The organism is Nostoc sp. CCY 9925 (assembly GCF_963920935.1).
GTDB lineage: Bacteria > Cyanobacteriota > Cyanobacteriia > Cyanobacteriales > Nostocaceae > Nostoc.
The window spans coordinates 1-115,343 of sequence record NZ_CAWUDO010000008.1; the positions used below are offsets into that span (position 1 = coordinate 1).

Here is a 115,343-nt window from a genome sequence, read left to right on the forward strand (position 1 = left end):
GACTAATGACTAATGACTAATGACTAATGACTAATGACTAATGACTAATGACTAAAATTCGTATTGGTAACGGCTACGATATTCACCAACTGGTGAGCGATCGCGCTTTAATTTTGGGAGGAATTCAAATTCCCCATGAACTCGGTTTGTTGGGTCACAGTGACGCTGATGTACTCACCCACGCCATTATGGACGCTATGCTTGGGGCATTATCTTTGGGGGATATTGGTCATTATTTTCCCCCTAGCGATCCCCAATGGGCTGGAGCAGATAGTTTAATACTATTAACTCAAGTACATCAGCTAATTCGGGAGCAAGGCTGGCAGGTGGGAAATATTGACTCGGTGGTAGTGGCAGAACGTCCCAAATTAAAACCGCATATTCACAAAATGCGCGACAAACTAGCGACTGTTTTAGAATTACAACCAAATCAAATTGGCATCAAAGCTACGACCAATGAAAAATTAGGTCCAGTAGGGCGAGAAGAAGGCATTTGTGCTTATGCTGTAGTTTTATTATTACAGGAATAATGATGAGATGATGTCAAAAAAATCAGAATCTATTCTAGGGTTCTCGCACGAGTAAGTCATTGAAAAGCAAAGCACTTGACTAATTCTGTTGCGCTTTTTTTTGCTGTCTCACAACTACCATTTTAAATCATCCGATGGTTAACTTATTCGGGCATTATTGGTAAATTTCAGATAGTTTATCAAACCATCTCGGATGATTAATACAAATTGCCCCATCTGTTTGCTAAAGTTACCCCAGATATAGGATTAGATACACTTGAATCTTTGTCCTCTAAACCTGGGGGTGAATTTATTGACCTTAATGAGACAGAATTCAAGTTGATTTAATTCTATGAAATTATCAGCGATTTTTTTTACAATTAAACGTTTTTGGTTGACAATAATTCTGAGTTCAGCAATAGCATTTACAGTTACCGCCTGCAACCCTAGTAACTTTAAAACCGCAGCTGCTCAAGTTCCACAAATCGTTAGTGCAGTTTTAAGTGAACCTTCAACTTTTAACTATGCTTTGAATGAGTCAGCATATAGCGTTTTTGGGTTCATATATGACTCATTGATTAATGAGAATCCCATCACTACAAAACTAGAACCTGGTTTAGCAGAATCTTGGGAAGTTTCTGAAGATGCACAACGGGTTGTAATCACCCTGCGAGAAGGACTCAAGTGGTCAGATGGTAAACCAATGACTGCTGATGATGTTGTATTTACTTATAACGAAATCTACCTTAATCCAAAAATCCCGACTTCTTTAAAAGATGCCTTAAAAGTTGGTGAAAAGGGCACTTTACCAAAGGTGAGGAAAATCGACGATCGCCGGGTTGAATTTACTATACAGGAACCCTTTGCTCCTTTTGTAAGATATGTAGGCGGCATCCCGATTATGCCAGCCCATGCTCTACAACAAGCAATTCGCACAACTGAATCTGATGGAAATCCTAAGTTTATTTCTATGTGGGGAACAGGCACCGATCCCAAACAAATTGTTGGCAACGGTCCCTATGTCATGGAAAGTTATGTTCCCAGTCAACGAGTTATATTTCGACGCAATCCATACTACTGGCGCAAAGATGCTCAGGGTAATCCTCAGCCGTACATCGATCGCATTGTTTGGCAAATTATTGAATCCACTGAAAACCAGTTGATTAGTTTTCGCTCTGGACAATTAGATGATTTAGAAATTCCTCCCGAAGGTTTTAGTTTAATAAAACGAGAAGAAAAACGAGCGAAGTTTAAAATTTATAATGGCGGGCCAAATACAAGTACCACTTTTATTTCTTTTAATCTCAATCAAGCTAAGAATTCCCAGGGTAAGCCTTTGGTAGACCCCATCAAATCTCGCTGGTTTAATCAAAAGGAATTTAGACAGGCTATAGCCTATGCACTAGACCGCGAAACGATGAAAATCAATGCTTACCGGGGATTAGGGGAACTGCAAAATTCATTTGTTTATGTGAAAAGTCCCTACTTTCTCCCTCCAGAAAAAGGATTAAAAGTATATAATTACGAACCCACAAAATCGAAGAAACTTCTGTTAGACGCTGGGTTTAAATATAATGCCCAAAATCAACTCTTAGATGCTGATGGCAACCGAGTCAGATTTACTCTGTTGACGAATTCCGAAAGGAAAGTGAGAGGAGATATGGCAGCTCAAATCCAACGAGACCTGGCAAGAATTGGGATTCAGGTTGATTTGCAAATCTTGAGTTTCAATTCTTATTTAGAAAAACTGAAAGTTACACAAAATTGGGATTGTTACCTTGGAGGTTTTGCTGGAGGTGGTGTTGAACCCCACGGTGCTAGCAATATCTGGAGAATTAACGGTGCATCTCACGCATTTAATCAAGGCGCACAACCAGGAGATCCGCCGCTAATTGGTTGGGAAGTTTCTGATTGGGAAAAACAAATTGATAGCCTTTATATTAAGGGCGCACAAGTATTAGATGAAAACAAGCGCAAAGAAATTTATTACGAATATCAGCGCATCGCCTCAGAACAGTTGCCGTTTATTCATTTAGTGGAAGGGTTGAATTTACAAGCCGTGCGCGATCGCTTCCAAGGTATTCAGTATACTGCTCTTGGTGGCCCCTTCTGGAACCTCTACGAACTGAAAGTAGTTGATTAAATAGGGCATGGGGCATTAGTTATTTGCAAAGGACTAATGACTAATGACTAATGACAAAGGAATAATGACTGATGACTAATGAAAAAAATTTGCGATCGCTCTTAGAAGCGGTTGCCAATGGTAAAGTTTCTCCAGATGTAGCGTTAGACTCTCTTAAAGGCTTAACCTATGAAAGTGTGGGTGAGTTTGCCAAAATTGACCACCATCGCCAGTTAAGAACTGGTTTCCCTGAGGTCATTTGGGGTCCTGGGAAAACACCCGATCAAATTGCTCAAATTATCGAGGTGATGCGCCTCCGTAACCCGGTGGTGATGGCAACTCGCATTGAAAGTGCAGTTTATAGCGCACTGCAAGCAAAAGTTACTGGTTTGCGGTATTACGAAATGGCGCGAATTTGTGCGATCGCTCCTGCTACCCTCGAACCACAGTTTCAGGGCGAAATCGGCATTCTTTCTGCTGGTACCGCTGATTTACCTGTTGCTGAAGAAGCCGCTGTTACTGCTGAACTTTCTGGTTTTCAAGTAAACCGCCTCTGGGATGTTGGCGTTGCAGGGATTCACCGCTTATTAAGTAATCGTCACCTCATCGATTCAGCATCGGTGCTGATTGTCGTCGCAGGCATGGAAGGCGCTTTACCCAGCGTCGTCGCTGGTTTAGCAAATTGTCCGGTGATTGCTGTACCCACTAGCATTGGTTATGGCGCCAGTTTTAGCGGTCTAGCACCACTGTTGACAATGCTCAACTCTTGTGCCGCGGGAGTAGGTGTAGTGAACATCGATAACGGTTTTGGCGCAGCAGTTTTGGCAGGACAAATTTTGCGGACAGCCGAGAAATTGCGGTTGGCATCCCCTGAATCTTGAGTTAAGACATTAAAGTCATACTTAAGATTTCAGTATTTATCAGTAATTAATGTAAAAAAGCTGAGACTGAAATTTGCTAACCCAACTTCTCAATCACCAAATATGAGTCATTACAGCGATTTTATATCTCAGTTTCTTTGGCATTTGCCTGTAAACTGGACAGCTCTAGCACAAACAATTACTGATCCAGACCTCATGGGTCAGATACAAAAATCCTGGAACCATTTTATACAAACAGGTCAAGTTTGGGCATTGTTGATTGGTTTAGTCATTGGCTATATCATTCGGAATCTAACTAGCTACGGTTAAAACTAGCGGGGAGTAGGGAGTAGGGAATGGAGAAAGAGGCTGGCAAGAGGGTAAAGACATCTCCCTCATCTGTCGGTCGGTGAGCAAAGCCGAACCGCATTTCCCCCATATCCCTCATCTCCCCTACTCCCCACTCCCCACTCCCCCAATATTTATGACTAAAGAACAAACTTGGAGTCAGCGGTTTGAATCAGCATTACATCCAGCGATCGCTCGTTTTAATGCCAGTATAAATTTTGATATTGAATTAATAGAATATGACTTGACTGGTTCTCAAGCTCATGCCAAAATGCTGGCTCACACGGGCATAATTTCAAAAGCAGAAGGCGAAGAACTAGTTGCAGGTTTAGACCAAGTTCGCCAAGAGTACCGCCAGGGAAAATTTCAGCCTGGTGTCGATGCTGAAGATGTACATTTTGCAGTGGAACGACGATTGACAGAAATTGTCGGTGATGTGGGTAAAAAGCTGCATACAGCGCGATCGCGTAATGACCAAGTTGGCACTGATACTAGACTCTACCTCCGCGACCAAATCCAACAAATCAAAAGTCAATTGCGGGAATTTCAAGGCATTCTGCTAGATATAGCTGAAAAAAACGTTGAAACTTTAATTCCTGGCTATACTCACCTGCAACGTGCCCAACCTCTGAGTTTAGCTCATCATCTCCTGGCATACTTTCAAATGGCACAACGGGACTGGGAACGGCTAAGTGATGTTTCTCGCCGCGTGAATATTTCACCTTTGGGGTGCGGTGCTTTAGCCGGGACTACTTTCCCCATTGACCGCCATTACACAGCCAAGCTCTTGAATTTTGACAATATTTATGCTAACAGCCTCGATGGAGTGAGCGATCGCGATTTTGCGATCGAATTCTTGTGTGCAGCTAGCATAATTATGGTTCACCTCAGTCGGCTTGCAGAAGAAGTCATTCTTTGGTCATCTGAAGAATTTCGCTTTGTTACCCTCAAAGATAGCTGTGCCACCGGTTCCAGTATCATGCCGCAAAAGAAAAATCCGGATGTCCCAGAATTGGTACGGGGGAAAACAGGACGGGTATTCGGACATCTCCAGGCAATGCTGGTGATTATGAAAGGGTTACCCCTGGCATATAACAAAGACTTGCAAGAAGATAAAGAAGGTTTATTTGATACCGTCAACACAGTCAAAGCCTCTTTGGAAGCAATGACAATTTTGCTAGGGGAAGGTTTAGAATTTCGTACCCAGCGCTTAGCCGAAGCCGTAACGGAAGACTTTTCTAATGCTACCGATGTGGCAGATTATCTAGCAGCACGAGGTGTTCCTTTCCGAGAAGCTTACAATCTCGTGGGTAAAGTTGTAAAAACCAGTATTGCCGCAGGTAAACTCCTAAAAGATTTGACATTGGACGAATGGCAACAACTACATCCAGCATTTGCCCCAGATATTTATCAAGCCATATCCCCCCGCCAAGTCGTGGCTGCCCGCAATAGTTATGGTGGTACTGGCTTTGCACAGGTATATGAAGCACTCATAGCCGCCCGCACTAAAATTGCACAAGAGAGGGAGTAGGGACTGGGGATGAGGGAGATGAGGGGCAGGGAGCAGGGAGCAGAGGGGAAAGAGGTAATTTTTCATTCTCCCCCTTGCCCCCCTGCCTCTTCCCAGTGCCCCAAAATAATTGAGGGCGTACACTTGTACGCCCTCAATTTTTAAAAGACTTAAAAAGTAAGTATATTAACAGGCAACTTACTCAGCATCAACTGCTGCTGCGCCCTCATCTTCCTCACTCTTCGGTGGTCTTTGTTGGAACCTTCTCTGCATTCTTCCTGTGGTAGTCCGTTTACGAAACTTACGGGCATATGCCTGGTTCCGTAGCGCCTTTTCTTTTTTCGGGTTACGGCGCTTAGCCATGTTCACCTCATTAATAAACAACAAAAAATCGCAACTAGGCATGACGCAGGCAATATCAGCTACCAATGTTTTTGATATACTTGTAGCCTAGTGACTAATCGATACGCTTTAAACAGTGTTCTAGTCTACCGCATTCAACATTGTTATGTCAATAATAATTGATAATTATCTGGCTAGCAGCTAGATAAGAAATATCGTTTATGGAATTCAAATGTCTTAAATATATATAAATTAGCTAATTAGTTGTTTTACTTGGAAAAAAACTAATATTATTTATTCAGCAAAAACTTTAATTAAGCAATATTATGTATATAGAAATACAGTGCTTCTCTGGAAACTTGATGTTAGAATTAAGAATATTCTACGTAAATCGTTAGAATAAAATCTCAACCCACAAACATTTTTGTATAAAACAAAACTCAACAAAAATTTTATAGTTGAGCTAATGTAAGTGGTAGAGAAATATAGAATACAACACATAAATTTTGAAGATTGAACGTTATTGCTTTTTTTCCGTCAGCTGTCGAGTCCACACGTAGCTTATGGCGTATTGGACAAACAGTATTGGGTATTATATTTCGTCATCCCATTACTGGCACTAGTATCATCCCAATTTTACCCGATGGTCGGATCGTACTGATTCGGCGGCGGGACAATGGTCTTTGGTCATTGCCTGGAGGTATGGTGGATTGGGGAGAAGATATTCCCAACACAGTCCGCCGGGAATTGATGGAGGAAACGGGATTAGAATTAGTAAAAATTAACCGTTTAGTAGGAGTTTACTCCTCACCAGACCGCGACCCCAGAATTCATTCAATTTGTATTGCGGTTGAAGCCGAAGTACATGGGACAATGGAAGTTAAAGATGCTTTGGAAGTGATGGAAATCCAAGCTTTCCCTCCAAATTTGCTGCCTCCAGAACAAATGTCTCACGACCATACTCAACAGTTGCAAGATTACTTGAATGGCTTGACAACATTGGCATAATAATATTTTGTTATTAGTTATTTGTCATTGGTCATTAGTTATTTGTGCTTTGTCATTTGTCCTCTGTTACAAAGTTTTGTACCCTGTGGGGTAGCAGAGGAAGACGCTTGCGGACACGGCAAACTGATGCTCTATTGCAGGAAGTCGAGGCACTCTGCGGGATCTTCTTAGGGACTTCTAGTTAAGGGATTTCCAGGAAATAAATTATCCAATCTTGTGGGGTGGGCATCTTGCTATGGGTGTCAACTTAACGTTAAAGCACAGTCTGATAAGCATTTCAAAAATTTTCGATATTTTAGATACCCCCTAATACCAATTCAAAATTCAAAATTCAAAATTCAAAATTAAGAAATCCTTGTTTGACAAGGGTTTCTAGATTTGGATCTGTTTCAAACTTTTAGTGAATTGGTATAACCCCCCGATCCTTGGGGGGAACTAGAGTTTTTGCCCCCAAGGATCGGGGGTTGGGGGATCTAAAACCAGGGTAAATTGAGTGTTTGAGCTTAAGTTGACACCAATGTACAGGTGCACGCCCCTACAAATGTACAAATAATTTGGGATAATTTATTTTTTGGAAGTCCCTTACAGACTTTTCGCTTTGTCGTTGCAAATAACTAATGACCAATGACCAATGACCAATGACTATTTATTATGGTGCTAAAGGTTAACTACTAAATTAAAATGGATACACTATTCCGTAACTCCCGGAGAAAGCTTTCTCAAGGGCTATTATTTTGGCGTGAAGCTGGTGCAGAAATTCCTGTAATTTTTTTACATGGTGCTTGGAATGAGAGCAGCCAATGGTTATCTGTGATGGAGTCTCTTGCAGAGAATTTCCATTGCTTTGCACCTGATTTGTTGGGCTTTGGTGAGTCGGAGAATCCTAATATCCATCATTCGATTGATTTACAAGTCGAGTGTTTAGCTGAGTTCTTGCAAGCTGTCAAGCTAGAAAAAGTTTATTTAGTGGGGCATTCTCTTGGAGGTTGGATTGCTGCTAGCTATGCTCTAAAGTATCCAGAGAATGTTAATGGTATGGTACTGCTAGCACCTGAGGGTGTAGAGGTAGCAGGACAAGAAGAGTATTGTCGGAAGATGCGGCGATTATTAAATTATTCACCCTTGGTGGTTAAATTGTTGCGATCGCTAATTACCTTAACTAAAATCCTGGGTTGGCATGAAAAAATTACACAAGATTTGCAATTACGTCAGGATTTGTTGCGTTACCCCATAGCTTGTCAGTTACTTTTCAAACGGCGACAAGCAGAAATTGAGGCGGAATCACTACAAAAACGACTTTACATGATCGAAGTCCCAACTTTGATTTTACAAGGTGGTCAAGATACACCATATGCTTTAGCCAAGAGTCAAATTTATGCCCAACTAATTCCAAAAGTTGAGTTGAAAATGATTGCCCATGCTGGAAATGACTTAACACAGTCTTGTGCTGGGGATGTAGCGATAGATATTCGGGAGTTTATTACAGAGTCGGGACACGGTAAGCTTATCTGATATTGACCTTACATTTGGAAAAAATTTAGGTTGAGTCAAGCAAAGCTATCATTTTGTCATCAGGCTAAGATTTTTCATCTGTTGCTTTCACAACAGATTGACTAGATTGGGCTAGATAAATACCTACTAAAACTACGGCAAAAGTCATCCAGTCAAACAAGCCCACCTGTTCTGAAAAAATGAACCAAGCAAAAATTGAAGCTAAAACTGGTTCGGCCAGAAGGGTGACGGCGACGACTCCTGAAGAGATTCTGCTGAGGCTGTAAGCTAAAAGCCCTTGACCCAAGACTTGGCAGAAAAGGGCTTGAAAAATAATGAAAAACCAACCCATCGACGAATAGGGAAGTAGTCTATCTTCCAGGAATGGAAGGACGGGTAATAGAAACATTGTTGTGATTCCACAGCGCCACAGCATGATGGTTGCGGTGCTAAATCGAGACCGGAGTTTTTCTATCAGCAACATACACGTTGCCATGAAAATTGCAGTTAGAAATGCTAAGGCATCACCAATTATTTGGTCAGTGGCAAATTGCACCTTATTGATTTCAAATGCGATCGCTCCCACCAAAGCGATCGCCAAACCAATCACGAATCTGTAATCGAAGCGCCGACCGAATAACAGATACCCAGCCAAAGCAACGAATAACGAATTCAAATTAGACAATAAAGCCACGTTGGCAACGTTAGTTTGACTCAGCGACCAAGCCCACAACAGCAGGTAGGTTGCAGCAGCAGTTCCCATTGCTAACAACAGCCAAATTTCTTGACTGGTCAAAGGCTTTTGTTCAATTGGTTGATTATCGGACTGCTGGTAACGGAAAGCCTCAAGTCCATTCCACAGACCAAAGACGATTGTAGCAATCCAACTGCGATGAAATACTACAGCATTTGCGCCAATTTCCAGTTGACATAATTTGGTCAGAGATGGCGCCAAAGATATGGGAATTAGGGCAAAAAATAATGACAAAGTTCCTACAAAAGCTGGAGTTAAGGACAACTTTTGTAGGAATGCCTGTTTTGTCGTCATATTTTTAGCAAAGTTTTAACAAAAATAGTATTGACTGATTCCTGGAACGGTGATTTAGCTGCAACTTGGTTAGATATGGCTAAGTATAGACCGATTAAAACCACAGCGAAACCCATCAAATTAAAAAAACTTAACTCTTCGTAAAATATTACGAAAGCGAAAATGGCGCTAAATACTGGCTCTAACAGATGCACCAAGGAGACAATCACAGAGGAAAACTTAGCAAGGCTATAGGTCAAAAGCCCGTGACCTACAACTTGGCAGATCGCTGCTGGGCAAATAACCCAAACCCACCCATTGACTGAACAGGGAAAAATTCGATCTTGAGTCAACAAAAGTATGGGTAATATGACTACCGCAGCGATCGCGCAGATCCACAACTGAATAATCGCCGGAGAAAATTTAGTTCGTAATCTTTCTACCATCAAGAAGTATGCACCCAAGAAAATCGCTGAAATGATGGCAGCAAAGCTTCCTTGAACTTCGTCTGTGGCGATTTGCAGTTCCTCAAATTCAATGGTAATCGTTCCTGCAACCGCGATCGCCATCCCCAGCAAAAATTCACTTTTAAAGCGGTGACGAAATAACAGCCACGTCCCCAAGCTAGTAAATATGGGGGCAAGATTATGTAAAACACTAGAGATAGCGACACGAGTTTGAGTCAGCGACCAAGCCAAAAAGACTAAAGTCGCAGCCCAACAAATACCAGTGCCTAGCAATAGCCAGAAATCCTGACTAGTGTAGGATTGCTGTTCTACAGGTTTATTTGAGAAAAATTGCCCAGATATCGCCTTGTATCCATTCCACAGCCCGAAGAACAGACTAGCAAGCCACAAGCGATTAAATACAGTGGCATTGGGGCTGATTTCAGTTTCGCTCAATCTCACAAAAATAGAGCCAAAAGATAGGGCACCCACACCTAGAAGCGATGCCGCAAGCGCCATCTTCGTCTGATTGGATATATTCATTAGGAAAATTAAATTTAATTGATGACAAAATTTTTTGACTATTAACCCAATTTTCAGTCTCTAGTGGCCAATCGCTTTTACCCAACCCAATGCTCTTGGGCAAACCCTACAGCTATTTTGGCTAATAATGTCACAAACAAGCCGAGTATAAAATATCCCTGACGAGAATGGCGAGATAGCAGCACACCAATGGCTATACTCAAAGGTACAATTCCATAAGCCAAACGGCTCAAGGAAATAGTACCTCCAGACGCTAGCAGCAAACCAATACCGCAAAAGCCATAGATAACCGTAACTGTGGTGAGTTGTCGATGTAAGCGCCACAACACAAAGCCACCACCTAAGACCATGAGCACATTCAGCAAGTTATTTATCCACTGCTCACTTGCTAAGACTAACAAAAATACAACTAAAGCATAAAAGCCATAAATTAATTTCCTAGAAATAGAATGTTTATGGAAGCGCGATAAAAAATAGCCACTGCCAACAATTACAGCCATCAACAAGGGATACCAAGGGTCTTGAATGCCGCCAGATGGGTTTTGCACCCAACCAAATTCCCAATTCTTGGTACCAACTAGAATTTGCATGATCATGTTTAACCAACCCTGCCAATCAAACCCAAAGGAAGGTCGCCATCCTCGTTGTGCTTGGACAAAAGCTAAAGGGTTACCAAAATAAATTGCACAATACAAACTGAATAGAAGTACGCCAATAGCAGTGGCAAAACTGGCAATATAAGCAATAATTGGTCTGCGTTCTTTCCAAGCTGCGATCGCCAACGCCGGAATCAGTGCCATACCTGTAGGACGTGTTGCTGTCGCCATCGCGCCCCAAAAGGCAGTCCAGCGATATTGCTTTCGATCAAAAGCCCGCAAAGCCGCGGTGCTCAAAAACAAATACAGCCCCTCTGTGTAGATCGTCGCTGTAAACATAGACGATGGATAGCAACTAACCACAGCACTCACCCAGTAGGCTGCGCTGATGCCATAATGCTCCTTGACCCAAAAGTATAAACAGTAAAGGGCTGCGAAAAATGCCAGGTTATTGATCGAAATGCCCGCTAATTCAAACGGCAAACCCAGCCTCATCAAAACCCAGATACTTAAGGGAAACAGAGGAAAAAAAGCTAGATTGTGTTGGTTACCGTCATCGACAAATTCATAACCAGAAGTAGCGATCGCTCGGTAATGCATACTATCCCATGCATCAAAAACCTCCCAGCCAAAACGTGGTACAAATGCATCTGCTGGTAAAGGTAGCCTTGGTGCAACCAACAACATGGCTATCCAAATGAATATTCGACTGGCAAGCCATATTGCTGCTGGATATAGGAAATCAGTTTTCCATAAAATTTTTCTTATAGCTATCTGAACTTTAACCATAGACTTGAGTATTTTAAAATACTACTTTATCCATCCTCTTATCTATGAATACAGCACAGCTAGCTTAAAGTTATCAGTAAGATTTTGCATATTTAATCCTCCACCACAGACACTAACAAATCCCACAAATCCCACAAATTGCCAATTACTAGAAAATATTTTATTTTTTGCTTATTTTTCTCAATTTCTCAGCAATCATATCTAAAGATGTCGTATTTATCAATACAAATTTAGTCATTGGGCATGGGGACTGGGGACTGGGGATTGGGGGGAAATTATAAAAAAGCTTCCCACCCTAGCCCTATGCCCCATGCCCAATGCCCCATACCCAATGTATCGATTATTGCGATCGCTATTATCAAAGAGTCCTCAGCAATTTATATTGAGAGTTATCTGTAAATCCTTAAATAATTGTGAAAGCGATTACTCTTGTTGGTTCTACTGGTTCTATCGGGACTCAGACTTTAGATATTGTGAGTCAGTACCCAGATCAATTTCGGATTGTGGGATTGGCAGCTGGGCGCAATGTGGAAATGTTGGCTGCTCAAATTCGCCAATTTCGGCCGCAAATAGCAGCAATTTGCTTAGAAGATCAATTACCAGCACTCAAAGAAGCCGTTAAAGACCTCGACCCGCAACCGATTCTACTCGCTGGCGAAGCTGGAGTGATAGAAGTCGCCCGCTACGGCGAAGCCCAAACCGTTGTTACGGGAATCGTGGGTTGTGCTGGTTTGCTACCGACGATCGCAGCTATAGAGGCTGGTAAAGATATTGCCTTGGCAAACAAGGAAACTCTGATTGCTGGCGGCCCCGTAGTTCTACCCCTAATTCAAAAGCACGGTGTAAAATTATTACCTGCTGATTCCGAACATTCAGCGATATTTCAGTGCCTACAAGGTGTGCCAAAAAACGGTTTGCGGCGGATTTTACTGACTGCATCGGGTGGGGCTTTTCGGGATTGGGATGTAGAAAAATTAGCAGAAGTGACTGTTGCTGATGCTTTGAAACATCCAAATTGGTCGATGGGGCGTAAAATCACGGTAGACTCTGCTACTTTGATGAATAAAGGACTGGAAGTAATTGAAGCTCACTTCCTGTTTGGCTTGGATTATGACGATATCGAAATTGTCATTCATCCCCAAAGCATTATTCACTCACTCATTGAATTGCAAGATACCTCAGTTTTAGCCCAACTCGGCTGGCCTGATATGCGCTTACCCTTGTTGTATGCTTTATCTTGGCCCGATCGCATTTACACCAACTGGGAACGCTTAGATTTGGTGAAAGCTGGAAATTTAACTTTCCGCGAACCAGATCACCAGAAATATCCTTGTATGCAGTTGGCTTATGCTGTGGGTAAAGCTGGCGGTTCCATGCCTGCTGTATTAAATGCCGCAAATGAACAAGCTGTAGCTTTATTTTTAGAAGAAAAAATTCGGTTTTTAGATATTCCTCGTTGTATCGAATGGGTGTGCGATCGCCATCAAAATGATAACCGTACAAATCCCTCTTTAGATGACATTTTGGCAGCAGATAAATGGGCAAGACAAGAAGTTTTAATTGCGACTGAAAAGTTAGAAACTCACTCGCGGATAATCTCTCTGCGATAAAAGCCTTTACTCAAATATTCAAAAGGCAAATTTTCTGGCTCTTGAGCAATTATTGTTTAGCCTTCAGTCTAATGCTAAAGGCTAAACATTTTGCTCAAATTTCTGGCTCTCAATAAACGCGTAGATGCATAGCGGCTTGTCGTCAGACATCGCACTCATGATCGATAATTATTTCTAGTATTAACACCCACTTAACTTACGCAACTAGCAACGGTTTTGTAGGAAGCATCCTTGGTTCTGGTAGTGGTTTGTTTTCGTCTTTCAACATTTCAACAAAAGTCTCAATTACTTCCTGACCATTTTTGGCTGCTTCTTCATAAGTTCTACCATGCGTATGAAATTGTTGCCAGGGGAACTCAGGCAAGTGTACTAAAAAAAGTCTATCTTCTTCCGACCATTGAATTACCATACTGTAGTGATAATTCATTCTTCTGGCTCCTGTTTTTCTTCGGTTTGCGTGTTTTCCATTTCTTGGAGTTTTTTTAGCACTCGTTGGATGTTTTTTTCTAAATATAACGGAGCATCATCACCGTCTTTACCCGGTATGGTTAGAGGTTCTTCAGGTAACAACGGATGCTTCCAATATGTATGACTTCCTTTACCTCTTCCTGGTTGAAGGATATAGCCGACTTTTGACACTATCGCTTTCAACTCTCTTACTTTTTTCGGCATTGCCTCTTACAGCCAACTCCTGATTTATTTTCTCTGCTCAAGAGCCAAAAATCAAAGCCTGTCAGTATTATTTAGATATGATAACCCTGTATGAGTGGCTGAGAGAACAGGCAAAACTACCCAGGCGATCGCACTTCCCAAACATCACAAAAGGCGATCGCACTTTCCAAAAAACCAAAAGGCGATCGCCATCCACAAACCCAACAAATGCGATCGCACTTCCCCAACATCACAAAAGGCGATCGCATGTGGCATTTAGCTTGCTACCTTGTTCAAAAAACTGTTGAAGCGATCGCTATCCATCAAGCCATTTTCCGACAGTATTCGTCGCACTGCAACTAAATGCAATGTTCTTACATACGCTTGTTGCTCGTAACCAGGCAAAACTATTAATGTCCCAGATGATGGATGCTGGTAAATTTTTTGAGAGCCAAAGGTCTGCATGGTTACAAACCCTGTCTCTAAGAGCAATTTCTCTAATTCTGTGAATTTAATTTCTCTAACCATGATGACGAATCACTCCTTGTAACTGGCTGAGAACATCATTTTTAAATTTAGCAAATATTTCGATCGCCTGCCGATTTAATACGTTGTCTTTAGATAAACGCACAGTTACACTATCACCAACATTGGATAAATCGAATCCTTCAAAACTTTCAAAATATGCTTGTATGTATAACCAATAAGCTTGGCTATTTTTTGCATCATATACAATTAAAATACATGGCATTGGTTCAAGCAACCATAGTTCTAAATCTGAGCGTGTGAGAACAAAAGTAATAGTTTTTTGGTCGGAAAGTATAGATAGTGAATCTGTCGCCTTTAACTGTACATATATCTGACCATTTTCAATTTCACCTTCAGCATTATAAGTAAATATAATTAGATCGTAGCCATAATCGTACTCAATACGCTCTACAGAATAGCCGCATAGCAGGACGTATCGTTCAACATAATTTACACTTAAATCTGCTATTATATGCTCTCTTGGTCGCTTTTTTCTGAGCATTTACTGAGATTTTTTCAATATCATGAATATTATCAAAGTTATATAGGTTATATAGCCGTTTATTCATATTAAGCTTTGTACATCGCACTCCCATCAACCCTACTAAACACGTAGCCGTAAGGCTTGTCGTCAGACATCGCACTTTCCCTACATCACAAATGCGTAGCCGTAAGGCTTGTCGTTAGACATCGCACTTTCCCTACATCACAAATGCGTAGCCGTAAAGCTTGTCGTTAGACATGGCACTTACCAAAGTGTTTTGACGTGTGGATAGTTGAGAATTTTTTGATCGCAGGTCATAAGTTCTATATTGCGGCGGTAGGCGATCGCAACAATAATACGATCAGCTGGGTCTTTGTGGAAGTCGCCGGGTAATTGGGTGCTGGCGATTGCATCTAGTGGATCGAGTGGTTCTATGGTAATTCCAGGTCGAGTTTTTGCAAGCGCAAACCATTCATTGACGGGAAGGGGGAGTGGTAGTTTCCCATTACTATGCTTGACTGCGATTTCCCAAACAGAAATGGCAGAAACGATGAGGGCATTTTGGTTTTCGCCTATGGTTAATAGGGTACGTCCACGCTCAGAAAGCTGTTCTGGAGTATGCAGCCACCAAAGCCAAATGTGGGTGTCTAGTAAAATCATTGTCCCAAAGCATCCCATAATTCAGGCATGGGTTCGTCAAAATCTGGAGGAATTTTCAGGGGGATTTTGCGTAGAGGATGCTGAGGAGTGCGATCGCGGGTTAAATCAAGTTCGTCAGGGGTTCGGGATGGCTGTGATGATTCCACTGTGAGGCTTTGAGCCAAAAGTTGGAGGATGCGAATCCTTTCTGCTAAGTCGAGGCTGAGGAGTTGTTGCTCTAGTTCTTGATTGCTCATAACTTTGCGCCTAATGACTGTGTTACTTATTTTAGCGGAACTCTTCAATCCGTCTGATGACAGGTAGTGCGTAGCCGTAAGGCTTGTCATCAGACATCGCACTCCCATCAACCCTAATAAAGGCGATCGCACTTCCCAAATACCACAAACGCGATCGCACTCCCTCCCAAAATACTAAAATGCGATCGCACTCCCCAACATCACAAAGGCGATCGTACTTCCCCAACATCACAAAGGCGTAGTGTGGCTATTTATTATCAGGGCAAATTTCTTTTCGCAAATCGGGACGGGAAGCAAGGTATTCTTTTAAATCGTTGCAACCTCGCGCTAGTGAGCTATCTAAACTTTGAACCCGACGCAACTGCACAAAATAATCATCTACCTTAATGGCAATTAACTTACTATCTGGTCTGAAAACAAAACTCCAGCCTGGAGATTCAGCAAAGCCTTGATATTCAGCAAACTGCTGCCAAGAACCATCTTTTACCTCAGTCCACAGACGCACAGTACGATCTGCGAAAGAAGTCCCTGTAGCAATCGTCTTACCATCCGGGCTAAATGCTACATTCAAGACCCAATTATCATGTTTGAGAGTGGTAATTTCTTGTCCTTGTAGATTCCACAACTTGGCTGTACCATCGAATGAAGCAGTTACAACAGTCTTGCTGTCAGGGCTAAATACTACATTTGAAACCCAATTATTATGCTTGAGAGTAGCAATTAACCCACCTTGTAAGTTCCACAGCTTGGCTGTACCATCATCCGAAGCAGTAGCAAAAGTCTTACCATCGGGACTAAATATTACTTTTGTGAGCGAATTATCATGTTTGAGAGTGGCAATTTCTTTACCTTGTAGATTCCACAGCTTGGCAGTAGCAGTATTAGATGAAATAGTGCCAATAGTCTTACTGTCAGGACTGAATACTACCCTTTCCTCTGCTCTAGTATAATTAGATCCCTCACGTTTATCTTTAAGAGTGGCAATTTCTTTACCTTCTAAATTCCACAACTTAAATAAATTAGTTAATTTAGTGGCAATAATCTTACTGTCAGGACTAAACACCACATTATCGACCCTATCAAGAGTAGCAATTTCCTCTCCTTGTAGGTTCCATAACTTAGCACTAGCATTACCAGACTGTTGAACAGTAGCAACAGTCTTGCCATCGGGACTAAATACTATATTTTTAACTGTATCCTTATGTTTGAGAGTGGCAATTACCTCACCTTTTAGGTTCCACAACTGGGCGGTATCACTAGATACAGTACCAACAGTCTTACCATCCGGGCTAAATATCACCTTTTTGACCCAAGCATTATGGTTGAGAGTAGTAATTAGGCCATCTTGCAGATTCCATAGCTTGGCTGTACCATCCCGTGAAGCAGTAGCAAAAGTCTTACTGTCCGGGCTAAATACCATGTTCTCTACCCTATTAGAATGGACAACAGTAGGTATTCTGCCTTGAAGGTTCCACAGCTTGGCTGTACCGTCTCTTTTTGAAACAGTGGTGACAGTTTTACTGTCAGGGCTAAATGCTATATTATTGACGATATCATTATGTTTGAGAGTGGCAATTTCTTGTCCTTGCAAATTCCACAATTTTGCTTTGCCATTCACAGAAAAAAAAGTAGCTAAAATTTTACCATCAGGACTAAATGTTACATTGTGAATCTGCCCAATAGCTTGATTATCGATTTTGAAAGTGGCAATTTCTTGTCCTTGTAGATTCCATAGCTTGACTGTACCATGCTCTGAAGCAGTCGCAACAGTTTGACTGTCAGGGCTAAATACTACATTCCTGACTATATCCTTATGCTTGAGAGTAACAATTTCTTTCCCTTGGAGGTTCCACAACTTGGGTGAGTAATTATTAGAATCGGAAGTGGCAATAGTCTTACTATCAGGACTAAATACTAGGTTTTCTTCACCTGAAGAACTATGTTCAACAGTGGCAATTTCTTGTCCTTGTAGGCTCCACAGCTTCGCTGTAGAACTACTGAGCGAAGTAGTAACAACTGTCTTCCCATCAGGGCTAAATACTACGTTTTCTCTCAAATATTTATGATTGAGACTGGGATTGAGACTGGCAATTTTTTGTCCTTGCAGATTCCACAACGTGGCAGTACTGTTAGATGCAGAAGCAGTAGCAACAGTTTGACCATCGGGACTAAATACTACATTTGAAACCCACCAATTATTATCTTTGAGAGTAGCAATTAACCCACCTTGTAAGTTCCACAACTTGGCAGTATTATCCGATGAAGCAGTACCAACGGTTTGACCATTGGGGCTAAATGCTACATCGTTAACCTTTTCGTTATGTTTGAAAGTAGCTATTTCTCCACCTTGTAGATTCCACAATTTAGCAGTACCATCATCTGAAGCAGTAGCAACAATTTGACCATCGGGACTAAATACTACGTTGTTGACCTTTTTGTTATGCTTGAGAGTGGTAATTGTCCCTGTTTGCAAGTTCAGCAGCTTGGTAGTACTGTCATCTAAAACAGAAACGCCCGCAACAATTTTAGTATCAGGACTAAACACTACTTTACGGACTTGACCGTCAAATTTGAGTTGATTTATCTCGCGGTTATATTCTAAAGTATTGTGCAAGGCTAATATAGGGCTAACAGTTGGGTAATCTTTTAGCTGATTACCATTTTTAACTAACTGTTTTAATTGCTTTACAGACCTCATAGCCTCAACTAAATTATCCAATCCCACATTCCCACGTAAGCGCAATAAACCAGCCGATGAGCGCTCTAAATCTGTGACAATTTGGGCTTGTTTTCGTTCTATGTTTGCACTAATCGCTCCAATTGCTGCTACTATTGCCCCAACAACAAATAAAGCTAAAATGCTTCCACCAATGCGAATCTGTCGCTTTGTTTTTCTCTCTACATCCGTGAAACGCTGCTTCGCTTTCCTCTCTTCCTCCAAAGCCTGATTTTGTCTCCCTTCCGCCTCCTCAACCTTCTGATTTAACTCTGCTTGCACACTCGCAGACAAAAAGCGATAGTCAGCATCGCTTAATCTCCTTCCATCAGCCCAAAGACGAGCCTTTTCTAATTCTTGCCCCCGCAACAAATAGGACTCATCCTGATATTCACTCTCTTCCCAAGCCTTTAAATTATCAGCATAAAAACGTAATTTACCTAACTCATTCTCAACCCAACTTAAATCAAAAACATTCGCATAAATTTGGTTATAAACCCTCAACCTTCCCTGCTGTTCCACCACCAAACCAGTCAACCGTAACCTCATCTCTTCGAGACTACGATCGACATTAATCTCACGCTGCTGCAAAATTTGCTGATATAAACCCAACAAACCCACAGCAATTTGCTCCTTATTCAGCATCCTATCCCGAATAGTTTTTAAATGCTCTTGCTCATCCTCCGCTTCCCAATTATCAATAATTCCACTCCTCACCACCCCTTCCACCCATTTTTCTCCCCTCCTCGCTAGCAGATTGGGGTTCTTCAAATCCCGAATTAACAAATTACAAACCTTCTGCGTCAATAAAGGCTGTCCCCCCGTCCAAGCCAAAACCTCTCGCATCAAAGCTTGAGGATTTTTTACCTTCCCCTCTAACCCCTTTGCCAAAGGTGCAATTTCATCTAATTTAAAACCATAAAGTTGAATTGCTGTACCAATATTAAACGGCGTTCTTTCCTCATCTTTAATTAAATCCGAAGGTGTTGCTACCCCAACTAAAGCAAAAGTCAAACGTCTATATTCAGCTTTAAAAGAGCGTCTTTGATAGCAACTTCTAATCAAAGCAAAAAAATCATCCGCCGGAAAATCTAAACGGAGAATGCTATCGATTTCATCGAGAAAAATAACAATATTTTCGTGAATATTTGGTAGTAACAACTCATCAAAAAGTTTCGCCAACCGTCGCACTGGAGCAATTTCGATAGATTTGTCCCACCACACAGTTAAATCTTCTGGTTCAATAAAATTAAGTTCAGTCAACAGGCTATCAATAATACTTCCATACCACTGCTCAACGGTCATACCCTGACTACCCAATCCCGAAATATCAATCACAGCACAAGCAAAACCATCAGCTTGTAACTGTTTCATCGTCCGCACCAACAAACTCGTTTTTCCCATCTGTCGGGAGTTAAAAACATAACAAAGCTCACCTGCTCTCAATCCGTAATCAAGGTCAGAATCCGCTTGCCGTCTTACATAGCTGGGAGCATCTTCTCCTAAACTGCCACCAACTTTATACTCGTAGTCTCCAGTCATAATTTAATTTCCAATAGAGAACAATTACATGGATGCCTATCTTGAGTTTAATTTCGAGAATATTGAGTACGTATTGAGTTTTTATTGAGTTGCTATTGAGTTGTAATTGACTTTACCAAATAAACACTTATCCTGTAATGTAAATTGCATAGTTTTTTTTATCAACCAGCTATGCCACGCGGAATTAGAGTTCGTACAGAGTGCATTAAACTAGTCAAGCAAAGGATGAGACAAAAAGGCTTTGTCCGTCAAATCGATTTAGCTGAGAGAATCGATCGCAAACAATCAACAGCTTACAATTTTCTTAATGGAAAACCAGTTGACTATCTCAACTTTTTAGAATTTTGCAATGTATTAGATTTTGAAGTCCAGGAAATTGCCGATTTTGAAGTGCTGGCAGATACATATACACAAAAACACCAAAAAATAGAAAAAATAAATAATTTTCCATCATTTCCTCCTTCCTTACTCTCTACTTGCGAACTTGAATATCCAGAAGGGGAAGTAGCATTAGATTCTCCCTTTTATGTAGAACGTCCTCCCATCGAACAGCGTTGTTACGAAGAAATCAAAAAGCCAGGTTTCCTAATTCGCATCAAAGCACCGCAACAGATGGGTAAATCTTCACTTCTAGCGCGGATTCTGCATCAATCAGAAAATCAAGGAAATATAACAGTAGCTATCGATTTTCAGCTAGCAGAAGAGGAGTTTTTCTCCGACTTAAATAAATTTCTGCGCTGGTTTTGCGATACCGTCACCGAAGCAGTTGCAGGAAATAATCGAGAATTACTCGAAAAATTGCTGCAACAACTCGATGAGCATTGGAAATCGGGACAGCGCTTTGGCTATATGAAAACTTGTAAAAATTACTTTGAGCGGTATTTATTTCCAGAAATCAACCAACCGTTAGTTTTAGGCTTAGAAACAGTCGATAGATTATTTGAATATCCCAAAATCTACAGGGATTTTTTTGGATTATTACGCGCTTTACACGAAGAAGCCAAACGTCGAGATATCTGGAAAAAACTTCGATTGGTGTTAGTATATTCCACCGAAGCTTATGTACCAGTAGATATCAACCAATCACCATTTAACGTTGGCTTGGCAGTGGAATTACTAGAATTTAGCCACGAGCAAGTAAAAGATTTAGCCCAATTGCATCAACTCCATTGGAGCGATACAGAGGTAGAAAAGTTGACAGAACTAGTGGGAGGGCATCCATTTTTAGTGCGTTTAGCTCTGTATAAAATTGCTCTGGAAAAAATCAATTTAGCGGAATTTTTGCAAACCGCAGCTACAGCACAAGGCATTTATAGTAAACATCTGCAACGTCTAGAATCTATTTTGCAGCAACAACCAGAATTATGGGATGCAATGCAAAAGGTTGCTTCTAGTAATAGTCCAGTACATTTGCCCAATGTCATCAGATTTAAATTATATAGTCTTGGATTAGTAAAGTTACAAGGTGATGAAGTAACGCCAAGATGCGAGTTATACCGTCAATATTTTCGCCGTAATTAAAAGGACTATTTAACTCAATTAACTCAATTAACTAAATTACAACGCCAGTTTGTACTCAAGTCTCCCTTGTAGATGATGGAATTGTCGAGTTCAACAGACAATCCCATGTTACAAACAATCACCAAGTCCAAGAAATTACTTCTAGCAGCTTTGGTTTTGGTATCAGCAGTAACATTCAATAGTCCCAAAGTTGAGGCAATAAACAGCCAAAATCTAAATCTAACCCAATTACCGACATCAAGTGAGATCTGCGATGCGTGCAGCACCGAAGGTATCGCCGCAGCACAAGAATGGAAAAAATTCTCTCCAGATGAAGGTCAATTTTCTATTCTTATGCCGGGTGAAAACATTTCAGACATCACACCAGAGCAAAGTGAAAAGTCTGACGTTGTTGAGTCTACAAAAATGTATCTGAGTGCTAATGAAACAAATGTGTTTATGGTTAGCTATGCTGACTTTAATAATAATGTGACTCAGATTCCCTCAAGTGAATTATTGGATTCTGCTGTACAAGGAATGTTAGAGGATGGGACAAAATTACTAAGTCAGGAAAATATTAATCTAGGTGCATATCCCGGCATAGAAATGAAGCTGTGGGATGAAAAAGAAGGAATTTTTTTGACGGGTAGAGTTTTTATTGTTAATCAAAGGTTGTATATGCTCTTAGTTGGAAGCCCAAAAAATCCTCAAGTCAGTGATGTCAGAAAGTTTTTTGACTCCTTCGAGTTGATAAGTAGCTCAACCTAAAAAAACGCAAGACGTAGATGTAAATATACAGCGTTTTTCAGGTAAATGAAGTACATGGTTACATGGGTAGGGGCGCACAGCTGTGCGCCCCTACGATGATCTGTATCTCACCAAGTTGCAATCTGCTGTAATAAAAATTTATTTTAATAATTCTGCCAAATTGCCAAATAAGTAGCCTCTTATCTGAACTTTTGCCGTATTTTCATGTAATATTACATTGGTACAGTTACAAAAAAATTTTAGATTTAGTATCTACTCACAATTAGATTTAACAGCTTTAACATTAGTAATTGTTACTGGAATAAAAGTTTACCTTTTCTGATTCAACACGTTTTCAAATAAAGGGTATTATTAAGGAATTTATCTATTATGATTGCTACGTTGATTGTAGCTTGGATTGTCTTTATAATATTGTGGAAGTTGCTGAAAGCAACTGTAAGTAGTGCATTAACTATTGCGGCAATCCTAGTTTTATTAAACATCGGTTTTGGCATTACTCCACAAGATATTTGGCATCATATAACGCAGTTTGCTCAAACTATCTCGCAGATCCAAAGCGGCAAGTAAAAAATTAATTCTGAATTGTACATTCAGAATTAATTTATCGCTCAAGTATTATTCAATGCTGAAACCTTAGCCAATGCATCCTTAACACTTGGCGGTAACTGACGCATAATCTTGCCTCTTTCGCGATCTAAAGCTACTAAGGTTACCTTAGCAGTGACATATAATTCTTGTCCGTCAGGTGAGACAATAGCATAATCCCAATTTATGCGGACGCCAGTCACTTCAGCCATACGGGTTTTAACTATCGCTGCCATACCTAATTGAATTGAACGATGATAGCGCACCGACAATTCTACAACTGGTAAATCGCAACCTAAAGCTACTAAATCAGCAAATTCAATCCCGATAGACCGCAAGCATTCAACCCGTGCTTCTTCCATCCAAGTCAGATAGGAACCGTGCCAGACAATACCTGCATAGTCAGTGTGGTGTGGTTGCACTCTTACAGGATATTCAAACCAGTTCTCAAATCCCTGAGTTGATGGAATATCAAGGGCAGTCGTTGGTGGTAGTTTTGGTTGGTTGGGTTTTTCTTCTGACATTTTCAAGTTTCTGGGCATCTATTTTGAAAAGCTATAAATTATCGAAATATAGAATAGTTTAAAAATTAATTGCTTTCCATGACTTGTTGATTTAAGATTTACACTTCTGAGTATAGGGAGTGTTTTCTTATGCGGCCTAATCTCCGATATGTTAAAGTTGTAACTTTGACTCTACTTAGTGTACTAGGTTTTGGGATGGTATACCCAGAAAATAACCAAGTAAGTACAAATCCAAAGTTGCGATGTCTGACGACAAGCCGCTGCGCGTCTACGCATTTTGGACAACAAGCTCAAGCTTTACCCCAGAATAATCAACTCTCAGAAATTGAAAGGCTTAATGAAGAAGCTATCAAACAATCTCAGCAACGTCAATCGCAACAAGCATTGCAAATATTAAAAAAAGCATTAGCCGTCAGTAGAGAATACGGCGATCGCTCTTGGGAAGCTGTAACATTTAATAACATCGGTAGAGTATATCAAAGCCAAAGAAAGTATCCCGAAGCACTTCAATCTTATCAGCAAGCGATCGCGATTAATAAAGAACTCGGAGATCTAGTCCGGCTTGGCAAAACCTATAGTAATGTAGGTTACTTATTTGATATCCAAAACAAACCAGAGTTAGCAATTATTTTCTACAAAGGTTGCGTAATCAACCGTGAAAAAGCTCGTTTGAATCCATTAACATTAACTGCACCACAACCAGATGCTTACAGCATAACTGTTAAGCAGACATATCGAATTTTGGGTGAGCAATTACTCAAACAGAAACGTATTCCTGAAGCTCAACGAACAATGGATTTACTCAAAGTTGAAGAACTAGAGGAGTATCTCCAAAATGTGCCAGGTAATCAACGTACTGCTAAAGGCATTGATATAGTGGCACAAGAAAAACCAATTAAACAAAAGTTAGATCAAACCCTAGATAATGCTGTTGTACTGGGAAAAGAACTAACAAAACTCCGAAAAATTCCTCCCCAAGAGCGATCGCCACAACAAAAACAACGCATCGAGCAGTTAGTATTAAACCAGCAGCAACTCTTGGATAAATTTAACAAGTTTCTCGATAGTCCTCAAGTAAAAGCGCAAATAGAACAAATTAGCCGTACAGCTAGGCGGCAAAATTTGGATTTGGAAAGTCTCAATCAAATTCGGGATAATCTAGCTAGGTTGCCCCAAAAATCTGTACTAATCTACCCACTGATTTTAAAAGATAGCTTGGAATTGGTATTAGTAACTCCCGATTCTCCACCAATTCATCGCACTGTTGCTGTGACAAGCGAAAATCTTCATCAGGCAATTGGAGACTTCCGCGAAGCTTTAATCAATCCTAGTCAAAATATCAAAGCACCTGCAAGCCAATTGTATAACTGGCTAATTAAACCAATAGAAAAAGACTTGAAGCTATCAGGTACACAAACTCTGATTTACGCTCCAGATGACCAGTTACGCTACATTCCTTTAACTGCTTTATATGATGGGAAACAATGGCTAGTGCAGCGCTTTAGTGTTAATCACATTACATCTGCTAGCCTGACTAACTTAAACACTCCAAAACAATCTAATTTGCGAGTTTTAGCAGGTGCTTTTACTAAAGGTAATTATGAAATCAAAGTTGGTAATCGGCAGGTTGCTTTTGCTGGTTTGCCGTTTGCAACGCGGGAAGTAGAAAGTTTAGCGGCGGCGGTTCCTGAAACTAAGAAACTTTTAGATGATGCTTTTAGCCCTGGAGTTACTGTACCCCAAATGGATGATTATACAATTGTCCATTTAGCGACTCATGCAGCTTTTGTGGTGGGTAAACCAGAAGATTCGTTTATTTTATTCGGGAATGGCGATCGCGTTAACTTTAGAAATATCTCTACTTGGTCACTCCCCAATGTAGATTTGGTAGTGTTGAGTGCCTGCGAAACAGGCTTAGGAGGCAAGCTAGGTAACGGTGAGGAAATTTTGGGCTTTGGCTATCAAATGCAGCAAACCGGCGCTAGAGCCGCCATCGCCTCGTTATGGTCTGTGGATGATGGTGGTACACAAGCACTGATGAGCGCTTTTTATAATATTCTCTCTTCTGAAAAACTCAGTAAAACCGAAGCCTTACGAAAAGCTCAAATCTCATTAATTAGCGGACACTCAAAGCCAAAAACTGACAATACGCCTGCAAGGCAAATTAGTAACTTTAATCACCCGTATTATTGGGCACCCTTTATTTTGATTGGCAACGGACTTTAGGAGTTACTGAATCCTTTGACGATCGCGTTTTGATGATATTTTTACATAACAGGACAAACATATTGCAGAATGTGGCAGCTATATACCCCACCTCTGACTGTGGTGCGTTTTAACACCTGATAGCTCAAGGTTCAAAATTTGGCTTGTGAAGTTTTGGTAGATACAAAAAAAGATGCGACGGGCTAATAAAGTGCCAATCACTGAAGGGTAACGGAGAATCAGTAATGAGCGATCGCTAAGCAAGCCGCTATTACCAATCACCAGTTACCGAGAATCAATTTGTCATTCACCATTGACTTTTGGAACCTTAACACTTCTTGGCTAAAGTTTTGGAGTCTGTATCGATTTGCATAGATTGTTTGACAAGATTAGCCAACTCTTGTAGCTGGTTAATTGCCTCTGCACCTTCTAACTTCATTAATTCGCGGTCATCCCGCATTTCAGTCCAAGTAATCCCGTAGTCGGATACTAGAAACCGAATCAGATGGTTATCACCCAAGCTAACCATAAATGATGCACTATTCATCTGGTCGCCACAGGTATAGCAGGACGCAGGATACCCACGCCGCTCCAGTACAATCGCCAAGGCTTGCAGGTTCATTACCAAGTCTTGGACGAATTGTCGATGTTGATGTGCTAGTCTCAGAAACACTTTTGTCCTCCAGACACCACAGTCGTTTGAGTTACTTTTATATTTTCTTTAGATTTTCTCATCCACTGGTATTGTAAACTATTCATTACAATTACTAGACAGATGATATTGAGTCATTAATTGACTACCTTGTTTAGGGTAGAGCATTAGGGTTTTGAGCGCCGTATCAAACTATTCAGTTTGGAAATTCAAAATCTGGGACAGAATTGTTAAATATAACTTATGTCTTTATACACTTCTGTCAGGGTAGATTCCTAGACCAAGCGATCGCTTCAAGAGTAACTCAAATCTACCACTAGTCAACTCCAGAAAAGCTACAAATTGCGTTTTTATTAACGACGTGCAGCTAAATTCACAGGTAAAAGAGAATCTAACGTAGTTTTGCGTCGTTATAGTGCGCTTTGCTTGCATGTTTAATCTGTTATCTTTCTAGCGTAGATTTTGGTAGGTACAGATTATTAGGTATACCAAATTTGTTCCTCCTAGCTATATATATTTGAGCAGATGAGAGTGCAATTGGTAAATTCAGTAGTAAATTGCAGAGTAAATATAAATTGCGATACAAAAACTACGTACTTAAGAGATCGATCTGAGTGTGGAATCCATAATAGATAAACTCAACACTGACAATATCTAAACTCAGGGAAACAATGTTGCCATTTAGGCACTACTTTCAGCTATCCGTTTATATTTAAGCTCTGTAAGCATGAAGTGACTTAAAACTACTGCTAATAGTTGCTCCCATAAGTTTTATAAATGTATTTCGTAGTACCACACCAAAAGGATGATCCAATTCACCCATTTTCCCTGCTCGTAAGGACTGCTCAACGATCGCCTTTGTGCGGGGAAACCGCTTTAATTCATACTGTTGGAAAGCTACTATCGGATTGAAAAGCTGTTTGAGACATTTAGCCACCACAAAAGCATCCTCTAATGCTGTACATGCTCCCTGTCCCATAGTTGGTAGCATTGGATGTGCAGCATCACCCAGCAGTGTAATATTCTGCTTGCTCCAAGGTTGAGTCGGGGTGATAATTTTCTGATTTGTGGGCATTTTTTATAATCGACAGACTTGTCAGTTGGTTAATAGTTAACAAATTTTGTGCTGCCTTGTCAACTGACTTTTTAGTCGATTAAACTGCTGCTTAGTTGATATAAACACACAATCAGCAATGCTAGCTAATTTTTCCAATTTAACGCACCACTCAAAGGTTTAGGTGCGTTAGGCTACGCCATAACACACCCTACATAATACCAATTCAAAATTAAGAAAGCCGACATAACGAGGGTTTCGGAGCATCTATCTGCCGCACTCTTTTTTTAAATTGGTGAAACTACTCAAAATACTCTCAAAAATACAGTCACAAATAAATTATTGAACTAGGCGATCGCTTCTCTCCAAACAAGCTTATCAATAGGCGATTCATAAAAACAAGATAATACGCGATCGCTCTCCAAGCTTGCACTTTTTAGCTCAGAACTAAGAACACTGAGATGTCAAAACTTCATTTCTAGATACTGGAGAAGAATTTTCCAATCGCCATCCCCAGTACCCAGTACCCAATTAATAATGAGTTGCCGATTTGCGATGATGCACGGCTGTGACACCATCAGTATCTAACAATTTGCCATTATCCACGGTTGCATAAACCAGCCAATGATCGCCAGATTCCATCCGGTTTTGTACGGAACATTCGAGATATGCTAAGGCGTCTGTCAGTATGGGAGAGCCGTTTTCTGCTTCTTCGGCGGCGACATCGGCAAATCGGTCTTGTCCTGGGCCAAAGGGTTTGAGGAAATGCTTCATCAAACCCAAGTGATTGCCTTCTTTGAGGATATTCAGGACAAATTTATTTCCTGAGTGTGTCAAACTTTCCACAGCGCGGTCTTTGGCAACAGCGATGGTTAAACCAGGGGGACTAAAGCTAGCTTGAGACACCCAAGAAGCTAACATGGCGCTGGATATGTCGTCTTGCTTGGCTGTGAGAACGCACAGCGAACCAATAATTCGCCCAACTGCTTGTTCGACGGTAGTGGCAGGAACGCTTTGCGAGCGCACTTTTTTCGCTTTTTTTAATGTTTGGGCAAAGTCAGTGCCGGCTTGTTCGCACAATTGCAAGGTAGCGTCGTCTGGTTTAAATTTGACGCGGATGGCATCAAAACCAAACCGATAACCAGCATCTTTCAACTTGCCTTCAATTAAATCAACCGCTTCACCACTCCAGCCAAAGGAACCAAACACACCAGCAAGTTTATTATTGGTACCTGTGGCTAGAACAATTCCTAAAGCTGTTTGCACGGGTGTAGGTGCGTGACCGCCAAGAGTAGGAGAACCGATGACAAAGCCAGCGGATTTTTCCACAGCAGTACGGATATCTTCTGGGTCGGTGAATTCGCAGTTAATCGATTCTACTGCGACGCCAGCTTTGGTGATGCCACGAGCGATCGCTTGGGCTAAAGTGGCTGTATTTCCATAAGCTGATGCATAAATCAACGCTACTGTCAAGTCAGCAGAAGTTTGTTGCTGACTCCATTCTCGGTAAGCTTTGGTAAGTTCGATTAAGCCATAGCGCACCAAGGCTCCATGTCCAGTAGCGTACATTCGCACCGGTAAATCTGCAAGTTTCTCCAACGCTGTTTCAACTTGACGAGCGTGGGGAGCCATGAGGCAATCAAAATAATAGCGGCGGTCTTCGTTATAGATTTCCCAGCCTTCATCAAATACCTGATCTCCGCAAACATGCGCCCCAAATAACTTATCTGAGTAGAGAATTTCTGTTTGCGGATCGTAGGTACAAAGGTGGTCTGCATAGCGGGGATTGGGGGTGGGAATAAATTGTAAATTATGCCCATTGCCTAAATCCAGAGTTTCTTCTCCCCGCATCACCAGAATTTGCAAATCTGGATTTTCCAGCGCCCCGCGTAAATTTATCGCCCCTGGATTAGAACAAACAAAAGTGATTTGTGGCGCAATTTCCAGTAAAGCTTTTAAAGTTGCAGCGCGGTTAGGGTTGACGTGTCCCAAAATTACATAATCTAGTTTTGTAACATCAAAACGCTCCTGCAACGCTTCTAAATAAATTTCTGTAAACGTTTCCCCAGGAGGGTCAATCAGAGCATTTTTATCGCTTTCAATCAAATAAGAATTCGCAGTTGTACCCTTAGCCAGAGCATATTCTATTTCAAATCTCAGCCTTGACCAACTGCGCGATCGCAATATTTTTGTATCTGTAGCAATGGGGAAAACTTGAACGTCACGGGGTTTGTTTGTTGACATAGCTTTATTGGGGATTGGGTACTGGGTACTGGGTACTGGGTACTGGGGACTGGATACTGGGAAATTCTTTCTCATGCCCAATCCCCAATCCCTAATCCCCAGTCCCTAATAATGGTTTCCAACTTTCCGATGATGAACAGCAGTCAGGGCATCTGGCTTAGAAACTCGTCCGGCGTAGACGGTGCTGTATACTGCCCAGTGGTCGCCGCAGTCCATTCTGCTGACAACTTCGCACTCCATGTAGGCGAGGGCATCGGTGAGGATGGGGGCACCATTTTCGGCTGGCTGGGTTTTCACTCCTTCAAAGCGATCTGCGCCAGGGGCGAACCGTTTCAAAAAGTGCTTCATCAGTGGTTGAAAATTGGCTTCTTCTAAGACATTAAGCACAAAGCGATCGCCTACTTGCATCAATGATTCAATTGCCCGGTCTTTGGCGACTGCAATGGAAAATCCTAAGGGTTTGAAGCTGGCTTGAGCAACCCATGAAGCTAACATCGCACTGGAAACATCACCTTTTTTGGCGGTGATAATATATAGTCCGCCGCTGAGTCTACCTAGTGCTTTATCTAAGTCTGCACCAAGGGATTTCATGGCTTTGATGCTGCGATCGCGTGTTACCCACTGACCTAAGTCTGTACCCGCTTCTTCACAAAGCTTGTAAATGTTTTCTGTGGGTGTTTCCTTAATCCGAATTGCTGGGAAAACTGTTGTCAAACCCAAATTCCGGAATTTACTCAGCAAAGGATCTATCGGTTCATCATCACCGCCGCCACTTTCAAATACGCCGATGGCTTGCTTTTCTTTGGCAGATCCTAAAACTGTACTGAGTGCAGCTTGGATGCTAGCAGCACCTGAAGCCGGAGGTAAACCAACAACCAATCCCGCACAACGGCCTACTAGTTCCCGCAACTCTTGTAAATCCACTTCAGATCCCAAATCCACAATTTCCACAGCGACATTGGTTTTGTTGATACCATTGGCAACTGCTTGGGCTAGGCGATCGCCATAACCGTATTCCGAAACGTAAAATATCCCAATGGCTGTTTCTGGCTTGGCTTGGGTTTGGCTCCAACTGCGGTAACGTCCAACTAGTTCGTCAACATTATGAGACAATAACGGCCCGTGACCAGTGGCAATCATGGCGATGGTTTTTAATTCCCCCATCCGCTTGAGGGCAGACAGCACAGACCGGGCGTTGGGCCCCATTAGGCATTCGTAGTAATATTTAAAATCTGCTTCAAGAGTTTTTAAGTCTTCGTCGAAGGTGGTATCGGAACAATAGTGCATCCCGAAAGCATCGCAGGTGAAGAGAATTTGGGTTTTGTGGTCGAAGCTGAAGATGGTATCTGGCCAATGTAAATTTGGTGCAATGACGAATTCAAATTCATGACCGTTACCTAAATCTAAGCGATCGCCATTTTTCACAATCCGCCGTTTAAATGGCTGATGTACCAAATCCTCTAAAAACTGAATTGCTACCTTAGAAGCCACAACTGTAATATCCGGAGCCATTTGCAGCAAATCTTTTACTAAACCGCTGTGGTCTGGTTCGGTGTGGCTGATAATCAAATAATCTATTTCTTTGGGGTTAATTAGTCCGGTAAGCGTATCAAAATATAATTGACGAAACTTTTCGTGGGAGGTATCGACTAAGGCAGTTTGCTCCCCCCGGATGAGAAACGAGTTATAAGTAGTACCGTTTTGCAGACCGAACTCAATATCGAAGCGATCGCGATCCCAATCCAGTGATCGAATTGCCGTTGTATCTTGAGCTATTTCTACAGTCTGTATGGTAAGCCGTTTTTCAGTTCTTTCGGTAAGCGCTACCATAACTCCCCTCCTTGGCAAATTGAGTATTTATTCCTCTTGTCTTATTTTGACACGTGTTCTATGTAAATTTTTATTAAAAAATTTATGTTGATGTTAAGAAAAATCAAATGATCGAACCACAGAGGCACGGAGGACACAGAGAGAATATTTGGCTAGCTTTGGAAATTGGCAATTCTCGGTTGCACTGGGCGTTGTTTATTGGCGAGATTCTTTACTCAACCTGGGATACAGATTATCTAGCTGAGTCTGTTGTACAGCAATTGGCTGAATCTCAAACCCTAAATGATTTGTTAAAGAAAATTTTTTCGCCCTTTGAGCCAGGTGATTTTCTAAGCAACACTTCTCCCCTCTGCCCCTGTGCTCCTCTGCCCCCCTGCCCTCTTCTGGTCGCCTCCGTAGTTCCCAGCCAAACTGCTATTTGGCAAAGTTATCCGAACGTTGGTGTGATTATTTTAGACCAAATACCCCTCAAAGGTGTGTATCCCACATTAGGAATTGACCGTGCTTTAGCTTTGTGGGGTGCGGGAAAAACTTGGGGTTTTCCAATGTTGGTGATTGATGCAGGAACAGCCTTAACTTTTACAGCTGCGGATGCTAATCAGTGTTTGGTTGGAGGTGCAATTCTGCCAGGATTAGGTTTGCAATTTGCAACTCTGGGTCAACAAACAGGACAGTTACCATTAGTTGAAATAGACAAATTGGCATCTCTCCCATCACGTTTTGCGCTCAATACAACAGAGGCAATTGAAAGTGGTGTGATTTACACTTTTATAGCTGGAATTAAAGATTTTATTCAGGCGTGGTGGAATTTATTTCCTGGTGGAAAGATTGCAATTAAAGGTGGCGATCGCACTTTAATAATCAATTATCTGCAAGCCTTATATCCGGAAATTGCAACACATTTAATTGTGGAACCAAACTTAATTTTTTGGGGAATGCGAGAAATTGAAACTTGGTAAGTAATTTTATTCCTGTAAGATGGCGTTTGATAACTTTTTTATCTCATCAAGTCCAGTTCTATAATCGTCTAATCCCCATCTCTAAACCTTCACATACACTGCTAAGAAAATCTAAATCCAAACTAGCAACTGTATCACTAGGTTTGTGATAATTTGGGTTCCGTAAAAATGCTGTATCTGTGACCATCATTGCTGGATAACCCAAATCCCAAAAAGATGCATGATCGCTGAGTCTGGTTTGCGGAACTATTAAACCTCTATTTGGTACGGGTAACCATTGACTAGATACACCGACTTGGCGAATACTACGACTCAAACCAATTAAATCACCAATTGTCCGCCAATTGCCAATTAAAGCAATAAAATCGCCGCTATTAGGGTAAAAGCGGTTTAAAAAAGGCGGGTAACTTTGAGAGCCGGGTGTAGAATCTTTATAGCCCAGCATTTCTAGTGAAATCATTAAACGTAGCTGTTGCTTTTGTTCGCGCAACAAAGCTGCATAATCAGCACTACCTAATAAGCCATATTCTTCCATATCGAAAGCTACTAGCTTTAAAGGATATCTTACAGGTTCGGCAGCAAACTTTCTGGCTAATTCCAGCAACACCGCCATACCTGTGGCGTTATCATCTGCGCCTGGCGTTCCCGGAACAGCATCATAATGGGCGCCAATTAAAATAGGCGGCAAATCTTTTTTTTGCGGTCTTGCTTGGGAAGGTAAATTTAAGATGAAATTTTTACAAGCTTTACCCCTAACTTGGAAGGTGTGGATTTCCACACTTCCCCATTGGGAAAATTGCTGGCGAATATATTCTTGGACAAAAAAATGCCCAGCTGTTGCTATGTAAGGATCGCGTTCTCGCGCTATCTCATTGAGGAAAGTTTGTAATCGCTGTGTTAAATTCAAATCTTTTAAAGTTTTCAGGCACTCAAAAAAGCAGAGCAAGTATGATTAAGGTGCATTTAGCAACTTGTAGATAGAGTAAACAGAATTAGCTAGATAACAACAATTGAGGCTGCTTGGACACACCAAGCATCGTCAATGCTATCCTAGTCTTGCAACTATCTCCTCTAGCTGAATTTTTTAACTTACTACCTTAATGACGACTATTATACATTGAGGTGTTTTCACCGTATAGCACAAAGCTAGAGGTAGTTCCACCCAATCATAATAAATATATAAGACACTTTAGGAGAAGAGTAACGCATGGGCAAGGTAGTCGGCATCGACTTGGGTACAACCAACTCAGTAGTCGCCGTGATGGAGGGTGGCAAGCCGGTGGTGATTGCCAATGCAGAAGGAATGCGAACAACCCCATCCGTAGTTGGCTTTAGTAAAGAAGGCGAAAGGGTGGTTGGGCAAATGGCACGACGGCAAACCGTCCTTAATCCCCAAAATACGTTTTTTGCAGTGAAGCGGTTTATTGGGCGTAAGTATGGCGAACTAAACCCAGAATCAAAGCGTGTCCCCTATACGATTCGCAAAGATGAAGTAGGTAATATTAAAGTCGCTTGTCCCCGTCTGAATAAAGATTTCGCCCCAGAAGAAATTTCCGCAATGGTGCTGAAGAAATTAGCAGACGATGCTAGTCGCTATTTGGGTGAACCTGTGACAGGGGCAGTGATTACGGTACCTGCTTATTTTAACGATTCTCAGCGGCAAGCAACTCGTGATGCTGGCAGAATTGCTGGTTTAGAAGTACTGCGGATTCTCAATGAACCAACTGCTGCATCTTTGGCTTATGGATTAGATCGGGGTGACACGGAAACTATCTTAGTATTTGACTTGGGTGGTGGCACCTTTGACGTGTCGATTTTAGAAGTAGGCGATGGCATATTTGAAGTTAAAGCCACCAGTGGAGACACACAGCTTGGTGGCAACGATTTTGACAAAGTAATAGTAGATTGGTTAGCAGAGCAATTTCTGGAAACAGAAGAGGTAGACTTAAGACGCGATCGCCAAGCTTTGCAACGTCTGATGGAAGCTGCGGAAAAAGCCAAAATTGAACTTTCTGCTGTCAGCGTCACCGATATTAACTTACCCTTCATCACCGCCACGGAAGATGGACCAAAACATCTAGAAACTCGTCTGACTCGTTCCCAGTTTGAAAGTCTATGCGGTGATTTGATTGGGCGATTACGGACACCAGTTAAACGCGCCCTCAAAGACGCCGGACTCTCACCTAGAGATATTGAAGAAGTTGTGTTAGTTGGCGGTTCCACAAGAATGCCAATGGTGAAGCAGCTAGTACGGGACTTGATTGGTATCGAACCCAACGAAAATGTCAACCCCGATGAAGTGGTGGGAGTGGGTGCAGCGATTCAAGCAGGGATTCTCGCAGGGGAACTCAAAGATGTGCTGCTTTTGGATGTCACACCGCTATCTTTGGGACTGGAAACCATCGGCGGCGTGATGAAAAAACTTATTCCTCGTAATACTACTATACCAGTACGCCGCTCTGATATATTTTCCACATCGGAAAATAATCAAAATACTGTGGAAATTCACGCAGTCCAGGGCGAACGAGACATGGCAGCAAACAACAAGTCTTTAGGACGGTTTAAGCTGTATGGCATTCCACCAGCCCCACGGGGTATTCCCCAAATCCAAGTATCCTTTGATATCGATGCAAATGGAATTTTACAGGTCACAGCGTTAGATAGAACTACTGGTAGAGAACAGAGTATTACCATTCAAGGCGCTTCTACCCTGACAGAATCGGAAGTCAATCGGATGATTCAGGATGCTCAAAAATACGCCGATGTTGACCGGGAACGTAAAGAACGAGTAGAAAAACGGACTCGTTCGGAGGCGTTAATTTTCCAAGCAGAACGACAACTTAGAGAAGTAGCCTTGGAATTTGGTATGCAGTTTGCCCGCAACCGCCGCCAAAGAATTGATAATATTTGCCAAGAATTACGAGAAAGCCTCAAGGAAAACGACGATCGCGGTATTGACCAAGCCTACGCCGACCTGCAAGATGCTTTATATGAGCTAAATCGAGAAGTCCGCCAGTATTATGCTGAAGACGAAGACGACGATTTATTTGGCACTATCCGCGATATCTTCACTGGTGGGGATAAAGAACGAGAACGAGAACGCGAACCTTTGCGAGATACATTTCGCGATCGCGACTCCTATAGTAGAGACTATAACAGAGACCGAGACTATGGCAGAGACTATAACCGAGATAATCGTTCTTCCTCCTATGAAAACCGTCCTCCACGCAAATCCCGTCCAAGTTACCAAGATAACTGGGATGATGAAGAAGACAATGATTGGTTGTAGTTTCTGAAAAAAGTTAGGAGTTAAGAGTTAAGAGTTAAGAGTTAGGAGTGAAAACTGAAAACTGAAAAGCGAAAAATTAAATCTTTCAGATCGTAATTCCTAACTACCAACTCCTAATTACTCACTTATAACTACCAACTCCTAACTCCTAACTTTTGATTAATCCAAAATCTAAAATTTAAATAGCTGACTATGCAAAATTTGCAGAATTTCCGTGATTACTACGAAATTTTAGGAGTATCTAAAGACGCCTCTAATGAGGAAATTAAAAAGGTTTATCGGCGATTAGCAAGACAGTATCACCCGGATCTTAATCCTGGAAATAAAGCAGCCGAGGATAAATTTAAGGATATCGGCGAGGCTTATGAAGTGCTTTCAGATCCAGCCAAGCGATCGCAATATGACCAGTTTAGCCGTTATTGGAAGCAAAAAGGCTTTGCGGGCAATAAACAGACGCCAAAGTCTAAAAGCTGGCAAACCGCCGCTAACGGTCGCAATGATAAACAGGACGTAGATCCAAGTGAGTTTTCCGACTTTGAAAGCTTTATTAATCAAGTTATCGGCGTCAAAAATAAAAATGGGGCAAATAACTCCAATAATGGTGCTAATAGCGATCCGTTTCGTTCGCCGAGAACAAAAGTCGCCTATACAGTTAACACCCCACCCCGCACCCCTCGTAGAGATATAGAAGCCAGATTGACTCTACCATTAGAAAAAGCTTATCAAGGTGGTAACGAACGCATTCGTTTAGAAGATGGGCGATCGCTTGAAGTGAATATGCCTCCAGCGATGGTTACAGGTCAAACTATTCGTTTGCGAAACCAAGGCGTTGGCGGTGGCGACTTATACTTAAAAATTACTGTTGAGCCTCATTCATTGTTTAAGCTAGATGGTTTTAACATCCTCTGCCAAGTGCCTGTGACTCCCAGCGAAGCAGTTTTAGGAGGACAGGTAGAAGCACCCACCCTGGATGGCCCTGTAAAAATGACCATACCTGCTGGAGTTAGGTCTGGTCAAAAATTTCGGCTAGGCAACAAAGGTTACCCTAATGATGATGGCAAACGTGGCGATCAATTGGTGGAAATTCAGATAGTTACACCGAAAAACATTAGTCCAGAAGAACGGGAACTTTACGAAAAATTGCGGCAAATTGAAACCTTTAAACCCCGCGCTGACTTAATAGGTTAGGGATGGTGGAGTATATCTAGATTATTTGAGGATCTGATATCGTTATTGTATAAATTAATCAAATGAATAGTGAAGTTTCGAGCAAACGCATCTTATTTTTGGCAGCCAATCCAAAAGGTACACCACAACTGCGTTTGGACGAAGAATTTTGTGAAACTCAAGAGAATCTCAAACTCTTCTATCTTGTAGTTGGAAATCAAATATTGGAATAAAGCCAGTTAGCCCCCTATGGCATTAGCCAGTTTACAATATTAGAGAAAACTCGAACGCAAAGTGACTCAAACAGCCGTGAATCACAAAGGGACGACGCCACAAAGCAGTGAACCAACTTATTACTCCCTGCTAGGACTGCATCCCTCGGCATCCGTAATCGATATTCGTCGGGCTTATCGGCAATTGAGCAAACGCTATCATCCTGATACTACAGAATTGCCTGCTGCTGTAGCTACTGCCAAGTTTCAGCAACTCAACGAAGCCTACGCCACCCTGAGCCATCCAGAACGTCGATTAAGCTACGATTTAAAAATTGGCTATTCCCGCTTTGGAGTGATTCAAGCACCCTCTGATTTGAATCATCCGGTTTCGCACTCTTATGACTTCTCAAAATCAGCTTATCTCGATGCTAGCGATCGCCCACTTTCATCTGGCGAAATCTTCGCTTTATTTATACTAGTGTTAACATTTGTAGGTTGTCTGTTACTAGCAGTTGCCATTGGCTTAACTCGTGGTGATGCTGCTTTGCAAACGCATTTGCAGCAACCAAACCTATCTGTACAGCAGATTACCTATGTGTCGCAATTACAGCAGAATTCAGAATCCAGAAGTAAAACAGGCTGAATGTCTAATACCAAATTTAGTTTGTGTACTTCACACTTCTTGAGACCTCTTGTAATTCCCCTGATGGTAATTAAATATTAAAAAATTTCCTAATCCAAAATCCAAAATTCCTATGTCTCTTCTTCCCCCAGATACCCCCTTATACAATCATCCCCTGCCACAAATTGAGCAGTGGTTAAAAGAGCAAGGTTGTCAACAAGATGAAACACAGAGGCATTGCTGGCGCGTGCAGCGGTCGAGTTGGCAAGCTGAACTTTGGCTAGATGTTGAGCAAATCGTAGTGCGATATGTGCAATCTGCGGAAAATGGACAAGATATCCAACGCTCATTTAAATATTCTCTGAGTAGGGAAGATATAGAACAAGCGGTGTTTTCTGGTCCATAAGCTAAGTGCTGAGTACAGGATACTGTAAAAAGACATCGCTTATTAGAAGCAAGTTTGAGAATTATTAAGTAAATCTTAGACTAAAGTCGATAGCGATCGTCTTTCCACAAATTGTAAAATATGCTAAATCGCATCATCACTGCTGAATGCGATCGCCAGCCTTGTCCTCACTCTCCATCAAAGACACACCATACCTGTGTGACTACGGCTATATTTAACCCGTTTATTCTACCAAAATGCGATCGCTGACGTTTGAGCTTAAATATAATCGCCAATCTTGTAAACTCGGCACAGGTGACAAAAGCACCCACCAAAAGCGTAGACGCGTAGCGGCTTGTCGATAGACATCAGTTGCAAATGAAGTTACTTATAATACAGCAATAAACCGTGTAAACACTAAGCCAAAAGACGGCTGGGTCTGATTGTAAATCTTAGACTAAAGTCGATAGCGATCGCATTTCCAAAAATTATAAAATATGGTAATAATAAATGCCTGAAATGAAAAATCAGGGTTCTACCCACCAATAAAGGAAGGGTGAGATGAGCGATCGCACGTTTGGACGCAAGAAAGCAGGTACATTAAATTTTTCTAATCCGTCCCTTGTCTCACCACATACCCCGACGCTGGCAAGCCCAACATCCGGCTTTAGTTTACCAACAAATAATCTAATTCAAACAGCAACAGAAGAATCAACCAAGCTTGAAGAAGCGGAGTCTGCTGACGAGCAATCCTTGTTATCACAAGCCATTGAGCAACGGCCTTTGAGTCACGATATTAGTCGCATAGCTTTACGTCGTCCCCAGGCAAAACTGACGGTGGGAGAACCAAACGATCGGTATGAGCAGGAAGCGAATCAGGTGGCAAATCAGGTAATGCGGATGGTTGTGCCAGATAAACTTAACTCTTCTACCGTAGAGCCTGAAGACTACTTACAGCGCAAATGTGCAATCTGTGAGGAGGAAGAAGAGGAAGTACAGACTAAGCCATCCATACAATCGGCTATTGATGGAGACTTGCAGGCAGAGGATGATATTGAGAGTCGTCTCAATAGTAGCAAAGGTGGGGGAAGCCCGTTACCTGATGATGTGCGATCGTTCATGGAACCTCGCTTTGGTGCCGACTTCAGCCAAGTGCGAGTGCATACAGATTCCTCTGCGGTGCAGATGAATCAAGATCTTAGAGCGCTGGCATTTACACACAGACAAGATATTTACTTTGGAGCAGGTAAGACACCAGCTAAGGATGAATTGACAGCGCATGAATTAACCCATGTGGTGCAGCAGACAGGTGGAGTTGAAGGGCAAGTTAATAAACAACCTAACCACACAATTAGTTACCCAAAAATACCAACTTTAGAAGGTCAAACACCGAGTAGTCAAGTATTGAATCATTTACAATCTTTAGAAAAAACTTCCAATCATAACTCCTCACTTTACCGCAAAGAGATTCTCCAGTTTCAGCAGAAAAACTCTTCTGAAAAAATAACTGCTTCCCAAGAACAAATTCTTGAGCAACACAAACCTGTAGATATTCAACAAAGAGATAGTTCAACAACTTTAAGGCGATGTGGTGGGAGTAGTAAGCCTTCTGTTAACGCTGAACGCGTTGAATTTACATCTAGTCACCCCCTAACTGCTCACAGTTCAGATCCAAAGATTAATCCAACTTGGAGACCAAGTTCTGTCGATCATGCCGCTGCTTATACCAAGGGTGCGACTCCAGCTCTTAATGCTCGATTTGTGAATGTGGGAAGCAGTTTACCTGGACTTGATGCTGGAGGTGATGCTGGAGGTGATGCTAGCGCTCCTCCTAGTGTTTCTGTACGCGTCAAAGAGGGAGGAGTTGTTCGCGGTACACAGACTGGTATTACTCCTAGTGGTAATGCTATTGACGTTACAGGTTTAACATTATCTGGGCTGACTGGCTCTACCGAAGTCCGCAAGAGTAACTACAGTTTGGAATGGGAAGGTTCGATAGATGGTACTACCTGGACACCGATGACTACAACTGGAAGCCACCTACTTTATTGGCTTCATGCCGCTCCTTTAGCTAGTCCTCTATATAATTTTGCAGTTGCTAAAGCCACAGGTTACGCATCGGGAGCAAGTGATGTCCCCACAGCAATCCGCTCAGGACTCCGTGGTGATGTAAGTTACGATCCAGCCGATCGCATTAATGCCGATCCGCTGACAGTCTACGGTGATGGCGTTGGAATTTGTACTGATTTTGGCAACTTATTGACTCTACTTGCCCGTTCTGTGGGATTGAATGCTAACACTGTGATGTTTTGGGGAGGCTTTGAATCGGTAGGTAAGAATATTTGGGTAACTCTGGGTGGACCCTATGGTCTTATTAACCTCGTTAATACAAGAAGTCCAAATCCAACTTACAACAACCCATTTCCTCCAATTTCACCTAACGGTTGGGCATTTAACTATCACGTGATATCTCGGATCGAAGGTAAATTACACGACGCTGCCTTAGATCGTACAGATATTGATGCTCAGGCTGCACATAATGGCAAAGTTGTCCATCTGGTAGAACTAAGTTCTTCTACACTTCCGAAAGCTAGAAAACGTAAAGCCTACAGTGAGACTATTCCGCGCAAAGACCATACAGTGCAAGTAACTACCCGAGATTACGGCCCTCAAATCACAAGTAGTGTCTTTGGCAGCGATATTTATGTAGTACAAGCAGGAAGTACGTCTCCTGTTGATGTACCCGTAGGATGGAGTTTAAGTGGAGGTTCTTTACCCCCCGGTCTTAGCCTTAATCCCTTAACAGGTCGCATTAGTGGTAAACCTACTACCAAGGGTATATTTACTCCTAACATCCAAGTACAAACACCGCTAATACCTGGATTGCCTACCTTAACTAATACATCTTCATTAAATATTGAAGTTGATAAATGAATAAATTAATGCGTTTGACACTCATTAGTTTGTTAATCATTTTTGCCATAGGAGTTTATACTGTGGAAGCCAATAAACCTTCGCGTTCATCATTACAAACGCTCTCCTCTACAGAGCGAATACAAGGAGAGAGTCTTATTGGTGCTTACCCCTTTTTTGAAGAGCAAACAACCGCTGCCATCAACTTGCCGTCAATAGACAACCTCTTACGAGGTACATCTCTCACAGTCTCTAGCATTGACGGAGAACAGGTAACCGATCCAACTTTGGTAAAACGTATTTCTGATGAATTAGGTCAGCTTTTAGGCGGGTGGTTCAATCAAGACTTAACTCCTTACATCCAGCTTCATCAAAGTTTGGTTCCACAGAATATGCAGCAATACTACAGAAACAGTGGAACGACCTTACAGTCAGACAAGCCAAAAACGGCATTCTACTATCTAGCATTTCAAATAGTTCCTTGGCAGGTTCAGGCATTAGGAGAATTGGGAGTTTTTCACTCCATTTCCATCAGTCAGCCACTTACCAAAGCCAAAGCACTTCAAGAGGGAGGACACCCATCCCCTCGTCCTTTGGGTTCGATTGAACCTTTACTAGCTGATGCTGCCCCAAATCTCTCGACTGCTAAACTTAGCGATCGCTCTGCTGAACATCCCGTTAATGTCTTCGATACTTATCTGCAAGATACCTGGCTTACTATCAAGTCGGGTGTACGTTTGAGTTTAACCGATAATGGCACGGAGGTTACAAGTGAACATCCTTATCATTACAGTATTCGTATCAACCTTGACCTTCGCAAATCAAGATAACCAGCAAAAGCAAGTAGCAAACAAAACTCATGTCCTCAGCGCTGAATTATAAACAAAAATAGAGATGGATAATTTGAAATGAACTCCCTAAAGTCCTTATATACAGACGTTAGAGAGGTTCTGGAAAATTCAATTCCTGATTACTGGTCAGCATTAAGATCCTTGCTTAGCAATTTTCTTCAAGAACCAATGGCTCCAGAGGCGATGCTACCATTAGCCTCTTGTCAAGCTGTTGGCGGTACTCCAAAAGATGCCATTCATATCTCTGCTGCTCTTTTGACTTTTGGAGCATGTTTGCGTATTTTGGATGAATTAGAGGATCGAGATAGACCTGGACAATTATGGGAACAGGTGGGAGCAGCCAGAGCATGGAACTCTGCTGCTGCTATTAATGTTCTCTGCTTTCAAATACTTAGCAAAGCTCCCTTTGAACCTCAAGTCTTTAAGAGAATCAATCAAGCCTTTCTGGATGCATGTTGGCGGATTTCTGCTGGTCAGGATAGAGATCTAGGCGGAATGACCAAAAATATTGAAGATTATTGGTTAACTATAGAAATGAAGACAGGTGCCGCGTCAGCTATGGCTTGTGCCACAGGAGCGATGGCCGGTACAGACGATCCCAACCTAATTAATGCCTGTGCAGTTTTTGGGCATCATTTAGGACTGGCTGTACAAATTCTCAATGATATGGAGTCAATCTGGCAACCGGACGGCATCACAGATTTGCAGCAAGGAAAAGTCACTCTGCCATTACTGTATGGATTGCAATTCGATCATCCAAAACGTCAGGAGCTTGTAGCCTTAGTCGAGGCAAATGAAGTTGCTGCGAATGTTGAAAGAATCAAAGGAATTTTGGATGCAATCGATACCAGAAGTTTTTTAATTTGGGCAGCATTAAAGGAGCGAGAGCAGGCGTTAGAGGCAATTAAAGTTTGTCCAAATGCCGAGGGAAAAGAGATATTAGAATCCTACATCACTGGCATGTTTGGTGATATTGATTTCTTCTCGAAATGTTAAAGGTCAAGGGTTTTTTCTGAATCGCTTTCCCTTTACCCTTACCCTTTTCCTCACTTTTGCAAGAAGAGCAGTATGGGGGGAGATTAGAAAAAAGCTTCTTACCCTCCCACACTCCCAATGCCCCTTGTTTAAACTTTCCCAAACCGCCGCTCCCGTTGCTGGTAGGCACACAAGGCGCGGTGAAATTCAGCGCGGTCAAAATCTGGCCACAAGGCATCGGTGATGTAAATTTCTCCGTAAGCCATTTGCCAGAGAAGGAAATTAGAAAGGCGCATTTCTCCACTTGTGCGGATTAACAAATCTGGGTCAGTAATTCCTGCTGTGTACAAGTGGCTTTCAAATACGTGTTCGTCAATTTCATCAGGTTGTAGTAGACCTTGCTGGACTTGTTTGGCGATCGCCCGACAAGCTTGTAAAATTTCTTGGCGTCCACCATAATTAGTTGCTATTGAAAATCGGATGGCGCGGTTGTTTTTGGTTTCTTCCATCGAACGAGAAATTTCTTGTTGGAGCGATCGTGGCAAGGCCTGTAAATTTCCCACAAACTTGATTTGCACGTTCTCGTCAACCATTTCCCGCAATTCTTGACGTAAAACTTTTTGGAAAAGAGTCATCAAAAAATCTACTTCTTCCTGGGGCCTTTTCCAGTTCTCGGTGGAAAAAGCATAAGCCGTTAGTGCCTGGATTCCCCAATCCTTGCAGCAACGAAGCAAATCCTTGAGAGCATCGACTCCTCGCTTATGACCCATAATGCGTGGTAGACCTTGACGTTTAGCCCACCGACCATTGCCATCCATAATCACTGCAACGTGCTGGGGTAATAGCTCTGGTTTCAAGTCCGTGGGCAAATCTTGGAGTTGAGTTTGTTGTACTGTCATTTTTTATCTCGAGAAGCGGTCGATGGTAATCCGAGTAAACGTGAAACCAATGCTAGTGCCTTTCCACCTATCTGACGAGCCAAGCTCAAAAGGCCAGGAGCAACAGCTTCCCGATCTACAGTTGGAGACAATAGAGCCTCTAACGACTCTTTGAGCTTGCGAATTGTCAGTGGTCTATTTAGGGTTCCCCGCTCCGCTAAGGAAATAGAACCCGTTTCTTCTGATACAACGACACAAATGCAATTTTCGACCCGCTCAGTAATTCCCATTGCCGCCCGGTGGCGTGTTCCCAGCTGGCGCGAGGCTGTGCGTCCCGAAAGTGGTAAAATTATACCCGATGCCACAATCCGCGAACCACGGATCAATGTCGCTCCATCGTGTAACAAAGTTTTCGGCTGAAAAATTGTCTGGATCAGTTCTTTAGAAACTTCCGCGTTTAGCTTTACTCCTGGCACAGAAAAATCCCGCTCATCAATTGGGCCTGTGGTTTCCAAAATTAGTAAAGCTCCAATGCGGTTTTTTGACAATTCTTTAACAGCTTCAACAATTTCATCAATTACACTATCAGATTTGGGGATTGCCAAGCGATCGGGTTGGAATAGCTGACGAAATTCGCCGCGCCCCAATTGCTCTAAAAACCGCCGAAACTCTGACTGGAGAGCAACTGCCATCGCCACAGCACAACCAATCACCAATTTTTCCAGAACAAAATTTAGCAGAGGTAGGCCGAATCTACCACTTAGTGCTGAGGCTAACATCAAAACAATGAATCCTCGCACCATCCATAGTGTCCGACGCTCACTAATAATAACTAGTATCATGTAGGTCAGCGCCAGCACTAATACAATATCCAGAGTCCCAAGCAGCAAGGACTGTGACCATCCCAGGTTTATCAGCCATTGCTTCCACCAATCTCTCATGACATCTGGATTACACTTTTGCCGCTAATTACAGTTAGTCATTAGTTATTAGTCTTCTCTTACAAAGTTCTGATGGTCGGAAACCTTTGCTCAGACTTTGCGCTTAGTCATTAGTCATTAAGCCGCGTCTACTTTGAAAACTGTAGTTTTTTGTTAGGTTTCAAAATACACAGGGTTACTTCCTGGCTAATGACCAACGATGAACAGAGAAGTCTGAGCCGAAGCTTCTGACCAAAACGCCCGAAGGGCGGCTTGTCAAAGACATCAGCACTTCGCAGACAAATGACTAAATTTTCAGTCTTTCCGGTAGGCGATCTTGTCGAATTAAGTCTTGATAAGTTTCACGTTGCAAAATTAAATTTGCTTCCCCATTCGCTACTACCACTGCTGCCGATCGCGGCAAGCGGTTGTAGTTAGATGCCATACTGTAATTGTACGCACCAGTTCCCATAACTACGAGAATATCTCCCGGTTCTGTCTTTGGGAGTAGGGCATTTTTAATCAGAATATCTCCAGATTCACAATGTTTACCAGCAATTGTGACGGTTTCGGTTAGTGGAGAGGACATTTTATTGCCAACCACTGCCCGATAAACTGATTCGTAAGTAATTGGACGGGGATTGTCAGACATTCCTCCATCAATTGCTACGTAGGTGCGAATTTCTGGGATAACTTTGGATGAACCAATAGTGTAGGCTGTAACGCAAGCTGTGGCAATTAGCGATCGCCCTGGTTCGCAAAGTAATTTTGGCAAAGGCAAATTTTCGGCTGCACAAGCTTCTTGAATTACCTCACAAATCGGCTTCACCCACTCTTCAATGCTAGGGGGATCGTCTGATTCTATATACTTAATCCCTAAACCACCACCGACATTTAACTCTGTCAAATTTAAACCATACTTTCTCGCATCACGGAACCACTGCACCATGAGAGCAGCTAAATCTCGATGCGGTTGGCGTTCAAAAATTTGGGAGCCAATATGAGCATGTAAGCCCACGCAGTTAAGGAGAGATTGTTTGCTGACAAAAGTAAATAATTCCTCTAGCTCATTTGGATCGAAGCCAAATTTACTATCTAGTTGCCCGGTGCGGATATATTCATGTGTGTGACATTCAATACCCGGAGTTAGACGCAACAAAAATCGAGGCTGTAGGTTAGGGGAATTTGCCGTCTCAACAATTTCTACCAAAGTGCGTAGCTCGTGCCAGTTATCCACCACAATAGTGCAACCGACTTCTGTGGCAAAAATCAATTCTTCACGAGATTTATTGTTGCTATGAAGATAAATTTTCTCAGGATTGACGCCTGCTTGCAGCGCAGTGTACAGTTCACCGCCTGATGCAACATCGATTCCTAAACCAACAGATGCAGCGATCGCGCAAACTGCTAAACAATTCCAAGCTTTTGAGGCATACAATACTTGAGATTCCCCTTTGTAGTATTGCTTAAAAGCATCCCGGTATTGCTGACAAGCCAAACGCAGGGTTTCTTCATCTAAAATATACAAAGGTGAACCAAACTGCTTAACTAGGGTTGTGACATCACACCCACCAATTTCCAAGAAGTCATGATTATGAACTCTGGCTGTTAAGGGTAAAAGTTCCTGATTAGGCGAGGAATTTGCTTTGCTGCTGCGCCTTTGAGGTAAATATTGACTTCCAGAATGTTGAACCCCAGTGGGGTGAGTCGATACCATAACTATAAATTAATTGTCCTTGTTCAAAATAGGGGGTGAGTAAGTCTCCCGTTTCCCAGTTTACAAAGGGTTTGCAATCTTATTCAATAAATGTGATCTTATTAGATTTAGAAATTCAATTACTCAACAAAGAGCATCTAAGTGCATTGCTGCAACTAGATCGAGATTGTTTTGGTGGTCTGTGGACAATGGAGGGTTACCAACGAGAGTTGGACAGTCCCAACAGCGATTTGCTGGGTTTGTTTTCCCCTGTCTCTAGTTCCAGACTGCTGGGAATGGGTTGCTTTTGGTCAATTTTAGAGGAAGCTCACATTACAATTTTGGCAGTTCATCCCCAATATCAGCGCCAAGGTTTAGGACAGGCTTTACTATATTCACTCATCAAAACAGCTTGCGATCGCGGTTTGGAGCGAGCCACCCTCGAAGTACGAGCTTCCAACTTAGGAGCTATATCTTTATATCAAAAATTTGGCTTCAAAACAGCAGGGCGGCGTCGGCGTTACTACCAAGATAACGGGGAAGATGCACTCGTTCTCTGGCTTTCAGACCTCCAACACCCCAAATTTCAAACAACTTTAGACCATTGGCATTCTATTGTTAGCGATGGCCTGAGCAAATCTTCTTGGCAGTTGGTTTTTAAAGGGAATGGGGCATAGGGCACTTGTACTGAGCGACGTGACTTGTGCTGACCGTAGCCGAAGTAGCGAACGCGAGTGCGTCTGGCAGAGAAGTCGAGGTAAGCCCAAGTATGGGGCATGGTATATGACAAATGCTTCAGCAAAAAACTGGAATTTTACTGTATCTAATCTTATTTAAATATTTGATATGAAAAAATTTTTCAATAAGTTTAATATATGTTAATTTTTGTATTTTGACATGAAAGAAGAAATATGTTAACAATAAATGTTTGGGATAAAGTAATAAACTCTTAAAATCAATAATTAACTATCTGTCATAAATCCCAAAAAGGCTGGTGAGCTAAAGCTCCTCAGTACACTAGCCAGATGAAAGTAGTCACAAGGTAGTAATTTCCGCATTAACCTACATCAGAAGCTTTGGATGTCTATAATCTGTTATACAGGCGTCCAAAAGCTTAGCCTGTGCTAAAATCAGCGTACCGGCACGACGCAGGTGATGGGATAAAGCCATGTTTGAACGCTTCACAGAAAAAGCCATTAAGGTAATCATGCTGGCCCAAGAAGAGGCCCGCCGTTTAGGCCACAATTTTGTCGGCACTGAGCAGATCCTCTTGGGTCTGATTGGTGAAGGCACCGGTGTGGCCGCGAAGGTGCTGAAATCAATGGGCGTCAATCTCAAAGATGCTCGGATTGAAGTTGAAAAAATTATAGGCCGGGGATCGGGCTTTGTGGCCGTGGAAATTCCGTTTACGCCACGGGCAAAGCGAGTTCTAGAACTCTCCTTGGAAGAAGCACGCCAACTGGGGCATAACTACATTGGCACCGAGCATCTGCTGTTGGGCCTAATCCGCGAAGGGGAAGGTGTAGCAGCCAGGGTGCTAGAAAACCTCGGTGTGGATCTATCTAAGGTAAGAACCCAAGTCATCCGCATGTTGGGAGAAACTGCTGAGGTTTCACCAGGCGGTTCATCAGGTCGCACAAAAACCCCGACTCTGGATGAATTTGGCTCGAACCTGACCCAAATGGCCACAGACAACAAACTCGATCCTGTAGTAGGACGCGCCAAAGAAATTGAGCGGGTGATTCAGATATTGGGTCGCCGGACAAAAAATAACCCAGTCCTGATTGGGGAACCAGGTGTTGGTAAAACCGCCATCGCTGAAGGTTTGGCTTCACGCATTGCCAACAAAGATGTCCCTGACATCCTGGAAGATAAACGCGTAGTCACACTGGATATCGGTTTGCTGGTAGCAGGTACTAAGTATCGGGGTGAATTTGAAGAACGCTTGAAAAAAATCATGGATGAAATCCGTTCTGCGGGTAATGTCATCCTGGTAATTGATGAAGTTCACACCCTAATTGGTGCAGGTGCGGCGGAAGGTGCCATCGACGCAGCAAATATCCTCAAGCCAGCTTTGGCCAGAGGTGAGTTGCAGTGCATCGGCGCAACAACCCTAGATGAATATCGTAAACACATCGAACGGGATGCAGCCCTAGAGCGCCGTTTCCAACCAGTAATGGTAGGCGAACCCAGTGTAGATGAAACAATTGAAATTTTATATGGTCTGCGCGATCGCTACGAGCAACACCACAAGCTGAAAATCTCCGACGAAGCATTGGTAGCAGCAGCGAAATTGTCAGACCGTTATATTAGCGATCGCTACCTCCCAGATAAAGCCATCGACTTGGTGGATGAAGCTGGTTCTCGGGTGCGCTTGATTAATTCCCAGCTTCCACCCGCAGCCAAGGAGTTAGACAAAGAACTGCGTCAAATCTTAAAAGAAAAAGATGATGCAGTACGCTCCCAGGACTTCGATAAAGCCGGAGAACTGCGCGATCGGGAGATGGAAATCAAAGCCGAAATCCGGGCGATCGCTCAAAGCAAGACCACTGCAACTGGCTCCGAACACGAAGAACCCGTAGTCACAGAAGAAGACATTGCCCATATTGTCGCTTCCTGGACTGGGGTACCGGTGAACAAACTCACCGAATCGGAATCTGAAAAGCTGCTGCACATGGAAGACACCTTGCACCAGCGTTTAATTGGTCAAGACGAGGCTGTGAAAGCAGTTTCACGTGCTATTCGTCGCGCTCGTGTCGGTTTGAAGAATCCCAATCGACCCATCGCTAGTTTTGTCTTCTCTGGGCCTACTGGTGTAGGTAAAACCGAATTAGCGAAATCTTTAGCTGCTTACTTCTTCGGTTCTGAAGAAGCCATGATCCGCTTAGATATGTCCGAATACATGGAGCGTCACACCGTCAGCAAGCTGATCGGTTCACCTCCAGGTTATGTTGGTTATAACGAAGGTGGTCAACTAACCGAAGCCGTGCGGCGGCGTCCTTACACCGTGGTGCTGTTCGACGAAATCGAAAAAGCACACCCCGATGTATTCAACATGTTGCTGCAAATTTTGGAAGACGGTCGGTTAACTGACGCCAAAGGTCGCACGGTGGACTTCAAGAACACCTTGCTGATTTTAACTTCCAATATTGGTTCTAAGGTAATTGAAAAAGGCGGCAGCGGTATTGGCTTTGAGTTCTCCGAAGATGTTACCGAATCAGCTTACAACCGAATTCGCTCTTTGGTGAACGAAGAATTGAAACAGTACTTCCGTCCAGAGTTCCTCAACCGACTCGATGAAATTATCGTCTTCCGTCAGTTGAGCAAGCCAGAGGTGACACAAATCGCCGAAATTATGCTCAAGGAAGTATTTGGTCGTCTAACAGAAAAAGGTATCACCTTAGAAGTCAGCGATCGCTTTAAGGATCGTTTGATTCAAGAAGGTTACAGTCCCAGCTACGGCGCAAGACCATTACGCCGAGCGATTATGCGCTTGTTAGAAGATAGCCTAGCAGAAGAAATTCTCTCAGGTCGCATCAAGGATGGCGATATAGCCTTAGTTGATGTTGATGAGAATGGTACTGTTCAAGTGAGCGCTCAAGAGCGTCGGGAATTGTTACCCCAAGGCGTTGAGTAAGATTGAAAATTTGGGATTTTAATCTCAAATAGAAAATTAGAAAACGGTAGAGTGTTTATTGCTCTACCGTTTTTTTGTGTGAAAATATCTGAGGTTGGATCAATTTTCTGTCTGTAAATTTAGACTTTAATAATCTGCTGCGAAATTTTAGAGAATTGGTATTACTGCTAGTGGCGTCAAACCGGTTGGTGTCACCCTGGTTAATGTCATCATTGGGTACATTCAAGAACCTCATGTTATACCAATTCACTAAAATCAAGCAACAGATACAAACTGTAAAATCCAGATGCCATATACCATTTGGGATTGAGAGACGTTCATTCCACAAAAAAAACTGTAGCGCATTCAATTAACAACCGCTACAGTTTTTAAATTGTCGCGTTTGTTGCCAGAATTAGGGCACCTCAATGGGAATCAAAGCATTTTCTGGGAAGTAGTTGCAAAAACGCCCTTCATCTGCAAGTACCAAAATCAGGCGCACGGGATAATCTGGCGGAACTTGCAAATCTGCCCACGGTACTGCCAACTCTAAACAAGTATTTAAAGCTGCTTGGGCGCGACTAGTGCGGGGATGCCATTGATAATTGTCTCCAGCTTCCCGAAAATAAATCGATTGCGTCAGTAAATTAATTTCCAGAAGATGGTGAAAATGGTAATTCATTGGCGCTGCATCTGGGACATCTGCCAAGGGAACTGGGCTATTGACCATTGTTTTATCTGGATAGTACCACAGCAAACTCAACTCTGTTGGCAAATCCCGCCCCGGTACAACACCACTTTTAAAATCCACTCGCAAATAGAAATTGAGGTGATCCACCCCATACCAAAGTCGCTGGACGAGGCTGCTATTGTGCATTGTTCCCCGCGCCCCGCCAATTTCTATGCGTCCAGCTTTGTCCCAATCTTGTTCATCACCTTTGCCATCAATGACTGGATGAATAAAACTTTGTGGGCGATGGTCTGCCTGTGCTTGGTGAACCTCCACTGGTTGTTTGAGATAGGGCGGTGCAGGTTCATTTAAGGCTTTGTAAATGCCAAGCAGATGTTCTCGAAACAACTGATCAAAGACGGCATCTTGATTTGAAGAGTGTCCTGCACCAAACCACCAGAACCAATCGGAACCTTCGGCAGCATACAAGGCTTCCCAAGCTTCTGGGTTATTTTCTTCTGTTGCTTCTGGATGACTCGCCAACATATTCCTGGCTTGTGTGAGGTAATCCCAAGCACGATTTTTAGCAGGATCGCCGATCCAGGTGGTGAAACTGCCATCCACCCAAGAACCGCTATGTAGTTGTCCTCCAGGGATGGTGGCTGTGGGTGGAAATTGTTCGATAAATTCAGAGACAGTGACGAGTTTGAGGTGGGGTTCGTTGCTGAAAGATTGATACAAAGCTTCTAGGAAGGGTTTGCCATCTTGGGGGTAATATTCCCAACAATTCTCGCCATCTAAAGCGATGGTGACTAGCCAAGGTTGTTGACTTTGGCTGTCTCTTTGCATTTTCGCGATCGCTTGCAAATGTCCTACTAAGTCCGCAGCTGCCTGTTTTGCTGGCATGGCGCTATAGGTAAAACCAATCAAATCTGATAATCTGTGGTCGCGAAACACAATTGACAAGTCACCCTCTGCGGTTTGCAGGCGATACGGTCGGTACAGAAGTTCTGGTTGTTCTACATTCCCTGCCCCATCCCGATGGAAAAAGTGTTTCAGCGTCCATCCCAAAACAGCTTCATCTGAGCATATCCACTTAAATCCTTGGTCAATAATATATGGAAGTATCTCTGGGCTGACTGACTGTTCTGAAGGCCACAAACCACGCGGCTTCTGTCCAAAGCGCTCTTTATAAAAGTCCCAAGCTTTCTTCAAGTGACGCGGGATATCTTCTGCCCACTTAAAACGCTGCTCAGGTAATGTCATATTTGGCACAGCTACCCGACCAGAATTAGTATCAGCTAGCAAAGGTAAAATCGGGTGAGTGTAGGGCGTGGTAGTAATTTCTAACTGTCCCGTCTCCTGCATTTTCCGATGTTGGGGGATAATCCGACTGAGGATTTCTCGCTGTTTGGAATAAATGCGCTGGCGATCGCTTAAAGTAAAATTTCGACCCTGCTTTAACCAAGTGGCAATTTGCGGGTCATCCCAAAACAGCGGATCGATCCAAGCCAAATTGTGCCAAGCCAGCAAATCACCATAATCTGACAATTCCCAATTTGCCAAACACCAACTTGCTCCTTTTTCCTGCCTTTGGTGATACAACTCGGCATAGCGCGGATGAGGATCGATTAGGGTGTGGTGATTGGCATCAAAAAAGTGTTGAATAATAAATTCCCGCTGTTGCTGGCTGAGTTGTTCATCTGGTGTCAAGCTAGCCGTGAGGTAAGGGTCAAAAGCAGTGCCAGCAATATAATCTTCTAGTTGCAATATCAACGATGGTACTAAATTCACCGTTTGGTGTAACTTAGGATACCGTTCTAGGATTAATATCAAATCCAAATAATCTTTAGTGCCATGCAAACGTACCCAAGGTAAGCGGTACTGTTGGCTAGAAGATAGCGAAACGCCGCTGCCAGGAGATTTGTACAGCGGCTGATGTTGATGCCAGATAAAAGCGACGTAGAGGGGATGGGACATAAGGAGTGATTAGGAATTGGGGATTAGGGATTGGGGATTGGGGATTGGGAACTAGGTATTAATGATAAATTATGAATGAATAAATGCATTGTTCCTCATTCAATACCGATCGTTAATTATTCCTAGTACCCAGTCACCAGCCCCCAGTCCCCAGTCCCTAAATGACTTGTTCAACTTCTTCAATTTCGGGAATCATTTCCCGCAGGCGGCGTTCAATACCCATTCTCAAAGTCATTGTAGAACTTGGGCAAGAACCACAAGCGCCTTGCAACCGCAGTTTGACAATCGGGCCATCGAGTTCTACAAGTTCCACATTGCCGCCATCAGAGATGAGATAAGGGCGCATTTCATCTAAGACTGTTTCAACGTTGTCAGTTGTTAGTTCCATAGTTTTAGACCTACTCAGTTAGGGATGGGCATTGGAAGAGGCAGGGGGCACAGGGGCAGACGAGAAAGATTTGTAGCAACTTTTCCTTGGCTCCCCACTCTATGTACGTTAAGCGTCGTCACTCATTACCCATTATCCAAAATTTTATTTTCCAGCTTTCTTAAATAGATCCTAAATCTAATTGCCACTAGATTGTCAGTTGTCAATTTTTAATGACTGGTAAAGGCGAGTGTGTGGATTGGGAGTGCTGAGTTAGGAGACGCGATTAACCCTTGTCTGTACAAGAGTGAGAAGTTAGGAATTCTCCCCTCTGCCCCTGGAGCCTCTTCCAATGCCCATCCCTAACTTAACACTCAACACTAGGCACTTTTTGTAGAACCGCTATCATTAGATGAAACTATCACCGGTTGTTGATATAGTGGCACGGTGAATGTAACTGTGGAACCGAGTCCTTCGCCGAGACTGTAGAAATGTACTTCACCACCCATTGCTTCCACTAGCTTCTGGGAAATTGCCAGTCCTAAACCTGTGCCGCCATATTGCCGAGTACGGGAGCCATCCACCTGAGAAAATAATTGAAACAGTTTATCTTGTTTGTCCAAGGAAACACCAATTCCAGTGTCTGCTACACGCACTCTCACCATACCCGGAAATTGCTGTCCTTGAAACTGCGGCTTTGCCTTTTTGAGTACTAAATCGGCGCTGACGGTGATGCCGCCTTCATGAGTAAATTTGATGGCATTGTTCACCAAATTCAGCATCACTTGTAGCAACCGTTGGTAATTACTTTGAACGATGATTTCATCGGAGGTGGCTGGCATTTGCATCTGGAAGCTGAGGTTTTTCATCTCTGCTTGAGGACGCATGAAATTTTCTACATCAGTGAAGAGTTCACCTAGCTTGACTGGAGCGTAAGCTAGTTCCATTTTGCCAGCTTCAATTTTAGCAATGTCTAAAATATCGTTGATGATATTTAGCAGATGTATTGATAAGTGATGAGCTTCTTCTAAAAACTGATTTTGTTCTTCTGGGTCATCTGCCATACCTTCCAAAATCAGCTTTAAAAAGCCAATCATCCCGTTGAGGGGGGTGCGAATTTCGTGGGATACATTGGCGAGAAACTCGCTTTTGAGGCGGGAGGCGTCTTCAGCTTTTTGACGCGCTGCTTCTAATTCTTTATATAAAGTAGCATGAGCGATCGCTGTTCCTAATTGATCCGCTGCTTCTTTTGCTAATTCTAGTTCCGATTCTGTTAACGTGTAGCATTCATCTTGCCAACTCAAAACAACCAATCCATTGGCTTGGTCTTGATAGCAAGTCGCAACTACCAAAGTTTTATGCTGCCTGGAATCAGTGTATCCAGACACGTTCATGACAACTGGTTCTAAGGTTGTTAATGCCTGAGTAAAGGCCGGTTCAGAAGCTATATCTATTTCTGAGCCAATCAGTGAGGTAAGTTCTGGCTGGTGATACTCAGCCTTAACTTCTACTTTTGTACTACAAGACTGATAAGGACAAATAATGCAGCGTTCTAGCCGGAGTGCTTTTCCCAAGCTGTCAACTGTTTGCTGCCAAATAATGTCTAAATCCAATGTCCGCCGAATATTTCTCGTAATCCGATTTACCAGTTTTTGATGTTGTTGCGAACGTAAAGCCGACTCTATTTGTGCGGAGGTTTTTGCTCCCCCACCCATTTGTTTTTTGTTGAGTGTAGCTTGCACTAACCGTCCCATCACTAAAACTGTAGTGGCAGGCGTTCCCAAACTTGGCATAATCGGACTGATTACTAAGTCCAACTCAAATAATTCCTGATGATAGCTAAACCAGCACTGAAACCTTTCTGGCACCAAACTTGTCAAAATTCGGTGTAATCGTTCCAAATAGGCAACCTTATCCACGGGAGCAAAGATTTGAGCCTGGTTGAGTTCATCAACTATTTTTTCGGTCTTTAACCCCAGGAGTTCGCTGTGCTGCCAACAAAAGGTCAGATAGCGCCCTGCCCCATCTTGCGTGTACACCAACTCGGCTCCCAGAGTTGGCAATGAGCCATCAGTTTTACTGGTAATAGATTCCAGATTTTGAGAAAAAATATTCGGCAATTGGGAATTGGCAGTAATAGTCATTAATTGAGTTGGATAGACAAAGGGTATCCGACCGGGATTTTACCAAAGCTGTTCAAATTTTGGCATAAATTTTTACAGCTTTTCCATTTTTGATTGGGTATTTCTTGGTGTTTTCAAATTTAAGTTGGCAAACTTTACTTTTGTTAAGTAGTATTGACAGCTAATTGATGATGTCAATCGTTCCACTCACCCCGAGGAGGAACAGGAGTACGCACAGGCGTGCGAGTCAGTTCATCATCTCTTAGTATTTCGCCGCGCAACCACTGGCGAATTGCCACCTCAATCACTTTGCTTGGATCGTTAGTGAGATGTTGAATTTGCTCTAGTAATTCTGAGTCTAAGCGGACGGCAATTTCTACCTTATCGGCTCGTGTGTTTTCCGCGTCGGTAGGTTTGTGTTGCATATTCATAGGTTTATATACTCTGAATTGGTTTTGTTTAAAGCTTTGTAAAGTAGTTATATTCATAATTTGGGCTAATTCACTTAAGAGTCTTCAAGGGTACAGTTACATAGTTCCCCGAAATAGCACCAAAGTAACAGCTTTAAATTTTAGGTCGCATTTTTCATATAACTGACTAGACAAGAGCTTTCTAGAAGTTTTGCCGATGAATCAGTGACTCCGGACAATTACGGGTGGCAATTGCCCACGATCCCTACATGTACTTATTTACATTTATTGTACGCTTCCAGCTGATGAATACTAGCACCGACAAATAGACTTTCATAATATTCTTAAATGTCCACCTATTTATATGCAAAGTTAAAGATGGGGTGAAGAGGGGACTATTGGGTAGGGGAAAAGGTTAAAGGGAAAAGGGAAAAGGAATAAATTTAATCTTTCCCCTTTTCCCCTTACCCCTTTCCCTTTCCCCTTGTCCTCTTCCTATGCCCCATGCCTACTAAAACCAAGAGCGTCTTGGCTAAGAAAGCATTAAAATACATTAAGTAAATTGGTCTTTTAACTTTGGTTGCTGCTAAGGCAAAGATAGTATATGACTGACGTTCCCGCAGTTCGCATTCGCAATTTCTGTATTATTGCTCACATTGACCACGGGAAATCAACCCTCGCCGATCGCTTGCTACAAGCCACTGGCACTGTTGAAGACCGACAGATGAAGGAACAGTTTCTCGACAATATGGATTTGGAACGGGAGCGCGGCATTACCATTAAGCTGCAAGCTGCCCGGATGAATTACACAGCCAAGGATGGTCAGCAATATGTCCTGAACTTAATTGATACTCCAGGACATGTGGATTTCTCCTATGAAGTCTCCCGTTCTCTTGTTGCTTGTGAAGGAGCGTTATTGGTTGTAGATGCGTCCCAAGGTGTGGAGGCGCAAACTTTGGCAAATGTATATTTAGCGTTAGAAAATAACCTGGAAATTATCCCAGTTCTGAATAAAATTGATTTGCCAGGGGCTGAACCAGAACGCGTAATTGGCGAAATTGAAGAAATTATCGGTCTAGATTGTAGTGGTGCGATTCTCGCTTCTGCTAAAGAAGGAATTGGTATTGATGAGATTTTAGAAGCAGTTGTCGAGCGGATACCGCCACCACCCAATACGATAAATGAACGCTTAAGGGCGTTAATTTTTGATAGTTATTACGACAGCTATCGAGGAGTAATTGTATATTTCCGGGTGATGGATGGCACATTGAAAAAAGGCGATCGCATCCATTTAATGGCATCCGGTAAAGAATTTGAAATTGATGAGTTGGGTGTTCTTTCTCCCACCCAAAAGCAAGTTGATGAACTCCACGCCGGGGAAGTAGGCTATTTGGGAGCGGCAATTAAAGCTGTAGCTGATGCACGGGTAGGAGACACAATTACCCTGAGTAAAGCCAAAGCAGAGACACCCTTACCTGGCTACGCAGAAGCCAACCCGATGGTTTTTTGCGGTATGTTCCCCATTGATGCTGACCAATTTGAAGACTTGCGAGAAGCCTTAGAAAAGTTGGAACTCAACGACGCAGCGCTGCATTACGAACCAGAAACTTCTAGTGCCATGGGGTTTGGTTTTCGTTGCGGCTTCTTGGGGTTGCTACACATGGAAATTGTCCAAGAACGTCTAGAGCGAGAATATAACCTAGATTTAATCATTACAGCACCCTCAGTGGTTTATAAAGTCATAACCATCAAAGGTGAGGAACTGTACATCGATAATCCTAGTCGTTTACCTTCTCCCAACGAACGCGAAAGAATTGAAGAACCCTACGTCAAAGTAGAAATGATTACGCCGGAAACCTACGTCGGTACGTTGATGGAGTTATCACAAAACAGACGTGGGATTTTCAAAGATATGAAATATCTTACCCAAGGACGAACCACACTTACGTATGAGTTACCCTTGGCAGAAGTTGTCACCGACTTTTTTGACCAAATGAAATCGCGATCGCGCGGTTATGCCAGTATGGAATATCACCTCATCGGCTACCGGGAAAATCCGCTGGTGAAGCTAGATATTATGATCAACGGCGATCCTGTGGATTCTTTGGCGATGATTGTCCATCGAGATAAAGCTTACAACGTCGGGCGATCGATGGCAGAAAAACTCAAAGAATTGATTCCCCGCCATCAATTTAAAGTGCCAATTCAAGCCTCTATTGGCAGTAAAGTGATTGCCAGCGAACACATTCCTGCTTTGCGGAAAGATGTGCTAGCAAAATGTTACGGTGGTGATATCAGCCGTAAGAAGAAACTTTTACAAAAGCAGGCAAAAGGTAAAAAGCGAATGAAATCCGTAGGTACAGTAGATGTACCCCAGGAAGCTTTTATGGCAGTACTGCGGTTAGATCAAAGCTAATTCAATTTGCTTAATCTTCAAAGATGATTAGCTGCTTGCAGCTACATCTTAAATCTCTGCCAACAGCAGGCTAAACTGTAAATGTTTCAGCTTGTTGTTGGCAGATTTTGTTTTTAGAACTTAGAGTTTTTAGCAGAGAAACCCTACTAGCTGGAGACTAACTTGATGTTAGCTCAGTGGTTCAAAGAATGTGCTGCTAATGCAGGATTTCTAACATTGGCAATTTATACTTTATTGTAGAAATTCAAAACATTATGAATCGCAAGCAGGCGGAAGAAAAAGTCTCTGAAGCAGAACAAAAGTATCGCACCCTAATAGAACAAATTCCGGGTGTTGTCTATATTTCACCGATTAATACTACTGCGAAAGTTGCTTATATTAGTCCGCAACTGCAACAATTATTAGGCATTGCCCCCGAAGATTGGAATCATGTTTTCTTTAATAGTTGGTTAGGGAGCACTCATCCAGACGATCGCGATCGCTTTTGGCAAGCTGTAAATACTACAATCTCTACCGGAGAACCCTTGAACATTGAGTATCGGATGATTAGGCACGATGGCAGAATTATTTGGGTACGCAACCAAGCTAATCTCATTCTCTGTGTAGATGGACAAACTCAGGTACTTCAGGGTTTAGTGTTTGATATCAGCGAACGCAAACAGGTAGAAGCAGCACTACAAGAAAGCGAAGCTCGTTATCGTGCCATTCTCGAAGACCAAACCGAACTGATTGCTCGAGGCTTACCTGATGGCACTGTTAGTTTCGTTAACGAAGCTTTTTGTCGATTTTTTGGACTCAAACGAGAAGAATTTATCGCCCAACACTACGAACCCATTGTGTTTAAAGAAGACCGAGAATATGTGTTTAATCTAGTCAATTCCATCAGCTTAGAAAATCCCGTTGTCAGTTTTGAAAATCGGGTTTTAGCTTGCCAAGAAGTGCGTTGGGCACAGTGGAATGTTCGAGGTATATTTGATGACGAAGGTAATCTTGTAGAGCTGCAATCGGTGGGACGAGATATTACCGATCGCAAATACGCAGAACAAGCCTTAAGTCAAAATGAACAAAAATTCCGTGCGATCTTCAATCAAACTATTCAGTTTATGGGATTGCTTCAAGCGAATGGAATTGTCTTAGAAGCCAATCAAACAGCACTGGATTTTGCGGGAATTACACGAGAAGAAGTCGTCGGTAAACTATTTTGGGAAGCAAAATGGTGGACAATTTCTCCGGATACACAAGCACAATTAAAAAATGCGATCGCCGCCGCAGCCAATGGTGAATTTATTCGCTATGAAGTTGATATTTGGGGTCGAGAAGATCGAGTTATCACTATTGATTTTTCACTACGCCCCATAGTTGATGAAACAGGGCGTGTAACAGTAATAATTTCAGAGGGACGAGATATTAGTGAATGGCAAGCCGCCCTGCGCGAACGCCACAAAGCTGAAGAAGCATTGCGCTCAAGTCAAGACTTTTTACAAAAAGTTGCTAATACTGTACCGCATATTTTATATTTATTTGACCTGTTACAAGGAACAAGCATTTATCTTAACCAGCAAAGTGTTACAGTTTTAGGCTATTCTCCAGAGGAAATTTGTCAAGCAGATCCGCAATGGTTCATGAATTGCTTTCATCCAGACGACCAACACCTCTGCTATGACTTACCAAGTCGCTTCGCCAATCTCAGGGACAATGAAGTTCTGTCCACCGAATACCGATTCCGCCACAAAAATGGCGAGTGGCGTTGGCTGAATACACGAGAAGTCGTATTTGCTAGAGATGCTAACGGCACTCCCACGCAGATTCTTGGCTCAGTAGAAGATATTAGCACTCGCAAACAAGCTGAAGCTATGCTACGACAACAAGCGACAGGGGAGAGGCTAATTAGTGAAGTGACTCAACAGATTCGGCGATCGCTAAATTTAGAAGAGGTTTTAAATACAACGGTCAATAGTATTCGGGAGTGTTTGCGTTCAGATTGTGTAGCTATTTACCAGTTAGCAGCTGATGGCAGTGGTTGTTTTGCAGCGGCATCCGTGGCTGATGGTTATCCTCAGCAATTAAGACAGACAATTCTGCCATTTTGCATTCAAGAAAATTTTAGCCATTATTATCAGGGATTACCCACAATTTTAGATGATATTCAGCAGTCTGATTTTTGCACCGATGTTTTTGAGTTATTGCAACTTTATCAGGTGAAGGCTGCGATGGTAGTGCCGATTTTGAATGGCGAGCATTTGTGGGGTTTGCTAATTACTTACCAATGTGCCACACCTCGTAATTGGCAGCCATTTGAAGTTAATTTGTTGCAGCAATTAGCTTCTCAAGTAGCGATCGGTATTCATCAATCAGTACTTTACCAGCGGCTACAAGCCGCCAACGAAGAATTACAAAGATTAGCTACCTTAGATGGCTTGACTCAAATAGCCAATCGCCGCCGATTTGATGAGTATCTCGAAACTGAATGGCATCGACTCAAACGGGAGAAGATGCCGCTGTCGTTAATTTTGTTCGATGTTGATTTTTTTAAACCCTACAATGACACCTACGGTCATTTAGCAGGAGATAATTGTTTACAGCGAATTGCCAGTGCGCTCCTAAGTATTGTTAAGCGTCCAGCAGATTTAGTAGCCCGTTATGGCGGAGAAGAATTTGCTGTAATTTTGCCGAATACAGAGATTAAAGGCGCAATTCATCTAGCTCAAGCAATTCGACAAGCAGTACGCAACTTAGCGATTCCCCATGCTCAATCTAGCGTGTGTGACTATGTAACCGTCAGTGTCGGCGTTGTCAGTACTGTGCCAAATGGCGAGATGTCGCCGCAAGACTTGATTAATGAAGCCGACAAAGCACTTTATACAGCTAAACAACAAGGACGCGATCGAGTTCGTGCTGTTTGCTGTTCACTTATTTAGTGTGGGCATTGGGCATAGGGCATGGGAGGTGTGGGAGGATGGGGAAGAAATCTTTCCCCCCCACTCCCCCATCCCCTCTGCTTCCCCTGCTTCCCCTGCTCCCTCATCCCCAATGCCCCATGCCCCATGCCCTATGCCCCATACCCCATAGTTCATATCCTTTGATAAGCTTTAACAAAATAACTGTTAAAAAATCTAAAAATATGAGTAAATGCACTCAATAAAATTGGCAGACTTGTATTTTTAGATAAATCTAGTTTTTTAGATATTTGTAAAGTCTCGGGGAATCTAGCAGATGAAGATACTGGTACTGAGTTGGGAGTTTCCACCCAGGATAGTTGGAGGAATTGCGCGTCATGTAGCTGAGCTGTACCCGGAACTGGTCAAGTTAGGGCATGAAGTTCATTTAATTACAGTGGAGTTTGGTCAGGCATCGATGTATGAGGTGGTCGAGGGAGTAAACATACATCGCGTGCCAGTAGGATATAGTAATGACTTTTTCCACTGGGTGGTGAATCTCAACGAAAGCATGGGAGATCATGGCGGTAAGTTAATCTTGGAAGAAGGCCCGTTTGATTTAATTCATGCTCATGATTGGTTAGTCGGAGACGCAGCGATCGCTCTCAAGCATAATTTTAAAATACCACTAATTGCCACAATTCACGCTACCGAATACGGGCGTTATAACGGTATTCATACCGATACGCAACGTTATATTAATGGTAAAGAAACAATACTTGCTTACAATGCTTGGCGGATTATTGTTTGTAGCGACTATATGCGACGGGAAGTAGAACGAGCGCTACACAGTCCTTGGGACAAAATCGATGTTATTTTTAACGGTATTCGAGCGGAAAAAAAACGACACCACGAAGATTTCCATGCTTTAGATTTTCGCCGCCAATTTGCCAGCGATGATGAGAAAATCGTTTACTACCTCGGTCGCATGACCTATGAAAAGGGTGTACCTATATTGCTCAATGCTGCACCCAAAATTCTTTGGGAAATGGGAGGTAAAGTAAAATTTGTTATTGTTGGTGGTGGCAATACTGACCATCTCAAACGCCAAGCCTGGGATTTGGGAATTTGGCAGCATTGCTATTTTACTGGTTTTCTCTCGGATGAATACTTAGATAAATTTCAAACTGTTGCTGATTGTGCCGTATTTCCCAGTCTTTATGAACCCTTTGGAATTGTGGCTTTAGAAAGCTTTGCTTCTCGTGTACCCGTAGTCGTTTCTGATACAGGTGGTTTTCCGGAAGTAGTCCAACATACCAAAACAGGGATTGTGACTTGGGTAAATAACGCTGATTCTTTAGCCTGGGGAATTTTGGAGGTGTTGAGAAATCCAGATTATCGGCAATGGCTGGTGGATAATGCTTATGAAGATTTAGACAAGCGCTTTAGCTGGCCGAAATTAGCCAGCCAAACCGAAGAAGTTTATCAGCGAGTTGTGCAAGAGCGATCGCAAATTCCTTGGTAATCAATCAATTATGATGTTATATATATAACGTTAAGGACAGCTATATATAGCTGTCCTTATATATCTGTAAACTTTCTTGAAACTTGCATAAATCCAGAATTAACTTTTGATAAATCGACAACAGGCACTGCTGCAATTTTTTCAGCAGAGCAGATTTTATCTTGGTCATTGGTAATTAGCCATTGGTCATGTGCAAATGACTAATGACTAATAACTAATGACAAAGCGTAACAGCTTACTATTAAGTCATCTCTTGGAGACAAATTTTATTTATGGTGCTTTCAACCGATCCAAGTGTTACTTTAGATACCCCGGCAAAAGCTTCTACTCGTACTGGAATGGGAGCTATTCCCTACGAAACAGGAACAACCTTTCGGGTTTGGGCGCCATTTGCTTCAGCAGTTTATGTGGCTGGAGATTTTAATAACTGGTCTACAATCAAAAATCCCCTTGCTTCTGAAAATAATGGATACTGGTCTGTAGATGTTCCCCAAGTTCAAGAAGGTCAAAAGTACCGCTATGTAATTCAAAGTCCTTTCATACCTGCTAATACCGTATGGTGGCGTACCGATCCCTATTGCAAACATGTTCTTGATAATCAGGGCGCCGATGGTGTAATCGTCAAAGATCGGTTTGACTGGGGAAGCAATACCTTCAATATGCCACCCTGGAATGAATTGGTGATTTATGAACTGCATGTAGCTTCTTTTAATCGAACCCAAAACAAGCCTGGAGATTTCAGTTCAATTATCGAGAAACTAGGCATCTTAAAAGATTTAGGCATCAATGCTATTCAACTGATGCCGATTTTTGGTTTTCCAGGCGAATACTCTTTAGGCTATAACCCTGCTTTCCCCTTCGATATAGAAAGTAATTATGGTGAGCCTCGTGAGTTTAAAAACTTTGTCAAAAAAGCCCACGAATTTGGCATAGCTGTGATTCTCGATGTAGTTTACAACCATTTTGGTTCTGAAGAACTAGATTATTCTCTAAGGCGGTTTGATGGTTGGAATCAAAATAACGGAGATGGAATCTATTTCTACAATGACAGACGCGTGCAAACTGCTTTTGGCCCTCGCCCAGACTATGGCCGGGGTGAAGTCCGTCAATATATTCGCGATAACGCTCTGATGTGGCTAGAAGAATATCAAATAGACGGTTTGCGGTTTGATTCCACAGTCAACATTCGTAATATTGAAGGTAGAAACAACGATCCTGCAAATGATATTCCCGAAGGCTGGAGTTTGATGCAATGGATTAACAATGAAATAGATAGCAAGACGCCGTGGAAGATTACCATCGCCGAAGACTTGCAAAATAACGAATGGATCAACCGTACCACAGGAGTCGGCGGAGCCGGATTTGATTCTCAGTGGGGTAGTTTTTTTTACTATTCGATTTTTGAAGCGGTGGTGGCTCCCAGCGATAGTGCACGTAACATGTACAGCATTCGGGATGCAATTTTGCAAAGATTTGAAACCGATGCTTGGAAGCGAGTCATCTACAGCGAAAACCATGATGAAGTAGCCCAAATTAACCGCAAAGTCCGGCTGCCAGAAGCCATTTGGCGCGGCAGGGCAGATAGCTGGTTTGCCCGCAAACGCTCTACCTTAGCAGCGGCTCTCGTGTTTACATCTCCTGGAATTCCGATGATTTTTCAAGGTCAGGAATTTTTGGAATGGGGAAGTTGGAGTGATTCTGGAACATTAGATTGGAGCAAGAAAGATAGATTTAGCGGAATTTGGGATCTTTATCAATCACTAATTCGTTTACGCCGCAACTGGTATAACAACACCAGAGGTTTGCGGGGACAGCATGTGAATGTACATCATGTCAACAATAACGACAAAGTTATTGCCTTTCATCGTTGGGACAACGGCGGGGCAGGAGATGATGTAATTGTGATTGTGAATATGGGCGATCGCTCCTACGATAGCTATAGCTTGGGCTTTCCTCGCGGTGGCACTTGGTGGGTGAGGTTTAATAGTGATTGGAATGGCTACAGCGCCGATTTTGGCAATCATTCTGGTTACGATACCTTTGCACAACGCAGCGATCCCAACGATCCTGATGGTATGCCCTTCCGCGCCAATGTTGGCATTGGCCCTTACAGCGTCTTGATTCTCTCTCAATAAAACAGGAGTCACGTCGCTTTGCTCCGAATTCAAAATTCAAAATTCAAAATTCAAAATTAAAGACACCCATAAATAAATTTAGGGGCTTGTATCCTTTTTATTTTCGGTCAGAGTTCAGGAGCAGAGCCAAAGACGCTCCGCTTTGAGTCACAATTCAGCAGAACTTACGCAAAAACTCTCTGAAACTCTTATTTCTTTGCGTCCTTTGCGGTTTGTTTTTTCATGATTTTGTGTAAGTTTTGTTGAGAATTTGCCACTCTCCATTTTCAAAGAAAGGAATACAGTCATGAAAGCGATCGTTATGCATGAAAGAGGGGGTGCAGAAGTTCTGCGATACGAAACCTTTCCTACCCCAAAACCGATGGCCAATGAGGTTTTAGTAAAGGTTCATGCTGCTACAGTCAATCACACAGATATCTTTCACCGCTTAGGAGATTTTTTCATTCAAAAAGATTTGCCCCATATTTTGGGTATGGATGTCGCCGGGGAAATCGTGGAATTAGGTGCAGGGGTGACAGATTGGCAAATAGGCGATCGCATTGTTGCCACTTTTGAAGCCTTGGGAAGAGAAAGAAATGGTGCTTATGCTGAATACACCACCTTACCAACCAACCAACTACACCGCATTCCCGATGGACTGAGTTACATTGCAGCGGCCAGTATTGGTTTAGCTTTTACAACTGCTTGGATTGCTCTATTTTATAACGGTGCCCTCAAACAAGGTCAGCGAGTCGTCATCCATGCAGCATCCAGTGGAGTGGGAACCTCTGCGATTCAAATTGCTCGTTGGCAGAATGCTCAAGTAATTGCCATTAGCGATCCAGACAAGGCAGAGCGATTGTATCAATTAGGAGCCGATTTAGTCTTCGATCGCCATTCTCCTGATTTAGTCGAGCAAGTAATCAAAACAACCAACGGCCAAGGTGCCACCCCGATCCTTGATTTAGTGGGGCGTACAACATTGCAATCTTCCATCAGGATGTTGGCAAACAAAGGGCAGATTGTTTGTGCTGGCACCCTGAGCGGTGATTTAGCAGAAATTAATATCATGGATCTACTGATGAAAAATGCCAGCATTCACGGTTCATTTGCCGTGATTCAACCCCAAGATTTTGACCAAATTTTGCAACACTTTGCCGCTGGAATATTTCAACCCGTAATTGATTCCGTTTTGCCCCTAGAAGAAGCAAGTGCAGCCCACAAGCGAATTGAGGCTAAACAGGCATTTGGTAAAATTATCCTCGTGCCTACTCCAGAGCATCACGGATAAAACTTAATGATTTTTTCCGAAATAAGTAGTAAATTTTCCGGAAAAATTGAAGTTATTATTGTTTCCATAAACACCACTTTTTTGTATACTCCAGCAAAGCAAACTGGGATTGATTCCAGAAGCTAATTGCTGCGATTTTTTGTGACTTAATTTGGTCGATATAGCAGTTGAAGCATAGTTTAGGACATAAAGCGATCGTCAAATCCTGACGCCAAGAAACTTTCAATTCTGTTGCCTGTTGCCTATTCCCTATTCTGACTTTTCACGTCATGTGGAAAAGCTAACGCAAAACCTAACCCCCCAGCCCCCTTCCCTACTAGGGAAGGGGGAGAAATCAAAGCCTCTCTCCTTGCAGGGGAGAGGAATGGAAGCGGGGTTTTCCAGATACCGTGAAAAGTCAGATTCCCTATTCCCTGCTATACGTATCTACCAGGAGAAAAATTAATGGCTGTTGAAATCTTACAAACAGACGACCAATACGTACTTAACCACTGCACTAAATTTCTTGCCAGAGATAATAAAGATGCTCGTCATAACTTTGGGCAATTGAATGACGATGATCCACGTTCTCGTATTGCTGAACCTTGGCGATTTCCAATTATTGATAGTTACAGTGATGGCAAAGATTTTGCGAAAAGTTATTCCTCCAATGTTGTAACTTTCGTATATCAGCAACAAGGAACAACGTCACCAAAAGATGTTGCTGTAATTGGAACTTTTGCCAATCTTTTTGAGCCAATTCCCCTGAAGCCAGTTAACTTTCTCGGCGAACCTACAGGATATTATGCTCTATCAGTTGTGCTTCCAAAAGCACAAATTCACACCTATAAATTTATTGTTGATGGACAGGCAATTGTAGACCCCATAAATCCCCAACTTGCCCAGCAAGATAATGGTAAATTTTGGTCAAGGTTTTTCACTCAATTATGTACTGAACCATTGAGCTTTGAAGATTGGGAATTTGACATTGTAGCTCGATTAGTAGATCATATTTTGCCTTTCCGGACCGAGGAAGGGGAAAATTTTTTGAACCGTTACTACAATTTTCTGGGCAAACAAGATAAACAAGTGCAATATGCCTATGCTTATCGTCTAGATGAATCTGTAGGAGCAGCAAATTTTATTGACAATATTTTGGCCAGGGAAGAGAACCATCATTTAATTGATTACAAAATTTGCTTGGGTCAAATTAACCGGATCTTGAGACAGCGTAATCCTTACATTGAGCCAAGAGAAGTCTCTAAAGAGTTATACATCGACTTGTATAACGAAATGGCCAATAACCAAGTTAATGGTTGGAACATACAGGAATACCAAGAACCCCGTTTCTTCCTCCAATTACTACGTCGCCACACATTTACAGGTGCCTTTTCCCATCCCAAATATGGTGGCAATGTCGGAGGAACAGGCTGGGCTTATCTATCAGAAAGATATACAGATAGCACCGGCAAAACTCTATTTGATTGGCGTAGGGCGATAGAAGCACCCCTTGGACTTAACAGTGATTATCGGGGCTAATAAATTTCCGCAGGAGAAGATATATGCAAACCGAATTTGATGTAGTAATCGTTGGTAGCGGTGCTGGAGGTTCGCCCATTGCCTACACTTTAGCGAAGGCGGGCAAATCAGTGCTGATTTTGGAAAAAGGGCCACTATTTCGACCCCAGTATCAGAATCCTCAGGGTTTAAGTGACTTTAAGCGGGATGAATTGTTTGCTGATGGGCCAGAAAAGCGCATCCGCGTTCCCGGAGTTGCTAACCTCAACGAAGCCTTTTATTCTAGCCACGTTGAACCAGATATTAACGACGAGCCGCATATCTACCGCGATCCCGACGGCAAAGATCGAGCCACAATTGAAGGCTATACAGCCCAAGTGGTAGGTGGTGGTACTCAACTTTATGGTGGTGTTTCGCTGCGGTTCACCCCTACTGATTTACGTCTGCAAAGCTTTAATGCTGGACGTAGAGATTTGAAGAATGACCCAAATGGCGATGTGCAGCGAGAAGCCCGTGATTGGGCTGTCAGTTACGAAGAATTAGAACCTTATTATGTGAAGGCTGAATACCTTGTGGGTCTTAACGGCACCGCAGATAACCAACTCAAGCCTTTTAGTAAAGATAGCTATCAACCCCCCCTAGAACCCAACCCAATTAGCAACTATGCCAAGTCGGGTATGGAAAAACTGGCTCAACAACTAGGTCAGCAAACTAAGCCCTACCGCACACCACTAGCGGTGATTACCCGCGACCATCAACCCAGCGGGCGCAAAGTACCCACAGATCCCGAAACACTGAAAACTAGTTACGTCAACCGTTTCGGCTGTCCTTTGGGTGTTAAATCGAATACTTGGGTATCTTTACTCAGCCCGATCGCTAATCTACCAAACTTTGAAATTCGCACGAACTGTGTAGTTACCCATCTGGAAACTGAAGGGTCAAAAATCAGCCGAGTTGTCTACCGCGACCCGAATGGCAAAACTCGGTTTGTTCAAGGCAAGTTAGTAATCATAGCTTGTTCTGCCATTGAATCAGTTCGGTTGTTGAAGATCTCAGCCCAGCTGAGTCCCGAATTCAATAAACGCATCAACCAAAATGACTTACTGGGTAAATATTTCCTTACCCACTGTTTTGGAGGTGCTAGTGCCCTCATGCCCACTCGTAGTGATAAGTCCTTAGCTCTGGATGCTGATTGGGCAACCGACATTTGCGCCACTGACGACTTTCTTAAAAGCAGAGGACTTTGGGCAGGTGGAGCAATCTACAACAATACTTCCGATCAAGCCTTGCCCATCTCCCTGGGACGTACCCACGGTAGTCGAGATTTAGATACCCTCTGGAAAGGTTTTATTGAAGATACCAGCTTAGCAGCTCAAGGGTTGACAGACTTTTTAGACAATAACTTCGGTAGGGGTTTATCAGTCAGCTTTATGGCCAATCAAGTACCCCTAAAAACCAATCGCATTGAACTTCATCCCAATATTAAAGATAAGTGGGGTCGTCCTGTGGCTTACATCATCAAAGAATGGCACAGCCACGATAGGTATTTGATGGACACCTTGGCGCAAATGTGCGGCGATGTTTTGAAACTGGGCGGTACTTCAATTCCAGGGGAATTCAAATTTGAATTTCAAGGTCAAGGTGGCGTCTACCAAGCTGAGAATGCCTTGGCACGCATCGCTAACCACATTCTTGGGGGGGCAAGGTTCGGTACTGACCGCAAAGACTCGGTACTAGACCGGGATTGCAAAGCTTGGGACTTTGATAACCTCTACGTCACCGATGGCTCATTTATGCCGACTTCCGGAGGCGCCAACCCCACTTTGACAATTCAGGCCAATTCTTTTCGGGTAGCTGACGAATTACTTAAGAGGCTTTAACTTTATGGATCCAGCATTTAACGATATTCAAAGTAATCCGTGGAACGAGATTTTTAAAATCGTCTTCTTTCCCGATCGCATTTACCATGCTGAATACCTCAACGCTACCCGCAGCCCCCGCTACCGTTACAATGTGCGGGAAGTTCGCAGCTATTTAGGGATCAATGCCCTCAAGGGAGAAGTATATCTCGATGGAAAGTTTCTCAGTAATTTTCTGCGGCTGGAATACAGATCCGGTCGTTTAGTAGAGCAGGTACGCGAGAAAAAGCGATTGCTCAACAGCAGTGTGATTGCCTGGGTGAGGCTGTTACCAGAAGATGAAAGTAAGAAAGCAGAAGGTAGGGTAAAGCTGAATTATTGCCCGTGGATTGATGCTTACGAGGTGGAGATTTGGGAAACCCTAGAACCGCCCGCTACAAGTTACCACGATTTTAAAGTTTTAGATCAGATGGGGCGCAATGGGGCAATTACGCGAGTAAAAGCATTTAACCCCGCTTTACGAGATATAAAAGCATTAAAACAGATAGAATTGGCGTTTCGCGAGAACGATCGCAATTTACCCACTGGCTACCAAATTAGTGACGCTGATGCATGTTGGGATAATGACTATTCGCGATCGCACCAAGAACCCCGCACCCAAGACCCCAGTTCCCCACAAAATACAGTTGACGATCAAAACTACCTAATCAACTTCCAACGCGGTTGGTTCCTACAAGCACCAGACATTCAGCCTGTGCGCTATCGGAATGCGATGATGGATGACGACAATCCCGACAGGGCAAACGACAACATTATCGATATGCGCTGGATTGTCCAACGGGAACTAGGTGGTTCCACGATCTTCTTTCACGAAGTGACAATTCCTCCTGGCAAAGTCGAAGGAACTCACCAACATATAGGCACCGAAGAATTGTATTACATCACAGAGGGAGAAGGCATTGCCTATATGCGTGTCGGCGACGATCCCGCAACAGACAAATACCCGACTGTAGAACGTCAAGTGATGGGATTGGGGAAACGCGAATTTAAAGAACTCCCAGTGAAATCGGGTAGCGTCATTTTTACCAAGAGTGGTGGGATGCATGGGATTCGTAACCCCGGTACAGAACCACTGAAATTCGTTGCTTTCTTGTATCACACAATTTAACGAATTTTAGATTTTAAATTTTGGATGGAAATTCAAAACTTAAAATCTGAAAAAGTTTGTTCGCCTAGTGTCTTGTAGAAAGGCGTTGAAATTATACCAATTTCATTAAATATCTGAACATATCCTTGGGTGAAGACGCGAAGAATCGCGTTTCTAAAAATGGGCTATTTGTCAGATGATTTTTTCAAATTGGTATTATTTACGGAACAAATTCAAAATCTAAAATTTTTGACTCAAGCCCCTACTTTCAGATATGGGGTAAATCGAAAATCCAAAATTGTTGGACTAATTTTTGCCATGTTTATTCTTCATTCTGACAGTGTTTTTCAAGTCGATTCCAAATCCCCGCCCGACTATAATCGGGGTAATCCGCTGCTGAAGTTGCTGAATTTTCTCGAACGGGCACAATTAGCAGCTGAACGTGAATTCTATCCGACTGGGCAGTTGCAGTACTTATTTCCCTATGAATCCCTGGTTTTATATGGGCCTCAGGGTGGTGATGCGAATATTCTTGACCCCACTCAACAGGATAATAAAACAGATTTCCAAAAGCAAAATGTCAAGGATTTTGTTAGTACTGACACCTTTTTGATTCGGGGTTTGGTGAATGTAGGAAACTGGACAGGGCCATTTTTGCGAGTTTCTTACCGGGGCGGCCCTGATAGTAAGTTATCTGTGGCTGCTAACCATAAATTGGGGGAAAAAATTAAACTCTGGATTAAAGTCGCAGGTGTAGCAACTCCAGCATTGGTTTTTGTGCCGTATAATCCATTGAGCGATCGCTATGAAGTTGAGTTTTGGGGCTACCCAGGTAACGATCTGCGAAGCCAGCTAGACGATAAAGGACGCAATGCCCTAGATCGCGGAGAACTCCAGGTACGAAATGATTTAGTACATGGCAGCACCGCAGACTTCAACCGCGAAGCATTAAACGATCGCTATATGGTGGATGTTGCCCCCACAAACACCATGCATCCTATATTACCCCTGCATGTGGAATTAGCCTGGGCAGACTTTAGTGAAAAAATTTGGGATTCCCAAAATGGGGCAAACTACCAATACGAATTCAACATGGTTCTGCGGGGATGGGATAACTTTTTGGGAACAGGTATTAGTCCTAACCCTCATGGTGGTATCGGCTTCTTGGAGTATCGCAATTTAATGTCCAATTATGGACGCTACTCTAGTAAACCCGAATTAGGACGCCAATTAGAATCATGGAATTTCAACGCCTTTGGTACTAAAAATCATGGCAACGGCTTTGAAAGATTTTTTGCTGTAGATTACATGGATTTGCACGTCCTCAATCCTAGTTGTGGCATTGGTTTACATCGCCATCGCGATAACCAAGAAGTCTTTTTGATGATGGATGGTCAAGGTTTTATGGTAGTCGGTGACTGGTGTAAAATGCCAGAGCGAGAACGTTGCTTTGAAATTCGGACACTACAAGCCGGACACTTTGCCATGCTCAAAGGTGGTAATCTCCACGCTTTAATGAATGCTACAGATCAACAAGTTTCTCTGTTTATGTTTGGGGGATATGATTAATCCAAATTTGAGATTGTAACTACAGAAATCCCAAATAAGTTGTGAGTAAAAAATCATCATAACGAACCACAGACAAAGCAGCCAAAAGTATGAGCGGGGGTTACTTTTGCTCGTAACTTTTCAACACGAGGATACAGAGAAGATGAGGAGTTTTAGATTTCAATAACTGAATTTTATTACTTCTTTGTGCAACGCTGGAATATTGGATACAGCGATTTTCATTTGAATAAGTATATGGTGGGGTAGCATAGCTATGCTACCCCATCTGTCTCAAACTTGGCTGAACTTACGAGAGTCGAGTTCATCAGACAGTTCTTTAATTTCTGGTTCAACCACCGTCAAATGTTGCTCTAAAATTGCCAGATTACGAATATTGGATTTATAAAAGGCATCAAATAAATCACCCACAAAAGGCACAGTACCCACTACTGTTTCCAAACCAACATTAAAAATCATTTTGGTTAAATCTTGGCGTGGGATGCCGAAGCGGGTAGCTAAAAATATGATGTAAGCCGAAAACGCTGTACTGATTAAATCACCAGCACCTGGAACTAAACCGATAATGGGGTCTATTCCAATGCGAAAACCTGTCAAAGGGATACGTATAGATGTATCCATCAAGCGGCTGAGTTTGCGGATACGATTTAGAGTAGCAAGGCGTTTGGCAGCGTCCATAACTTACGATAATTTGCACTACTCTTAATTTGCACTATTTTTAATTATTCGTCTTGTACCGTTAGAAATAATATTATGTCCGGTAAAAGGCTTATTATTTAGAGTGACAAAGGGACATAGCCAAGCAGAGAAATTTTATTCCCTCAGAATTAAAAGCTACAAGCTATGTAGAGATTTTCGCAGATTAGCACAGAGAATTAATGATTACTCTGGGTTATTTTGCATTAAAAAACAGTACAAGTCCTGTACGCTGGAATTTCAAGCTTTCTGATGTCACAGTTAAGCTAAGGCGCGTCGAAATTGCACATTTTTCGTTAAACACTGTCAATTGTCCTTAGTCATAAGTCATTTGTGTTTACAAAGAACAAAAGGCTAATGACTAAGGACAATATTCACGAGTAAATGAGCAATTCAAATCCGTAACAGCTTAGCAACAATTAGAGTTTGCATCAGAAGTTTAGTATGACAAAGGCATTCCCAAGTGTATCGAGGCGCTTGAAGAGTAGAGTAATCAAGTTGTTTAAGATGGGAATCTTCCTTATAACCCGTTTTATAGCAAACTGGAAACGCTATTTTTTAGGCGACACCGTTGATGTTCGCCCCTCCCCCTCTTTGGAAATTCGTTCTCCTTCCTTGGCTGGCCCGGCTCTGAGCTTGGGTGGCGGAGGTCCAGATGTCGATGACGCTATCCAATGGATGATTCACGAAGTTAGGGGAGGTAGTAACTCAGCCACCAAAGTCAACGTAGTCGTTATCCGCACCTATGGTAATCACGATTACAATCGCCTAATTTCTGCCATGAAAGGCGTAAACTCAGTAGAAACTTTGATTGTTAGCAATCGGCAAGAAGCAAACAAAGCTGAGATTTTTGAAAAAGTCAGAAATGCTGATGTGATTTTCTTTGCTGGCGGCGACCAATGTCAATATGTTCGCAGTTGGAAAGATACCAAGCTGGAGGCTGCTGTGAAGTCAGTTTACCTGAAGGGAGGTGGTATTGGTGGCACCAGTGCAGGTGCAATGATTCAAAGTGAGTATGTCTACGATGCTTGTGCTTCTTCGGAAAAAGGCATTGAAACTAGAGATGCCCTCGAAGATCCTTATCGAGACATTACTTTTACTTACAATTTTTTGAACTGGGGTTATTTGAAAGGAACCATCGTAGATACACACTTCGACAGGCGAGAAAGAATGGGTCGAATTATGGCTTTTATTGCCCGTCAAATTAAGGATGGTGTATCTAGTAGTGTTTTGGGTATTGCAGTGAGTGAAAGTACATCAGTTGTTGTGGATAAATATGGTCTGGTGAAAGTTATAGGTAGGGGTGCAGCATACTTTGTACTAGGCGATCATATGCCTGAAGTATGCGAAGCGCGATCGCCTTTGACATTTTCCAACTACAAAATTTGGAGAGTTCCCCGCGGCGACACCTTCAACTTAAGAAACAGACCAACTTCTGGATACTATCTCCGGAGTGTTAAAAGGGGACGGATTGATTCAAATCCTTATTGAATGGGCATGGGGCATTGGGCAAAGGGGAAGGGGTAAGGGGGAAAGGGAAAAGATTAAATTTATTCCTTTTCCCTTTTCCCTTTAACCTTTTCCCCTGCCCCTCCGCCTCCTACCAGGGAAGCACGCCATTCTCGTCAAAAAAGCCTCCGGTAGAACCATCATCAGGGAGGGTAGCAAGTCTGACTGCTGCTGTGGCTCCCTGTTCGACGGTGCGGGAACCTTGATGTTGATTAATGTCGGTTGCTGTGAAACCAGGGTCGGCAGCATTGACTTTTATCGGGGTATCTTTCAACTCAGCAGCAAACAAAACTGTGAGGGCGTTTACTGCTGTTTTTGATGAGTTATAAGCAAGAAGCTTCATATTAGCGAACTCATAACTTGGGTCTAAGTTTAGAGTTAGAGAACCTAAACCACTGGATATATTCACTATTCGCCCTGCTGTTGACTTCTTCAAAAGTGGCAACAGGGCTTTTGTAACTGCAAATACTCCGAAGACGTTTGTCTCATAAGTGTGTCGCAGTGTTTGAATATCAACTTGACTGGGTGGAAGGCGATCGCCATCACTTAGTATCCCAGCATTATTAACCAAAATGTCAAGTTTTCCGAATTCGCTCTCGATTTGTTCAACTGTAGAGTCGATTGTTTTTTGGTCTACTACATCTAGTTGAATTGCTTTGGCGTGGATATCGTTTAAACGAAGTTTGTTCGCCGCTTCTTCACCACGTCCGATATCCCTAGCACCAACAAGCACACTAGCACCTCTAGAACCTAGTTGACGTGCAATTTCATAGCCAATACCTTTATTTGCACCTGTAATGAGTGCAATTTTGCCTTTTAAATCTTCTAACATATTATTCTCTGTATTTAGCTGACAACTGCTAGTATTTTCAAGCCACTATAGTGTATATGTAGTATGTTATCAACACAATATTTAGAATTTAGTAATGCTACATAAGTGTGATTAGCTGTGCTGTTTATACTAGTAGTCATTCACACCTGAGATAGCGGTTAAGACAATATTGGCAGCCTACACTACGAATTGACTCAAAAATTTTTGGAGAAAAGTAGATATGCAAACCAAACAGCTTGGCAATTCAGAGCTTCACATTACTCCAATTGGCTTTGGTGCTTGGGCGATCGGTGGAGGTGACTGGGCTTTTGGTTGGGGAGCGCAGGACGACGAAGAATCGATCGCAGCCATCAATCGCGCTCTTGACCTCGGCGTCAATTGGATTGACACCGCAGCTATCTATGGTCTGGGACATTCGGAGGAGGTTGTTGCTCAGGCACTCAAAGGTCGATCTAATCGCCCTTACATTTTTACTAAATGCTCGCTGATCTGGGATGAAAAGGGCAAAATTGGTAACAGCCTCAAGGCTGATTCTATACGGCGGGAAGTTGAAGCCAGTCTGCGCCGACTGGATATTGAAACCATTGACCTTTACCAAATCCATTGGCCGAACCCAGATCCAGAAATTGAAGAAGGGTGGACAACTCTCGCCAAGCTAAAAGATGAAGGTAAAGTTCGCTATATCGGGGTTTCAAACTTTAATGTCCAACAGTTACAACGTGCCCAGAACATTGCGCCAGTCACTTCATTGCAACCGCCTTATTCACTAGTCAAACCTAATGTTGGAAACGAGATTTTGCCTTTCTGCAAAGAAAACAACATCGGCGTAATTGTCTATTCACCAATGCAATCTGGCTTGCTTACAGGAAAAATGACACCTGAACGTGTAGCCAATTTCCCGGATGATGATTGGCGCAAGAACAGCAGTGAATTCCAACAACCGCGTCTATCTCGCAATCTGAAGCTGGTGGAAGTCTTGCAAAAAATTGGTGAAAAACACGGACGTTCCCCTGGTGAAGTGGCGATCGCTTGGACTTTAAATAATCCGGCGGTGACTGCGGCGATCGTTGGCGGACGCAATCCCCAACAAGTAGAAGGAATCATCGGTGCTGGAGATTTTCGCCTCAATCAGCAGGAATTAGATGAGATTGAAACTTTCATCCGCGAAAATCCGTAGAAGGGACTGGGGCATGGGACATTGCGAGTTTAACTGTTGGCCGAGAAGTATTATTCGCCCCTATGCCCTTTATCCCTATTTCTGACTTTCTGGAAATCTGTATTATCCAAATCGCGTATCTGGGATCGATACTACGATCGGTTATCCCTCAGTTGTGCGATCGCAGACTGTATCGCTGTAGATAATATACCTTGTGGAAAAGCAGACACAATTTGCTGTTCTTGTTGAATTATAGATTGCTTTAAAATCAAATCCTTCTGTGCCTCAGCTAAAATCATCTGCTGCACAAGTTCTGCCTGCATCTCTACATCTGTGGCAACACTCTCACGTTGGAGTTTTGCTAAGAAATTATCTAATACAGCTGTGGCTTGTCCTGAATCAGCACTATTGGCAACAATACTGCGTACTTGTGCAGCTGCTTCGCCATACTCAATTTGTCCAGAGCCAGCTAGATTAGTAATATTACTGCCAGAAAGAAAGAAGTTATTACTATTACCAAGTGGTTGCCTACTAAAACCTTCTAAAGCTTTGGCTTGATCTGCAACAGCTTTTGCTTGTACTTTAACAATTCCTAATATTTCACGTTTCTCCTGCTCTAGTTGATAAACCTGCTGTTCTTTAGCAACTAATTGACGCTTTATTTCTTCAACTGTAGCATTCAGGCTATGTTCTACTTCTTGTTTAGGATAAGCCTGATTATAAGTAACTTTGACAACCCAAACATCTCCTCGTTTCTCTACACCTTTAAGCTGTAGTTCCAATTGTTCATCTTCCGTTTGAAGTTTAATTAAACTGTATAATGCAGCCTGCCAGTTTTCCCCCTCCTTAAAAATGATCTCAATAACATTTTCCACTTCCTGATACAAAGATTCAAATTCTCTTGGTTCAAAGTTGCGGTTTACGGGAAAGCGATCGCTTAATTCCCCATCCTCATCTAATCGACGATAAACAAAATCACACTTAACATTTGTAAAACAAGTTTGACTATTAACACTCCAATCTTCTATACAAATTCCTGTTAAATCTGCACCTGTAAAATCAACTCCGATAACTTGAGTACGGACAAAAATACTTCCACGCAAGTCTGCACTTTGCATATCTGCACCACTCAAATCGCTATCTGTAAAATTAAATCGCCTCATCTCGGCATTTTGTAAAAATGCTCCACGTAGGTTCAAGTTGCTAAAGTCTCTATCATTTGCATAATCTTGAGATTTAGTTAAAAGTTTTTGGACTTTAGGAATTTCTAAATCAATATACCGACTATCAATTCGCGCTCTTTCCAATCCTTGGGCATCTTGAAAGCAAGTACGGTAAAGCTTTCGCGCTCTTAGATCGCTATTCGGCAATTTTGCATTTTTAAAGTTGACATGACTTAAATCTAGTCCATAAAAAGATGTACCACGCCAAGAACCAATGATTAAAGCCCACGAACGCAGTTGATCTGGATGTTTCCAAGGTAAACCCCGAAAATGATTAGTTAACCAACTACTTAGTATCAGAAATAAAGCATACAAGACACCACTAAAAATTAAACCGATATTTACATCAGCTGGAATTAATAAATCTTTAAACTCTGATACTGGCGATTGTACCTCACCTGCTATTCCAATAACTGAGCCAGTTATTGCTCCAGTCACTATCGTAAAGAGACTCAAATATTGAACAACTAGTAAAGAGGAAGTTAAAATTAACTTTGTTAAGGCGATAATAAAACGTAATAAAAAGAAATTGACAATTGTCACAGTCAAGAAAAACACAATTATGACTGGAGATGCAATAAAAAAAAGGGGCTGAAGCTCTAAAAAACCTGATTTTTGTAACAGTCCAGGAATTACTATTACTGTAAATAAACTGATAATTACTGTTACAAAACTTTTTTTTAAATTACCAAAAATATATGTTGTCACCCAGGCAACTACAAGTAGTATCATTGATAAATATTCTAAACGAGCTTTTTTGCCAACAAAAACTTGTAAGCTCGTAACTCCACCTGTATAACCAACAAAAATGCCAATTATGAAGCATGATATTAAAATCAATAAAATTAAAATAAATTTTGTAATGTTTTTTTGACCAGCAACCTTATTGATTAGGTTAAATACTAAGTTTTCTTGATTAAAAACAATGCCACGTATATCACTATTCATGTATCTATTAAATTAAATGTTGGGTAACTTTATGATAAATAAAAGTACAGAATTAAACAACAATAATAACAAAGATAATCATCCCACAGACACTTGGATAAATGAAATAGGGATACCGTTGGGGCCATTAATTTTATCAAATGTTGGAGACGTACAACAAGGCATTACATGGGAAGAAGAACCTGAGAAAGAAAAAAAGCGGCAAACTCGATTTCTAGAAATAATCAAGGAAAGAATGCACTCTGTTCAACCTTTTTTAATTTCTGCATTGACAGATGCGCCTGATTTCTTACCTACTTCATTTTTACCAATAGGAGAAAAAACAAGTTTAGCAGTTTGTCGAATCAGGAGAAATTTTTCACTCAACGAATTTAAAGATTTTCTGGGAATAATTGAAAGTCATAATAGTTCTCTTTTTGCCAACCAAAGTAACATAGAAGAAATTTTTTCTATTCCCAAGACAGTATCTAATGAGCTTTTTAAGAATTATCATCCAGAAAATAATGCTTTAACTTTTTTAAAGGAAAACATCAATAATATTTTTTTATCTCAGTTTAACCCTATTGCTTGGGGAACTGGATTTCTTGTAGGTGGAAATTACTTATTAACTAATAACCATGTAATTTCAAGTTCAAATATCGCTAAACAATGCATAGCACAATTTAATTACATAGAGGATAACTTTGCAACTGCCGAACGATTAATAGATTATAAATTAGAACCAGAAAGTCTATTTATTTCTAATCCAAATTTAGATTATACACTTGTTCAGTTGAAAACTAATAGCTTTACTAAGCATCCTGGATACTCATTTGGCTGGATTCAACTGATAGAGGATGATAATAATATACTTCCTGGCTTTACTTTAAATGAATCTGAATTAACACAAATTAGAGAAGAAAAATTTACAGATAAGCAACTTCAATATATAGGATTTCAAGAAAAAGAAGGAAAAATATCTGGAGATATGGTTTTGATAGTTCAACATCCAAAAGGAATGTATAAAAAAATTGTATTGCATAATAATAAAATTATAGATGATGGAATTTACAAAAACTTTTTAAGATATACATTAGACTCTGATTATGGCTCTTCTGGTAGTCCTGTATTTAATAAGAATTGGGAATTAGTAGCATTACATCATGCACATAAACAAAGTTTACAACAAGGTATTAGAATCTATCGAATTATTGAAGATTTAAAAATAAAAAGTTTTGCCGATTCTAAATTAAGAAGCTTTATTCAAGACTATGTTGTTACTGCGGAACAACTAAATAATCCTCCTCTGCCATCTGCACTTGAATTAGATGGAGTAAATGACTATGTACTTTTAGAAAACTTTCAACATGTAGGGTCTATTGAAGAATTTAGTATAGAAGCGTGGATTTGTCCTTACTCGAATGAAGTAGAAACTACTGTCTTCAGTAAATTTTATCAAAGTAAACGTGATGACAAAATTGCAACACTTGGTTACGACAGCTTGCGTGTTTATATAACAACTGACGGTAAAATCGTTTTATCTCGTAAAATGCATACCCTTCCTACTCTACCTCTAGAGTTACCAAAAGAACCAGAAAGTAAACAAGAGGTACTTCTCAATCTACAAAGAATTCTCCAGATTTTATGGAGACCACAAGACAATACAAACTATGATGTTAAGTTGAGTGGTGAAGAAGATGAATTAACCAAAAAAGCTATACAAGAATTTAAATCTGATTACTTAATTCCAAATACAAATACAGAGATAAGTCCTCAACTTCTAGATAATTTGAATTCGCAAATTACTTTTATAAATTTATATGACTTAAACTATGATGATATCGATGCTAGTAACGAACAGAATCTGAGAATGCGTATTGATAAAAAACCTAGTAAAGGAGAAATAGTTAAAGGACTTCAAAATATCTTAATAAATTTAGAATACGAATGTGAAGTTAATGGTGAATTCGATGAAAAAACTAAAAATGCAGTCAAAAGCTTTCAAGAAGAGTGTGGATTAGAAAAGGATGGAGTATTCGGACCGCTAACTCAAAAGATACTGACTAATATTCAATCTTTTGATGTTAAAACTCAAGCGAATGTTATAAAAATTGGACAATTCAATCATATCTCTATAACTTATACCAATAAATCAATATGTATCTATGTAGATGGCGAAAATTGTGAATCAGAAATAAGCTCAGAGATGTCGATACATAATATTAAAAAACTAAAAGATAAAAGTAGGTTAACTCAAATAGGTATAGATAGCGACCAAGGGAGTCCATTAATAATAGGTGCTTACTCTAGAAAAAATCTTTCTATTTCCAATTATTTTTCATCTAAAGAAGGAAACTTAGCACTAAAAGAAGGATACTTATCGAGTTTCTTTCGAGGAGCGATCGCAGAAGTCCGTTTATGGAACAAAGCCCTTTCTTGTGAAGATGTTCAAAAAAATATGTCACGACGGTTAACAGGAAAGGAACCAGGACTAATTGGTTACTGGCGATTTGAAGAAGGCGAAGGGGACAAAGTACATAACCTAGCGTTTAAACAGAATATAGATTCTTCATCACAAGTTTATAGGATAACTCAACAGAGTGAAGAGGAGAAAATTTCTTCGAGTGAAGAGAAAGTAATTCAGCAAAGTCAAGAAAAATGGTTAATTCAATCGAACTTTCCTTGTTTACCATTAGCGTATGCACTCAAATTTGATAGCAAAGACGATCGCGTTGATTGTGGTAATGATACAGGCTTAAGTATTAAAGATGGGATTACAATCGAAGCGTGGATACAACATATTTATGGAAATGGGTTAGTTTCTGGTAGAGAAGATGTCAATCGTGGTTACTCTCTTGCTTGGGTTAATGGCAGAATTCGTGTAGAGTTGAAAAATGAACCAAATTTTTCTCTAGTAGAAACCCAAGAAATAGCTCCGAGCGATCGCAGATGGCATCATATTGCATTTACTTGGGGAAAAATAGTAGGAGAAAATCGTATATCTCAGGAAGAAATTGAAATATATATCGATGGGCTACGGCAAAATTGTGTAGTTTTAAAAGGAGAACCAAAAAGTGTTTTAATAGGAGGACAATATAAAACTTGGGGTTTCTTTAAATCTCTAATTGGCGAACCGAATGAAAAACTTTATATTGGTGGCAGTAATCTGCAAGAACAAGATAGTTACTTTAATGGATTTATTGCAGAAGTTCGTCTTTGGAAAGTAGCGCGAACTCAAGATCAAATTCAGACTAATATGTATCGACGTTTGCAAGTTCATCAAAAAGACAATGCAGAGGGACTAGTCGGTTATTGGCGATTAGATAACCTAGATGAGGAAAATCGGAATGTAAGTAATCTTGCGCCCGTTGGAAAAGCTGGTAAACATCATAGCAATATCCCTCAACCGTCTGTAGAAATTGAGAGTGCAAATACACAAGCAGATCGATAAATTAGTTAAGTTACTTCTCTATGTTTTTAGCTTGACTTTTTCTCTAAAATAGGAGTCAAGTGTTCTGCGATTCCCGCCATGCGGATGGTGCTACACCCGAATTTGTAAGCAAACTCAACGGGCTTTCCAGCACCCAAAGCATCATAGAAACCTACAGCAAATTCAATAGCAGCCTTGTCACCGATCGCTTTGTTCATGCCAATTACATAAGGAACGTGGCAAGAAATCGCCTTTGCTTGAATTTTCGAGTAACAAGCATTTAAAATAACACATTCAACCTGTTCAGAAAACAATTCAAACAAGCCTGCCAAAGCATCTCCGTTTACAAACTTGATATTTCCGGTTTCATCTTCCAGTACTAAACCTTCTTCTCCTCCACCATGTCCAGAAAAATGGACAATCTGGGGACTAAAGTCTAGCATAGCTCGTTGGACATCCCTACTACGCACAGCCCATCTCTGCTCTAGCAAAAAGCGATCGCGCAGTTTAGATCTTTGTAATCCAGCGTCTATTTCTCGCACTTCTTCTTGCAACCTATGTTGGGATGTTTCTTTGGGATTAGCGGCTAAGAAAAGAATGGTTTTTACCGCAGATATTCTACTTGAATTTGATTCAGAGATAGTCTGCTGATTAATAACTTGAGCGTTCTGGTTCTGTGCTTTAGGAATTGCTTCATTGTAATGGATCGAACCGGAGCTAGTCAGGTTTGTAATTGAACTACCTGAAATATTGAAGGTATTGTGTGTTGAAGACGGATCTGATTGAGACATAACAATTTAGAACTAATCTTAAAAGTGAAACAAGGGTAAATCAAGGGTTTCCGCAATTATTTTTAGATAACTTTACAACGTGTCTTGCCCCTGCTTCAGCTAGGCTATATCTACGCTAATCTATCTAATCCCCACTCCCCACAACCACAAAAGCAGAATTACGCAAACTTTGAATCGTGGCGATCGCATGTTTCGCTACAATATCAATTTCTTCTTGTGTATTAAATCTGCCAATACCAAATCGTACCGATGCGTAAGCAAGCTTTTGGGAATGCCCTAGTGCTGTGAGAACATGGGAGGGTGCGGTGGTTGTCGAGGAGCAAGCAGAACCAGAAGAAACTGCCATTACAGGCTGCAATCCTAGCAAAAGTGCGGCACCATCCACCCCCTCAACGCTGATATTCAAGTTTCCGGCTAATCGCGCTTGGGGATGTCCGTTGAGATGAACTTCTGAAAGTTGCGAAAGTTGTTCCCACAATCTTTGTCTGAGTTCGGTGAGACGTTGGGTTTCCGTGGCTTGTTCTGTCAAAGCGATTTCTACAGCTTTGCCGAAGCCAACGATTTGCGGTGTATACAATGTACCAGAACGCATTCCCCGCTCGTGTCCGCCTCCGTGTTGCTGTGGAGCTAGTTGTACTCTGGGGTTGCGCCTGCGGACGTATAAGGCTCCGATGCCCTTTGGCCCGTATACTTTATGTGCAGTGAGAGACATTAAGTCAATTTTCATTCCTTGCACATCCAAGGGAATTTTACCAATAGCTTGGGCAGCATCGGTGTGAAAAATGATTTGGCGATCGCGGCACATTTCCCCAATTTCTGCCAATGGTTGCAACACACCAATTTCGTTATTTGCAGCCATCACCGATACTAAAATTGTCTCTGGACGGAAAGCTTTTTCTAGCTCAGTTAAATCAATTAATCCATCTTTTTTAACTGGCAAAATAGTAATTTCAAAACCCAGAGTTTTTAGATAATTACAAGGGTCAAGAACTGCGCTATGTTCAGTAGCAACAGTAATAATATGCTGACCTTTTTTAAAATAAGCTTCCGCAACACCTTTAATAGCTAAATTATTTGCTTCTGTCGCACCGCTGGTAAAAACAATTTCTTCAGGAGTGGCGTTAATCGCTGCTGCTAAAATTTCTCGTGTTTGTTTAACAGCTGCTTCCGCTTCCCAACCGTAAATATGACTAATACTGGCTGCGTTGCCAAAGTGTTCTGTAAAATAAGGAAGCATCGCTGCTAATACCCGTTCGTCTACAGGTGTGGTAGCGTGGCAATCAAGATAGATAGGGCGAATAGACATAAATTAACTCAAAATTTTGCTCAAATTTTTTAATATACTTAGAACCTGATACAATTCGTTTTTTCTCCTCAACAGCGAAAATTCATCAGACAAAGCATACTTTAGTGTATTTTGTTTAGTCAGTTTTACAAAAATAAAATGACTACCATTTGTTACTAACCCAAAAGTAGGTTTGTCTTGGCTAGGATTAGTCAGCATATAAACAAGTGCTTGAGGTACAGCTTCTAAAAGAGAAAAGCTAGACCTTTTAGATTCAATTACTAACACCCAGAATTTTTCTTGAATAACTAAAATCTCAATTCTACCTCGAATAATTTCTTCTTCATCTTCCGCAGAAATTTCTATTGATTGTTCGCCTCTTATATAAAAAGGCTCGTCATAAAAACCAGCTAAGCTGAGCAAAGGAGATAAAACTACTAATTTTACCGTTTCTTCTGACAAAGGAGGATGTTTAACTAAACGCAGAAAATGAAGTTTTACTTTGTCTAGTTCTTGTTTTTCTGAATCTGTAATTTCTGGTAAAGTTTCAAACCATTCTCTGAAGAATGCGTCATCTTCAGCTAGCTGTAGACTAAACTTTTCCTCTAAATAGGCAAGCCCGACATTTTGTGCTTGGATAAATTGAACCATAATTTATTTAAAATATGCAATATATATATTATGACTTTGTTCTCTTTTTAACTAAGATAAAAACAAGAAAGATAATTAAATTAAAATTTGGCCTAATTTTTTTAAGATACTTAAAACTTTGTATAATTCGTTTTCACGTCTATATAAAGTAAACCTTTCAGATAATGCATACATCGGTTTATCTTTTTGAATCAATTTTATAAATTGAAAATCCTCTCCATTAAGTACCAATAAATATACAGGATAATTAGGCTGAGGATTCGCCAACATATAAGTTAATGCTTGAGGAATTGCCTTTGCCAAAGAAAAACTAGATCTTTTAGATTCAATTACAAGTAACCATAACTTATCCTGTAGAACAAGAACATCAATTCTACCTTTGATAATTTCTTGAGTTTCTTCAGTACTTTCGCGATCGCTAATAATTTCTTCGCTAATTTCTATGCTTTCTTCTGTTGCAATATAAAAAGGAGGAAGATAAAAATCGGCTAAATCAAGCAGGGGAGACAATACCACTAATTTTACTGCACCTTCCAAAAGAGGAGCGTTTTCTAAAACATTGAGATAGTTAGTTTTAACTCGGTCTAAGTATTGCTTTTCCAATTCGGAAATTTCAGGGAAATTATTAACCCACTCTGTAAAAAACTGCTCGTCTTCAGACTGTTGTAAAGCAAATTTTTTCTTTAAGTAAGCAAGAGTGACATTTTGAGCTTGAATAACTTGAACCATAGTTCATGCAACTGGATATACTACTATAGCAATCCTAAATCATTTGTCAAAATAACATATCTCTTTCTTCTTTCTTCCCTTTGCGTACTTTGTCTTGAAAAGTTCCGAGCGCCGGAAGCCGGCGCTCAGACTTTTCGCTGCGTACTTTGCGGTAGCCTGCGGCAAGCCGCTCCGCGTCTACGTTTCCTTCTCTATATTTTTCACAAATCAAATAAGACTGCTATATAGCGATCCTATCTCAGTTGTAAAAATTAACATAGACCCGCAGCAGCTTGCTACAAGCTACCGCCAAGACGTTTTCAAAAATAATTTAGGACTGCTATACTCGCATCCCGTTACATTTATATGACTGCTAGTTCCTGTAATTTAGATAAGACTGCTTGAGCATGACCTTTGGTTTTCACATTTGGCCAAGTATAGGCAATAATTCTATCAGGTGAAATCAAAAAAGTTGAGCGAGCCACACCCATATATTCTTTGCCCATAAACTTTTTTAAACGCCAAGCACCATAAGCTTCTACCAAAATATGTTCGGGGTCGCTTAAGAGGGTAATTGACAAGTTATGTTTGCTGATAAATTTACAATGGGATTTGCCAGAATCTGGACTCACGCCTAAGATTTTGGCTTCGAGTGCGCTGAACTCTTCATACAATTCGCTGAAATCTTTGGCTTCGGTGGTACAGCCGGGGGTGTCATCTTTGGGGTAGAAATAAAGCACAACCCATTTACCGCTGAAGTCAGAGAGAGTTGTTGAATTCTCATTTTGGTCAGGTGTAGAGAAATCTGGTGCTGGTTGACCGATTTGGGGAATGTTGCTCATGATTGCACTGTGAAAACCGTTTTAGAATTGTACATAGGTTAGGCGATCGCATCTCATTCAAAACTATGACGAATTTCTTAAAATAATGATTTAGCCTACTGGTATTTTTGTTTGTCCATTCCCACCCTTCAAAACTCAAATGTCTAAAGATATGCAACGCGAATTTGCCAACCGCGATGAGTTGGTGGCTTATATCCGCGAACAATTCCCAAATGCAACCGAACGCGATGACCACATTAGCGAAACTGTGGGAGGACGCAAAGCAGCACAAAAAGCGCTGCAAAAAATCGACCCAGTACGCTACGCACAAACACGCAATTTCTTCACAGGTGCAGTCACGCGACTTTCGCCTTACATCCGCTACGGCGTTTTGAGTTTGCGAGAAATTCGAGATTTTGTCCTGGACCGAGTACAACAGCAAGAAGATGCTACTAAATTAATCAACGAGTTGGGCTGGCGCGATTATTGGCAGCGGTTATATGTAAAGTTAGGAGATGGAATCTGGAAAGACCAGGAAGAATACAAAACTGGTTACACTGTGGCTGAATATGCACCTGAATTGCCGCAAGATATCAAAGAAGGAACTACAGAAAGAGTTTGTATTGACAGCTTCAGCCGTGATTTAAGAGAAACTGGCTATTTACATAACCATGCAAGGATGTGGATAGCCGCTTACATTGTCCATTGGCGGCGCACTCGTTGGCAAGCAGGAGCTAAGTGGTTTCTCGAACATCTTTTAGATGGCGATCCTGCTAGTAATAATATGTCTTGGCAATGGGTAGCCAGCACTTTTAGTCATAAACCGTATTTTTTTAATCGCGAAAATTTAGAACGCTATACCAAAGGCATTTATTGTCAGAAATGTCCGCTTTATGGTCATTGTGATTTTGAAGGTAGTTATGAAGAATTAGAACAGCGACTTTTTCCCAAAGGGAAATTTAGCAAACAACCCAACAGTAAAAGTTGGCGGTAGATTTAGCTATTGTCCATTGTTAACAAATCTGCTCTTTTAGGGCGGGCGAGACGCCCACCCCACAAGAGTTAATTGGATATTTTTTTCTTGTCAGTTCGTAATAAGAATAATAAAGCTAAAACCTTTATTACTATTGCTTATTGCAAGGAGAATTCTTAGTTAGCCATAGGTAATATGATTGAGCCGGACAAGTCTTCGGTTTTGCAACCTACCAAGCTATCCGACTCGGTTTGATATTCGGAGGTTGTCGCCTTCCTCGCTGGTTCAGGTCTGGACTCCTGAATGTACGCTCGATAAATTCCTACTTACCGACTCTGACTTTGAGGAGTACTCACGCCACAGCCACCGCCACCACGCGAAAACCAACATTGTTGTTACGATTCGCGCGCGCGTTCCTATTGCGATTGGCACAACGGCAATTCCTGGCGTTGTTGTTCCAACTACCGCCACGCAGCAGCTAAAATCGACCTGCCCCATGCTCAAATTCTCAAACTAAGTGAGAAATTTGATTAAATGTAGTGTATGATAATTTTGATATCAAGACACCAATTTTTGAAAAAAATTTTTGATCCGCCTGCGGCGGAGAGGGAAGAAGGGAAAAGAATAAGAAGTGCAGAGGGCAAAAGGGGAAGAGTGTAAAGGGCAAGGAATCCTCACGCCACAGCCACCGCCACCACGCGAAAACCAACATCCCTGCTACGAGTCGCGCGCGCGTACCTATCGCGATCGGCAGAACGGCAATACCTAGCGTTGACGCCCCAACTACCGCCACGCAGCAGCTTTATGTTATTATCTTTACCAGTTAACCACGCACTACCATCTGTCGGCGCACCCTGGTAATTGTCATTATATATATCTAGACACCATTCCCATATATTACCATGCATATCGTATAAACCGAAAGAGTTTGGCGGAAATTTTCCGACATCTGTTGTTTCCTCTCGATATTCACCTTTGGGTGCAGAGCCGTAGGGATAGTTGCCGTTGTAGTTTACTAAATCTGTGGTAATTGTTTCGCCAAAATAAAACGGCGTAGTCGTCCCAGCGCGACAAGCATATTCCCATTCGGCTTCGCTAGGTAATCTGTAAGTGCGTCCTGTCTTCTGGCTCAATTTTTCACAAAACTTTATAGCATCATCCCAACTCACCTTTTCTACAGGTCGATTCTCACCTTTGAAATAGGAAGGATTATTGTTATTACCTATAATTTTCTGAAAAATGTTACCCATTACGGCTTGATACTGGGCTTGAGTAACTGGATGTTTCCCAATAAAGAACCCAGGTACTTTTACCTGATGCTGAGGACTTTCATTTGAATATCGGTCTTTCTCCCCTTCCGGTGAACCCATCGTAAAGGTTCCCCCTGGTATCTGCACCATTTCCAAGATGACACCATTCCCCAAGTCTTCAACAAAATATTTCGCTTGACGGTTACTGCGGTTGGTGATTTTACCCGTTGCGTCTATCGTCACAACTTCAAATTGAAAGGTTTGTAATTTATTTTTTGATTCTGGTTCAACAACTATACCTGACTTGGATGATGTCGGATAACTAGGTTGAAGCTGCAACAACTTTTCAATTTCATCTAGCTCTTTATTAAGATGTTTTAGCTCAGTGTTCTCTGCTTGAAGTTGCTGTTCTAATTGAAACTGTTTGCTAGGATCGGTCTCAATAGCTAAAGCTGCTCTGATGCGCTTGACTTTCTCATTGCGAAGTTCCCATTCTTGCTGAAGTCTATTTCGTTCTTCTTCTCGTCGGCGTTTTTGACTATCGCTGAGATTTGAATGCGTTGGCTGGGGGATTTCTATTATTGAAACAGGTTGCTGTTGTGAGTTTCCTCGCAACTGAGCCATTTCTTCTAAAGCTTCTATAGCTTCCATATCTTGACCTGATGCAGCAGCTATTACCCGAATCCAAAGTTGCTTGGCTAAATCAAAGTCTTTTTTTAACTGTGCGCGATAAGCATCATTTTTTAAGGTGGCGATATCCGCTAGGGTTGCGTGTTGCGGTACAAGAATCAAATGGGATTTACTTACAGGCTCGGTAATAATATAAGGTGTTTGCTTTTTATTTATATGCTGACGCACTAGTTCCGGCACGCGAAAACTGAGATACTGGTTTAACCTCTCAACTGTGGCACATTTACCTTGAATTCCTAAACCTTCTAGTAATGCAGTGGTAAAAGCACCTTGTTGTAATGCTTCAATTTCATAAGAATATTCCTGTGGACTACAGGAAAAAATACTAATAACTCCTTGTTGACGTGCGTTCTCGGCTGTCTGTCTTCCAATACCTTCACCAGCACGAGTTCCCAAACTCCGACAAGCATCAAGAATCAATACAACATTATCAGCGCCGCAGCATCGCAGGCGTTCAGTGACATAATTAATGGCAATTGCTGTATTTTCGATATCTTCTGGATCGCCATCACAGGGCATGAGATAATCACGGTCAGCGTGTCTTATCCCATGACCGCTGAAGAAAAACCAAAAATTATCACCTGCTCCCATAAAGGGTTTTTCAAATCTTTGCCGCAAGACTCGCAGCAAGTTAGCGCGGTTTGGGCGAGTTGGTTTTCCTTCAAAATCAGGGGAATCATCACAGAAGAAGTATATCTTCTCAAACCCCGCCTCGTTGCTGAGAAACTGCTGCATTAACTGTGCATCCCGCTTGGCATAGTTTAGCGGTTGCAGATAATCATACTGGTTAATTCCGATCGCGATCGCCCAATTCTTTGCCATCTGGTTATGGTTCTTGGCGCTTGAATTTCATGCCATTTTGAGGTGTTTCTAGCATATTACTTTCAGTATTTAGATGAAATTGTGCCATAAATATAGATACAGCGATAGATATGGCAATTCCTATGACTAAGAAATTTTACTGAAGTATTGGTTTATAAGGCATTGCACTAAAAATATTTGTTGGGTTTCGCTTCTCTACTGGCGTGGCAAGCATAAACAACTGCCCGAATTCAATAAATGACTGCCCGAATTCAATAAACGACTGCCCGAATTCAATAAACGATTGCCCGAATTTAATAAACGACATCCCGAATTCAATAAACGATTGCCCGAATTCAATAAACGATTGCCCGAATTCAATAAACGACTGCCCGAATTCAATAAACGATTGCCCGAATTCAATAAACGACATCCCGAATTCGATGAACCGCAATGAATTATGAGACGCGATGAATCGCGTCTCTACATGAATAATTGGTTTATGGGCGTTGTAGGAAAGGCAGATCCCCGACTTTTTTGAAAAGTCGGGGATCTTGTATAGTGTTTATTGCATTAAAATTTGGCGGATTAAAATACTCATCATCTCGTTAGCGTAGCCGATTACCAATTAGTAATTATTTGGTCAATAACAGCCTGCCTCAAGAATAAACGCCTATTCCTGTGGAACCCAGATACCATGAAACCCATAAGGTACGCGCTGGGGAATTATCACCCGCGCTACAGGTTCAGCAGTTACATCTTTAGCATTCACCACTACCAATTCTGAAGTATCAGAACTTTCATCGTGGACGAAAGTCACAAGCCAACCATCATCTTCAGCCGTTGCACCCGGACGCGGCGCAAACACAGCTTCACCGCCGTAGCGTCCTTTTCCGTATTCATGGATTTGGGACTTTCCACTGCTGAGGTCGTATTTGATGATACCTTCAAATAAAGGTAGGGGACTGTTAGCCATTTTGTTAGTGTAGCCATATCGGGTCGATCGCCCCAAGAAATTTTCGTTGACGCGGGGAAATTCTGAAGCTACATCATCTAACATTTCTTCGCGCACTGTCCCGGTGCTGAGGTTAAATCGCCAGCGATACAGGCGAGGAATGTTTGCTTCTGGGTCGGGTTGGGAATCATCAACAATCAAGACGGTAGTAGAACTCATCCGAGAAGCAATCAGCACTACTTCGTCTCCCTCTTCGTAGGCGTTGAGAGTATGGAAGACGTAGCAAGAGGGACTTTCAAACCAGCGGATATTACTGTTATTACCATGACGTGGTACAATGCCGAAGCGACTGGGGCGATCGCGTTCAAACATCATTACAGGTTCTCCCCGTTGCGCTCTTTGGGGGCTAAAAGTCATCGGTAAATCCATAAAAATGGTGTAGTTTTCAGTGATGGCGAAGTCGTGCATCATCACGCCTATTGGCAGGTCAATTGGCACTGTCCATAACAGCTCGCCTTGTGCTGAAACCACACTATATTGTAGGTACGGTGGCGCATATAGAGAGTAGCCAAAGAAAATCATTTCGCCAGTCACCGGATCTACCTTGGGATGAGCTGTGAAGGCAGAAACCAGCTTCCCATCGTAGGTGTACTCGCCAATGGTTTCTAATTCCGGAAGCTTGATGGCGTGGGGACTACCACCTTCATTCAGCGCCAACATTTGACCAGCGTGCCACACTAAGGCGGTGTTGGCTGTATTTTTACCGGGACCGTGGGGATTATCCATTTGTGGTGGTTCTAACAACCCAGTCCAGATAGCCTTACCCGCTTCTCGCTCCTTTTTCCATCCTCTTGTCTGGACGTAGCGGTTACGATAAGTTGCAACACCGTTGCTAATTTCTATACCATGCAACATCCCATCTCCATCAAACCAGTGATATTCACCGATGGGCGGCCACTGAGGGTTAGGACCATTCCGGAGAAATATTCCGGATAAGTCAGGAGGTAGTTCACCAATAACTGACAATTTGTCAGCGGTAATTTCTTCGCGGACTGGGGCAAAATTGCGATCGAGATACGGATTAACTGCTATTGTTGTCATTCTTTCAATTGATGATAGTTACAAAATTTGGTATTCTGATGAATGTGGTTCTTGCTGACTAATGACTTTGATTGCTGTGTTCAACCAATCAATATAAGTCTGTTCTCTACGGATTACCAACTCCAGCACTAGCCTTTGCATTACCTCCTCACGGCTAGCAGACTCATCACCCAGTACTGGCAAATCGATATTTTCACATTTGACAAGCTTTTCGTTTCGAGCCGCTAATTGCTGCTCTAGTAGATGAATAATGATTTCATTAGGCAATCGATCTGCAAAGTGCAACTGCACCAGCAATGGTTCGCGTACAATCGGTAACGGTTGGTGAGTACCAAGCCATCGAACTAATTCAGCTTTCCCTGATGCAGTTATGCTGTAGACTTTGCGGTTGGGGCGATCGTGCTGAATCTCAATCGTACAGGTAATACAGCCTTGCTCAACTAGCTTTTCCAGGGTTCTATAAATTTGTGCCTGGTCTGCTGGCCACAAATGGCCAATGCATTGGTCAAAGCAGCTTGTTTTCAGGTCATAGCCCGTCATTGCTTGCTGCTGAAGAAGACCGAGAATTACATGTGCTAGCGACATGAAAACGGTTTTTCCATAATTACTGTTTACTCGATAGCCCTATCTATATACTTGCTATAACTTTATGCTAATATATGATTAATCAAATATAAGAGACGACCGCTATAAAAAGATATGTTAACTATAGTGCGTCCTAGTAAGAAAATCGATACATGAACTTTAGTTGATAAATACCAAAGCAAAAATTAAGTAGCTATTAAAGACTATCGTAACGAGAGGATGGGTAAAATTGACTTCTAACACACTTCTACAAAGAATCCGTCAACATCAATATCTGCGTGATTTGCGAAATAAATTATTGTACCTTCACAAGATGTTGCTAGAGACAGAACGCATCGCCTACGAACAGGTTAGTGGACGGGTCTCAAGTACAGAACTTCTGCAACTTGTCATCGGTCACGAACAATTTGCTTGGCTACATCGGATTTCTGAGATTGTTGTGCACATTGATGAAATGCTGACAGCAGATGAACCAATAGCCCTGGATGATTTGCAAAAGTTGATTGCCGATGTCCGCACTTTAATTGTGCCTTTAGAGACAGGTAATACCTTTGAAAGAAAGTATTATAACGCCCTCCAGAGCGAACCTGCTGCTGTGTTGGCACATGCGGAGATCTCAAAGCTTTTGATGTCTGATGTTGAATGATCGGCTGTCGGGCGCAGCATATTTTTTCGTATTGGCTGTTGACCCTGAGCGAAGTCGAAGGGTCAACAGCATGAGTAACTAAGTATACTTGCGTCAGTTTTTTTATGAATATAAAGAGCCAACGATCATCCCAGCAAGTAAGATAAAACCAATCCACACGTTTTGTCTGAACATCTCAGCATAAGCACGGTTAGGTAAGTTTTGCTCTCTTAATCGGAGAGATTGCCAGATCCAGCCGATAGTAGCCAGTGCAAGGCTAATCCAGAAAGGTAGGTGAAGATTGATGACTACGCCTAACCAAGCTAATAACAAGATTGTGCCAGCAAAGAAAATTCCAATAGCCATAGGGGCACGATCGCCAAAAAATAGAGCGCTAGAATTAATACCAATGCGGCGATCGTCTTCTTTGTCGCTCATGGCATAAACTGTATCAAATCCCAATGTCCAGAATACAGTTGCGCCCCAAAGTAGCCAAGTTGGTTGGGAGATAGTTTGGGTTACCGCACTCCAGCTAATCAAAACCGCAAAACCCCAAGCGATGGAAAGCACTAGTTGGGGAACAGGAAACACCCGCTTTGCCCCTGGATAAAGTAGAATTACCGGCACTGCTGCCACAGATAACCAGAAACTCAAAGGATTAAGATAAAAAGCCAGAACTGCTGCACAAGCTAGCGCCACTATAGCGACGACAATCCCAACTTTCACAGACAAAGCACGAGAAGCAAGGGGGCGATCGCGTGTTCTCTCCACTTCTGGATCGATATCTTTATCCCACAAATCATTGACAACACACCCAGCCGCACTTGTGGCTAGAGTACCTAATACTATCACGCCAACCAGAGGTAAAGGCGGTTTCCCCGCAGCTGCCAAAAATACAGCCCACAGGGCAGGAATCATCAATATTAATCGTCCTTCAGGTTTATGCCAGCGCAAAAGGCGGATAATCACAAGCCAAACTGGCTTCTCGTCGCGTTCTGGTGTCGTTAACATAGCATGGGGAGTGGGTATTGGGGATTGGGTACTGGGTATTGGGGATTGGGTATTGGAAAGTAGTATTTTTAATTTTCTTCCCTAGTCCCTAGTCTCCAGTCTCTAGTCTGTAAATTCCCAGTACCTAGTCCCCAATCCCTAGTCCCCAGTCTTTAATTCACACATCTTTACATCTATAGAATAACGTTATTTGTTATTTGTAAAAACATAACTGCAAGTGGCAACTTTAAAGTCCTTTAAGTAGTCACTGAAGTTGTAACCAGTAGGCTGAATATACTTAAGCTCAGTTAATCTCGACCAAACTGAGTATCCAGTGCTGAGTACTGAATGTCCAGTACTAAGTGCTGAGTAAGCAATCTTACTTCTTTACTGAAAACTCGGAACTCGAAACTCAGCACTGAATTGAAGCAAGTGTTTTGTAATAAATCTTAGTGCTAGCTACCCCGACATACCACCGTTTGCCATCACTTCTTAATAGAGAGAGAAAACTAGATGCAGAATTTAGTTTCGGCTAGCTGGGAGAGTATTCCAACTCAACCAGTTGACCAACACCGGATTATTGCTGCCATTGACTTGGGGACAAATTCTCTACACATGGTAGTGGTAAGAATCGATCCCACACTACCAGCTTTCAGCATTATTGCCAGAGAAAAGGAAACCGTCAGATTAGGCGATCGCAATCTTGCAACAGGAGAACTCAAACCAGAGATAATTACAAAAGCGATCGCTGCTTTAGGACGCTTCCAAGAAGTTGCCAAAACGATGAATGCTGAAACAATCATTGCTGTGGCGACTAGTGCTGTGCGCGAAGCCCCCAATGGTAAAGATTTTTTGCACGCTATAGAAGCGGAGTTGGGTTTAAGCGTTGACTTGATTTCTGGTCAAGAAGAAGCACGACGAATCTACCTTGGTGTACTGTCGGGCATGGAATTCCACAACCAGCCCCACATCATTATTGATATTGGTGGCGGTTCCACAGAATTAGTTTTGGGGGACAGTCACCAAGCCCGTACTCTCACTAGTACCAAAGTCGGTGCAGTGCGACTCACTAGCGAGTTAATTACCACCGATCCCATTAGCAGCGCTGAGTTTCAATATCTCCAAGCTTACGCACGTGGAATGTTGGAACGTTCTGTAGAAGAAGTACTAGCCAATCTGGAGTTCGGAGAATCTGTACGTTTGGTGGGTACGGCTGGCACCATTGAAACCCTGGCGATGATTCATGCACGGGAAAAGTCTGGTGGTATTCCCTCTACTCTCAATGGCTACCAATTCAGTCTCAAAGACTTACGGGAGTTGGTAAATCGGTTGCGGAAACTGAGTAATGCAGAAAGGGCTACTATACCTGGAATGTCGGAAAGGCGGTCAGAAGTAATACTTGCGGGAGCCGTAATTTTACAGGAAGCGATGACCGTTTTGGGTATTGAGTCGGTGACAGTCTGCGAACGTTCTCTAAGGGAAGGCGTAATTGTAGACTGGATGCTTTCTCACGGTTTAATTGAAGATAAACTGCGCTATCAAAGTTCAGTTCGGGAACGGAATGTTCTAAAGCTTGCTAATAAGTACCACATTAATTTAGAACATAGCGATCGCGTCGCTAAATTCGCCCAGAGTTTATTTGACCAAATGCAAGGTACCCTACACCATTGGGGAGCCGACGAGCGACAATTACTCTGGGCAGCTGCAATACTACACAATTGCGGTCATTATGTCAGCCATTCCTCTCACCACAAGCACTCCTACTATCTAATTCGCAATGGGGAATTACTCGGTTACACAGAAACGGAGATTGAAATCATTGCCAATTTAGCCCGTTATCATCGTAAATCGCCGCCCAAGAAAAAACATGAAAATTACCAGGGTTTGCTGACTAAATATCAGCGACAAATAGTCAGTCAATTGAGTGCCATACTAAGATTAGCTGTGGCATTAGATAGACGCCAAATTGGGGCGATCGCTCAAGTACAATGTGAGTATTATCCACAGTTTCGGCAAGTCAATCTGTTGATTTTCCCATCTCAATTTGATGATGATTGTGCCTTAGAACTCTGGAGTTTAGATTACAAAAAAGGAGTCTTTGAAGAAGAATTTCGCGTGAAATTAGTAGCCAATTTAGAAAAGCCTACTGTTGCTCATTTCTCCTAGAAAGTAGTAAGCAGGTGCATTACAAAGCGTTCATGCACCTGTACAATCCAGCATAAGCGTACAGCTGTGCGTTAATGCCTATTAATTTGAATTCAGGCATACATCTTTAAGATTCCATTACATTTCATCCTACTTAAGAAAGAATATATAAATCTCCTTAAGAAGTATTTAAATAACCAAAATTAGCTATTAAAATGTAGTTAACAGTTTAGTTACTGTTAGGTTATGTTGCAAGGGGGTATCTAGGCTTGAGAAACCGAGGTATCCTCATTCTTATATGCGTATAAATTTCTCAGTATTCTCCAGTTAACAATATTCAAATTTAAGCGTATTAGTTGTTCTATATTTAAGAAAGCACAACTCATATAACTAAGTTATTGATTAGCAATCACTTTCGTGAGATTACTTATAAAAGTCATTTTTTCCAGCTCTTGTTTACGCTGCACTGGTTGGTTAAGAGAATAAACCTAACCATAAAACATAAAATTTCATCTGTAGCATAAAAATAGGGTTGACTGTTGACTGATAACTGGGAAAGAAATATTTTCATGCCTTGGTTGTGGAATTTTATCGTGATTGACTAGCTTGAAAATGGAAACTAGAGAGTAGGGGAAGAAACCTTTTTTATGTTTGGTTGTGGGTTTCTTCTGTAAATAGCTGTTTTCAAAAGTTGAGATCCAACAAAGTCTTATTTTGTTAACCTTTCGCTTTATGGGTTAAGTATTCATTAATTTACCAATTTCGTATTTTTTATCTTTAGAAGCACTTAAAATCAAGCCATCCAGCAACTAGCATCGGGTATTTTAAGCTACAAAAATAGCAGTAGCCAGTGAGATTAGGACATCAACTGATTGTTAGACATCTGCCTCAGAAGAGTTTTAAGCCTGTTGCCTGTTCCCTAAGTATTTTTGCTTCACAAAACGACATAATTCGGTAAAATTGGGTAAAGCAATTTTTACGCTTGTTAAATAAAGGCGCCTGCAAACCCATGCAACTGAAACTCAGTGCATTCCGACTTACATTCGCTCCTATTTTGTTAGTTGCCCCCTTTTTCCTATGGGGGACAGCAATGGTAGCAATGAAGGGAGTGATACCCCACACTACACCTTTATTCATGGCGGGTGTGCGTCTGTTGCCAGCTGGGGTGTTAATTTTGATAGCAGCAGCATTTATGGGTAGACCCCAGCCGAAAACTTGGGCTGCATGGCTATGGATTGCCTTATTTGCCTTGGTAGATGGAACACTTTTTCAAGGATTTTTGGCAGAGGGATTAGTCAGAACCAGTGCTGGGTTAGGGTCTGTGATGATTGACTCCCAACCCTTGGCTGTGGCCTTGCTGTCGTTGTGGTTATTCCAGGAACGCATTGGTTTTTGGGGATGGCTGGGGTTAGCCTTGGGAGTCACAGGTATTAGTTTAATTGGCTTACCAGACGAGTGGATTTTCCATCTTCTTGACTCAGGTGCAAATATTACACTTGGTAATTGGCAAGATTTGTTTGCTAGTGGCGAGTGGTTGATGTTGCTAGCAGCCCTATCAATGGCAGTAGGAACAGTATTGATTCGATTTGTGTGCCGACATACTGACCCAGTAACCGCTACAGGCTGGCATATGATTTTGGGAGGATTGCCACTGTGGGGATTTTCATCAATCGTCGAATCTCAACAATGGCAGAATTTAGGAGCATCTGATTTAGCGGCCTTGGGTTATGCTACCGTATTCGGCAGTGCGATCGCCTACGGATTATTCTTCTACTTTGCCTCCAGTGGTAGTCTTACCAGCCTGAGTTCCCTCACCTTTCTTACACCCATCTTTGCCTTACTATTTGGTAACCTTTTCCTCTCAGAAGTCCTCAGCCCGTTACAATGGCTAGGTGTTTTCCTAACTTTAATCAGCATCTACCTAATTAACCAACGTGATACCTTAGCAGGGCACAATAACACGATTAATATCGGCGACCAAGCCAACATACAGCAACCAGTTTTAGAATCATCTGCTAAAAAATTTAATCCCGTGGGGACTAGAGATTAGGGAGTGGAGTGTGGGGAGTGTGGGGAGTGTGGGGAGAGAGGGGGGATGGGGGAGTGTGGGGAGTGTGGGGAGAGAGATTTCTTCCCCATCCTCCCACACCTCCCACACCTCCCACACCTCCCACACCTCCCACACCTCCCACACCTTCCAATGCCCCATCCCCTATAACAAATAACAAATAATACTTAACATTTGGGCGTCTTGAAGGTATTGTAATATCCATGACTTCAAAAGCACGTTCAGACTAAAACTTGCAATATGAGGCTATGCCGTTCCTCAATCCTGGTATTTACCTGTTTTTCTTGCCTGGGTTTTTATGCAAATAGCCCAAGCACAGCTACATCTAACCCAGTACCTAAAGTTTTAGAACTTGCACAAGCTAATTCGAGGGTTACTGCTAGTCCAGCTAGTTTAAGACCCGGTAGCCAAGGGTCAGATGTACAGAGACTACAAATCCAATTAAAGAAATTAGGATACTACAGTGGCGCAGTAGATGGAAAGTATAGTGTTACTACCGAAATCTCTGTAGCTAAATTCCAAAAAGTCAAAGGTTTAAAAGTAGATGGCATCGTTGGTTTAGAAACAAGGAGAAAACTACAAGCAGCCTTAGCAGCCAAAACTCAGTTGTTTAGTTCTCCAATTGTTAACTCTCCAATTGTTACCTCTAGTGCTGCGACTCCCAAGCCAATTACAAAACCCCAGCCAACCGACAAAGGTTTTCTGTGGTGGTTAATACTTGCCGTTGGTGTTCTAGGAAGTATTGGGGCATTTCTTTTCCTGCTGAAGTGGTTTCGTCAGGTCAAACAAGTGCAAAAGTCAGAAATATCAAATACTAAAAGTTTGAGTCAAGTGAAAAAAGACCCCATTGCAGCACCTTCATCAGAGAATGTAACTAGTTTACAGAGAGCTAAGCTACCACCGACTACACAATTGCTGCTACCAGAAAAAACTACTCGTCTTGTTAAACTCAATATCGTTGACGAATTAATTCAAGATTTACGCAGTTCTGACCCGACGAAGCGGCGCAAGGCAATTTGGGATTTGGGTCAGCAGGGAGATTCTCGGGCAATTCAGCCAATGGTTGACCTGATGATTGATGCTGATTCTCAAGAAAGCAGTTTAATTTTGGCAGCTTTAGCGGAAATTGGCGCCCGCACACTCAAACCAATGAACCGTGCTTTGGCAATGTCCATGCAAGATGAAAATCCACAAGTGCGGCAAAATGCAATCCGTGACTTGACCCGTGTTTATGACATGATGAGTCAAATGAGTCAGATACTATGTCATGCGCTAGAAGACCCAGATGCCGAAGTGCAAGCAACAGCACGATACGCTTTAAGTCAGATGAATAGAATACGTGCCTTGCCGGAACAACACAATATAGCAGAAGATTCACACAGTAATTTGTAATTCGTAATTAATATCACGTCCGGTTGAATACTTATCATTTAGACTGAGGCGGGGACGCGGGGACGCGGGGACACGGAGAGTTTTTTTGATAAGTGATTAGGCGGACATAATATTATGCATCAAACCGTAAAAATTAATTTACCCTACGTTAGGCAACAAATCTAACAAACTTGTATGTACGTGGTAGCTTAAAAAGGAGAGAATAACCTTCTCAAAGTCCTATTTTTTAACAAGAGGGGTAGGAGGCATCTAAAGTTTTCGATACCTCAACCACTACTTTTAAAACATCCTCTAAAAATATTTCAACTTGACTTGAATTTTAGTGTTTGGGCCTGCTACTAAAAATGCTGCTTCGCCAAATTTAGGCGCTCTTGTTTTAACTTCCGGGTTGCTGGAAAATCCAAAACCTTCGATGGGAATACCAAGAATATTACTATTGAGAGTACGGTCATTATTTTGATCGTGCATGATAGCAACGGCATAATTACCTGCTTTTAAGTTCTCAAAGGTAAGCAGCAAAGGAGTATCATTAATCTTGATACACTGGCTTTGTAAAACGCGATCGCGTTGATTAGGAAATCCTTGACTACTAGCGAATATACTCGCACAAACTTGTCCTTCTTTATTCTTTAATCCATCAATTTCCACAGTGAGTTTACCGTTATATTCTGCTTTGGCAGTGAATGACCATGCCAAATTTCCCAAGACTGCCAACAGCAGCATACTAACTCTCAATCCTCTCACCATAAAATTTTTCCTTTGTTATTTGTCATTCGTCATTTGTCATTTGTCATTTTTCTTTTATCTAAAACTAATGACCAATAAACAATGACAGTCTTAATTATTATAAGTGTTTATTTGGACTTTAAATAATACACCATATTTTAACTGGGTGAGGTACACAATCTAAGTCTCAAAGCCAAATATTAAGCGTATTTTACTTCTGAATTCTGACTTCTAAATTTTGCTATAGGTAATGTAAACCAGAAAGTCGCGCCTGTTTGGGGACTGGAATTAATACCAATTTCGCCGCCATGAGCATTGATGATTTGCTTGCACAGATATAACCCCAATCCCAAACCTACAGAATTGCGGATGTTAGTGCCCCGAAAGTAAAGCTCAAAAAGCCGATCGCTTTGTTTTTGACTGATACCCACGCCGTTATCGCTAACGGTACAATAAATTTTGTCATCCTCAGGAGTAGCGTTAATTGTCAAAAGCAATCCAGGCGGATTGTGTTTGAGAGCATTGACAATTAAATTAGAAAAAACTCGCCATAGTTGAGTCGGATCGCCATTCACTAATGGCAAATCTGCGGTTACCAAATTTGTCAGAGTTGCTTGATTCTCTACCAGTAATGGTTCTAAATCTGCGATCGCTGCTTCGACACTCGTCAGTAATTGCACTGCTTGGCGCTGTAAAATAATACCTTGTACTTCGCTAACATGGGCTGACATCAACGAATTAATTAAGTTAAGTTGGCGATCGCTACTTTGAATCATCCGCTCTAAAATTGAGCGTGGCACAGGGATTAGGGAATGCAAAGAGGCAGAGGGGCGGGGAGCATGGGGCAGAGGGGAAAACTCTCTCTTGCTCCCTGCTCCCTGCTCCCCCCTCCCCCATTTGTCCCCCACTTCCTGATTTAACAAATTCTTCAGCACCATCAAACTACCCAACACTGGGTTGCGTAAGTCGTGGGAAACTGCATGAAAAAACACTCGTAGTTCTTCTTCAGTTTGTTTACGCTGTGTAATGTCTTCAATTAAACCTTCGTAGTATAGCAACTTTCCCTGTTCGTCACGGACTGCATAAGCTTTTTCGGAAATCCAGACGATACTACCATCTCGGCGATAAATTTGGGACTCGAATTCGGAAACCCTGCCATACTTTTCCATCAAGCGCACAAATTCTGCTCTGCGGCTGGGATCGACATACAATTGGTGTTCTATATCTGTGAAATTTGCGGTCACTTCTTCTGCTAACGAGTAGCCATAAATACGTGCTAAAGCTGGGTTTGCAGTTATGTAACGTCCATCGGGAGTGCTTTGAAAAATACCTTCAATGGCATTTTCAAAAATGGTGCGATATTTCGCTTCTGCAAGTTTGAGTTTTTGGTAGGCAGATTCAAGTTCTTGACGGGTGAAAAACTCAGAACGTTGCAAGCGATCGTAAAGATAAACACCTATATCAGATATGGCACAAAACCAAAAAATATATAAAATAAACGTTACATTATATATTTCTGGGTGTTCTGGAATTGGTGTTTTGAGTCCAAGTATCGTATTTACACCAAAATAGTAAATCAGCACAGCTGCTTGAGACAACAAGTGAAGAGTCCAGCAGACTGGCATTAATATAGCTTGACTCAAGAACAACAGCGACCAACCGATGCTATCGGGTAGCGCGAAACCTCTGAGGGTTGCAAACAACTGTGATGCTAAACTAATTGACCAAGAAGAACCCAAAAATAATAAATCTGGGCGACGGCGACCGAATTGAGTTTTATGTAAGGCAAAGCAGACAAGTATATTTATGAGCATTGCAAAATTAATTACAAGGCTTCTTGGTTGAAGTAATTCTGGCAGCTTCTTGAACTCTTGGAAAGGAAAAAACAAGCCATAAATGTCTCGCAAAGTAAAAGACAACAGACAAATCAGCGCCAGCCACAACCATAAGCGTAGTCTCTGCCACAAAAATTTGTTGCGCCAAGCTTGGTAAAAAATAGTTATTTCATCTGTTTTTGGTGCAGAAAAGGTTTTTCTCCACCAGCTTTGCACTGTTGTAAATGGGGTAGCCATCTGGCATTGCTTAGCATTCTTTAGTAATACTTAGCATATAATTAGTTAGTATTTCCTCTCCCATTTTTTGGTAATTTATGGGCGATTTGTTGCCGATGGAGTTGCTAAAGGCAATGTAAACCAAAAAGTTAACCCCCGCTTGCGGTTATTAATCACACCAATTTCGCCGCCATGTGCCTTAATAACTTGCCGACAAAGATACATTTTTAAGCCAATGCTTGTGGAACAACAATCTTGGGGATCGCGGACATGCAGATCAAAAAGGCGATCGCACTCTAATTTACTCATTCCTACGCCGTTATCTTGAATCTGAGTGCGAATCATACCAGCTTCCACGCTAGCACTTAGGGTAAATTTTAATCCTGGTGGATTATTTCGCAAGCTATGTGTTACTAAATGCGCCACAACTTTCTGCAACCGAGTTGCATCTGCCATTACTAATGGTAAATCTGCGTGAAGCAAGTTTTTGAGAGTCGCTTGGTTTTGTGTCAGTATCGGTTCCAACTGAGCGAAGATACCTCCCAGTAAGGTACTAAACTGCACAAGTTCGGGTTTAATTTCAAGACCCTGTTTTTCACAAGAATTAATTTCTAACAATGAGTTAATCATCGTCAGTTGGCGATCGTTACCTTGAATCATCCGCTCCATAATTGAGCGTGGTACAGGGATTGGGGAATGTGAAGAGGCAGAAGGGCGGGGAGCAGGGGGCAGAGGGGAAAACTCTCCCTTGCTCCCTGCTTCCTGCTCCCCGCTCCCCCGCTTATCCCCCACTCCTTGATTTAACAAATTCTTTAACACCATTAAGTTACCCATGACAGAAGTTTGTAAATCATGGGCAACTGTGTGTAAAACTACATCTTTGACGCGATGTAATTCTTCAACTTCTTGGATTTTCTGCTGCAATTGTGCTGTACGTTCTCGTACTTGGTGTTCTAAATTAATGTTGAGTTCTGCTAGTTCTTGATAAATCCGGCTTTGGTGAATGGCGATCGCTACTTGTTCTGACATTTGTTGTAGCAAATCAATTTCTATTGGCTGCCAATGACGCGGTGCTGAGCATTGATTGGCAATTAGCGCACCAAATAATTCCTCATTTAGCATAATTGGTACAGCTAAACTAGCCCTAGTTTGAAATTTTTGACAGTGAGTTGTTACTTTGGAAGATATTTCTATTTGCGTTATATCTTCAACAGCACGCACGACATTATCTTTTAATAAGTTTCTTAATTCTTGTATATAAGCTTCATCATTAGTAGACCAACCAGAAACTGAGGGATATTTGGGATCTACTGATTCAGCAAGAGTTCTGATTCCTAAATTGGCATTATAGAGACCAATGAAGACCCGATCTGCTTGCAGAAATTGCCTGACTTCCGTTACTGTGGTCTGGAGAATTTCATCTAAGTTCAACGAAGACCGAATTCGCACTAGGGTTTCTGCCAACAAGCGATCGCGTTGTGCTGCTAGGCGTAATTTGGCTTCTACTTGCTTGCGTTCTGTGATGTCGTGATGAACTGCTAGTAAGCAAGGAATACTATCCAAATCAATGACTTCAGCTGAAACCAATACTGTAATGATTTTCCCAGATTTTTGCCGAAATTCTAATTCTAAATTGCGGATAACTCCTGTAGCTTGTAATTCCTGTATTATCTTCAGGCGATCGCCTGCATTCACCCAAAGATTTAAACCTAAAGAAGTTTTCCCAATTGCTTCATCTCGCTCATAACCTGAAAGTTTGACAAAAGTGTCATTAACTTCTATGAAGCGTCCTTCTTTGAGGGTACTAATGGTAATTGAATCGGGGCTGCAACTAAAAGCTTTAGCAAATTTTTGGGCAAAATTTTGCAGAGCGATTTCTGCTTGTTTGCGTTCTGTGATGTCTCGAACGATTGCTAATATTTCGTCTTGACCACTCACTACCAACCGCGCTTCATAATCTCTGATTCCCAAAGGCGTTGTTAGCTGATATTCGCAAGTTTGCAAATTTCCAGAGTCTAAAGTTTTAGCGATCGCTTCTTGGCTAATGGCAGCAACATCACTCGGCAATAATTCCTGCAAATTTTTTCCCACTATTTCTTCGCGATCTAGTGTGACATTTGCCCCCTCACTTTTCAAATCGAGATATTCGCCATCGCGGCTAATGCGAAACATCAAATCGGGAATAGCAGACAAAATTGCTTTATACCGCGCTTCACTATCTTGCAATTTTTCTTGGGCTTGTTTTTGCTCTGTAATATCCATGACTAAGCCATTCCAGAGCAAATCGCCTTTTTTTTGTGGTTCTGGACTAGAAGTACCTTCAATCCACTTTAGTTTGCCACTAGGCGTGATGATGCGACCTTGCCAATGCCAAGGTGTAAAAGTAGCGCGACAAACAGCTATGGATTCTGTAAAGGCTTTTATATCGTGTGGATGAATCAGTTTGCGTAACACGCGAAAGTCTGCTTGTATAACTTCTGGTTCTATTTCATACAAATTTTCACAACCAGAACTTATATAAAGTACACAAACAGAAGCATCCTGCCGTTGCAGAACTTGGAAAATCATTCCTGGGAAATTAACAGCAATTTTTGATAGCAGGTTAATAACCTCTTGCTGACAGTTTGGTGTATAAGGAGACTTTACAACAGTTTCATCCACTCTTTGACCCTTTATAAACAAGTTATTGATGTATAATCAAAAGCCAGAATAGCCAACAGAGCAGTTTTGATTCTGTTAGCGATGATGCTTGCAGAATCAAAACTGTACCTTCTCCCAGAGTAGTTCGTGAGCAAGCGATCGCATTCACCCAATCGGGTGAACCATTTGTTAGAGCGAGGATGTCGCGAACAAGTTAGTGACAATTAGTGATTAGCAACACTTTTTTGACACAGCCCTCGTCTTCAGTTAGCTTTTATAACTCTACACTAATACTATTTGAATCTAATTGAGTATCAAGACGATACTGATTTATAACAATTTAATTTTATAAAAAGCCCAAGCAAGTACTTCTAAAATTTAACTGAAAATATTGCATTATTAATAGTAATAAAGCATTAGCTAATCCCATATCAATTTTATTTGATGGCTTAAAAAATTCGCTTTCAAATTCAAAATGCTGATTTGCTATTCCCTACTCCCTAGCTACATAACAACTTCAAAAATTAAAGCTGATTCATAGATATATCTATTTTATAACTATATAAATAAAAAGTTAAATAGTATTATAAATAAAGTATTAACGATAAATTCCTTTGGTTACTTTAATGATATTTAGAGGCGGATAAAAACAAATTGCTATTTCTCAATAACTACCTTATTTTAAGTACAAAATTGAATTAATTGGTATTTCGCAGTACTTAAAATATAGATTTTTGTATCTATGGGATACAATTTCTAGACACTAAACTAACAACTTGCGTTACTAGCAGTAGGTGAGGCAGTAGATATACTGAAGCTATCTTTAGTTTTACCTAGCTGGTTAGAAAATAAAGCTTGTTAGAGTAATAACTGCATGGATATTGGCAGAAATTTGGCTAAATTTGGCTAATAAGAAAAAAAAATCAAACGTCCTAACCTAGTCACAGAGTAGTTTTGATTTTATTGGAGATATGTAGTCAAAGAAACTACCCTTGACTATTTTTACCAAATATTAATAAACTGTACTCGCTTATAGAAAAGTTGGTGAATCTTATTACTCTTTATAGTAGTAAATTCGCCTAACTATTCTTGTACAAACATATTGCCATACAGTAATTGTGTTGTTCCCTGTGTGGTGCTAAGGAGACTTAATGAAAAAACTTCATCTAGGTTCGATGCGCTCGAACATTTGTTCAGCGCTTAGCTTTGCCATGACTCTGGCTATGGCCGTTAACACTCCAATATATGCTCAAACGCTCACTTCACAATCGACTCCATTAGATCATCTCAAAGCCGCACCTCGACCCGTATTTAAAAAAGGCAATACTCTATTACCCTTGGGCCAAGCGCATTGTGGTTTATCGAAAGATACTTACATTGAATTAGCTAACTATTGGGGGTATGGGCTACCAGTACAGAAGGATAATTTGGCCGAAGTTGCCCAAGCTAATCCTGGTCGCTACCACCTGGTCGCAGGGGTAGGCGAAGTGTATAGATTTTATGATAACTACGATGGGCGTTACCCCGAGCTACCCAAGCTCCCACCGAACACGTGGTTACGTGACACAAGTGGAAAGATCATTCTCAGCGGTGGCCGACCAATAGTAAGTCCAGCTGCACCAAATGAGGCATTTCAAATCATCGGCGACTACTACGGAAAATCTATAAGACAATTAGAGATTACTGCCGGTCAGGCTATCAAGCTGATACAGAACCAAGGTGAAACTGGTTTGTGGGTTCCTCTAGACAACGATCCTGCACAGTTATACGGCCAAGACCCTCAAGTAAAAGCTGACTTCAATAATTCTGGTTTGAATGACTGGTTCGCCTACATATCTCGCAACAAAGCACGACAGGAAGGGGCGCTTAAACAGAAGTTATTGAGTAACTTGCAGTCCAAATCGACGTACTCATGGTATCAGGAGCAATATGGTACTGAGCGTGGTCGTTGGGCTGGATGGTCATGGTATATGTTCCTATATGAACATTTCATAGATTCTTATAAAAAACCAATTGTATCTGATTATACAGCGCCAGAGATGTATTATAATTTTCACAACTCTGGCTGGACCGGTATAGAGTACAATAGCGCCGTGCCATGGGACGCATTGACACAAGCGTTGAATAATATTTCTGGGGCAATCAGTCTGGGACAGAAGTTCACTTATCCTTGGGTAAGTATGGGTTGGGAAGGTTACACAGGTCAACCAATCTCCAGTCCAGATACCTTTATGGGTATGATGAAGACTTACTACACGGCAGGAGCCATCGGGTCTGTGGGTGGGTATTTCGTATGCGGTGGACCAATATGGGAAGCACTCAACTACAATAAGCCGATTGGTGCGACAACTCCCACACTGATCAGGCAATTAACAATACAAGGTCATGCTCATGCGTTGTTCTCACATTTGGAAGAGTACTTGCGTAAGGGTGACCTTTTGCCGGGACCAAATCTGCATCCCTATCAAAGTTGGACTAAGCTATTGCCAGCAATGGAGTTTCCTGCTGAAGGTCAGACACAGCAAGTAGAAAGTAGATGGGGACTTGTGACCATACGGACTGCTCGTGTGTTGGCACGCAAAATTAGTGGCGAAGACCGTTGGCTAGTTACTGCTTGGGCGAATGTCGGCAGCGATCGCGACGTGAAGGTGAAAATTGATAGTAAACTCGGAACTCTGACTTTACGTGCGAGGAGAGCAGGTTCTGTGTATGTTGTCAAATATGCAAATGGTCTGGTTCAAAAGACTCTGATAGATTCTGATGCTATGAACCCGACTAAGTTCTTGTCTCCTTAATATCAAAATGGGGAGTAGGGAGTGGGCAGATGGGGAGATGAGGGGTACAGAGGAAGTTGCAGTAAGTCTTTTACCCTTGCCTCTTCTTAGACCCAATGCAGTGGGGGAAGATATCAATCCATAACACTCTCTACTCACAATTTCCGTTGCTTTATGGCTTGAGCTGGATTACCCGCATAAATTGTCATCGGCTCTAAAGAACTACTAGCTACTCCCCCTAAGGTAAGTACTGCTCCCCGACCAACGGTAACTCCTGGGCCAATTACTGCCTTGGCTGCAATCCAACTACTTTCTTGAATATAAATAGGTGCAGTAACCAGTTTAAAATCAGGATAGCTCCAATCGTGATTACCAGTACACAGATAAACGCCTTGAGATAGACATACATGACTTTCAATGGTGACTAGAGCAAGGTTATCAATCCAGGTATCTTCTCCAATCCATACATAATCGCTAACTATCAATCGCCAAGGGAATTTGATGCGAACTCCCGGCTTGATACGGACACCTTGACCAATTTTTGCTCCAAAAGTACGAAGAAGCAAAACTTTTAAGCCTGACATGGGAAGCAAGCGACTTTGTACTAAGGGTGAACCTAAAAAGTACCACAGAAGTTGCTTCCAATAAGGTGCGCCAGGAATATAATCACCGACTGTGTAACAATCTAGACGCATACTACTAGAGTAAATCAATAACAGACTGAAGACTGGTTCCTGTACGACCTGTGACAATCCAAAGTATGGAGCGTCCTAGATCCCGGATAATAGGAGAAATAGTTTCTTTTTTTGATTGTTCTGGATCTGATAGTACAGAAATTGGTGTAAAGGCGATACCTTTGCTACCAAGAATCATGGTGGCGATCGCCCTAGCTCTAGCCATATGAAAATCTGAGGTAATTAAGTAAATATGTTGTATACCTTTATGCTCAAACTCAGGAACAATTGTAGTAAAGTTTGTAACGGTATCAACAGCACGATAATCTAGGTGAAGACGACTGTCTGAAATGCCAGCAGCTTGAAAAATCGGTCGCGCTATTTCAGGCGGAGTACCAGAGGAAACCCAAACTTCCAAAGCAGGATACCAACGGGCTATTTCGGCGGCTGTCTGTTCGCGATCTATCCACGCCCCAAGAGTCAGGATAGCTTGGGGTTGAGGCGCTTGGTGGTAAGCTATGGCCAAACGCACAGGAATAATCAGCAGCAGGGAGAGGAAAGAACTTGCTAAAGCTAAAATAAAATATTTTTTGCCTAGCCAATGAAACTTTCTGCTCATGCTTTTTCTTTTAATTGTTCGGCTTCAATCAAACGAATTGCCAGCATAATTTCTGCCAATACACGCTCAAATGCATAGTACCAACCGCGCCAGCCATCAAGTATCCCACCCTTGAAAACCAGGCAGTAGAAAAGAATAATGAAAGGAGCAAAAAGTTTTTGTTTGCGGATGCGATCGCCCCAACTTAGTTCGCTCATTGGAGTATTCAATAGCTTCTTGACTTCAATCACCATGTAGCGATCCTGTGCCCATAACCAACGACTAAAAGGTTTGCGATCGTCGTGGTAAATATAGCCAGATAACATTGCTGATTTCCCTTTAACTTGTAAGAGTTGGGTATGACCATCATCAATGTAAATAGATTTATTGATTCTAAAAAGAACCTGTCGAGGAGGAAGTATTGTACCCCTTAGAGGTTTACCGAAAACACAATATTTGAATCTAATAAAATAACCATCTATCGGTGAATCTTCAGGTAATTCCTTGATTTCATCAGTCAGTTTCTCTGAAACAATATAATCTGCGTCTAGAGATAGTACCCACTCGGAGTTAATTTGAGATAAACCGTAATTCCACTGTGTAGCGTGAGTATCAAATTTTCTTTGAAATAATTTAGCTTGAGGATAGGATGCAATGATGTCTAAAGTTTCATCAGAACTATAGCTGTCAACAATAACAATCTGATTTGCCCAAGTTAGTTTTTCTAGCGTTCGCTGAATATTAGGTGCTTCATTGTAGGTTAGAATTAGCGGGGTGATTTTATCTAGCATAAATATAAATACATCAAAAATTGCAGGAAACTAAATTTATTGATTCCTATAAACTTCGAGCCAATAATTCATTTATCTAGGTTTATAAATATAAATTGCTCAAGATTTTTTACAGAAAAGTAGGAAGAAATTCTTTCTGGAGAACAGTTTGATAAATTTGTTGCATTTGCAAGGCTGTTTTTTCTAAAGTGTATTTTTCAGATATAAGTTGACGAGCTCGCTCACCCATTTTTTGGGCGGTTTGAGTATTATTAAAGTAATGTTCTAAAGCCTGGGCGATCGCTGCTATATCCAAGTCTGGAACGTAACCTAGTTGGTTTTGTTTGACAACAGAAGCTAAGGCGACACCAGGAGTCACCAAAACAGGAACGCCTACAGCTAATGATTCTAAAACAGAGACAGCAAAGTTTTCCGAATGAGAAGTCAGAACAAAAAGGTCAGAACCTTGCATCAATATATCTTTTGTTTGGCCTTCGACAAATCCCACAACAAGGGTGCGATCGCGCAATCCACTCTTAACCAGCAAAGATTCTATTTGAGCTTCGTAATCTGGAGTGCCATTACCTGCAAGTATAAAAGTAAAACGATGGTGAGTCAGTTTGCTCAGAGCCGGAATCAGATACTCTAAACCTTTTTTATAATGCAGGCGAGACAAAAACAAAATCACAGGTTCGTCTTGGGGAATGTTAAACTGTTGCCGCAGACGCTGACGAGCATCAGAAATTTTGCTTGGTAAAGATATTCCCAGAGGTAAGACAAAATTAGGTTTGTGCAGTCCAAGTAACGACACTTCTTGCTGTTCCTTCTCGGAAGTAAAGTGGATCGTTTGACTGCTGTCAAGATTTGCTTGTTCTATGAGTCTAAGGTAGGTTTGCTTTTTACGCGTACTTTGTTGTAAAGACCACTCACATAGTAAACCATGTGGAGTGACTATGTACGGAACATTTTTGATCCGAGCGATCGCCATTGCGATCGTTGATGGATATGAGAAAAGAGCGTGGATATGTAGAAGCTCATACTGAGAAATATTTTGCCAAAGCCATTGTGTCAACTCACCAGTGAAGGCATATTCTCTGACGGCTTTGATATTCGGTGAAAAGCGGTGGAAAAACCAAACTGCAACATGATTGTACTGAATGCGCTTGCCAAGCGGAACATCAAGTAAGTTATCACCATCGTCGTTAGTAGTGGCAATTTCGGCATTCACATTAATTATTTGTAATGCCTTTACCATGTCCAAAACAGCTTGACTCGTGCCACCACGCACTTTTGTGATAGAAGGAATAACATGGAGAATTTTCATTAGTAATCAATCAAAGACTAAAAATAATTATACATATAAATAAATTTTATTTTTCAATCTTAAATTTGACTTTTTTGCCAAGATAAATAGTGATTCTGCATACGATCCAAATCTAGTAAATACTTTCCTAGTGATAAATACATCAGTAATGAAAAGACAGGAAAAGATAAATTCCCCAAAAGAATAGCTTCTGAAAAACTTCCTGCTAAAAGACCTACCAAGCCAGCTATAACAGTACTACTATGCAAAAAATAAATAGATTTTGTATTACTTAATTTATGAAGTTCAAACATCATCTTCAAACATCCTAGCCCCATCATCACTATAGGTATAAATCCTATCAATCCTGTAGTGTCTCCAGCAGCTAACCAAGAATTTTCTCCAAAAACCAAACGTCCTCCCTCCAACGGAGAACCAAAAATTGGGTTACTCATAAAGCCTTCCCACATACCAGCCCAAGCTCCTTCACGTGTGTTTCCACCGGAAATGAACCTATTGCTTGCTGGTGTGCTTTGGGTAATCTGATCTGGACTGATGAACCAAAAAATTACACCCAACAAAACACCAACAAATAAGCCCAAGCGTAGTAAAGAACCAGCTCTATTACGATAGAAAAATAAAATCGAGCTAATTCCCATAATTGCGCCAGTGCGAGAAGCTGTGAGAAATAAAAAATATGCAACAACAAGTAAAATAGCTATCCAAAAAGCTTTTATCCAGTCCCATTTTGTGTGGCTTTCAATGAGAAACATGAAGCAGGGAATAGTACCTGCTAACAGAGCCGCTGCATGTTGTGAACTACCAGTAGTTCCCAGGAATCTTCCTTGCACAAAGGTCATTGCATACATATCAAATCTTCCTTGATAAGCGCAGACAATAGCAAAGATGACACCAGTCATTGCCAGTGACCAAACACCTAAGCGGAAATTATATTCATCCTGCAACCATCGAGAAGGTCCTAACTTAAACATCAGTACAATTGCCCCAAATGTAATTAGCGCAAGTAAGGCAAAAGCTACGTCACCATAAACTAGAATCTTAAAAAAAACTGCTACCTGAAATGCGATCAGGTAATATACTGGCTGTGGAATAATTATTCGCCGCCATCCATTGTGTGTTTGCATTCCCAGTACGATCAGCAAACCAAGGAGAACTATGGTGAGGGGGCGACCCATGTCGCGCAATTGTTGTAACGGAAAAACTAAAGGTGGTGGTTCGGTTATCCACTCATCCTGAAATTTTCCTAAGGAAGTTGCATAACAGCAAATACCGAATAATAGCCAAGCTAAACGCCGGGAGTGTCTAGCTTTTTCCAATATGAAAACAGCAATGACAATACCAAATATGCTATAAGGACTAAAGATCAGGGCAAGAAGTTTGCTAATAGGATCTGAATTCATGCTTGAAAATTCATGCCAGATTTTGAGTAGTGAGATTACTGATATTTTGCTTAACTGTTTTCATCTGGTGTGCATCGTGTAACAATTCCTGCCAACGAGTTGCCCAGATATTGGCAGCGTAAGGGGCTGCTAATTGTTGCGATCGCTTTCCCCAATTTGGTAACTCAGAATAGTATTGGTGTAAAGTTAGCATTGCCTTAGCTAAAGCTTTTGGCTGTTCTTTGGGTACGGTTAAACCATTATACCAAGGTCGAATTACTTCAACCGCAGAACCACAGATATCAGTACAAATAATAGGTAACCCAGCCGCAGCAGCTTCAACTAAAGCTAGCGGCCAAGGATCGAATCGACTGGGCAAAATAAAAGCTCCTGCCTCGCGCCATACTGCTTGCATCTGTGATGGTTGTAAAAATCCTCGATTCTCGATTCCTGGTTTTCCCTCAAGATGTGATTCCAATGCTCCTTGTCCACAACATACCAAAGTCCAAGGATTAGATACTTGAGAACGGTAAATTTGGTAAGCTTCTACAAGCACATCAATTGCTTTAACCGGAACGTAGCGACCAACAAATAAAAATGAACGCGGCCATTGGGACTTAAAGCGTTGTTCCCACAATGGAGACCAAACATCATAATCAATACCATAAACTCCATGCGCTATATTTGCTGGTTCAATTCCTAGACGTGAAGCATATTGCCAGCTACGTTCTCCGGCAACAACAACACTATCTATACATTGCAGATAGGAGCGAAGAAACCAAGGCGCTAAATGTTGTTTCCACGTACCCCACCAAGGGGTATCCATAGTCATAACTAAGCCTGTTTTACATAATTCGGAAGCAAACGCCAACTGACGATAAGGTTTATGCAACCAACCGCAAAGAACAACCACATCTGGAGATTCTGCCAACACCAAACGTTTGATTAAATTTGCATCCTGTCTTTCTTTTATATCCAAAAGTCGGCAGGGAATACCCTGCATCAATTGATCGGAAAATGCAGTTTCAGTATGAGCTTGAAAGGCAATGACAAATACATCAATTTCTGGTATTTGCTGCAAAGTTCGCCAGCAGGCTGCCATGTAACCAGAGATATCAGACCAGCAAAAAACAACTTTTAGAGCCATAAGGATTTGTTGATGTTAAGCAAATTCCTGTAAAGCAGTTACTACCCTGTTTACACATCGTAACCAAGTATGTTCTGCTGCATGTTTGCGGCCTCGTTGAACATATTCTCTTGCAAGACGAGGATTTGCTTCTAAGTTTATAAGTATTTGGGCGATCGCATCAGTTTCTTCTGGATTAACAACAATCCCAGCATCCCCAACAACTTCAGGAAGAGAAGCTCTATTAGAAACAATTACTGGAGTCCCTACAGCCATTGCTTCTAGGGCTGGCATCCCAAACCCTTCATAGAGAGAAAGAAACAAAAGTGATGATGCTTGGCGTAATAATCCGGGTAGATCTTCGTCGGAAACCATGCCCAACAAGCTGATATTAGAGTGAGCTTTAGCTGCTTCAATGTAATCAGTTTCTAATTCACCAGCGACAAGAATTTTTAAATTACTTTTGCGCTCAAGGAGAGCTTTTGCAACACCAAGAACATAATCGCCTCCTTTTTTTTGACGCAAACCACCAATGACTAAAGTGTAAGGTGCTTCCATCGGTGGCTTTAAATCTAAAGAATTAAATGACGCAATATCAAAGAAAGACTGCTCAACGCCATTTCCAACTACTACAATCTTTTGCGGATCGGCTCCTAATAATTCCACCATCCGTTGCTTGGAAAATTCTGAAACAGTAAAAACCACCCGACATTCAGATAAAGCACGACGTACCCAACGCCCCCACTTATAGCCAAACCATTGATGCTGCAAAGTACGCGACCAAGGCAAATTTGTTTCAAATGCTTGTACGTCATGGATTGTAACAGCAACTGGGCATTTAGACACTGGGATATAAGTTTCCATTGGCGCATAAAGCCAGTCTGTCTGTTCTGGCAAATATTTATCCATGCGAGGATAGCCAAATAGTTTCCATGTCCGCTCAGTGGGATTTTCTAGTCCAGGAAAAGTAAGCTTGGGTAGTTCGCGTAAGGGACAGCGTGGGTTAAGCTTACCGTCGCTTTCCAACCACTGTTGTGAGAAAAGCAGATCTAACTCAACTCCACTTTGCTGTGCAAGTCCAAGCAATATCTGATTTATATGCCGCCCTACTCCCGTACAAGGTAAGTATGTGCGAATAGGATGAATATAAGCAACTAATTTCACAAATAAATTTCACTATAAAAGTTTAGCTAATTGACCAATGAGCTAACGGCTGAAGGGGATAATTGAACTACAACCTTTTCTCCAAGTATACTTTGAACAAAGTCAACAGTGCCCAGTGCTCGGTAGAATGCACTGCTACATCCTGGTAATATTGCATCATGAAACTCTATTAAATAGGTATTTACTGAATGAATCCAATCCTGAAAATTTCCAGAAAATAAATCTTTCTCAGCACCTTCTATATCGATTTTCATAATATCTATTTTATTGATATTATATTGTCGCATTAGGTCTTTAACAGATATAGCTTGGACTAAATTGCTACTACTGTTTTTGCTTTCACCAAATCTTAAAGCCCAATCTTCATCTTCAGGGTTTTGTAAAAATAATTCACAGCTTTCTTTCCATACAGCTGCTTGTAAGCAAATAACATTGTCGTAAGACTGAGTATTTTTCTTTAAGAGTTCAAAGCTTGCTAAAGAAGGTTCTAATGCAATAATTAAGGCTTGAGGATATTTTTCAGCAAAGTACGCTGTTGAAATTCCGATATTGGCGCCAAAATCAAGAATTACACCTTTTTCCGAAACTGAAAAATCTGATTTAAATTCATTAAAAGCATAAATTGATACGAATACAGCAATATCAGACGTTCCTTTCCGGAGATAAAACTTTTGTTTATTAGCAGGAATTTGAATTTCTGCCAATCCTTTTTTACCAATTAATTTAAAAAAGATACTTAAACCAGCAAACTTGTAGAAGTAGATTAAACGTAACAATGTGAGTATTTGAATATAAACTAAATTAAT

At 41.7% G+C, this 115,343-nt stretch carries 95 protein-coding genes (1 of these 95 running past the window's edge); 42 read left to right on the top strand and 53 right to left on the bottom strand.

Annotated elements, in window-relative coordinates; translation table 11 throughout:
- The first annotated feature begins 47 nt into the window (after window positions 1–47).
- The 5 genes from ispF to argH all read left to right on the top strand — a co-directional run bounded on the left by ispF (window position 48) and on the right by argH (window position 5,370).
- A complete protein-coding gene (gene ispF, locus ACM0OY_RS06385; protein WP_414568023.1) occupies window positions 48–530 on the top strand; it encodes a 2-C-methyl-D-erythritol 2,4-cyclodiphosphate synthase in 483 nt (160 codons plus the stop codon).
- A 331-nt stretch (window positions 531–861) separates the two neighbouring features.
- The gene (locus ACM0OY_RS06390; RefSeq protein WP_414568024.1) at window positions 862–2,652 is read left to right on the top strand and encodes an ABC transporter substrate-binding protein; all 1,791 of its coding nucleotides are present in this window, start codon (window positions 862–864) and stop codon (window positions 2,650–2,652) included.
- A gap of 71 nt (window positions 2,653–2,723) precedes the next feature.
- Window positions 2,724–3,512: a nickel pincer cofactor biosynthesis protein LarB gene (gene larB / locus ACM0OY_RS06395; protein WP_414568025.1), complete on the top strand. Its 789-nt coding sequence runs from the start codon at window positions 2,724–2,726 to the stop codon at window positions 3,510–3,512.
- Window positions 3,513–3,614: 102 nt separating this feature from the next.
- Complete coding sequence (locus ACM0OY_RS06400) at window positions 3,615–3,821, top strand: hypothetical protein (RefSeq protein WP_414568026.1); 207 nt, start codon at window positions 3,615–3,617, stop codon at window positions 3,819–3,821.
- Window positions 3,822–3,975: 154 nt separating this feature from the next.
- Window positions 3,976–5,370, top strand: a complete 1,395-nt coding sequence (gene argH / locus ACM0OY_RS06405) for an argininosuccinate lyase (RefSeq protein WP_414568027.1) — start codon at window positions 3,976–3,978, stop codon at window positions 5,368–5,370.
- A gap of 177 nt (window positions 5,371–5,547) precedes the next feature.
- Here the strand turns inward: argH and ACM0OY_RS06410 are convergent, their stop codons facing one another.
- The gene (locus ACM0OY_RS06410) at window positions 5,548–5,712 is read right to left on the bottom strand and encodes a hypothetical protein (RefSeq protein ID WP_016860072.1); all 165 of its coding nucleotides are present in this window, start codon (window positions 5,710–5,712) and stop codon (window positions 5,548–5,550) included.
- A gap of 492 nt (window positions 5,713–6,204) precedes the next feature.
- On the opposite strand from ACM0OY_RS06410, the gene ACM0OY_RS06415 reads away from it, so the two are divergent.
- Both ACM0OY_RS06415 and ACM0OY_RS06420 read left to right on the top strand, forming a co-directional pair.
- On the top strand, window positions 6,205–6,699 hold the full coding sequence (locus ACM0OY_RS06415) for an NUDIX hydrolase (RefSeq protein ID WP_414568028.1): 495 nt from the start codon (window positions 6,205–6,207) through the stop codon (window positions 6,697–6,699).
- Window positions 6,700–7,380: 681 nt separating this feature from the next.
- Window positions 7,381–8,211 (top strand): alpha/beta fold hydrolase, encoded by an 831-nt coding sequence (locus ACM0OY_RS06420; protein WP_414568029.1) that lies wholly within the window; start codon window positions 7,381–7,383, stop codon window positions 8,209–8,211.
- A 64-nt stretch (window positions 8,212–8,275) separates the two neighbouring features.
- Here ACM0OY_RS06420 and ACM0OY_RS06425 read toward each other — a convergent pair whose 3' ends face one another.
- From ACM0OY_RS06425 to ACM0OY_RS06435, 3 genes are all read right to left on the bottom strand, one after another.
- Window positions 8,276–9,238 (bottom strand): DMT family transporter, encoded by a 963-nt coding sequence (locus ACM0OY_RS06425; protein WP_414568030.1) that lies wholly within the window; start codon window positions 9,236–9,238, stop codon window positions 8,276–8,278.
- Window positions 9,235–10,206: a DMT family transporter gene (locus ACM0OY_RS06430; RefSeq protein ID WP_414568031.1), complete on the bottom strand. Its 972-nt coding sequence runs from the start codon at window positions 10,204–10,206 to the stop codon at window positions 9,235–9,237. Before ACM0OY_RS06430 ends, ACM0OY_RS06425 begins: the two co-directional genes overlap by 4 nt.
- Window positions 10,207–10,283: 77 nt before the next feature.
- On the bottom strand, window positions 10,284–11,591 hold the full coding sequence (locus ACM0OY_RS06435) for a mannosyltransferase family protein (protein WP_414568032.1): 1,308 nt from the start codon (window positions 11,589–11,591) through the stop codon (window positions 10,284–10,286).
- A 413-nt stretch (window positions 11,592–12,004) separates the two neighbouring features.
- Between ACM0OY_RS06435 and ACM0OY_RS06440 the strand changes: the two genes are divergently transcribed.
- Window positions 12,005–13,201, top strand: coding sequence for a 1-deoxy-D-xylulose-5-phosphate reductoisomerase (locus ACM0OY_RS06440; protein WP_414568033.1), 1,197 nt, complete (start codon window positions 12,005–12,007; stop codon window positions 13,199–13,201).
- 196 nt (window positions 13,202–13,397) lie between these two features.
- Here ACM0OY_RS06440 and ACM0OY_RS06445 read toward each other — a convergent pair whose 3' ends face one another.
- From ACM0OY_RS06445 to ACM0OY_RS06485, 9 genes are all read right to left on the bottom strand, one after another.
- Window positions 13,398–13,628, bottom strand: coding sequence for a type II toxin-antitoxin system HicB family antitoxin (locus ACM0OY_RS06445; protein ID WP_096541157.1), 231 nt, complete (start codon window positions 13,626–13,628; stop codon window positions 13,398–13,400).
- On the bottom strand, window positions 13,625–13,873 hold the full coding sequence (locus ACM0OY_RS06450) for a type II toxin-antitoxin system HicA family toxin (protein WP_322702727.1): 249 nt from the start codon (window positions 13,871–13,873) through the stop codon (window positions 13,625–13,627). Before ACM0OY_RS06450 ends, ACM0OY_RS06445 begins: the two co-directional genes overlap by 4 nt.
- Window positions 13,874–13,989: 116 nt before the next feature.
- Complete coding sequence (locus tag ACM0OY_RS06455) at window positions 13,990–14,121, bottom strand: hypothetical protein (protein ID WP_414568034.1); 132 nt, start codon at window positions 14,119–14,121, stop codon at window positions 13,990–13,992.
- 7 nt (window positions 14,122–14,128) lie between these two features.
- Window positions 14,129–14,380, bottom strand: coding sequence for a type II toxin-antitoxin system HicA family toxin (locus ACM0OY_RS06460; protein WP_015131012.1), 252 nt, complete (start codon window positions 14,378–14,380; stop codon window positions 14,129–14,131).
- Window positions 14,373–14,882 carry a DUF4365 domain-containing protein gene (locus ACM0OY_RS06465; protein ID WP_414568035.1) on the bottom strand — a complete coding sequence of 170 codons (510 nt, stop codon included), beginning with the start codon at window positions 14,880–14,882 and terminating at the stop codon, window positions 14,373–14,375. Before ACM0OY_RS06465 ends, ACM0OY_RS06460 begins: the two co-directional genes overlap by 8 nt.
- Before the next feature lie 246 nt (window positions 14,883–15,128).
- On the bottom strand, window positions 15,129–15,524 hold the full coding sequence (locus ACM0OY_RS06470; protein WP_414568036.1) for a type II toxin-antitoxin system VapC family toxin: 396 nt from the start codon (window positions 15,522–15,524) through the stop codon (window positions 15,129–15,131).
- Window positions 15,521–15,760, bottom strand: coding sequence for a hypothetical protein (locus ACM0OY_RS06475; protein WP_414568037.1), 240 nt, complete (start codon window positions 15,758–15,760; stop codon window positions 15,521–15,523). Before ACM0OY_RS06475 ends, ACM0OY_RS06470 begins: the two co-directional genes overlap by 4 nt.
- A gap of 31 nt (window positions 15,761–15,791) precedes the next feature.
- On the bottom strand, window positions 15,792–15,992 hold the full coding sequence (locus ACM0OY_RS06480) for a hypothetical protein (RefSeq protein ID WP_414568038.1): 201 nt from the start codon (window positions 15,990–15,992) through the stop codon (window positions 15,792–15,794).
- A gap of 15 nt (window positions 15,993–16,007) precedes the next feature.
- A complete protein-coding gene (locus tag ACM0OY_RS06485) occupies window positions 16,008–20,018 on the bottom strand; it encodes an AAA-like domain-containing protein (RefSeq protein WP_414568039.1) in 4,011 nt (1,336 codons plus the stop codon).
- 171 nt (window positions 20,019–20,189) lie between these two features.
- Here ACM0OY_RS06485 and ACM0OY_RS06490 point away from each other — a divergent pair, with 171 nt between their 5' ends.
- The 3 genes from ACM0OY_RS06490 to ACM0OY_RS06500 all read left to right on the top strand — a co-directional run bounded on the left by ACM0OY_RS06490 (window position 20,190) and on the right by ACM0OY_RS06500 (window position 22,853).
- Window positions 20,190–21,539 (top strand): AAA-like domain-containing protein, encoded by a 1,350-nt coding sequence (locus tag ACM0OY_RS06490; protein ID WP_414568040.1) that lies wholly within the window; start codon window positions 20,190–20,192, stop codon window positions 21,537–21,539.
- Between the two features lie 105 nt (window positions 21,540–21,644).
- Window positions 21,645–22,286, top strand: coding sequence for a hypothetical protein (locus ACM0OY_RS06495; protein ID WP_414568041.1), 642 nt, complete (start codon window positions 21,645–21,647; stop codon window positions 22,284–22,286).
- A 369-nt stretch (window positions 22,287–22,655) separates the two neighbouring features.
- Complete coding sequence (locus tag ACM0OY_RS06500; protein WP_414568042.1) at window positions 22,656–22,853, top strand: hypothetical protein; 198 nt, start codon at window positions 22,656–22,658, stop codon at window positions 22,851–22,853.
- Between the two features lie 41 nt (window positions 22,854–22,894).
- On the opposite strand, the gene ACM0OY_RS06505 is transcribed toward ACM0OY_RS06500, so the two are convergent.
- Entirely contained in the window at window positions 22,895–23,395 is a 501-nt protein-coding gene (locus tag ACM0OY_RS06505; protein WP_414568043.1) for an acyl-CoA thioesterase, read from the bottom strand.
- Between the two features lie 129 nt (window positions 23,396–23,524).
- Here ACM0OY_RS06505 and ACM0OY_RS06510 point away from each other — a divergent pair, with 129 nt between their 5' ends.
- Window positions 23,525–25,621 (top strand): CHAT domain-containing protein, encoded by a 2,097-nt coding sequence (locus ACM0OY_RS06510; protein ID WP_414568044.1) that lies wholly within the window; start codon window positions 23,525–23,527, stop codon window positions 25,619–25,621.
- Between the two features lie 307 nt (window positions 25,622–25,928).
- On the opposite strand, the gene ACM0OY_RS06515 is transcribed toward ACM0OY_RS06510, so the two are convergent.
- The 4 genes from ACM0OY_RS06515 to ACM0OY_RS06530 all read right to left on the bottom strand — a co-directional run bounded on the left by ACM0OY_RS06515 (window position 25,929) and on the right by ACM0OY_RS06530 (window position 31,380).
- On the bottom strand, window positions 25,929–26,273 hold the full coding sequence (locus ACM0OY_RS06515; RefSeq protein ID WP_096541181.1) for a DUF1815 family protein: 345 nt from the start codon (window positions 26,271–26,273) through the stop codon (window positions 25,929–25,931).
- Between the two features lie 691 nt (window positions 26,274–26,964).
- Complete coding sequence (locus ACM0OY_RS06520; RefSeq protein ID WP_414568045.1) at window positions 26,965–27,327, bottom strand: FAD-dependent monooxygenase; 363 nt, start codon at window positions 27,325–27,327, stop codon at window positions 26,965–26,967.
- Window positions 27,328–27,837: 510 nt separating this feature from the next.
- Window positions 27,838–29,550 (bottom strand): diflavin flavoprotein, encoded by a 1,713-nt coding sequence (locus ACM0OY_RS06525; protein ID WP_414568046.1) that lies wholly within the window; start codon window positions 29,548–29,550, stop codon window positions 27,838–27,840.
- Window positions 29,551–29,655: 105 nt separating this feature from the next.
- The gene (locus ACM0OY_RS06530) at window positions 29,656–31,380 is read right to left on the bottom strand and encodes a diflavin flavoprotein (RefSeq protein ID WP_414568047.1); all 1,725 of its coding nucleotides are present in this window, start codon (window positions 31,378–31,380) and stop codon (window positions 29,656–29,658) included.
- Window positions 31,381–31,487: 107 nt separating this feature from the next.
- Here ACM0OY_RS06530 and ACM0OY_RS06535 point away from each other — a divergent pair, with 107 nt between their 5' ends.
- The gene (locus ACM0OY_RS06535) at window positions 31,488–32,339 is read left to right on the top strand and encodes a pantothenate kinase (RefSeq protein WP_414568048.1); all 852 of its coding nucleotides are present in this window, start codon (window positions 31,488–31,490) and stop codon (window positions 32,337–32,339) included.
- A gap of 58 nt (window positions 32,340–32,397) precedes the next feature.
- On the opposite strand, the gene ACM0OY_RS06540 is transcribed toward ACM0OY_RS06535, so the two are convergent.
- Window positions 32,398–33,246: a M28 family peptidase gene (locus ACM0OY_RS06540; protein ID WP_414568049.1), complete on the bottom strand. Its 849-nt coding sequence runs from the start codon at window positions 33,244–33,246 to the stop codon at window positions 32,398–32,400.
- A gap of 300 nt (window positions 33,247–33,546) precedes the next feature.
- Between ACM0OY_RS06540 and dnaK the strand changes: the two genes are divergently transcribed.
- From dnaK to ACM0OY_RS06585, 9 genes are all read left to right on the top strand, one after another.
- Window positions 33,547–35,628: a molecular chaperone DnaK gene (gene dnaK / locus ACM0OY_RS06545; protein WP_414568050.1), complete on the top strand. Its 2,082-nt coding sequence runs from the start codon at window positions 33,547–33,549 to the stop codon at window positions 35,626–35,628.
- Window positions 35,629–35,820: 192 nt separating this feature from the next.
- The gene (locus ACM0OY_RS06550) at window positions 35,821–36,816 is read left to right on the top strand and encodes a DnaJ C-terminal domain-containing protein (protein ID WP_414568051.1); all 996 of its coding nucleotides are present in this window, start codon (window positions 35,821–35,823) and stop codon (window positions 36,814–36,816) included.
- Window positions 36,817–36,878: 62 nt separating this feature from the next.
- Complete coding sequence (locus ACM0OY_RS06555; protein ID WP_414568052.1) at window positions 36,879–37,028, top strand: hypothetical protein; 150 nt, start codon at window positions 36,879–36,881, stop codon at window positions 37,026–37,028.
- Window positions 37,029–37,089: 61 nt separating this feature from the next.
- A complete protein-coding gene (locus tag ACM0OY_RS06560) occupies window positions 37,090–37,653 on the top strand; it encodes a J domain-containing protein (protein ID WP_414568053.1) in 564 nt (187 codons plus the stop codon).
- Window positions 37,654–37,765: 112 nt separating this feature from the next.
- A complete protein-coding gene (locus tag ACM0OY_RS06565; RefSeq protein ID WP_414568054.1) occupies window positions 37,766–38,038 on the top strand; it encodes a DUF3143 domain-containing protein in 273 nt (90 codons plus the stop codon).
- Between the two features lie 120 nt (window positions 38,039–38,158).
- On the top strand, window positions 38,159–38,287 hold the full coding sequence (locus ACM0OY_RS06570) for a hypothetical protein (RefSeq protein ID WP_414568055.1): 129 nt from the start codon (window positions 38,159–38,161) through the stop codon (window positions 38,285–38,287).
- A 291-nt stretch (window positions 38,288–38,578) separates the two neighbouring features.
- Window positions 38,579–40,951 (top strand): eCIS core domain-containing protein, encoded by a 2,373-nt coding sequence (locus tag ACM0OY_RS06575; protein ID WP_414568056.1) that lies wholly within the window; start codon window positions 38,579–38,581, stop codon window positions 40,949–40,951.
- Entirely contained in the window at window positions 40,948–41,760 is an 813-nt protein-coding gene (locus ACM0OY_RS06580; protein WP_414568057.1) for a hypothetical protein, read from the top strand. The genes ACM0OY_RS06575 and ACM0OY_RS06580 overlap by 4 nt, the downstream gene beginning before the upstream one ends.
- 78 nt (window positions 41,761–41,838) lie before the next feature.
- On the top strand, window positions 41,839–42,777 hold the full coding sequence (locus ACM0OY_RS06585) for a polyprenyl synthetase family protein (protein WP_414568058.1): 939 nt from the start codon (window positions 41,839–41,841) through the stop codon (window positions 42,775–42,777).
- A 128-nt stretch (window positions 42,778–42,905) separates the two neighbouring features.
- Here ACM0OY_RS06585 and ACM0OY_RS06590 read toward each other — a convergent pair whose 3' ends face one another.
- The 3 genes from ACM0OY_RS06590 to lysA all read right to left on the bottom strand — a co-directional run bounded on the left by ACM0OY_RS06590 (window position 42,906) and on the right by lysA (window position 46,271).
- Window positions 42,906–43,655 carry an isoprenyl transferase gene (locus ACM0OY_RS06590; RefSeq protein WP_414568059.1) on the bottom strand — a complete coding sequence of 250 codons (750 nt, stop codon included), beginning with the start codon at window positions 43,653–43,655 and terminating at the stop codon, window positions 42,906–42,908.
- Window positions 43,652–44,575, bottom strand: a complete 924-nt coding sequence (gene cdaA, locus ACM0OY_RS06595; protein ID WP_414568060.1) for a diadenylate cyclase CdaA — start codon at window positions 44,573–44,575, stop codon at window positions 43,652–43,654. Before cdaA ends, ACM0OY_RS06590 begins: the two co-directional genes overlap by 4 nt.
- Window positions 44,576–44,861: 286 nt before the next feature.
- On the bottom strand, window positions 44,862–46,271 hold the full coding sequence (gene lysA, locus ACM0OY_RS06600) for a diaminopimelate decarboxylase (RefSeq protein ID WP_414568061.1): 1,410 nt from the start codon (window positions 46,269–46,271) through the stop codon (window positions 44,862–44,864).
- A gap of 92 nt (window positions 46,272–46,363) precedes the next feature.
- Here lysA and rimI point away from each other — a divergent pair, with 92 nt between their 5' ends.
- Window positions 46,364–46,927, top strand: coding sequence for a ribosomal protein S18-alanine N-acetyltransferase (gene rimI / locus ACM0OY_RS06605; RefSeq protein WP_414568062.1), 564 nt, complete (start codon window positions 46,364–46,366; stop codon window positions 46,925–46,927).
- 491 nt (window positions 46,928–47,418) lie between these two features.
- Window positions 47,419–49,887: an ATP-dependent Clp protease ATP-binding subunit gene (locus tag ACM0OY_RS06610; protein ID WP_414568063.1), complete on the top strand. Its 2,469-nt coding sequence runs from the start codon at window positions 47,419–47,421 to the stop codon at window positions 49,885–49,887.
- Between the two features lie 394 nt (window positions 49,888–50,281).
- Here the strand turns inward: ACM0OY_RS06610 and ACM0OY_RS06615 are convergent, their stop codons facing one another.
- The 4 genes from ACM0OY_RS06615 to ACM0OY_RS06630 all read right to left on the bottom strand — a co-directional run bounded on the left by ACM0OY_RS06615 (window position 50,282) and on the right by ACM0OY_RS06630 (window position 55,437).
- Entirely contained in the window at window positions 50,282–52,516 is a 2,235-nt protein-coding gene (locus ACM0OY_RS06615; protein WP_414568064.1) for a glycoside hydrolase, read from the bottom strand.
- Between the two features lie 157 nt (window positions 52,517–52,673).
- Complete coding sequence (locus tag ACM0OY_RS06620; RefSeq protein WP_414568065.1) at window positions 52,674–52,904, bottom strand: NifU family protein; 231 nt, start codon at window positions 52,902–52,904, stop codon at window positions 52,674–52,676.
- 359 nt (window positions 52,905–53,263) lie between these two features.
- Window positions 53,264–55,027 carry an ATP-binding protein gene (locus ACM0OY_RS06625; RefSeq protein ID WP_414568066.1) on the bottom strand — a complete coding sequence of 588 codons (1,764 nt, stop codon included), beginning with the start codon at window positions 55,025–55,027 and terminating at the stop codon, window positions 53,264–53,266.
- A 173-nt stretch (window positions 55,028–55,200) separates the two neighbouring features.
- On the bottom strand, window positions 55,201–55,437 hold the full coding sequence (locus ACM0OY_RS06630) for a hypothetical protein (RefSeq protein WP_414568067.1): 237 nt from the start codon (window positions 55,435–55,437) through the stop codon (window positions 55,201–55,203).
- 583 nt (window positions 55,438–56,020) lie between these two features.
- Here ACM0OY_RS06630 and lepA point away from each other — a divergent pair.
- From lepA to ACM0OY_RS06655, 5 genes are all read left to right on the top strand, one after another.
- Window positions 56,021–57,832 (top strand): translation elongation factor 4, encoded by a 1,812-nt coding sequence (gene lepA / locus ACM0OY_RS06635; protein WP_414568068.1) that lies wholly within the window; start codon window positions 56,021–56,023, stop codon window positions 57,830–57,832.
- 254 nt (window positions 57,833–58,086) lie between these two features.
- A complete protein-coding gene (locus tag ACM0OY_RS06640) occupies window positions 58,087–60,750 on the top strand; it encodes a PAS domain S-box protein (RefSeq protein WP_414568069.1) in 2,664 nt (887 codons plus the stop codon).
- Between the two features lie 295 nt (window positions 60,751–61,045).
- Entirely contained in the window at window positions 61,046–62,233 is a 1,188-nt protein-coding gene (locus ACM0OY_RS06645; protein WP_414568070.1) for a glycosyltransferase family 4 protein, read from the top strand.
- Between the two features lie 272 nt (window positions 62,234–62,505).
- Window positions 62,506–64,368 carry an alpha-amylase family glycosyl hydrolase gene (locus ACM0OY_RS06650; RefSeq protein WP_414568071.1) on the top strand — a complete coding sequence of 621 codons (1,863 nt, stop codon included), beginning with the start codon at window positions 62,506–62,508 and terminating at the stop codon, window positions 64,366–64,368.
- 286 nt (window positions 64,369–64,654) lie between these two features.
- Window positions 64,655–65,638 carry a quinone oxidoreductase family protein gene (locus ACM0OY_RS06655; protein WP_414568072.1) on the top strand — a complete coding sequence of 328 codons (984 nt, stop codon included), beginning with the start codon at window positions 64,655–64,657 and terminating at the stop codon, window positions 65,636–65,638.
- A 55-nt stretch (window positions 65,639–65,693) separates the two neighbouring features.
- Here the strand turns inward: ACM0OY_RS06655 and ACM0OY_RS06660 are convergent, their stop codons facing one another.
- Window positions 65,694–65,864 (bottom strand): hypothetical protein, encoded by a 171-nt coding sequence (locus ACM0OY_RS06660; protein WP_414568073.1) that lies wholly within the window; start codon window positions 65,862–65,864, stop codon window positions 65,694–65,696.
- 218 nt (window positions 65,865–66,082) lie between these two features.
- Here ACM0OY_RS06660 and ACM0OY_RS06665 point away from each other — a divergent pair, with 218 nt between their 5' ends.
- From ACM0OY_RS06665 to ACM0OY_RS06680, 4 genes are all read left to right on the top strand, one after another.
- Complete coding sequence (locus tag ACM0OY_RS06665) at window positions 66,083–67,156, top strand: gluconate 2-dehydrogenase subunit 3 family protein (RefSeq protein ID WP_414568074.1); 1,074 nt, start codon at window positions 66,083–66,085, stop codon at window positions 67,154–67,156.
- A gap of 23 nt (window positions 67,157–67,179) precedes the next feature.
- Entirely contained in the window at window positions 67,180–69,015 is a 1,836-nt protein-coding gene (locus ACM0OY_RS06670; RefSeq protein ID WP_414568075.1) for a GMC family oxidoreductase, read from the top strand.
- A 4-nt stretch (window positions 69,016–69,019) separates the two neighbouring features.
- Complete coding sequence (locus ACM0OY_RS06675; protein ID WP_414568076.1) at window positions 69,020–70,162, top strand: cupin domain-containing protein; 1,143 nt, start codon at window positions 69,020–69,022, stop codon at window positions 70,160–70,162.
- Between the two features lie 297 nt (window positions 70,163–70,459).
- Entirely contained in the window at window positions 70,460–71,710 is a 1,251-nt protein-coding gene (locus tag ACM0OY_RS06680; RefSeq protein ID WP_414568077.1) for a cupin domain-containing protein, read from the top strand.
- A gap of 270 nt (window positions 71,711–71,980) precedes the next feature.
- On the opposite strand, the gene ACM0OY_RS06685 is transcribed toward ACM0OY_RS06680, so the two are convergent.
- Entirely contained in the window at window positions 71,981–72,385 is a 405-nt protein-coding gene (locus tag ACM0OY_RS06685) for a DUF4112 domain-containing protein (RefSeq protein ID WP_414568078.1), read from the bottom strand.
- Between the two features lie 525 nt (window positions 72,386–72,910).
- Here ACM0OY_RS06685 and ACM0OY_RS06690 point away from each other — a divergent pair.
- Window positions 72,911–73,894 carry a cyanophycinase gene (locus tag ACM0OY_RS06690; protein ID WP_414568079.1) on the top strand — a complete coding sequence of 328 codons (984 nt, stop codon included), beginning with the start codon at window positions 72,911–72,913 and terminating at the stop codon, window positions 73,892–73,894.
- Between the two features lie 109 nt (window positions 73,895–74,003).
- Here the strand turns inward: ACM0OY_RS06690 and ACM0OY_RS06695 are convergent, their stop codons facing one another.
- Window positions 74,004–74,744: an SDR family oxidoreductase gene (locus ACM0OY_RS06695; protein WP_414568080.1), complete on the bottom strand. Its 741-nt coding sequence runs from the start codon at window positions 74,742–74,744 to the stop codon at window positions 74,004–74,006.
- A gap of 220 nt (window positions 74,745–74,964) precedes the next feature.
- On the opposite strand from ACM0OY_RS06695, the gene ACM0OY_RS06700 reads away from it, so the two are divergent.
- The gene (locus tag ACM0OY_RS06700) at window positions 74,965–75,921 is read left to right on the top strand and encodes an aldo/keto reductase (protein WP_414568081.1); all 957 of its coding nucleotides are present in this window, start codon (window positions 74,965–74,967) and stop codon (window positions 75,919–75,921) included.
- A gap of 131 nt (window positions 75,922–76,052) precedes the next feature.
- On the opposite strand, the gene ACM0OY_RS06705 is transcribed toward ACM0OY_RS06700, so the two are convergent.
- Window positions 76,053–78,071, bottom strand: coding sequence for a pentapeptide repeat-containing protein (locus ACM0OY_RS06705; RefSeq protein WP_414568082.1), 2,019 nt, complete (start codon window positions 78,069–78,071; stop codon window positions 76,053–76,055).
- A 31-nt stretch (window positions 78,072–78,102) separates the two neighbouring features.
- On the opposite strand from ACM0OY_RS06705, the gene ACM0OY_RS06710 reads away from it, so the two are divergent.
- Window positions 78,103–81,501, top strand: a complete 3,399-nt coding sequence (locus tag ACM0OY_RS06710) for a LamG-like jellyroll fold domain-containing protein (RefSeq protein WP_414568083.1) — start codon at window positions 78,103–78,105, stop codon at window positions 81,499–81,501.
- A 26-nt stretch (window positions 81,502–81,527) separates the two neighbouring features.
- Here the strand turns inward: ACM0OY_RS06710 and ACM0OY_RS06715 are convergent, their stop codons facing one another.
- From ACM0OY_RS06715 to bcp, 5 genes are all read right to left on the bottom strand, one after another.
- A complete protein-coding gene (locus ACM0OY_RS06715) occupies window positions 81,528–82,271 on the bottom strand; it encodes a CHAT domain-containing protein (RefSeq protein WP_414568084.1) in 744 nt (247 codons plus the stop codon).
- Window positions 82,272–82,395: 124 nt separating this feature from the next.
- Entirely contained in the window at window positions 82,396–83,577 is a 1,182-nt protein-coding gene (locus ACM0OY_RS06720) for an IscS subfamily cysteine desulfurase (protein ID WP_414568085.1), read from the bottom strand.
- Between the two features lie 3 nt (window positions 83,578–83,580).
- On the bottom strand, window positions 83,581–84,207 hold the full coding sequence (locus tag ACM0OY_RS06725) for a restriction endonuclease subunit R (protein ID WP_414568086.1): 627 nt from the start codon (window positions 84,205–84,207) through the stop codon (window positions 83,581–83,583).
- A 75-nt stretch (window positions 84,208–84,282) separates the two neighbouring features.
- Window positions 84,283–84,936 carry a type I restriction endonuclease gene (locus ACM0OY_RS06730; protein ID WP_414568087.1) on the bottom strand — a complete coding sequence of 218 codons (654 nt, stop codon included), beginning with the start codon at window positions 84,934–84,936 and terminating at the stop codon, window positions 84,283–84,285.
- Window positions 84,937–85,277: 341 nt separating this feature from the next.
- Window positions 85,278–85,757, bottom strand: a complete 480-nt coding sequence (bcp, locus tag ACM0OY_RS06735; protein WP_414568088.1) for a thioredoxin-dependent thiol peroxidase — start codon at window positions 85,755–85,757, stop codon at window positions 85,278–85,280.
- Window positions 85,758–85,896: 139 nt separating this feature from the next.
- Between bcp and ACM0OY_RS06740 the strand changes: the two genes are divergently transcribed.
- Complete coding sequence (locus ACM0OY_RS06740; protein ID WP_414568089.1) at window positions 85,897–86,730, top strand: FAD-binding domain-containing protein; 834 nt, start codon at window positions 85,897–85,899, stop codon at window positions 86,728–86,730.
- 331 nt (window positions 86,731–87,061) lie between these two features.
- Here ACM0OY_RS06740 and ACM0OY_RS06745 read toward each other — a convergent pair whose 3' ends face one another.
- From ACM0OY_RS06745 to ACM0OY_RS06765, 5 genes are all read right to left on the bottom strand, one after another.
- Entirely contained in the window at window positions 87,062–87,187 is a 126-nt protein-coding gene (locus ACM0OY_RS06745; RefSeq protein ID WP_414568144.1) for an SUMF1/EgtB/PvdO family nonheme iron enzyme, read from the bottom strand.
- 196 nt (window positions 87,188–87,383) lie between these two features.
- A complete protein-coding gene (locus tag ACM0OY_RS06750) occupies window positions 87,384–89,471 on the bottom strand; it encodes an SUMF1/EgtB/PvdO family nonheme iron enzyme (protein WP_414568090.1) in 2,088 nt (695 codons plus the stop codon).
- A gap of 136 nt (window positions 89,472–89,607) precedes the next feature.
- The gene (locus tag ACM0OY_RS06755; RefSeq protein ID WP_414568091.1) at window positions 89,608–89,883 is read right to left on the bottom strand and encodes a hypothetical protein; all 276 of its coding nucleotides are present in this window, start codon (window positions 89,881–89,883) and stop codon (window positions 89,608–89,610) included.
- Between the two features lie 240 nt (window positions 89,884–90,123).
- Complete coding sequence (locus ACM0OY_RS06760; RefSeq protein ID WP_414568092.1) at window positions 90,124–91,506, bottom strand: carotenoid oxygenase family protein; 1,383 nt, start codon at window positions 91,504–91,506, stop codon at window positions 90,124–90,126.
- Between the two features lie 18 nt (window positions 91,507–91,524).
- Window positions 91,525–92,091, bottom strand: coding sequence for a PadR family transcriptional regulator (locus ACM0OY_RS06765; protein WP_414568093.1), 567 nt, complete (start codon window positions 92,089–92,091; stop codon window positions 91,525–91,527).
- Between the two features lie 229 nt (window positions 92,092–92,320).
- Here ACM0OY_RS06765 and ACM0OY_RS06770 point away from each other — a divergent pair, with 229 nt between their 5' ends.
- A complete protein-coding gene (locus ACM0OY_RS06770) occupies window positions 92,321–92,737 on the top strand; it encodes a hypothetical protein (protein ID WP_414568094.1) in 417 nt (138 codons plus the stop codon).
- Window positions 92,738–92,839: 102 nt separating this feature from the next.
- On the opposite strand, the gene ACM0OY_RS06775 is transcribed toward ACM0OY_RS06770, so the two are convergent.
- Window positions 92,840–93,727 (bottom strand): 4-hydroxybenzoate solanesyltransferase, encoded by an 888-nt coding sequence (locus ACM0OY_RS06775; protein WP_414568095.1) that lies wholly within the window; start codon window positions 93,725–93,727, stop codon window positions 92,840–92,842.
- Between the two features lie 492 nt (window positions 93,728–94,219).
- Here ACM0OY_RS06775 and ACM0OY_RS06780 point away from each other — a divergent pair, with 492 nt between their 5' ends.
- Complete coding sequence (locus ACM0OY_RS06780; RefSeq protein WP_414568096.1) at window positions 94,220–95,872, top strand: HD domain-containing protein; 1,653 nt, start codon at window positions 94,220–94,222, stop codon at window positions 95,870–95,872.
- A gap of 988 nt (window positions 95,873–96,860) precedes the next feature.
- Window positions 96,861–97,901, top strand: a complete 1,041-nt coding sequence (locus tag ACM0OY_RS06785; RefSeq protein WP_414568097.1) for a DMT family transporter — start codon at window positions 96,861–96,863, stop codon at window positions 97,899–97,901.
- Here the strand turns inward: ACM0OY_RS06785 and ACM0OY_RS06790 are convergent.
- Window positions 97,891–98,124, bottom strand: a complete 234-nt coding sequence (locus ACM0OY_RS06790) for a hypothetical protein (protein ID WP_414568098.1) — start codon at window positions 98,122–98,124, stop codon at window positions 97,891–97,893. The two genes, ACM0OY_RS06785 and ACM0OY_RS06790, sit on opposite strands and share 11 nt — an antisense overlap.
- Before the next feature lie 35 nt (window positions 98,125–98,159).
- On the opposite strand from ACM0OY_RS06790, the gene ACM0OY_RS06795 reads away from it, so the two are divergent.
- Window positions 98,160–99,311 carry a peptidoglycan-binding protein gene (locus ACM0OY_RS06795; RefSeq protein WP_414568099.1) on the top strand — a complete coding sequence of 384 codons (1,152 nt, stop codon included), beginning with the start codon at window positions 98,160–98,162 and terminating at the stop codon, window positions 99,309–99,311.
- Window positions 99,312–99,602: 291 nt separating this feature from the next.
- Here ACM0OY_RS06795 and ACM0OY_RS06800 read toward each other — a convergent pair whose 3' ends face one another.
- The 3 genes from ACM0OY_RS06800 to ACM0OY_RS06810 form a co-directional block, all read right to left on the bottom strand.
- Complete coding sequence (locus tag ACM0OY_RS06800) at window positions 99,603–100,058, bottom strand: DUF2141 domain-containing protein (RefSeq protein ID WP_414568100.1); 456 nt, start codon at window positions 100,056–100,058, stop codon at window positions 99,603–99,605.
- Between the two features lie 179 nt (window positions 100,059–100,237).
- The gene (locus ACM0OY_RS06805) at window positions 100,238–102,109 is read right to left on the bottom strand and encodes an ATP-binding protein (RefSeq protein WP_414568101.1); all 1,872 of its coding nucleotides are present in this window, start codon (window positions 102,107–102,109) and stop codon (window positions 100,238–100,240) included.
- Window positions 102,110–102,184: 75 nt separating this feature from the next.
- Window positions 102,185–104,749, bottom strand: a complete 2,565-nt coding sequence (locus tag ACM0OY_RS06810; RefSeq protein WP_414568102.1) for a PAS domain S-box protein — start codon at window positions 104,747–104,749, stop codon at window positions 102,185–102,187.
- A gap of 1,130 nt (window positions 104,750–105,879) precedes the next feature.
- Here ACM0OY_RS06810 and ACM0OY_RS06815 point away from each other — a divergent pair.
- The gene (locus ACM0OY_RS06815) at window positions 105,880–107,523 is read left to right on the top strand and encodes a hypothetical protein (protein ID WP_414568103.1); all 1,644 of its coding nucleotides are present in this window, start codon (window positions 105,880–105,882) and stop codon (window positions 107,521–107,523) included.
- A gap of 134 nt (window positions 107,524–107,657) precedes the next feature.
- Here ACM0OY_RS06815 and ACM0OY_RS06820 read toward each other — a convergent pair whose 3' ends face one another.
- From ACM0OY_RS06820 to ACM0OY_RS06855, 8 genes are all read right to left on the bottom strand, one after another.
- The gene (locus tag ACM0OY_RS06820; protein WP_414568104.1) at window positions 107,658–108,197 is read right to left on the bottom strand and encodes a WcaF family extracellular polysaccharide biosynthesis acetyltransferase; all 540 of its coding nucleotides are present in this window, start codon (window positions 108,195–108,197) and stop codon (window positions 107,658–107,660) included.
- A gap of 4 nt (window positions 108,198–108,201) precedes the next feature.
- Window positions 108,202–108,795 (bottom strand): YdcF family protein, encoded by a 594-nt coding sequence (locus ACM0OY_RS06825; protein WP_414568105.1) that lies wholly within the window; start codon window positions 108,793–108,795, stop codon window positions 108,202–108,204.
- The gene (locus ACM0OY_RS06830) at window positions 108,792–109,565 is read right to left on the bottom strand and encodes a glycosyltransferase family 2 protein (RefSeq protein WP_414568106.1); all 774 of its coding nucleotides are present in this window, start codon (window positions 109,563–109,565) and stop codon (window positions 108,792–108,794) included. The genes ACM0OY_RS06825 and ACM0OY_RS06830 overlap by 4 nt, the downstream gene beginning before the upstream one ends.
- 109 nt (window positions 109,566–109,674) lie before the next feature.
- Window positions 109,675–110,868 (bottom strand): glycosyltransferase, encoded by a 1,194-nt coding sequence (locus ACM0OY_RS06835; RefSeq protein WP_414568107.1) that lies wholly within the window; start codon window positions 110,866–110,868, stop codon window positions 109,675–109,677.
- Window positions 110,869–110,927: 59 nt separating this feature from the next.
- Window positions 110,928–112,268 (bottom strand): O-antigen ligase family protein, encoded by a 1,341-nt coding sequence (locus ACM0OY_RS06840; protein ID WP_414568145.1) that lies wholly within the window; start codon window positions 112,266–112,268, stop codon window positions 110,928–110,930.
- Window positions 112,269–112,278: 10 nt separating this feature from the next.
- Window positions 112,279–113,394 carry a glycosyltransferase family 4 protein gene (locus ACM0OY_RS06845; RefSeq protein ID WP_414568108.1) on the bottom strand — a complete coding sequence of 372 codons (1,116 nt, stop codon included), beginning with the start codon at window positions 113,392–113,394 and terminating at the stop codon, window positions 112,279–112,281.
- A 15-nt stretch (window positions 113,395–113,409) separates the two neighbouring features.
- Window positions 113,410–114,537, bottom strand: coding sequence for a glycosyltransferase family 4 protein (locus ACM0OY_RS06850; RefSeq protein ID WP_414568109.1), 1,128 nt, complete (start codon window positions 114,535–114,537; stop codon window positions 113,410–113,412).
- Window positions 114,538–114,563: 26 nt separating this feature from the next.
- A protein-coding gene (locus ACM0OY_RS06855; protein ID WP_414568110.1) for an FkbM family methyltransferase crosses the window boundary here: on the bottom strand, window positions 114,564–115,343 show its 3' portion. The gene runs 6 nt beyond the window's last position; 780 of the gene's 786 nt are visible here — the last part of the coding sequence; its start codon lies off the right edge, out of view; the stop codon is at window positions 114,564–114,566.

Bases quoted from the DNA above. Each gene is read 5' to 3' on its own strand.
- ACM0OY_RS06715 (WP_414568084.1), bottom strand. From the start codon at position 82,271: ATGTCTCAATCAGATCCGTCTTCAACACACAATACCTTCAATATTTCA.
- ACM0OY_RS06500 (WP_414568042.1), top strand. From the start codon at position 22,656: ATGATTGCTACGTTGATTGTAGCTTGGATTGTCTTTATAATATTGTGG.
- ACM0OY_RS06550 (WP_414568051.1), top strand. From the start codon at position 35,821: ATGCAAAATTTGCAGAATTTCCGTGATTACTACGAAATTTTAGGAGTA.
- ACM0OY_RS06590 (WP_414568059.1), bottom strand. From the start codon at position 43,655: ATGACAGTACAACAAACTCAACTCCAAGATTTGCCCACGGACTTGAAA.
- ACM0OY_RS06450 (WP_322702727.1), bottom strand. From the start codon at position 13,873: ATGCCGAAAAAAGTAAGAGAGTTGAAAGCGATAGTGTCAAAAGTCGGC.
- ACM0OY_RS06585 (WP_414568058.1), top strand. From the start codon at position 41,839: ATGAACTCCCTAAAGTCCTTATATACAGACGTTAGAGAGGTTCTGGAA.
- ACM0OY_RS06510 (WP_414568044.1), top strand. From the start codon at position 23,525: ATGCGGCCTAATCTCCGATATGTTAAAGTTGTAACTTTGACTCTACTT.
- ACM0OY_RS06615 (WP_414568064.1), bottom strand. From the start codon at position 52,516: ATGTCCCATCCCCTCTACGTCGCTTTTATCTGGCATCAACATCAGCCG.
- ispF (WP_414568023.1), top strand. From the start codon at position 48: ATGACTAAAATTCGTATTGGTAACGGCTACGATATTCACCAACTGGTG.
- ACM0OY_RS06835 (WP_414568107.1), bottom strand. From the start codon at position 110,868: ATGAAAATTCTCCATGTTATTCCTTCTATCACAAAAGTGCGTGGTGGC.
- ACM0OY_RS06535 (WP_414568048.1), top strand. From the start codon at position 31,488: ATGATCGAACCACAGAGGCACGGAGGACACAGAGAGAATATTTGGCTA.
- ACM0OY_RS06640 (WP_414568069.1), top strand. From the start codon at position 58,087: ATGAATCGCAAGCAGGCGGAAGAAAAAGTCTCTGAAGCAGAACAAAAG.
- ACM0OY_RS06845 (WP_414568108.1), bottom strand. From the start codon at position 113,394: ATGGCTCTAAAAGTTGTTTTTTGCTGGTCTGATATCTCTGGTTACATG.
- ACM0OY_RS06690 (WP_414568079.1), top strand. From the start codon at position 72,911: ATGGGAATCTTCCTTATAACCCGTTTTATAGCAAACTGGAAACGCTAT.
- ACM0OY_RS06840 (WP_414568145.1), bottom strand. From the start codon at position 112,268: ATGAATTCAGATCCTATTAGCAAACTTCTTGCCCTGATCTTTAGTCCT.
- ACM0OY_RS06625 (WP_414568066.1), bottom strand. From the start codon at position 55,027: ATGACTATTACTGCCAATTCCCAATTGCCGAATATTTTTTCTCAAAAT.
- ACM0OY_RS06825 (WP_414568105.1), bottom strand. From the start codon at position 108,795: ATGAGCAGAAAGTTTCATTGGCTAGGCAAAAAATATTTTATTTTAGCT.
- ACM0OY_RS06700 (WP_414568081.1), top strand. From the start codon at position 74,965: ATGCAAACCAAACAGCTTGGCAATTCAGAGCTTCACATTACTCCAATT.
- ACM0OY_RS06705 (WP_414568082.1), bottom strand. From the start codon at position 78,071: ATGAATAGTGATATACGTGGCATTGTTTTTAATCAAGAAAACTTAGTA.
- ACM0OY_RS06670 (WP_414568075.1), top strand. From the start codon at position 67,180: ATGCAAACCGAATTTGATGTAGTAATCGTTGGTAGCGGTGCTGGAGGT.
- ACM0OY_RS06805 (WP_414568101.1), bottom strand. From the start codon at position 102,109: ATGGCTACCCCATTTACAACAGTGCAAAGCTGGTGGAGAAAAACCTTT.
- ACM0OY_RS06610 (WP_414568063.1), top strand. From the start codon at position 47,419: ATGTTTGAACGCTTCACAGAAAAAGCCATTAAGGTAATCATGCTGGCC.
- ACM0OY_RS06505 (WP_414568043.1), bottom strand. From the start codon at position 23,395: ATGTCAGAAGAAAAACCCAACCAACCAAAACTACCACCAACGACTGCC.
- ACM0OY_RS06730 (WP_414568087.1), bottom strand. From the start codon at position 84,936: ATGGTTCAAGTTATTCAAGCTCAAAATGTCACTCTTGCTTACTTAAAG.
- ACM0OY_RS06570 (WP_414568055.1), top strand. From the start codon at position 38,159: ATGCTAAATCGCATCATCACTGCTGAATGCGATCGCCAGCCTTGTCCT.
- ACM0OY_RS06430 (WP_414568031.1), bottom strand. From the start codon at position 10,206: ATGAATATATCCAATCAGACGAAGATGGCGCTTGCGGCATCGCTTCTA.
- ACM0OY_RS06445 (WP_096541157.1), bottom strand. From the start codon at position 13,628: ATGAATTATCACTACAGTATGGTAATTCAATGGTCGGAAGAAGATAGA.
- ACM0OY_RS06525 (WP_414568046.1), bottom strand. From the start codon at position 29,550: ATGTCAACAAACAAACCCCGTGACGTTCAAGTTTTCCCCATTGCTACA.
- ACM0OY_RS06680 (WP_414568077.1), top strand. From the start codon at position 70,460: ATGTTTATTCTTCATTCTGACAGTGTTTTTCAAGTCGATTCCAAATCC.
- ACM0OY_RS06575 (WP_414568056.1), top strand. From the start codon at position 38,579: ATGAGCGATCGCACGTTTGGACGCAAGAAAGCAGGTACATTAAATTTT.
- ACM0OY_RS06830 (WP_414568106.1), bottom strand. From the start codon at position 109,565: ATGCTAGATAAAATCACCCCGCTAATTCTAACCTACAATGAAGCACCT.
- ACM0OY_RS06565 (WP_414568054.1), top strand. From the start codon at position 37,766: ATGTCTCTTCTTCCCCCAGATACCCCCTTATACAATCATCCCCTGCCA.
- ACM0OY_RS06630 (WP_414568067.1), bottom strand. From the start codon at position 55,437: ATGAATATGCAACACAAACCTACCGACGCGGAAAACACACGAGCCGAT.
- ACM0OY_RS06820 (WP_414568104.1), bottom strand. From the start codon at position 108,197: ATGCGTCTAGATTGTTACACAGTCGGTGATTATATTCCTGGCGCACCT.
- larB (WP_414568025.1), top strand. From the start codon at position 2,724: ATGACTAATGAAAAAAATTTGCGATCGCTCTTAGAAGCGGTTGCCAAT.
- ACM0OY_RS06720 (WP_414568085.1), bottom strand. From the start codon at position 83,577: ATGTCTATTCGCCCTATCTATCTTGATTGCCACGCTACCACACCTGTA.
- ACM0OY_RS06740 (WP_414568089.1), top strand. From the start codon at position 85,897: ATGTCTAAAGATATGCAACGCGAATTTGCCAACCGCGATGAGTTGGTG.
- ACM0OY_RS06475 (WP_414568037.1), bottom strand. From the start codon at position 15,760: ATGAGCAATCAAGAACTAGAGCAACAACTCCTCAGCCTCGACTTAGCA.
- ACM0OY_RS06580 (WP_414568057.1), top strand. From the start codon at position 40,948: ATGAATAAATTAATGCGTTTGACACTCATTAGTTTGTTAATCATTTTT.
- ACM0OY_RS06815 (WP_414568103.1), top strand. From the start codon at position 105,880: ATGAAAAAACTTCATCTAGGTTCGATGCGCTCGAACATTTGTTCAGCG.
- ACM0OY_RS06780 (WP_414568096.1), top strand. From the start codon at position 94,220: ATGCAGAATTTAGTTTCGGCTAGCTGGGAGAGTATTCCAACTCAACCA.
- ACM0OY_RS06645 (WP_414568070.1), top strand. From the start codon at position 61,046: ATGAAGATACTGGTACTGAGTTGGGAGTTTCCACCCAGGATAGTTGGA.
- ACM0OY_RS06455 (WP_414568034.1), bottom strand. From the start codon at position 14,121: ATGCGATCGCCTTTTGTGATGTTGGGGAAGTGCGATCGCATTTGTTGG.
- ACM0OY_RS06755 (WP_414568091.1), bottom strand. From the start codon at position 89,883: ATGTCGTTTATTGAATTCGGGCAATCGTTTATTGAATTCGGGCAGTCG.
- ACM0OY_RS06420 (WP_414568029.1), top strand. From the start codon at position 7,381: ATGGATACACTATTCCGTAACTCCCGGAGAAAGCTTTCTCAAGGGCTA.
- ACM0OY_RS06795 (WP_414568099.1), top strand. From the start codon at position 98,160: ATGAGGCTATGCCGTTCCTCAATCCTGGTATTTACCTGTTTTTCTTGC.
- ACM0OY_RS06620 (WP_414568065.1), bottom strand. From the start codon at position 52,904: ATGGAACTAACAACTGACAACGTTGAAACAGTCTTAGATGAAATGCGC.
- ACM0OY_RS06485 (WP_414568039.1), bottom strand. From the start codon at position 20,018: ATGACTGGAGACTACGAGTATAAAGTTGGTGGCAGTTTAGGAGAAGAT.
- ACM0OY_RS06790 (WP_414568098.1), bottom strand. From the start codon at position 98,124: ATGGATATTACAATACCTTCAAGACGCCCAAATGTTAAGTATTATTTG.
- cdaA (WP_414568060.1), bottom strand. From the start codon at position 44,575: ATGAGAGATTGGTGGAAGCAATGGCTGATAAACCTGGGATGGTCACAG.
- ACM0OY_RS06470 (WP_414568036.1), bottom strand. From the start codon at position 15,524: ATGATTTTACTAGACACCCACATTTGGCTTTGGTGGCTGCATACTCCA.
- ACM0OY_RS06490 (WP_414568040.1), top strand. From the start codon at position 20,190: ATGCCACGCGGAATTAGAGTTCGTACAGAGTGCATTAAACTAGTCAAG.
- ACM0OY_RS06800 (WP_414568100.1), bottom strand. From the start codon at position 100,058: ATGGTGAGAGGATTGAGAGTTAGTATGCTGCTGTTGGCAGTCTTGGGA.
- ACM0OY_RS06495 (WP_414568041.1), top strand. From the start codon at position 21,645: ATGTTACAAACAATCACCAAGTCCAAGAAATTACTTCTAGCAGCTTTG.
- ACM0OY_RS06435 (WP_414568032.1), bottom strand. From the start codon at position 11,591: ATGGTTAAAGTTCAGATAGCTATAAGAAAAATTTTATGGAAAACTGAT.
- argH (WP_414568027.1), top strand. From the start codon at position 3,976: ATGACTAAAGAACAAACTTGGAGTCAGCGGTTTGAATCAGCATTACAT.
- ACM0OY_RS06710 (WP_414568083.1), top strand. From the start codon at position 78,103: ATGATAAATAAAAGTACAGAATTAAACAACAATAATAACAAAGATAAT.
- ACM0OY_RS06555 (WP_414568052.1), top strand. From the start codon at position 36,879: ATGAATAGTGAAGTTTCGAGCAAACGCATCTTATTTTTGGCAGCCAAT.
- ACM0OY_RS06760 (WP_414568092.1), bottom strand. From the start codon at position 91,506: ATGACAACAATAGCAGTTAATCCGTATCTCGATCGCAATTTTGCCCCA.
- ACM0OY_RS06665 (WP_414568074.1), top strand. From the start codon at position 66,083: ATGGCTGTTGAAATCTTACAAACAGACGACCAATACGTACTTAACCAC.
- ACM0OY_RS06460 (WP_015131012.1), bottom strand. From the start codon at position 14,380: ATGGTTAGAGAAATTAAATTCACAGAATTAGAGAAATTGCTCTTAGAG.
- ACM0OY_RS06425 (WP_414568030.1), bottom strand. From the start codon at position 9,238: ATGACGACAAAACAGGCATTCCTACAAAAGTTGTCCTTAACTCCAGCT.
- lepA (WP_414568068.1), top strand. From the start codon at position 56,021: ATGACTGACGTTCCCGCAGTTCGCATTCGCAATTTCTGTATTATTGCT.
- ACM0OY_RS06765 (WP_414568093.1), bottom strand. From the start codon at position 92,091: ATGTCGCTAGCACATGTAATTCTCGGTCTTCTTCAGCAGCAAGCAATG.
- dnaK (WP_414568050.1), top strand. From the start codon at position 33,547: ATGGGCAAGGTAGTCGGCATCGACTTGGGTACAACCAACTCAGTAGTC.
- ACM0OY_RS06400 (WP_414568026.1), top strand. From the start codon at position 3,615: ATGAGTCATTACAGCGATTTTATATCTCAGTTTCTTTGGCATTTGCCT.
- ACM0OY_RS06655 (WP_414568072.1), top strand. From the start codon at position 64,655: ATGAAAGCGATCGTTATGCATGAAAGAGGGGGTGCAGAAGTTCTGCGA.
- ACM0OY_RS06675 (WP_414568076.1), top strand. From the start codon at position 69,020: ATGGATCCAGCATTTAACGATATTCAAAGTAATCCGTGGAACGAGATT.
- lysA (WP_414568061.1), bottom strand. From the start codon at position 46,271: ATGGTATCGACTCACCCCACTGGGGTTCAACATTCTGGAAGTCAATAT.
- ACM0OY_RS06775 (WP_414568095.1), bottom strand. From the start codon at position 93,727: ATGTTAACGACACCAGAACGCGACGAGAAGCCAGTTTGGCTTGTGATT.
- bcp (WP_414568088.1), bottom strand. From the start codon at position 85,757: ATGAGCAACATTCCCCAAATCGGTCAACCAGCACCAGATTTCTCTACA.
- ACM0OY_RS06520 (WP_414568045.1), bottom strand. From the start codon at position 27,327: ATGCCCACAAATCAGAAAATTATCACCCCGACTCAACCTTGGAGCAAG.
- ACM0OY_RS06785 (WP_414568097.1), top strand. From the start codon at position 96,861: ATGCAACTGAAACTCAGTGCATTCCGACTTACATTCGCTCCTATTTTG.
- ACM0OY_RS06650 (WP_414568071.1), top strand. From the start codon at position 62,506: ATGGTGCTTTCAACCGATCCAAGTGTTACTTTAGATACCCCGGCAAAA.
- ACM0OY_RS06685 (WP_414568078.1), bottom strand. From the start codon at position 72,385: ATGGACGCTGCCAAACGCCTTGCTACTCTAAATCGTATCCGCAAACTC.
- ACM0OY_RS06390 (WP_414568024.1), top strand. From the start codon at position 862: ATGAAATTATCAGCGATTTTTTTTACAATTAAACGTTTTTGGTTGACA.
- ACM0OY_RS06695 (WP_414568080.1), bottom strand. From the start codon at position 74,744: ATGTTAGAAGATTTAAAAGGCAAAATTGCACTCATTACAGGTGCAAAT.
- ACM0OY_RS06530 (WP_414568047.1), bottom strand. From the start codon at position 31,380: ATGGTAGCGCTTACCGAAAGAACTGAAAAACGGCTTACCATACAGACT.
- ACM0OY_RS06465 (WP_414568035.1), bottom strand. From the start codon at position 14,882: ATGCTCAGAAAAAAGCGACCAAGAGAGCATATAATAGCAGATTTAAGT.
- ACM0OY_RS06410 (WP_016860072.1), bottom strand. From the start codon at position 5,712: ATGGCTAAGCGCCGTAACCCGAAAAAAGAAAAGGCGCTACGGAACCAG.
- ACM0OY_RS06725 (WP_414568086.1), bottom strand. From the start codon at position 84,207: ATGGTTCAATTTATCCAAGCACAAAATGTCGGGCTTGCCTATTTAGAG.
- ACM0OY_RS06750 (WP_414568090.1), bottom strand. From the start codon at position 89,471: ATGGCAAAGAATTGGGCGATCGCGATCGGAATTAACCAGTATGATTAT.